At 30.1% G+C, this 115,343-nt stretch carries 97 protein-coding genes and 1 tRNA gene; 45 read left to right on the forward strand and 53 right to left on the reverse strand.

The features are described from left to right. The first annotated feature begins 296 nt into the window (after positions 1–296). The 3 genes from radA to C4S75_RS04815 all read left to right on the forward strand — a co-directional run bounded on the left by radA (position 297) and on the right by C4S75_RS04815 (position 3,230). Positions 297–1,652 (forward strand): DNA repair protein RadA, encoded by a 1,356-nt coding sequence (gene radA, locus C4S75_RS04805; protein WP_105297192.1) that lies wholly within the window; start codon positions 297–299, stop codon positions 1,650–1,652. A gap of 265 nt (positions 1,653–1,917) precedes the next feature. Next, positions 1,918–2,784 (forward strand): M23 family metallopeptidase, encoded by an 867-nt coding sequence (locus C4S75_RS10210; RefSeq protein WP_105297193.1) that lies wholly within the window; start codon positions 1,918–1,920, stop codon positions 2,782–2,784. A gap of 38 nt (positions 2,785–2,822) precedes the next feature. Continuing rightward, positions 2,823–3,230, forward strand: coding sequence for a polymer-forming cytoskeletal protein (locus C4S75_RS04815; protein WP_105297194.1), 408 nt, complete (start codon positions 2,823–2,825; stop codon positions 3,228–3,230). Between the two features lie 36 nt (positions 3,231–3,266). Here the strand turns inward: C4S75_RS04815 and C4S75_RS04820 are convergent, their stop codons facing one another. Further along, complete coding sequence (locus C4S75_RS04820; RefSeq protein WP_105297195.1) at positions 3,267–4,535, reverse strand: NAD(P)/FAD-dependent oxidoreductase; 1,269 nt, start codon at positions 4,533–4,535, stop codon at positions 3,267–3,269. Positions 4,536–4,700: 165 nt separating this feature from the next. Between C4S75_RS04820 and C4S75_RS04825 the strand changes: the two genes are divergently transcribed. Further along, positions 4,701–5,276: a DUF3109 family protein gene (locus tag C4S75_RS04825; protein ID WP_105297196.1), complete on the forward strand. Its 576-nt coding sequence runs from the start codon at positions 4,701–4,703 to the stop codon at positions 5,274–5,276. A gap of 7 nt (positions 5,277–5,283) precedes the next feature. On the opposite strand, the gene C4S75_RS04830 is transcribed toward C4S75_RS04825, so the two are convergent. From C4S75_RS04830 to C4S75_RS04845, 4 genes are read right to left on the reverse strand one after another with little or no spacing between them, the layout of a single operon-like run. Next, complete coding sequence (locus C4S75_RS04830; RefSeq protein WP_105297197.1) at positions 5,284–5,805, reverse strand: thioredoxin family protein; 522 nt, start codon at positions 5,803–5,805, stop codon at positions 5,284–5,286. A 2-nt stretch (positions 5,806–5,807) separates the two neighbouring features. Next, positions 5,808–6,536 (reverse strand): LPS export ABC transporter ATP-binding protein, encoded by a 729-nt coding sequence (gene lptB / locus C4S75_RS04835; RefSeq protein ID WP_105297198.1) that lies wholly within the window; start codon positions 6,534–6,536, stop codon positions 5,808–5,810. A gap of 60 nt (positions 6,537–6,596) precedes the next feature. Continuing rightward, a complete protein-coding gene (locus tag C4S75_RS04840) occupies positions 6,597–7,745 on the reverse strand; it encodes a PAS domain-containing sensor histidine kinase (RefSeq protein ID WP_105297199.1) in 1,149 nt (382 codons plus the stop codon). A gap of 57 nt (positions 7,746–7,802) precedes the next feature. After that, the gene (locus C4S75_RS04845; protein ID WP_105297200.1) at positions 7,803–10,658 is read right to left on the reverse strand and encodes a BamA/TamA family outer membrane protein; all 2,856 of its coding nucleotides are present in this window, start codon (positions 10,656–10,658) and stop codon (positions 7,803–7,805) included. 3 nt (positions 10,659–10,661) lie between these two features. On the opposite strand from C4S75_RS04845, the gene C4S75_RS04850 reads away from it, so the two are divergent. The 4 genes from C4S75_RS04850 to C4S75_RS04865 all read left to right on the forward strand — a co-directional run bounded on the left by C4S75_RS04850 (position 10,662) and on the right by C4S75_RS04865 (position 13,453). Then, complete coding sequence (locus C4S75_RS04850; protein WP_105297201.1) at positions 10,662–11,411, forward strand: RNA methyltransferase; 750 nt, start codon at positions 10,662–10,664, stop codon at positions 11,409–11,411. Next, the gene (locus tag C4S75_RS04855; protein ID WP_105297202.1) at positions 11,408–12,178 is read left to right on the forward strand and encodes a Kdo domain containing protein; all 771 of its coding nucleotides are present in this window, start codon (positions 11,408–11,410) and stop codon (positions 12,176–12,178) included. The genes C4S75_RS04850 and C4S75_RS04855 overlap by 4 nt, the downstream gene beginning before the upstream one ends. Positions 12,179–12,282: 104 nt before the next feature. After that, positions 12,283–12,849 (forward strand): cob(I)yrinic acid a,c-diamide adenosyltransferase, encoded by a 567-nt coding sequence (locus tag C4S75_RS04860; protein ID WP_105297203.1) that lies wholly within the window; start codon positions 12,283–12,285, stop codon positions 12,847–12,849. Further along, positions 12,842–13,453, forward strand: coding sequence for a thiamine diphosphokinase (locus C4S75_RS04865; RefSeq protein WP_105297204.1), 612 nt, complete (start codon positions 12,842–12,844; stop codon positions 13,451–13,453). Before C4S75_RS04860 ends, C4S75_RS04865 begins: the two co-directional genes overlap by 8 nt. 170 nt (positions 13,454–13,623) lie before the next feature. Here C4S75_RS04865 and ffh read toward each other — a convergent pair whose 3' ends face one another. Further along, entirely contained in the window at positions 13,624–14,970 is a 1,347-nt protein-coding gene (ffh, locus tag C4S75_RS04870; protein ID WP_105297205.1) for a signal recognition particle protein, read from the reverse strand. Between the two features lie 208 nt (positions 14,971–15,178). On the opposite strand from ffh, the gene C4S75_RS04875 reads away from it, so the two are divergent. Then, complete coding sequence (locus C4S75_RS04875) at positions 15,179–16,105, forward strand: manganese-dependent inorganic pyrophosphatase (protein ID WP_105297206.1); 927 nt, start codon at positions 15,179–15,181, stop codon at positions 16,103–16,105. 110 nt (positions 16,106–16,215) lie between these two features. Here the strand turns inward: C4S75_RS04875 and C4S75_RS04880 are convergent, their stop codons facing one another. After that, positions 16,216–16,671, reverse strand: coding sequence for a DinB family protein (locus tag C4S75_RS04880; RefSeq protein WP_105297207.1), 456 nt, complete (start codon positions 16,669–16,671; stop codon positions 16,216–16,218). Between the two features lie 31 nt (positions 16,672–16,702). Further along, positions 16,703–17,368 carry an HAD family phosphatase gene (locus tag C4S75_RS04885; RefSeq protein ID WP_105297208.1) on the reverse strand — a complete coding sequence of 222 codons (666 nt, stop codon included), beginning with the start codon at positions 17,366–17,368 and terminating at the stop codon, positions 16,703–16,705. Between the two features lie 298 nt (positions 17,369–17,666). Between C4S75_RS04885 and C4S75_RS04890 the strand changes: the two genes are divergently transcribed. The 10 genes from C4S75_RS04890 (at position 17,667) to C4S75_RS04935 (ending at position 27,717) form a co-directional block, all read left to right on the forward strand. Beyond that, the gene (locus C4S75_RS04890; RefSeq protein WP_105297209.1) at positions 17,667–18,917 is read left to right on the forward strand and encodes a CinA family nicotinamide mononucleotide deamidase-related protein; all 1,251 of its coding nucleotides are present in this window, start codon (positions 17,667–17,669) and stop codon (positions 18,915–18,917) included. A 62-nt stretch (positions 18,918–18,979) separates the two neighbouring features. Beyond that, positions 18,980–19,933: an aldo/keto reductase gene (locus tag C4S75_RS04895; RefSeq protein WP_105297210.1), complete on the forward strand. Its 954-nt coding sequence runs from the start codon at positions 18,980–18,982 to the stop codon at positions 19,931–19,933. A 202-nt stretch (positions 19,934–20,135) separates the two neighbouring features. Continuing rightward, complete coding sequence (locus C4S75_RS04900; protein WP_105297211.1) at positions 20,136–21,398, forward strand: sodium:proton antiporter; 1,263 nt, start codon at positions 20,136–20,138, stop codon at positions 21,396–21,398. Positions 21,399–21,727: 329 nt separating this feature from the next. Further along, a complete protein-coding gene (locus C4S75_RS04905; RefSeq protein WP_220234011.1) occupies positions 21,728–21,988 on the forward strand; it encodes a GlsB/YeaQ/YmgE family stress response membrane protein in 261 nt (86 codons plus the stop codon). Between the two features lie 13 nt (positions 21,989–22,001). Further along, positions 22,002–22,235 carry a hypothetical protein gene (locus tag C4S75_RS04910; protein ID WP_105297212.1) on the forward strand — a complete coding sequence of 78 codons (234 nt, stop codon included), beginning with the start codon at positions 22,002–22,004 and terminating at the stop codon, positions 22,233–22,235. Between the two features lie 196 nt (positions 22,236–22,431). Then, the gene (locus C4S75_RS04915) at positions 22,432–23,790 is read left to right on the forward strand and encodes an MATE family efflux transporter (RefSeq protein WP_105297213.1); all 1,359 of its coding nucleotides are present in this window, start codon (positions 22,432–22,434) and stop codon (positions 23,788–23,790) included. Positions 23,791–23,802: 12 nt separating this feature from the next. Continuing rightward, positions 23,803–24,405 (forward strand): AAA family ATPase, encoded by a 603-nt coding sequence (locus tag C4S75_RS04920; protein WP_105297214.1) that lies wholly within the window; start codon positions 23,803–23,805, stop codon positions 24,403–24,405. Between the two features lie 261 nt (positions 24,406–24,666). After that, complete coding sequence (gene fabG, locus C4S75_RS04925) at positions 24,667–25,413, forward strand: 3-oxoacyl-[acyl-carrier-protein] reductase (protein ID WP_105297215.1); 747 nt, start codon at positions 24,667–24,669, stop codon at positions 25,411–25,413. A gap of 74 nt (positions 25,414–25,487) precedes the next feature. Then, positions 25,488–27,155, forward strand: coding sequence for a 2-succinyl-5-enolpyruvyl-6-hydroxy-3-cyclohexene-1-carboxylic-acid synthase (gene menD / locus C4S75_RS04930; protein ID WP_105297216.1), 1,668 nt, complete (start codon positions 25,488–25,490; stop codon positions 27,153–27,155). Between the two features lie 4 nt (positions 27,156–27,159). Next, positions 27,160–27,717: a hypothetical protein gene (locus C4S75_RS04935; protein ID WP_255410585.1), complete on the forward strand. Its 558-nt coding sequence runs from the start codon at positions 27,160–27,162 to the stop codon at positions 27,715–27,717. 7 nt (positions 27,718–27,724) lie between these two features. On the opposite strand, the gene C4S75_RS04940 is transcribed toward C4S75_RS04935, so the two are convergent. From C4S75_RS04940 to C4S75_RS04985, 11 genes are all read right to left on the reverse strand, one after another. Continuing rightward, the gene (locus C4S75_RS04940; RefSeq protein ID WP_105297217.1) at positions 27,725–29,932 is read right to left on the reverse strand and encodes a peptidase domain-containing ABC transporter; all 2,208 of its coding nucleotides are present in this window, start codon (positions 29,930–29,932) and stop codon (positions 27,725–27,727) included. A 522-nt stretch (positions 29,933–30,454) separates the two neighbouring features. After that, positions 30,455–31,822, reverse strand: a complete 1,368-nt coding sequence (locus C4S75_RS04945; protein WP_105297218.1) for a radical SAM/SPASM domain-containing protein — start codon at positions 31,820–31,822, stop codon at positions 30,455–30,457. A 77-nt stretch (positions 31,823–31,899) separates the two neighbouring features. Beyond that, positions 31,900–32,076, reverse strand: a complete 177-nt coding sequence (locus C4S75_RS10045) for a hypothetical protein (RefSeq protein WP_158254210.1) — start codon at positions 32,074–32,076, stop codon at positions 31,900–31,902. 84 nt (positions 32,077–32,160) lie between these two features. After that, entirely contained in the window at positions 32,161–34,548 is a 2,388-nt protein-coding gene (locus tag C4S75_RS04950; RefSeq protein ID WP_105297219.1) for an outer membrane beta-barrel family protein, read from the reverse strand. A 483-nt stretch (positions 34,549–35,031) separates the two neighbouring features. Continuing rightward, complete coding sequence (locus tag C4S75_RS04955) at positions 35,032–37,413, reverse strand: outer membrane beta-barrel family protein (RefSeq protein WP_105297220.1); 2,382 nt, start codon at positions 37,411–37,413, stop codon at positions 35,032–35,034. A gap of 405 nt (positions 37,414–37,818) precedes the next feature. Then, complete coding sequence (locus C4S75_RS04960; RefSeq protein WP_105297221.1) at positions 37,819–39,534, reverse strand: outer membrane beta-barrel family protein; 1,716 nt, start codon at positions 39,532–39,534, stop codon at positions 37,819–37,821. Continuing rightward, positions 39,471–40,208, reverse strand: coding sequence for a hypothetical protein (locus C4S75_RS04965; protein ID WP_105297222.1), 738 nt, complete (start codon positions 40,206–40,208; stop codon positions 39,471–39,473). Before C4S75_RS04965 ends, C4S75_RS04960 begins: the two co-directional genes overlap by 64 nt. A gap of 410 nt (positions 40,209–40,618) precedes the next feature. Beyond that, positions 40,619–42,835 (reverse strand): peptidase domain-containing ABC transporter, encoded by a 2,217-nt coding sequence (locus C4S75_RS04970; RefSeq protein WP_105297223.1) that lies wholly within the window; start codon positions 42,833–42,835, stop codon positions 40,619–40,621. Then, positions 42,822–44,147, reverse strand: a complete 1,326-nt coding sequence (locus C4S75_RS04975) for a radical SAM/SPASM domain-containing protein (protein WP_105297224.1) — start codon at positions 44,145–44,147, stop codon at positions 42,822–42,824. Before C4S75_RS04975 ends, C4S75_RS04970 begins: the two co-directional genes overlap by 14 nt. 421 nt (positions 44,148–44,568) lie before the next feature. After that, positions 44,569–44,751, reverse strand: coding sequence for a hypothetical protein (locus C4S75_RS04980; RefSeq protein WP_105297225.1), 183 nt, complete (start codon positions 44,749–44,751; stop codon positions 44,569–44,571). A gap of 81 nt (positions 44,752–44,832) precedes the next feature. After that, positions 44,833–47,214: an outer membrane beta-barrel family protein gene (locus tag C4S75_RS04985; RefSeq protein WP_105297226.1), complete on the reverse strand. Its 2,382-nt coding sequence runs from the start codon at positions 47,212–47,214 to the stop codon at positions 44,833–44,835. 481 nt (positions 47,215–47,695) lie between these two features. Here C4S75_RS04985 and C4S75_RS04990 point away from each other — a divergent pair, with 481 nt between their 5' ends. From C4S75_RS04990 to dtd, 3 genes are read left to right on the forward strand one after another with little or no spacing between them, the layout of a single operon-like run. After that, complete coding sequence (locus C4S75_RS04990; protein WP_105297227.1) at positions 47,696–48,481, forward strand: exodeoxyribonuclease III; 786 nt, start codon at positions 47,696–47,698, stop codon at positions 48,479–48,481. A 15-nt stretch (positions 48,482–48,496) separates the two neighbouring features. Then, positions 48,497–49,417, forward strand: coding sequence for an OmpA family protein (locus tag C4S75_RS04995; protein WP_105297228.1), 921 nt, complete (start codon positions 48,497–48,499; stop codon positions 49,415–49,417). Between the two features lie 17 nt (positions 49,418–49,434). Further along, complete coding sequence (dtd, locus tag C4S75_RS05000) at positions 49,435–49,887, forward strand: D-aminoacyl-tRNA deacylase (protein ID WP_105297229.1); 453 nt, start codon at positions 49,435–49,437, stop codon at positions 49,885–49,887. A gap of 157 nt (positions 49,888–50,044) precedes the next feature. Here the strand turns inward: dtd and C4S75_RS05005 are convergent, their stop codons facing one another. The 6 genes from C4S75_RS05005 to C4S75_RS05030 all read right to left on the reverse strand — a co-directional run bounded on the left by C4S75_RS05005 (position 50,045) and on the right by C4S75_RS05030 (position 60,254). Beyond that, positions 50,045–51,295, reverse strand: coding sequence for a pyridoxal phosphate-dependent aminotransferase family protein (locus C4S75_RS05005; RefSeq protein WP_105297230.1), 1,251 nt, complete (start codon positions 51,293–51,295; stop codon positions 50,045–50,047). Positions 51,296–51,318: 23 nt separating this feature from the next. Continuing rightward, positions 51,319–52,347: a PLP-dependent cysteine synthase family protein gene (locus C4S75_RS05010; RefSeq protein ID WP_105297231.1), complete on the reverse strand. Its 1,029-nt coding sequence runs from the start codon at positions 52,345–52,347 to the stop codon at positions 51,319–51,321. 147 nt (positions 52,348–52,494) lie between these two features. Further along, entirely contained in the window at positions 52,495–53,655 is a 1,161-nt protein-coding gene (locus C4S75_RS05015) for a GlmU family protein (RefSeq protein WP_105297232.1), read from the reverse strand. Positions 53,656–53,800: 145 nt separating this feature from the next. After that, the gene (locus C4S75_RS05020; protein ID WP_105297233.1) at positions 53,801–54,490 is read right to left on the reverse strand and encodes a Sir2 family NAD-dependent protein deacetylase; all 690 of its coding nucleotides are present in this window, start codon (positions 54,488–54,490) and stop codon (positions 53,801–53,803) included. Positions 54,491–54,552: 62 nt separating this feature from the next. Beyond that, positions 54,553–56,616, reverse strand: coding sequence for a cytochrome c biogenesis protein CcdA (locus tag C4S75_RS05025; RefSeq protein ID WP_105297234.1), 2,064 nt, complete (start codon positions 56,614–56,616; stop codon positions 54,553–54,555). Positions 56,617–56,891: 275 nt separating this feature from the next. After that, positions 56,892–60,254 (reverse strand): hypothetical protein, encoded by a 3,363-nt coding sequence (locus tag C4S75_RS05030; RefSeq protein ID WP_105297235.1) that lies wholly within the window; start codon positions 60,252–60,254, stop codon positions 56,892–56,894. Between the two features lie 291 nt (positions 60,255–60,545). Here C4S75_RS05030 and trxA point away from each other — a divergent pair, with 291 nt between their 5' ends. Beyond that, entirely contained in the window at positions 60,546–60,842 is a 297-nt protein-coding gene (gene trxA / locus C4S75_RS05035) for a thioredoxin (RefSeq protein ID WP_105297236.1), read from the forward strand. Here the strand turns inward: trxA and C4S75_RS05040 are convergent. After that, positions 60,839–61,294: a regulatory protein RecX gene (locus tag C4S75_RS05040; RefSeq protein WP_105297237.1), complete on the reverse strand. Its 456-nt coding sequence runs from the start codon at positions 61,292–61,294 to the stop codon at positions 60,839–60,841. The two genes, trxA and C4S75_RS05040, sit on opposite strands and share 4 nt — an antisense overlap. A gap of 104 nt (positions 61,295–61,398) precedes the next feature. On the opposite strand from C4S75_RS05040, the gene C4S75_RS05045 reads away from it, so the two are divergent. After that, positions 61,399–61,788 (forward strand): hypothetical protein, encoded by a 390-nt coding sequence (locus C4S75_RS05045; RefSeq protein ID WP_105297238.1) that lies wholly within the window; start codon positions 61,399–61,401, stop codon positions 61,786–61,788. 230 nt (positions 61,789–62,018) lie between these two features. On the opposite strand, the gene tssD is transcribed toward C4S75_RS05045, so the two are convergent. Both tssD and C4S75_RS10050 read right to left on the reverse strand, forming a co-directional pair. Then, complete coding sequence (tssD, locus tag C4S75_RS05050) at positions 62,019–62,411, reverse strand: type VI secretion system tube protein TssD (protein ID WP_105297239.1); 393 nt, start codon at positions 62,409–62,411, stop codon at positions 62,019–62,021. A gap of 298 nt (positions 62,412–62,709) precedes the next feature. After that, a complete protein-coding gene (locus tag C4S75_RS10050) occupies positions 62,710–62,853 on the reverse strand; it encodes a hypothetical protein (RefSeq protein WP_158254211.1) in 144 nt (47 codons plus the stop codon). 1,307 nt (positions 62,854–64,160) lie between these two features. On the opposite strand from C4S75_RS10050, the gene C4S75_RS05055 reads away from it, so the two are divergent. The 4 genes from C4S75_RS05055 to C4S75_RS10055 all read left to right on the forward strand — a co-directional run bounded on the left by C4S75_RS05055 (position 64,161) and on the right by C4S75_RS10055 (position 67,433). Continuing rightward, complete coding sequence (locus C4S75_RS05055) at positions 64,161–65,003, forward strand: hypothetical protein (protein WP_105297240.1); 843 nt, start codon at positions 64,161–64,163, stop codon at positions 65,001–65,003. 675 nt (positions 65,004–65,678) lie between these two features. Next, complete coding sequence (locus C4S75_RS05060; RefSeq protein ID WP_105297241.1) at positions 65,679–66,035, forward strand: YciI family protein; 357 nt, start codon at positions 65,679–65,681, stop codon at positions 66,033–66,035. Beyond that, the gene (locus tag C4S75_RS05065) at positions 66,025–67,230 is read left to right on the forward strand and encodes a DUF6596 domain-containing protein (RefSeq protein WP_105297242.1); all 1,206 of its coding nucleotides are present in this window, start codon (positions 66,025–66,027) and stop codon (positions 67,228–67,230) included. Before C4S75_RS05060 ends, C4S75_RS05065 begins: the two co-directional genes overlap by 11 nt. A 50-nt stretch (positions 67,231–67,280) precedes the next feature. Next, positions 67,281–67,433: a hypothetical protein gene (locus tag C4S75_RS10055; RefSeq protein ID WP_158254212.1), complete on the forward strand. Its 153-nt coding sequence runs from the start codon at positions 67,281–67,283 to the stop codon at positions 67,431–67,433. A gap of 965 nt (positions 67,434–68,398) precedes the next feature. Here C4S75_RS10055 and C4S75_RS05070 read toward each other — a convergent pair. Beyond that, positions 68,399–68,472 (reverse strand) — tRNA-Asn (locus tag C4S75_RS05070). Between the two features lie 190 nt (positions 68,473–68,662). Here C4S75_RS05070 and C4S75_RS05075 point away from each other — a divergent pair. Genes C4S75_RS05075 through C4S75_RS05090 form a run of 4 tightly spaced genes read left to right on the forward strand, consistent with a single transcriptional unit; the run spans position 68,663 to position 72,035 of the window. Continuing rightward, positions 68,663–69,172, forward strand: a complete 510-nt coding sequence (locus tag C4S75_RS05075) for a hypothetical protein (RefSeq protein ID WP_146105564.1) — start codon at positions 68,663–68,665, stop codon at positions 69,170–69,172. A 12-nt stretch (positions 69,173–69,184) separates the two neighbouring features. Beyond that, a complete protein-coding gene (radC, locus tag C4S75_RS05080) occupies positions 69,185–69,862 on the forward strand; it encodes a DNA repair protein RadC (RefSeq protein ID WP_105297244.1) in 678 nt (225 codons plus the stop codon). Positions 69,863–69,877: 15 nt separating this feature from the next. Beyond that, a complete protein-coding gene (locus C4S75_RS05085; protein ID WP_105297245.1) occupies positions 69,878–71,140 on the forward strand; it encodes a polysaccharide deacetylase family protein in 1,263 nt (420 codons plus the stop codon). Beyond that, a complete protein-coding gene (locus C4S75_RS05090; protein ID WP_105297246.1) occupies positions 71,118–72,035 on the forward strand; it encodes a hypothetical protein in 918 nt (305 codons plus the stop codon). The genes C4S75_RS05085 and C4S75_RS05090 overlap by 23 nt, the downstream gene beginning before the upstream one ends. A 135-nt stretch (positions 72,036–72,170) precedes the next feature. On the opposite strand, the gene C4S75_RS05095 is transcribed toward C4S75_RS05090, so the two are convergent. Next, positions 72,171–74,207, reverse strand: coding sequence for a M3 family metallopeptidase (locus tag C4S75_RS05095; RefSeq protein WP_105297247.1), 2,037 nt, complete (start codon positions 74,205–74,207; stop codon positions 72,171–72,173). A gap of 79 nt (positions 74,208–74,286) precedes the next feature. Further along, a complete protein-coding gene (locus C4S75_RS05100) occupies positions 74,287–74,979 on the reverse strand; it encodes a metal-dependent hydrolase (RefSeq protein WP_105297248.1) in 693 nt (230 codons plus the stop codon). A gap of 84 nt (positions 74,980–75,063) precedes the next feature. Between C4S75_RS05100 and C4S75_RS05105 the strand changes: the two genes are divergently transcribed. Then, on the forward strand, positions 75,064–75,666 hold the full coding sequence (locus C4S75_RS05105) for an outer membrane beta-barrel protein (protein ID WP_105297249.1): 603 nt from the start codon (positions 75,064–75,066) through the stop codon (positions 75,664–75,666). A gap of 52 nt (positions 75,667–75,718) precedes the next feature. Further along, positions 75,719–77,125 (forward strand): hypothetical protein, encoded by a 1,407-nt coding sequence (locus tag C4S75_RS05110; RefSeq protein ID WP_105297250.1) that lies wholly within the window; start codon positions 75,719–75,721, stop codon positions 77,123–77,125. Positions 77,126–77,248: 123 nt separating this feature from the next. Here the strand turns inward: C4S75_RS05110 and C4S75_RS05115 are convergent, their stop codons facing one another. Together C4S75_RS05115 and tilS are read right to left on the reverse strand one after the other, a co-directional pair. Then, on the reverse strand, positions 77,249–78,565 hold the full coding sequence (locus C4S75_RS05115; RefSeq protein ID WP_105297251.1) for a YihY/virulence factor BrkB family protein: 1,317 nt from the start codon (positions 78,563–78,565) through the stop codon (positions 77,249–77,251). A gap of 99 nt (positions 78,566–78,664) precedes the next feature. Then, positions 78,665–79,954 (reverse strand): tRNA lysidine(34) synthetase TilS, encoded by a 1,290-nt coding sequence (tilS, locus tag C4S75_RS05120; RefSeq protein WP_105297252.1) that lies wholly within the window; start codon positions 79,952–79,954, stop codon positions 78,665–78,667. A gap of 215 nt (positions 79,955–80,169) precedes the next feature. Between tilS and C4S75_RS05125 the strand changes: the two genes are divergently transcribed. The 3 genes from C4S75_RS05125 to C4S75_RS05135 are packed head-to-tail and all read left to right on the forward strand — an operon-like array spanning position 80,170 to position 82,898. Continuing rightward, positions 80,170–80,916, forward strand: a complete 747-nt coding sequence (locus tag C4S75_RS05125) for a (Fe-S)-binding protein (RefSeq protein ID WP_105297253.1) — start codon at positions 80,170–80,172, stop codon at positions 80,914–80,916. 9 nt (positions 80,917–80,925) lie between these two features. Then, positions 80,926–82,314, forward strand: a complete 1,389-nt coding sequence (locus C4S75_RS05130) for a lactate utilization protein B (RefSeq protein ID WP_105297254.1) — start codon at positions 80,926–80,928, stop codon at positions 82,312–82,314. Continuing rightward, entirely contained in the window at positions 82,311–82,898 is a 588-nt protein-coding gene (locus C4S75_RS05135; protein WP_255410587.1) for an LUD domain-containing protein, read from the forward strand. Before C4S75_RS05130 ends, C4S75_RS05135 begins: the two co-directional genes overlap by 4 nt. Before the next feature lie 84 nt (positions 82,899–82,982). Here C4S75_RS05135 and C4S75_RS05140 read toward each other — a convergent pair whose 3' ends face one another. Further along, positions 82,983–84,110, reverse strand: coding sequence for an endonuclease (locus tag C4S75_RS05140; protein ID WP_105297255.1), 1,128 nt, complete (start codon positions 84,108–84,110; stop codon positions 82,983–82,985). A 98-nt stretch (positions 84,111–84,208) separates the two neighbouring features. On the opposite strand from C4S75_RS05140, the gene C4S75_RS05145 reads away from it, so the two are divergent. After that, positions 84,209–85,219, forward strand: coding sequence for an o-succinylbenzoate synthase (locus C4S75_RS05145; RefSeq protein ID WP_105297256.1), 1,011 nt, complete (start codon positions 84,209–84,211; stop codon positions 85,217–85,219). 79 nt (positions 85,220–85,298) lie between these two features. Continuing rightward, positions 85,299–86,294, forward strand: a complete 996-nt coding sequence (locus tag C4S75_RS05150) for an AMP-binding protein (protein ID WP_105297257.1) — start codon at positions 85,299–85,301, stop codon at positions 86,292–86,294. Positions 86,295–86,443: 149 nt separating this feature from the next. Here C4S75_RS05150 and C4S75_RS05155 read toward each other — a convergent pair whose 3' ends face one another. From C4S75_RS05155 to C4S75_RS05180, 6 genes are all read right to left on the reverse strand, one after another. Further along, a complete protein-coding gene (locus C4S75_RS05155; RefSeq protein ID WP_105297258.1) occupies positions 86,444–87,580 on the reverse strand; it encodes a porin in 1,137 nt (378 codons plus the stop codon). Positions 87,581–87,586: 6 nt separating this feature from the next. Next, positions 87,587–88,648 carry a type II asparaginase gene (locus C4S75_RS05160; RefSeq protein ID WP_105297285.1) on the reverse strand — a complete coding sequence of 354 codons (1,062 nt, stop codon included), beginning with the start codon at positions 88,646–88,648 and terminating at the stop codon, positions 87,587–87,589. A 29-nt stretch (positions 88,649–88,677) separates the two neighbouring features. Further along, complete coding sequence (gene aspD, locus C4S75_RS05165) at positions 88,678–90,318, reverse strand: aspartate 4-decarboxylase (protein WP_105297259.1); 1,641 nt, start codon at positions 90,316–90,318, stop codon at positions 88,678–88,680. A 46-nt stretch (positions 90,319–90,364) separates the two neighbouring features. Further along, entirely contained in the window at positions 90,365–92,068 is a 1,704-nt protein-coding gene (aspT, locus tag C4S75_RS05170) for an aspartate-alanine antiporter (protein ID WP_105297260.1), read from the reverse strand. Positions 92,069–92,333: 265 nt separating this feature from the next. Then, positions 92,334–93,734 (reverse strand): aspartate ammonia-lyase, encoded by a 1,401-nt coding sequence (gene aspA / locus C4S75_RS05175; RefSeq protein WP_105297261.1) that lies wholly within the window; start codon positions 93,732–93,734, stop codon positions 92,334–92,336. A gap of 41 nt (positions 93,735–93,775) precedes the next feature. Further along, the gene (locus C4S75_RS05180) at positions 93,776–95,083 is read right to left on the reverse strand and encodes an anaerobic C4-dicarboxylate transporter family protein (RefSeq protein ID WP_105297262.1); all 1,308 of its coding nucleotides are present in this window, start codon (positions 95,081–95,083) and stop codon (positions 93,776–93,778) included. 208 nt (positions 95,084–95,291) lie between these two features. On the opposite strand from C4S75_RS05180, the gene C4S75_RS05185 reads away from it, so the two are divergent. The 3 genes from C4S75_RS05185 (at position 95,292) to C4S75_RS05195 (ending at position 98,098) form a co-directional block, all read left to right on the forward strand. Continuing rightward, complete coding sequence (locus C4S75_RS05185; protein WP_105297263.1) at positions 95,292–95,942, forward strand: Crp/Fnr family transcriptional regulator; 651 nt, start codon at positions 95,292–95,294, stop codon at positions 95,940–95,942. A gap of 90 nt (positions 95,943–96,032) precedes the next feature. Then, on the forward strand, positions 96,033–97,697 hold the full coding sequence (locus tag C4S75_RS05190) for a DEAD/DEAH box helicase (protein ID WP_105297264.1): 1,665 nt from the start codon (positions 96,033–96,035) through the stop codon (positions 97,695–97,697). 68 nt (positions 97,698–97,765) lie between these two features. Next, positions 97,766–98,098, forward strand: a complete 333-nt coding sequence (locus C4S75_RS05195; RefSeq protein WP_105297265.1) for a heavy-metal-associated domain-containing protein — start codon at positions 97,766–97,768, stop codon at positions 98,096–98,098. A 205-nt stretch (positions 98,099–98,303) separates the two neighbouring features. On the opposite strand, the gene C4S75_RS05200 is transcribed toward C4S75_RS05195, so the two are convergent. The 3 genes from C4S75_RS05200 to mnmD form a co-directional block, all read right to left on the reverse strand. Next, positions 98,304–98,507, reverse strand: a complete 204-nt coding sequence (locus C4S75_RS05200; RefSeq protein ID WP_146105565.1) for a hypothetical protein — start codon at positions 98,505–98,507, stop codon at positions 98,304–98,306. A gap of 179 nt (positions 98,508–98,686) precedes the next feature. Then, complete coding sequence (locus C4S75_RS05205) at positions 98,687–99,112, reverse strand: NUDIX domain-containing protein (protein ID WP_105297267.1); 426 nt, start codon at positions 99,110–99,112, stop codon at positions 98,687–98,689. Continuing rightward, complete coding sequence (gene mnmD, locus C4S75_RS05210) at positions 99,100–99,786, reverse strand: tRNA (5-methylaminomethyl-2-thiouridine)(34)-methyltransferase MnmD (protein WP_255448663.1); 687 nt, start codon at positions 99,784–99,786, stop codon at positions 99,100–99,102. The genes C4S75_RS05205 and mnmD overlap by 13 nt, the downstream gene beginning before the upstream one ends. An 85-nt stretch (positions 99,787–99,871) precedes the next feature. Here mnmD and C4S75_RS05215 point away from each other — a divergent pair, with 85 nt between their 5' ends. The 3 genes from C4S75_RS05215 (at position 99,872) to C4S75_RS05225 (ending at position 103,413) form a co-directional block, all read left to right on the forward strand. Beyond that, entirely contained in the window at positions 99,872–100,921 is a 1,050-nt protein-coding gene (locus C4S75_RS05215; protein WP_105297269.1) for a branched-chain amino acid aminotransferase, read from the forward strand. Between the two features lie 130 nt (positions 100,922–101,051). Then, positions 101,052–102,713 carry a glycosyltransferase family 39 protein gene (locus C4S75_RS05220; protein ID WP_105297270.1) on the forward strand — a complete coding sequence of 554 codons (1,662 nt, stop codon included), beginning with the start codon at positions 101,052–101,054 and terminating at the stop codon, positions 102,711–102,713. 28 nt (positions 102,714–102,741) lie between these two features. Beyond that, positions 102,742–103,413: an ABC transporter ATP-binding protein gene (locus C4S75_RS05225; protein ID WP_105297271.1), complete on the forward strand. Its 672-nt coding sequence runs from the start codon at positions 102,742–102,744 to the stop codon at positions 103,411–103,413. A gap of 129 nt (positions 103,414–103,542) precedes the next feature. Here the strand turns inward: C4S75_RS05225 and C4S75_RS05230 are convergent, their stop codons facing one another. The 10 genes from C4S75_RS05230 to C4S75_RS05275 all read right to left on the reverse strand — a co-directional run bounded on the left by C4S75_RS05230 (position 103,543) and on the right by C4S75_RS05275 (position 115,298). Then, on the reverse strand, positions 103,543–103,863 hold the full coding sequence (locus C4S75_RS05230) for a DUF493 domain-containing protein (protein ID WP_105297272.1): 321 nt from the start codon (positions 103,861–103,863) through the stop codon (positions 103,543–103,545). Positions 103,864–103,933: 70 nt separating this feature from the next. After that, positions 103,934–105,703 carry a long-chain fatty acid--CoA ligase gene (locus C4S75_RS05235; protein ID WP_105297273.1) on the reverse strand — a complete coding sequence of 590 codons (1,770 nt, stop codon included), beginning with the start codon at positions 105,701–105,703 and terminating at the stop codon, positions 103,934–103,936. Between the two features lie 192 nt (positions 105,704–105,895). After that, positions 105,896–107,167, reverse strand: coding sequence for a serine hydroxymethyltransferase (gene glyA, locus C4S75_RS05240; RefSeq protein WP_105297286.1), 1,272 nt, complete (start codon positions 107,165–107,167; stop codon positions 105,896–105,898). A gap of 13 nt (positions 107,168–107,180) precedes the next feature. Then, positions 107,181–108,203, reverse strand: coding sequence for a UDP-glucose 4-epimerase GalE (gene galE / locus C4S75_RS05245; protein ID WP_105297274.1), 1,023 nt, complete (start codon positions 108,201–108,203; stop codon positions 107,181–107,183). A gap of 24 nt (positions 108,204–108,227) precedes the next feature. Next, complete coding sequence (locus tag C4S75_RS05250; RefSeq protein ID WP_255410588.1) at positions 108,228–110,222, reverse strand: KUP/HAK/KT family potassium transporter; 1,995 nt, start codon at positions 110,220–110,222, stop codon at positions 108,228–108,230. Positions 110,223–110,329: 107 nt separating this feature from the next. Then, positions 110,330–111,070: an endonuclease/exonuclease/phosphatase family protein gene (locus tag C4S75_RS05255; protein ID WP_158254213.1), complete on the reverse strand. Its 741-nt coding sequence runs from the start codon at positions 111,068–111,070 to the stop codon at positions 110,330–110,332. 289 nt (positions 111,071–111,359) lie between these two features. Then, entirely contained in the window at positions 111,360–112,265 is a 906-nt protein-coding gene (locus C4S75_RS05260) for a DUF6576 domain-containing protein (RefSeq protein ID WP_146105566.1), read from the reverse strand. Positions 112,266–112,274: 9 nt separating this feature from the next. Continuing rightward, positions 112,275–113,054, reverse strand: a complete 780-nt coding sequence (locus C4S75_RS05265; RefSeq protein WP_105297278.1) for a rhomboid family intramembrane serine protease — start codon at positions 113,052–113,054, stop codon at positions 112,275–112,277. 35 nt (positions 113,055–113,089) lie between these two features. After that, a complete protein-coding gene (gene mutL, locus C4S75_RS05270) occupies positions 113,090–114,847 on the reverse strand; it encodes a DNA mismatch repair endonuclease MutL (RefSeq protein ID WP_105297279.1) in 1,758 nt (585 codons plus the stop codon). Positions 114,848–115,004: 157 nt separating this feature from the next. Beyond that, the gene (locus C4S75_RS05275; protein ID WP_105297280.1) at positions 115,005–115,298 is read right to left on the reverse strand and encodes a hypothetical protein; all 294 of its coding nucleotides are present in this window, start codon (positions 115,296–115,298) and stop codon (positions 115,005–115,007) included. Positions 115,299–115,343: the final 45 nt, after the last annotated feature.

Here is a 115,343-nt window from a genome sequence, read left to right on the forward strand (position 1 = left end):
CTTCTCAGGTCTCTCTTCTTCTATTTTTCTCTTTCGTTGTTCCTGACTTGCGGGTGCAAAGATAGCTACTTTTTCTTTCCCCGCAAGTTTTTTTGTAATCTTTTTTTAATCTTTTTTCCTAATTTATTACTAATATACTGTATATCAAACCCTTAAGCTCCTAAATTTTTTTTAATTTTTTTTTATATTTTTTTAATGCTCCTAATACTTGTTATTATAAACTCATTAACAAAGATTATTATAGACTATCTTTGTACTAACTAATAAATGTAAATAACTATATATATCTATCAAATATGGCTAAGGCTAAAACTACTTTTTTTTGTCAAAATTGCGGAACTCAATATTCTCAATGGCTGGGTCAATGTAAAGTATGCGGAGAATGGAACACTATTGTAGAAGAAGTTATTGAAAAAAGTTCTGCAAATTCTATTTCTTCCCTTAGTTCCTCTTCTTCTAAAAATAAAATATATAAGATTCACGAAATTGAAACTACGGATGAATATCGTATTCTTTCTAATGACTCTGAACTGGATCATTTATTAGGTGGCGGTATTGTTCCCGGAAGTGTTATTTTGATTGGAGGCGAACCCGGCATTGGTAAATCTACTTTATTGTTGCAAATTTCTTTACAAATACCCAGAAAAGTATTATATGTTTCAGGAGAGGAAAGCAGTAATCAAATTAAAATGAGATCTGACCGTCTGGATATTTCTAATTCTGAATGCTATATTTTAACGGAAACTTCAACTCAAAAGATTTTAAAGAAAGCTCATGAGCTTCAACCGGAGTTGTTAGTGATTGATTCCATTCAAACTCTACATTCCTCTTATATAGAATCTTCTCCGGGAAGTATATCTCAAATTAGAGAATGCGCTTCCGAATTAATTAAATATGCTAAGGAAACTTCTACACCTGTTTTTTTAATTGGACATATTACTAAGGAAGGTTCTATAGCCGGTCCTAAAATTTTGGAGCATATGGTAGATGTCGTTCTTCAGTTTGAAGGGGACAGAAATTATGTTTACCGACTTTTACGTGCAAATAAAAATAGATATGGTTCTACTTCCGAACTTGGAATTTATGAAATGTTCTCTTCCGGATTGAAACAGGTAAAAAATCCGTCTGAAATTTTAGTATCTAAAAAAGATGAAAGTTTATCGGGAAATGCTATTGCGGTTACTTTAGAAGGATTACGCCCTATGTTGGTTGAAATTCAAGCATTGGTATCAACGGCTGTTTATGGAACGCCTCAACGGGTGACAACGGGTTTTGACGTCAAACGATTAAATATGTTATTAGCAGTTTTGGAAAAGCGTGCTGGTTTTCATTTGGGAACGAAGGATGTTTTTTTAAATGTTACCGGAGGTATTCGTGTTGATGATCCTGCTATTGATTTAGCTGTTATTTGTGCTATTTTGTCTTCTAATGAGGATATTTCTTTACCGGACAATTGTTTATTTGCCGGTGAAATTGGTTTAAGTGGTGAAATCAGACCTGTAAATCGTATTGAACAGCGAATTATTGAGGCTGAAAAATTGGGTTATGATGTCATTTTCATTTCTAAGTATAATAAAATTGATCGCAAGAAATATAATATTAGGGTTGAAATGGTTTCTAAGGTTGAGGATGTCTATAAGTTATTATTCTAATTAAATGTATGTAAATTTCTCTTTCTTCGTAAGGTGTAATTTTTTGCGGTAAATATATTTTTATTATACTAATAAGTGATATTTGGCATATACTATCTATTACAAATTGTATTTTTATTTTTTAAATTAGCGAAAATTGTGGACAGTTTTGAGCTTACAAATAATGTCTAAATTTTTGCTAATTTATTGTTAAACGTAATGTTTACATTATACTTTTTGTTTTAATTTTTTTATATTTGTTCCACTACCTTCAGAATATTATACTATGAAAAATAACAAATCTAAATATTCCACTATAATTATTACTGATAAAAATTCACTGGAAACAAAAATTTTTTCTGTTAAGAATAAGCATATAAAAAATATTTTTCTGTACAAAAAGATTTTACTTTTATCAATTTTTACTATTTTTTGTTTAGTTGCGGGATTGGTTAGTTACATAAGTTATGTGTATTACCAAAAACAAGATTTACATGTTAAGATTGCCGACCTTGAAAGTAAGTTGGATACTAAAAAATTAAATGATATGATTATCAATCTTAACGAAGCTGAAAAGTCTTTATTAAAAATTGAGAGATACCTTAAAGATCGTCAAGTTAAAACGCTCCCTACTTCCACTACTAATTATAATGTTGATAATGTGGGGGGAGAGTATTATCCTGTTAATGATTCTAACTTAAATTTAATTGAAAATAAAAAAAAGAGAATTTCCGATATATACAAAAAGATTCAATTTATTCCTATCGGCTTACCTCACGTTGGAAGGATTACTTCTAATTTTGGCGTGAGAGGAAATCCGATGAAAAAAGGTAGAGGATCCGAGTTTCATCCGGGTTTGGATATAGCGGGAACTATTGGTGATCCTATTCATGCTACTGCGAATGGGGTTGTTACCTTTGCCAGTGTTAGAGGAGGATACGGCAATTGTGTAATGATAAAGCACCATTTCGGTTATGAAACATTATACGGTCACATGTCTAAAATATTGGTTAAAGAAGGACAGGTTGTCAATGCCGGAGATGTTATTGGTGAATTAGGAAGTACCGGCCGTTCTACCGGACCTCATGTTCATTATGAAATTATTTTAAATAAAGAAAAAGAAAATCCAAATAATTATTTGCATGTAAACTAAATATGAAATAAATTTAACTACTATAAAATAAACTAACTATGTTCAACAAAAAAAAAGGAGCTGCTCTTAATTTATCTACAGAAAATATTACTACTATTATTGCGGAAGATTGTAAAATTGAAGGAAATATAGAATGTAAGGAATTTATTAGAATTGATGGTCAAACATTAGGAAATGTCAACAGCACTTGTGGGCTTGTTGTTGGTCAGAAAGGAAGTGTTAAAGGAGATATTAGAACTAAAGAACTTATTGTATATGGCCAAATTGACGGCGATATTTTTGTTGATAATCTTAGTTTGAAAAACTCGGGGTCTATTATAGGAAATATGCAGGTAAAAAGTTTTCAAGTGGAAAATGGTGCCTTATATAAAGGCACCGTTAGTATGGATCAAAATAATTCTACTCCTATTAATAAAAAAGAAAATAATTCTCAGATTGTAGTATAAATTTTATTTCTGAAATTTATACAATATTTTAGGTATTCAGGGTCTTGGATCTCCAATTTTATAGGCACTTCCTAAGGAAGAATTTTTAGATATATATATGGTTAACCAACGATATAAAGTATTTAATCTATTACCTATGGAAACTAAAGAAATTAAGTGGATGGACGACCAAATAATCCATGCCGGTAATCCTTTTAAAAATAAGGTAGGATGAATCAGATCGGCTACGGCTTTATTTCTTCCGATAACTGCCATAGACCCTCTATCTTTATAACTGAATGGTACAGGTTGATAGTTGTCTTGGGTAAGTTGTTTTTTTAAATTATTAGCCAAATTTTTTCCTTGTTGTATTGCTACTTGGGCTAATTGCGGATGTCCTGCAGGAAAATTAGGATCAGTAGTCATGATGCAGGTATCCCCTATTGCATATACATTAGAAAATCCTTGAACTTTATTATACGCGTCAACTTGCATACGTCTACCTCTTCCATACACTTCTTTGGGTATTCCTTCAAAAATTCTTGAAGTTACTCCCGCTGTCCAGATTATGGTTTTTGTTTCAATTTTATCTCCGTTAGAAAAATATATGGTATTTTCATCACAATCTTTTACTTGAGTATTTACCAGTATTTTAACTCCTAATTTATCTAAAGCATGATAAGCTTCTTTGTGAGATTTTTCGCTCATAGGTCCCAATAATACGGGGCTTCCTTCTACCAAATAGACTTGAATTTGGCCTTTTAAATCTTTATAGTCAACATTTTCAATGTAGTTGATAATTTCGCGAATAACTCCGGCTATTTCAACTCCGGCAGGTCCACCTCCGGTGATGACGATGGATAATAATCTTTTCTTTTCTACTAAATCAGTTTCTCTACTGGCGGCTTCTAACCTTTCTAAAAGTATATTTCTAAGTAACAAAGCATCATTTAAGGTTTTCATTGGAAAGGCATATTTCTCTAAATTTTCCATTCCGAAATAGTTACTTTGCGTTCCCGTTGCTAAAATCAAAATATCATAATCTAATTCTCCATTAGATAAGACTACTTTGTTTTCATCAGATTTGATTTCAATTAATTCTCCCAATCTGAATTTAACATTTTTTTTATGTCTTATAAATCTACGGAAAGGATAGCTGATAGCTGCGGGATCTAAAATACTTGAACTTACTTGATATATTAATGGTGGAAAAAAATTATAGTTGTTTTTGTCGACTAAGGTAATTTCAAAATTAGGATCATTGGACAATCTGGTGATTATATTAATCCCAGCAAAACCTCCACCTATTAATACGATTTTTTTCATAATTTGCACTAAAAAATTAATTTAACATATTGATGCAAACACATTTATTTCTTAAGAACACAAAAATGTATAGCATACATTTTATCAAAGTTACTGTTTTTTTGTAAAGTTATATAAACTTTTAATAAAAATTTAATGCTATCTTTGAATTTATTTTCAAAAATCATGATTCAAATAGAAGATACAATAATTTCTTTAGATGTATTACAGAAACAATTTGTTTGTAATCTTAGTAAATGCAAAGGGATATGTTGTGTAGAAGGAGATTCGGGAGCTCCACTCGATGAAGAAGAATTACCGATTCTTGAAGACATATATGAGCAAGTATCGCCTTATCTTAGAGAGGAAGGAAGAAAGGCTATTGAATTGGAGGGTAAATATACAACCGACCTTGATGATGATTATGTTACTCCGTTAATAGAGGGTAGAGAATGTGCTTATGTAATCTATGATGAAAATCAAGCTGCGAAATGCGCCATTGAAAAGGCTTACGAAGACGGTAAAATTGATTTTAAAAAACCTATTTCTTGTCATCTGTATCCGGTTCGTCTTCAAAAATTACGAAAATATGTTGCGGTAAATTATGATGAATGGTATATATGCAAGGATGCATGTACTTTAGGTAAAGAACTTAATGTTAAAGTTTTTGAATTTTTAAAAGAACCTTTAATTAGAAAATTCGGAGAAAATTGGTATAACCAGTTGATAGAAGCTGAGAAACTTTTAGAAATAAGTAAATAATTTAGCTTTATTTTTCCTGCAACGCATCTATGGTTTTTTGTATTTCTATGTCATTTGCCGTAATCGCATAATAGAAAGCAATTTTTCCTTGTTGATCTATTACCATATAGCGTGGAATCCAATTTAATTCAATATATTCTGTAAAAGGATTTTTCCAACCGATTGAAAACCAATAATTATCACCCGTATTTAATTCATACTTGGTGATACCGTTTTTCCAAGAGTCGTAATTTTTGTCTAATGACAGATAGATAAAATCTACATTATTATTTTTTTGCTTAAGAGTCCGTGAATCGGACATTCCCACTATGCAATCTTTACACCAAGATGCCCAAAATTTAAGGATCGTAACTTTACCTTTGTGTTTATTTAGTACGGATTGCATCGTTGTTTCTTTATTATCCGTATCAACTACTAGTTGCTTTAAGGCTTCTTCGGAAAATTCAGTTTTGGAAATTAATGGAACTTGTTGACTATAATTTAATGTAGCCATTAAAGTGATAAATAGTCCTGTTAAAATTTTTTTCATTATTATATTTTTTCAAATCTGAAATTTTCTCCTAAATATACTTGACGAACTATCGGATCATTTGCTAATTCTTCGGGATATCCTTCCTTTAATATATTTCCTTCGAACATAACATAAGTTCTATGAGTGATAGCCAGAGTTTGCTGAACGTTATGGTCTGTTATTAAAATTCCTATGTTTTTATTTACTAAAGAACGCACGACTTTTTGAATGTCTTCAACGGCAATTGGGTCAACTCCTGCAAAGGGTTCGTCCAGTAAAATAAATTTAGGATCGGTAGCTAGACATCGGGCAATTTCGCAACGACGTCTTTCTCCTCCCGACAATAAATCTCCTCGGTTCTTACGAACGTGTTCTAAACCAAATTCTTCTATTAAAGAATCTGCTTTTATTTTTCTTTCTTTCTTCGAAAGTTTTGTCATCTCCAACACGCCCACAATATTATCTTCTACTGATAATTTCCTGAATATGGAAGCTTCTTGAGCCAAATACCCGATTCCTTTTTGTGCTCTTTTATACATGGCATCTTTGGTTATGTTAATCTTATCCAAAAATACATTTCCTTGAGTAGGCTTGATTAAGCCTACAATCATATAAAAAGAAGTGGTTTTTCCGGCTCCATTAGGCCCTAACAATCCTACTATTTCTCCTTGTTTTACATTTAATGAAACATCTTTAACTACTCGTTTGTTTCCGTATGTTTTAATTAAATGTTCTCCTCGTAATATCATAATATCAAAAGTAATTAAATTACTACGTTTTTTTCTATTACTCAATAAAATTTTTAAAAATTATTTTTTTAAAATTATTCTAAAAGTAGTTCCTTTATTAATTTCGGTATTTTGAACGAAAATTTTACCGTAGTGATAATCTTCAATAATTCGCCTGGCCAAAGACAAGCCTAGCCCCCATCCTCTTTTTTTAGTTGTAAATCCGGGTTTGAATATTTTTTTCACATTTTTTGATTCAATGCCTGATCCTTCATCGGAAATATCTATAAAAATATTTTTTTTGTTATCGTGGATTTGCAATTTAATTTTTCCTTCTCCTTTCATGGCATCTGCTGAATTTTTAATAAGATTTTCGATAACCCAACTATATAAGATGTTATTTAAAGAAACATATACAGGATACTCCGGTGCTTGAAATTCAAACCCGATTTGTTTGGACATTCTTCTTTTCAAATACATAAATGCTTGTTCCGATATTTCCACGATATCTTCTTTTTTTAGAGAAGGAGTTGATCCTATTTTAGAGAATCTGTCGGTAATATTTTGCAGTCTATGTACATCTTTTTCAATATTTATTATCGGTTTCTGATCAATTTCTTCTGTTTTTAATATTTCCAGCCATCCCATGATGGATGAAAGCGGCGTACCAATTTGATGTGCGGTTTCCTTAGCCATTCCAGCCCAAAGTAAACTTTGCTCTGTTTTTTTTACGGTTTTAAAATACCAATAGGTAAACCATACAAACAATGTTACTAGTATAATTAGTACAATGGGATAATAACCTAATTGTGTTAGCAGAACCGAGTTTTTATAATACACGTATTGATTTCCAAAAGGAAGTTTAATAAGAATGGGATAATAGGATTCTGCCATTTCGTGCAATTCTTCCTTTAATTTTAAAGTATCTGAAATAATTTTTTTACTTACATTTTTAGAATCGATGTAATTTCCTTTTTCATCTACTAAAATTACGGGTATGGTAGTGTTTTGCTCGATAAGCTGCACTAAAAAAAATTGTGTCTTAGGAGGAATATCTGTTTCCGTGTTTAATAATTCCAACGTTTTGGCATAATTTGAAATTTTTACGGATTCTTCTTCTTTTAATTCTTCAACTTTGCTGTTAGAAAAGATTATAATAAATAGAGCTACTATAAGCGCCAATATATACCCAAACCAATTCCGTAATCTAACATTTTTAAAAAAGCTCATTTTCCGAATTTTATGAATTCATATATCAACGTATTTATGCAAACAAAAATTATTTGATTAAAACGGATAGTCGATAGCAAAATTAACTTGAGGTTTCAACAGATTGATATATTTAAAATACCATCGGTCATTTTCATCTCTTCTTGGATCATGAAAACGATAAGCAAAATCAAAACGAATTATAAAGTTACTTATATCCCAACGGATCCCCCATCCTCCTCCTATACCCAGTTCTTTATAGAAGGAATTAAATTCAAATTTATTCAGTGAATTATTATTTATCCCCCAGACATTTCCTGCATCTACAAATAAAGCTCCTTCAAACCCTTTACTCGGTAAAGGAAACCTGTATTCTACCTGAGTCAATAATTTAAAATTATCGATCGCTATTAGTTCATAGCCGTCTTTTCCGCCTAATTTTGATGATCCCGGACCAAAACCAAAAGATTTCCATGCTCGAACATCACTCGGGCCACCCACAGAGTAGCTTCGGTCAAAAGGCATACTAAAGGAATTTCCATAAGGTATTCCTATTCCGGTAAAAAGTCTTGCATTAAACGATTTTTTTCCGGAAAAAATCCAAAATTTCCTTAGATCTAAATCGAATTTCACATATTGTGAATAGGGAACTCCAAATATTTGTTTTATAGTTTTATTATTGGAAGTTGTAAAATCTTTGAGTGTTTTGTTAAATAAAGATTCCAGATTACCGGCTAATTCCACTTGTGCTTTTAAATAAAATGGATGTTTACCCGGAAAATATCCTAATCGTTGATCGTAGGTAAAATCATATTTAAAAGAGGAGATTAATACATTCTGTGTGAAACGATAACGACGAAATTCCATTAAGTCGTAATCGTTAGCTAAACTTAAATGCGTAGATCTTAAATAATCTTGAAAGTCTATATTATTCTGGATTTGAAACAGTAAATCATTGTCGTTATGGTTTTTGTCATATTCCTCTTTGGCGGAAGGGTACTGTTGAAAATATAAATCGTAAACACTATTTCTTACTTTACTGTCTTGTGTATATATGTTGAAATAATTATTAGGATTTAAAAACTGTGTATATTGTAGATTCCATAATGTAATTTGGTGAACGGTTGTTCGAGTGGGATTGAAATTATAAAGTAATCCGGCATTATAACTTCTTTTATCCAAACCTATGTTATATTGTGCATTATATCCTAAAGAAATTGCCGATGAAGGCCCCCAGGCTTTAGGAATTAATCTTTTAGCGTTGAAAGGCAAAATAAGCTTAGGAAAGGATAAACTGGCCTGCGCTGATAGTTCCGATGCATTAAAAATTTTACTGTTATTTTTTTTGGTTTTAATATTTCCTAAGGATCCTCCAAAACTGACACTTAAATTTTCTGCTCCCCCAAAAAGATTTTTTACCGTAAAGGTAAGATTGGGAGTTATACCGAAATTAACAACACCTGAATTAAACGCTTCAAATCCTAATTCATAAGAATATTTATCCATGGGAGAAAGGATGATATTGGATATTAAGGTGGAATCAGAGTCTTTTTCAGGAACTGTATTAAAACCGAGGATGTTAAAATTATTTACTTTATATATATTCCTTCGAGTACGAGTCTCAGAGCTTAAATTATATGAATGCCCTTTTTCAATGGCTAGCATATCTGCCAATACTCTGTTTTTATATTTATTTCCTAAATGGTTAACAATGAAAGCAATGGTATCGTTAACCATCATTTTTGTTTTCCTACCGTCAACCCTTCTTACTATTTTTTTGGTAGTTACATAGAAACTTGAGTCTATAGTATTTTTACTTGTATCTTTATTTTCATTATCTAAAAGTGAAATGTTTATTTTATTGTATTTAAATCTTTTGAATTTATGTACTAAAGTATCTTTCTTAAGAGTATCCGATCTAGTGGAATCGGTAACAGCTGGGGTAGTAGTCGAACTTCCTATTTGGCTTTTCTTGATTGATAATCTGACCGAAACATCATATACATTATTAGCCGTATCTACATAGTAAATAACTTCATCTTTAAGATCATTGAAACGATAATATCCCATATTTTTAAAACGGTTTTCCAAACGGGATATCTCATTCTCAATTACATAGGCATCTAATCGATCTCCTTTTTTAACATAGGAGCCTCTACTGAATATGTTGTATATAAATTCGTCTTTTGAAAGTTCATGAGTTGGAGACTTTTTTTTCTTCGCCTGTCTTGTTCGTTTTAAATAATGAGCATATAAATCATCTTTTATTTCATCGGCAATATCATACGTAATTGTATCCATAATCATAGGACGCCCTAATTTTATGGAATACTGCACATGAGCTTTTTTACCGGAAGTAATTACACTGTCTCTTACAATGGACTTACGCCAACCTCTGTTTTTAAAATATTGTTGTATGTTTTTTGAAGAAGTTTTAGATATTAAGGTATCAACTAATACAGGAGCTTCTCCATTATTATAAAAAAAGCGATCGAACCATCTGGATTTGCCAACATAATTTTTTAAGTTATATTTTACATATAAAGAATCCAGTAATTTTTGATTTCTTTGTTTTTGACTAACGGAATAGTATTCTGCGTAGACGGAATCGAATGTAGGATTTGAGAAATCATACAGCCACAAACCTAATGGAATTATGAATAGTATTTTTTTATTAGATTTTTGCTTTACATAACTGTCCAATTCATCCTCAAATGGTTTCTTGTATTCGTTGATAATTTCTTTGCCTTTTTTATTCAAAAAAGGGTTCCCGTATGCATCCAAATAGGGTTTTCCTTTTTTATCTACATATTTATATTTATTATCAATAAATAAATGTCCATTTTTAGGTACTTTATTTGTTCTACATGAAAAAATGAGAAACAGTTGAACAAAAATCAATATTTTTACTATAATATTGTATCCTAATTTCATTTTATGTTGTCTGCAAGTAAAATTAAACTTATTCAGTCGCTTTCAAAAAAAAAGTATAGACAAAAATATAACTTATTTGTTGTTGAGGGTATAAAAAGCATTAAAGAATTCTGCTTTTCGCAGTTTTCTGTAAAAAACATTTACAGTACGGTTCCCATTTCTTTTTTGGATGAAAACCAATATCAGATGATCAGTTTCGAAGAATTAAAAAAGATTAGTTTTCTAACAACCCCTCACGATGCATTAGCAATATTGGAAATACCTCAAAACTCAAATAATTTAAATAGCGGAATACAATTAGTATTGGATGAAATACAAGATCCGGGAAATCTGGGGACGATTATACGTCTTGCAGACTGGTATGGGATTAAACAGATTTTGTGCAGTAAAGGGACTACTGATGCCTATAATCCCAAAGCAGTTCAATCTGCAATGGGATCATTAAGCAGAGTTAACGTTGTATATACAGACATCGCTGAAATATTGACAAATTCCAACATACCGGTTATGGGAACAGATATGAAAGGTGAAAATTTATATACTACGGATTTACCCGAAAATTTTTATGTAGTTATGGGTAATGAAGGAAATGGCGTTTCAGATGAAATAAAATCTCTGTGTACGCATACTCTAACAATTCCCAGATTCGGCATAGAACAAAAAACAGAAAGTTTAAATGTCGCCATGTCTACCGGAATAATTTTAAGTGAATTCTACTCGAGAGCTGCAAAATTAAAAGGGAATAAAAAATGAAATGGAATTCTTATTTATCTAAAAAATATCTTAACAATACGGACATATTAAATGAAATAATCGAAAACTTTGATTCTTTAGGTGAGATTATATTTCAAGAACGGAACACTTTACGTAAAATACCTCATCCTATGCTGGGAAACTTAGCGGTAAAATCTTTTAAAAAGCCCCACCTTCTCAATCAAGTCGTTTATGCTAATTTTAGAAAATCTAAAGCTAAGCGATCTTATTTTCATGCTGAAATTTTAACTTCTAAGGGTATAAACACACCGGAACCGATTGGTTTTTTTGAAGAGATTCATAATTTTAAAATCAAAAGATCTTTTTATTTTTCAAAGTATTCTGAGTATGATTTTACTTTTAGGGAACTTATTGAAAAAAGAAATAGTTTTGATGATTGGGAATTTATACTGAAAGAATTTGTTTCGTTTGTTTTTTCCATTCATGAAAATCATATCTTATTTAAAGACCTTTCACCGGGAAATGTTCTAATAAAAAATGATCATGAAAAAAACGCATATTCTTTTTCTTTAATCGATTTAAATCGGATGAGTTTTCAATCTTTATCTTTAGATCAAAGGCTTCAAAATTTTATTAGATTATCCTTAACGGATGAAATGATCCCTATCATTGCAAAAGAATATGCCAAATACAGCCATGAAAATGTTAATTTTATCATGGAACAATTGTATAAAAAAAATAATAAATTCATTGAAAAAAAGGAAAGAAAGAAAAGGATAAAGAAACTGTTGGGTAAAAATGTTTAGCATCTTTTAGTCCCGTTTTTATTTAAATTAACTTTACTATTAAAAATTTCAAAGATTTATTTTTTAAACTTTTTCATATTTACAAGCAACAAAAAGATATTTTAATGAAAATATATACGAAAAGAGGTGACGACGGAACTACGGGTTTGTATGGAGGAAAACGTGTATCTAAGAATTCCATTCGCGTTCAATCCTATGGTGAAATAGATGAATTAAATTCTTATATCGGTTTGCTAAGAAGTTATGGTTCTCTTAAAAATATTGATGACCAATTAAAAATTATACAAAATATACTTTTTACTATCGGAGCTGAATTAGCTACTCCTTCAGAAAAAATGTATTCTTCAAATGGAAAACCTAAAATATATTGCTTACTTTCTGAAGAAAAAATAATTTTATTGGAGCAATGGATTGATGAAATAAGCGAAACCCTCCCTCCTTTAAAGCAATTTATTCTTCCGGCAGGAAATGTATCATCTTCTACTGCACATGTTGCAAGAACCGTATGCAGAAGATCAGAAAGAACTATAGTCACTTTAGGTGAAATTGAAGAGATAAGACCCATAATTCAAAAATTTATAAATCGTTTGTCTGATTATTTGTTTGTTCTTGCGCGATATTTTGCACATTTAGCAAATGAAATTGAAGAACCTTGGAATCCCAATGAATAAAGCATTACTTTTTTTAAACGGAAAAAAACCTACAATTTTACCTGAAAATTTAGATTCATATTCTATTATTACGTGTACAGACGGAGCGTACAGCAGATATGTAAAAAATTTGCCTTTTACAATTAGTTATATTTCAGGAGATCTGGATAGTGTACAAATATCGACTATTCCGACGTCTATTCCAATTATTGAAACTCCGGATCAAAACAAAACTGATTTTCATAAGGCTTTAGAATTGTTGCTTGATCAAGGTATACATGGCGTGGATGTTTACGGTGGAAGCGGAAGAGAAAGCGATCATTTCATTGGAAACTTATCTACAGCACTTTTTTTTAAAAATAAACTCCGCATTACATTCTACGATGATTATTCAAAATTCTTTTTCTCGGGTAAATCAACTGAAATTAACGGCGCAAAAGGTAAAACCATTTCCTTAATCCCATTTTTTGAGGCTAAAAATATTTGTACGAAAGGTTTACAATATCCCTTATCTAATGAAAGTCTTATATTTCCGCAACGATTAGGTACGCGTAATGTGGCTGTAGAAAATGAAGTCGTTGTAACCTACGGTGAGGGCGAACTGTTGATCTATATCAGCCGATAAACTTTTTTTAGCTAATAGAATTAGTTTAGTCTTGAGGTTTTTAACGATATAGACGCTAGAAATAACATCTAATAGCTAAATAATTCACGATTAACTAGTTAAAGATTATAATCGTTATTAATGATTCTTTAAAAAGTTTGCCTTTTATTTAAATAATAGGTATATCTTATTTAAAAAGGTTTTCCTCCCGACATTTGTTTTGCCATTGCTTGCATCATCATCCTTCCTTGCGGTGTTTGCATCATCTTCATCATTTTGCTCATCTGTTCAAATTGTTTTAACAGCTGATTGATATCCTGTATGGATCTACCGCTTCCTTTAGCTATTCTATTCTTTCGAGATGTAGTTATAATAGCCGGATTTCTTCTTTCTTCAGGAGTCATGGAATAAATTAAAGCTTCAATATGCTTGAAAGCATCGTCATCAATATTAATATCTTTTAATGCTTTACCTGCACCCGGTATCATTCCAAGCAAATCTTTCATATTTCCCATTTTCTTAATCTGCTTAATTTGATTAAGGAAATCGTCGAATCCGAACTGATTTTTCGCTATCTTTTTCTGTAACTTACGTGCTTCTTCTTCGTCAAATTGTTCTTGGGCTCTTTCTACTAGTGATACCACATCTCCCATTCCTAAGATACGATCAGCCATACGCGAAGGATAGAAAATATCCAGCGCTTCCATTTTTTCTCCGGTGGAAATAAATTTAATTGGTTTTTCAACCACAGTACGTATAGTTAAAGCAGCACCTCCTCGGGTATCGCCGTCTAATTTGGTTAATACTACCCCATCATAATTCAATACATCATTAAAAGCTTTGGCTGTATTAACCGCATCTTGTCCGGTCATGGAATCCACTACAAACAAAGTTTCATTTGGACTGACTTTTTGATGAACGTTTCTGATTTCATTCATCATACTTTCATCAATTGCCAAACGTCCTGCAGTATCAATTATAACAACATTAAATTTATTTTGTTTAGCATATTCAATGGCATGACTGGAAATATCAACCGGATTTTTACTTTCCGGTTCTGTGTATACTTCTACTCCAATTTGATCTCCTAAAACTTTTAATTGATCAATTGCGGCCGGACGATATACGTCGCAGGCAACTAATAATACTTTTTTTTGTTTTTTAGTTTTAAGATAATTAGCTAATTTTCCCGAAAAGGTAGTTTTACCGGAACCTTGTAAACCCGCAATTAAGATAACGGTAGGATTTCCCGACAAATTTACTCCAACATTCTCTCCTCCCATTAGATCGGCCAACTCATCATGTACAATCTTCACCATTAGCTGACCCGGCGTAACGGAAGTAAGCACATTTTGACCTAAGGCTTTCTCCTGAATCCTTTTAGTCAAATCTTTGGCTACTTTATAACTAACGTCTGCATCCACTAAAGCTCTTCTAATTTCTTTAACGGTTTCAGCAACATTAATTTCAGTGATCTTTCCTCTCCCGCTGATGTTATGTAATGCCTTATCTAATTTATCTTGTAAATTCTGAAACATATTCGGTACTTATATACTATTATACTATTTATACTAACTGCAAAAATAGTAAAGTTTTACTTAATTTAAAAATATGTATTTCAGTAATTAGAAAGCGCCTTTCTTTGCTAAAAAAGTTTAAAAATGTATATTTGCTTTTATATTAAATTAAATAAAAAAGACATCGTGTTTATATACATGATTAAAAAATTTTCAAATTTTAGCTAACATGAATAAAATTTTAATTACAGGGCATCAAAATCCTGATACCGACACCATTACCTCTGCCATTTCATTTTCTTATTTACAAAATGCCTTAGGTAAAAATACAGAGGCAGTCGCTTTAGGTACCCCTAATGAAGAAACCCAATTTGCCCTGAATTATTTTAAGATACAAGCGCCTAGAGTCATTTCTAGAGCTTCCGATGAAACGAAAGAAATTATTTTGGTAGATCACAATGAATTCCAACAATCGGTTGCTGATATTGAAGAATTGACTATTTTAGCTGTAATAGATCACCATCGTATCGCTAATTTTCATACTTCTGTTCCTCTATACTATCGCGCTGAACCTGTGGGATGTACTCAAACTATTATTTCAAAAATTTATAAAGAAAATTCTATTGAAATTCCCGCTGCTATCGCAGGTCTTATGCTATCAGGGATTATTTCTGATACGTTATTATTTAAATCTCCTACTTGCACTCAAGAAGATATACATGCGGCTCATGAATTAGCAAAAATTGCCGGTATTGAGGTTGAAAAATATGGACTTGATCTTCTTAAAGCAGGAACCAATCTTTCCAACAAATCTGCCGAAGAATTACTATCTCTGGATGCTAAATCTTTCGAAGTAAACGGAAAAAAGGTACGGGTTGCTCAAGTTAACACAATTGATTATGATGATGTATTTTCTAACAAATCTAATATAGAGGCTGCTATAACCGACCAAATTAATAAAGAAGGTTATGATCTTTTTTTACTTGTAGTGACTAACGTGTTGGATAGTGATTCAAAAATTTTAGCTATGGGTAATGCTGCTCAAGCTTCAGAAAAGGCTTTTGGAATACGACTTGAAAACGGCGAAGCTTTCCTTAAAGGGGTGGTTTCCCGTAAAAAACAGATTATTCCCCAAATAACTGAAGCATTATCCTAGATTCATCCATATTCTTAATTTTTTGAAACCAAGTACTTTATTTAAAAGTGCTTGGTTTTTTTATTTTACAATTAACACTATAGGCTGTTAACTTATTTAAAAAAAATATTTTACACTAATTTTTTCATACTTGACACAATTCCGTAGTGTAATGCTTCATGGGTATTGTTAAAATTTATTGCATCTTCAACGGAAGAAATCACAATGCCCATTTTTGTTTCAAATTCAGTATAAGATTCAAATCTTTTTTCATTAAAATCTTCTTCCAGTTGTTCAGCGGTGATAATTAGCTTACTTTTTAAGTAGTCAATTTCATCTTCTGTAATTACAAATCTGGGAAAAGTACCATTTTGATAGTTTTCAATCCAGTCATTGGTTATCAGTGGATTTAATCCTGACATTTTATAATGAAGAATTTGTTGAGAAACCAACGTATGGGCAACATTCCAAAAAATATTATTTTTAAATCCTTCAGGAATTTTCTGTAATTGCTCTATACTTAAATCGTCAATCTCTTGTACTAAGGATTTACGGTATATTTTAAAAATTTCAAATTGTTTTTTCACCTCAAAAAAAATTTTAACAAAAGTATTAAAGTTATTTAACTAAACCAATGGTTCTAATCGTATCGGAATCTAAATTAGAAAAATCATTTATTATTTGATCCGCAGTAGACAAATCTTGATCACCGGAGGCTTCACTTTTATAACCTATACAAAATATTCCGGCCCTTTTGGCAGCAATAACGCCATTTGTCGAATCTTCAATAACAATACAGTTTTCTTTTGGTTGTCCTGATAATTTTACAGCTTCTAAAAAAATAGCAGGATCGGGTTTTGATTTTGGAAAATCTTCTCCACTCACAATATGTTTAAAATAAGGAAACAATCCAAATCGATCAAAAATTTTAGTTAGGGTTACACGAGCCGAAGAAGTAGCCAAAAGTAATTGAAAATTATCTTTATATAAACTTTCGATAAGATTTCTTACACCCGGCAATAAATCTAGATCTTCATCTTCTTGAAAAATTTTATTAAAAATATTTCTTTTTTGTTGAACCAATTCCTCAACCTCTTGTTTCAAACCATATTTTTGTTTCAAATTTTGATATAAATTACGGGTAGATAATCCTCTGAACGTATCATATTCTTCCTGAGATATATCCAATCCTATAGAATGAAAATGTTTTTTAAATGACAATTCATGAATAGGCTCAGTATCTACTATTACCCCATCCATATCAAAGATAACTGTGTTTATCATAAGTTTATTTTATCTACGATTGCAGTGTAGGTTTTAATTCTGATATTTTTTAATTATTCTCAATAAAATTTGATTTATTTAAAAAATTGTGAATTTAAAGGCTCAAATTTAAGAAATATTGTGTCTAGTATGCAGCCGTTACTAATATTCTAAATTTGGAATGAACATATACTTTATATAAATTAATTGTAAAATTTTACATTATTTCTGAAATTTCATTTTTTTTAAATTTTTAACTCATGAAATTAACACAAATATCTTGTATAATTATCTAAATTTGATATTTAAATTAATATATATGAAAGCGTGTATTATCGTTATTGGAGATGAAATTCTTTCCGGAAGAACTCTGGATACCAATTCTAATTTCATTGCTAAAAAACTAGATCTTACAGGGGTTTCGGTCACAGAAATTTCGACAATCTCCGACAACCCCGATTCTATAGTTACTAAATTAAAAGAAGCCTTCGCATCTGATACTAATTTTATAATAACAACTGGGGGACTGGGACCTACTAAAGATGATAAAACCAAACAAACTTTAGCAGAATTCCTATCTGATCAATTAGTTATTAATCAACCTGCTTTGGATTACATCACCCAGTTGTACTGTACAAATGGTCGAACGATGAATGATTTGACACGTAAACAAGCTCTTGTACCTTCTCATTCGGAAGTTATAATTAATAGATATGGTACAGCTCCTATCTTGTGGACAAAAAAATCAAATAAGATTTTAATTAACCTTCCGGGTGTTCCCTATGAAACCCAAGCTATGTTTGAAGAATTTATTATTCCGAAAATAAAAAAAGAATTTAACCTTCCCTTTATTGTAAGGCGTTCTGTTATTGTTGTAGATTATCTTGAAAGCGAGTTAGCCACAACGTTAACGGATTGGGAAAACAATTTACCTGATTTTGTGTCTTTGTCTTATTTGCCTTCGGGGGCTAGGATTGAACTTAGATTGAGTGCAAAGGGAACTGATAAAAAACTACTTGAAGAAACGATTACTAAAGAAATAAAAAAACTATCTCAAATTTTACATGAGAAATTGATCTCAACCACTTCTACCAATATAATTGAAATCATTGCCGATTTTTTCTCAAAAAATAATCTTACTTTATCCATCGCTGAAAGTATTACCGGTGGAAATATATCTCATAAAATCACTTCCTTAGCGGGAAGTTCTGTTTATTATAAAGGAGGTATAACGGCCTATAGCTCTTTAATTAAAGAGAGCGTTTTAAAAATACCCGAACCTTTTATTCATACTCATAAAGTGGTTAGTGAAGAAGTAGCGAAAGAAATGGCAATCCGGTGTGCAAAGTTATTTAATTCAGATGTTGCAATTTCTACTACAGGCGTTGCCGGTCCAAGTTCAGATGAATTTAACGATCCGGTAGGTTTAGCTTATATAGGTTTATATGTTCACGGAAACACCTATGTAAAAAAATATTATTACCCTCATGTAACGAGAGATGAAATGATTACTCGAATAACCAATAAAGCGTTGGAATTTATTTATTTTGAAATGATTGAAAACAAATAAAAGTTGACCTACGCATTTGGTATAATTTTAGATTTTAGGTATAGATAACAAATCATCAGATTATGAAAAAAAGAAAATTAGGTCCAACTGATCTTGAGGTTTATCCATTTGCATTTGGGGGCAATGTATTTGGTTGGACTGCCAATGAAAACACTTCTTTTGAATTATTAGATCAATATACCGAATTAGGATTTAACTTTATTGATACCGCAGATGTATATTCTGCTTGGGTTCCCGGCAATAAAGGTGGAGAATCAGAAACCATTATTGGAAAATGGATGCATCAAAAAGGAACTAGAGATAAACTTGTTATTGCAACTAAAGTAGGGGCTGAAATTGACAGTACACATAAAGGGTTAAAAAAATCATATATTCTTTCTGAAGTTGAGGAATCACTAAAACGTCTTCAAACCGATTATATAGATTTATATTTTACTCATTTTGACGATCCTGATACTCCCATAGAAGAAGTATTGGATGCTTATCAGCAATTAATAAAAGAGGGTAAAATACGTTACATAGGGGTTTCCAATATGTCTCCTGAGAGAATAGTAAAATCGTTGGAAGTAAGTAAATCTAATAATCTACCTTCTTATTCCGTTTTACAGCCTGAATATAATTTGTATGATCGACAACCGTATGAAAAGGACTATGAACCAATTGCCGAAAAATACCAATTAGGTGTCATGACTTACTATTCTTTGGCAAGTGGTTTTTTAACCGGTAAATATCATTCGGAAGCGGATTTAAATAAAAGTAAAAGAGGCGACAGCTTAAAGAAATATTTAAACGACAGAGGCTTACGAATTATAAAAACTTTAGAGGATGTTGCCGCACGAAATACAGCTACTCCGGCTCAAGTTGCTATCGCCTGGATCATCCAAAGACCGAGTATTACTACCCCTATAGCCAGTGCATCTAAATTGGGACAATTGGATATATTAAAAGCGGTAGACCTAAATTTATCTCAAGATGATATTAATGACTTGGACACTGCCAGTAAGGTAACTTCATAACGACAAGCGCTCAAATAATATAAAAAAAAGTATTCATCCCCTTGAATACTTTTTTTTCCTTTTATAAGATAATTTAATTAATTTAATCTGTTTTTATAATATAAATATAAAATTTTTCTGTCTTTTAACTAGGTGATGAAATTTGATTTTATTTTTTCTCTGATATTATTTATTATCTTTGCAAAAAATTTTATTCAATTTCATGGAATTATACTACTCATTTTCAATCCTTATTATTTTAGCTGCTATTTTTTCATACATTAATGTTAGGTTTTTAAAATTCCCTTCTACCATTGGAATTATGATCATTGCGTTAATTATGTCAATTATTTTAGTTCTTTTAGGTAGTTTAACCTCTAAACCATTAAATGATATTGCCTCATTAATAAAAGAATTTGATTTTACCGAAATATTGATGGGATGTATGTTAAATTTCCTGCTATTTGCCGGAGCTATACATATCAATATGTCGGATCTAAAGGAACAAAGGCTTCCTGTAATAATATTTTCTACTTTAGGAGTTATAATATCTGCCATTGTTGTGGGCGTAGGCCTTTATTATACATCCAATTATCTTCTTCCTCTTATAAATGTACATACTGAAATACCTTTAATATATTGTTTACTTTTTGGTGCTTTAATTTCTCCGACAGATCCAATTGCGGTATTGAGTATATTAAAACAAGCCAATGTTTCTAAATCTTTAGAGACAAAAATTGCCGGTGAATCTCTTCTTAATGACGGGGTAGCTGTGGTATTATTTGCCGTATTAGCTAATCTTGCTTATAATCCCGTAGTCGTTGCCACCGGACGAATGGATTTATCGTTTGCTCATATTTTTGATTTATTTCTTAGAGAAGCGGTAGGCGGATTGTTATTAGGGGCAGCTCTAGGTTATCTAGCCGCTTATGCGATACGAACCTCACATGATTATAAAGTTTCTGTTTTAATTACCTTAGCGGTAGTTATGGGAGGATATCTTATTGCAAGTTCTTTGCATACGTCTGCTCCTCTTGCTATGGTGGGTGCGGGATTGATAATAGGAGAATCCAGACGAAGATTGGGTACTAGTAAAAAAAGCAGTGTAGGTACTTTCTGGGAATTAATCGATGAGGTTATGAATGCAATTTTATTCCTTTTTATGGGATTCCAACTTTTACTTATCGATGATCTAATTCACTACTGGCTACTGGGTATTATATGCATTATAATTGTTTTATTCGCAAGATTTATATCTATTAAAATTCCAACAATGATTATTCCTTTTAAGGAAAAATTCAGCAAAGGAACTATTGCCGTTTTAGTATGGGGTGGCTTACGCGGCGGGGTTTCCATCGCTTTGGCTCTTTCAGTTCCTGAGAGTGACTATAAAGAAACTATTATAGCCGTTACTTATGTGGTGGTTGTATTCTCAATTTTAGTTCAAGGATTGACTGTTGGAAAAGTAGCAAAAGACATTCAGTAAATTACTGCATCGTAACTATTTTCTAATGGTATTAAAAATAATGATAGTATCTGCAATAAACAATACATGCAGATACTATTTTCGTTTTAACAACGATTTAATTTCTATTGGTACTTCAATTTTGATCAATTTATAATTTGCTGCAACTTCATTTTTTATACTTATTTTTAATATTCGCCAATTTAAATGGAGAATATTAAAATACAACTTTGGTTTACTTATTAAATGATAAGGTAATGGCATATTTATTGTTTAAATCATAAAGAACTACAAGATTATTACACTTTCTTCAAAATTGAAATAATAGTAAACTCTAAAAAATTTTATAAATGGAAGGAATGGGTATTTTATGGTCTATAATTATTGGAATTATAGCCGGTTTTATTGCAGGTAGAATTATGCGAGGCAGTGGATTTGGAATGTTAGTTAATTTGCTTGTTGGATTAGTAGGAAGTATATTGGGAGGATGGATCTATAGTTTATTGGGCTTTTCCAGTGGAGGTAAATTAGGTATGTTACTAATGTCTGTAATTGGTTCTGTAGTCCTTCTATGGATAATATCATTATTTAGAACAAAAAAACCTTATTAAATTATAATATGTTATGAAAAAAGTATTATTGGGTACAATCTTGGGTGCTGCTCTAGGTTATGTTGCCAGAAAAATGCAAGAAGATGGATTTCTAGATCAAGTTTCTGATGAAATAAGTAAATTTACATCCAAAACCAAAAAAAATTTTAGCAATATAGTGGATGTTGGTAAAAATGAGGCTGAGTATTTAAAAGATCGAGCGAAAAAATACGGAGAAAAAGGAGAAAGCTTTATACACGAAGAGTAATAAGAGTAAGCATTAATAAGTAAGTAATAAATTGAATACATGTAAATAGCAGCTAATTAGCTGCTATTTTGTTTACCTGTCGAAATATTCTATATTTACATTTTAAATAGTATACTAGTAATTTTACTACCTTTATATTGTATGCTTTTTTACTTCATTTTAGATTTAAAATATTCATAATCAAGATAATTAAAATATGAAAGTAACAGGTACACCTATTGAATTAGGTACTGAAAATATTGGAAAACTTTTAAAACAATATGCTATTCCTGCTATTATAGCCATGATTGCTTCCTCTCTCTATAATATTACGGACAGCATTTTTATAGGACATGGTGTAGGACCTTTGGCTATTTCCGGATTAGCCATAACTTTTCCGCTTATGAACCTTGCAGCAGCTTTTGGCTCATTAGTAGGTGCAGGTGCTGCTACCTTGCTTTCCGTTCGTTTGGGACAAAAAGATTATACCACAGCCAACAGCATTTTAGGTAATGTGTTCATCATGAACTTATTTATTGGTATTTCGTTTACCATTATTTCTTTATTATTTTTAGATCCGATATTATATTTTTTCGGTGCGAGTGAAAAGACCCTTCCCTATGCTCATGATTTTATGGTTATTATACTTTCAGGAAATGTGATCACTCATATGTATCTTGGGTTAAACTCTATGTTACGTTCTTCCGGAAAACCCAGACAGTCCATGTATGCGACCATATTTACCGTACTTATAAATTTAGTTTTAAATCCATTATTTATTTTCGTTTTTAACTGGGGTATTCGTGGGAGCGCCATTGCTACGGTAATTTCTCAAACTTCAGTATTAATCTGGCAAATTTATCTGTTTTGCGACAAAAATAATTTCATCCATATACAGAAAGGAATTTTTAAATTAAACAAATATATCGTTAAAGATTCTCTATCTATAGGTATGTCGCCGTTTTTAATGAACGCAGCGGCCTCGGTTATTGTTATAATTATTAATCAGGGACTTTTAAAATATGGTGGAGATCTTGCCGTTGGTGCTTACGGAATTGTAAATAGGATTGCGTTTTTATTTGTAACTATAGTATTGGGATTAAATCAAGGTATGCAACCTATAGCCGGTTATAATTTCGGAGCAAAACTTTATCCCAGAGTAACTCAGGTTTTGAAAAAAACAATTTTAGGAGCTACTTTGATCATGTGTACCGGCTTCCTTATAGTTGAATCTGTGCCTCATGCGGTTGCTTCTATTTTTACAACCGATAAAGAGTTAATTGATATTGCCTCCTTAGGATTACGCATGGTATTCATTTGTTATCCGATTGTAGGTTTTCAAATTGTTACTTCTACCTTTTTCCAAAGTATCGGAATGGCTCAAAAAGCTATAATTTTATCTCTCACTCGTCAAATACTATTTTTAATTCCTTTTTTATTAATTCTACCTAAATTTTTCGGCATTGCAGGAATATGGTTGAGTATGCCTTTAGCTGATTTTTTTGCTACTATTTTGGCTGCCATTATGCTTTATAAACAATACAAAGAATTTAATAGATATAATCCTGAAAACTAATTTAAGTACGTTATGAAAGATAAATATTTTATTACCATTGGTCGACAGTTAGGAAGCGGTGGAAGACAAATCGGGAGAAAATTGGCTGATTTATTGGACATTTCATATTATGACAAAGAGATTATTAATCTAGCTTCTATTGAGAGCGGTTTAAATGCTGATATTTTTGAGCAAGCGGATGAAAAAAATTGTTATAGTTTTTTTGATAATTTTTTAGGCATGCAATTATCTAAAAACTATTTAGGAAACGAAAATTTATTTGAAATACAAAGTAAAATAATTAAAGAAGAAGCCCTTAAAGGTTCTGCTCTTTTTGTGGGCCGTTGCTCCGATTATATTTTGCGTGAATATGAGAGACGGATAGATATATTTATTACTGCTAATAAAGAAGATCGAATTCGGAGAACATCTCAAAGAAAAAATATTTCTTTAAAAGAAGCGGAAGAATTAAACGTAAAAATAGATAAAAAGAGAAAAGAGTATTATAACTTTTTCAATAAGAAAAGTTGGGGGCATGCCAGTTCTTATCATCTTTGCATCAATTCCTCTGTGTTGGGAATTGATAAAAGTGTACTTCTTATTAAAAATTTTGTTGAGCAAAAATTTGCACTTTAGTTGTTTTTTATAAAGATTTATTATGTTCTTTTAAATTAAAGAATATACAAGCTAAAAATCTTACTTAATTTTAAAAATAATAAGGAACAATTATTGTTATAGTTCTTGTGAATCTTCTTTACTTTTTAAACTTTACTGCCGAGAATTTATGAAAAAAATATCGTGGTTGTATTCTGTATTATCAAACGATATAATTGAATAATTTAAAATTATCTTGATAATTACAAAAGTATTATATTTGAAAAAAAATAATATTACAATATGAAATTGCTTGAAGGAAAAACCGCGATTATTACCGGAGCAACCCGAGGTATTGGAAAAGGAATTGCTGAAGTATTTGCTCAAAACGGAGCAAATATAGCTTTTACTTATGCATCTTCAGTAGCTAAAGCAGAAGAGCTGGAAAAAGAATTAGGTTCTTTAACCAAAGTAAAAGGATTTCAATCTGACGCTTCAGATTTTGATTCTGCTCAGAAACTTGCCGATGATGTTATAAAAGAATTCGGGCAAATTGACATTGTGGTTAATAATGCAGGTATCACTAAAGATAACCTTATATTAAGAATGAGTAAAGAGGATTGGGATGAAGTAATTCGCGTCAATCTGGATTCGGTATTCAATCTTACCAAAGCAATCATAAAACCGATGATGAAGCAAAAAAAGGGTTCAATTATCAATATGAGTTCTGTAGTTGGAGTAAAAGGTAATGCCGGTCAAGCAAATTATGCTGCTTCTAAAGCAGGAATTATTGGATTTTCTAAATCCATAGCATTGGAATTAGGATCAAGAAATATTCGATGCAATGTGGTTGCACCAGGATTTATTGAAACTGAAATGACTGAAGCTTTGGATGAAAAAACCATTCAAGAATGGAGAAATAATATTCCTTTGAAAAGAGGAGGAACTCCTGAAGATATTGCTAATGCATGTTTATATCTTGCCAGTGATTTATCAAGCTATGTAACCGGACATGTACTCAATGTCAACGGTGGAATGCTTACTTATTAAAAAATATGGATTAAAGCACGATAAACAAGAGATTAAATTTTTTTAATCTCTTTCTTTTTTTAACTTAAAAAACTATGTATAGTAATAAATTATCAGTTCAACTAATTGGAGAAGTTTTATATCGATACGGAATTACGGATATCATACTATCTCCGGGGTCAAGAAATGCGCCTTTAACCATACATTTTACTAATCATCAAGAATATACTTGTTACAGCATAGTGGATGAGCGATCTGCTGCATTTTTTGCGTTAGGAATGGCTCAATCAAAGAAAAAACCGGTGGCCATCTGTTGCACCAGCGGCACAGCATCCGCTAATTATTATCCGGCAATAATAGAAGCTTTTTACCAAAATATACCTATAGTCGTACTTACTGCTGATCGACCGGAAAATTATGTAGATATTTTTGACGGTCAGACTATAAGACAAAAAAATATGTATAGCAATCATATTTATGGATCTTATCAATTGTCTGAATCAGAAAGTGAAGAATCAATTACACAAAATTTTCTAGATTTAAAAAAAGCTTTGAATACTTGTGTTTTAAAATCAGGTCCGATTCATATCAATATTCCATTTTCAGAACCTTTATATGAGCAAACAGATCAAATTGAAATTTCATTTGAAAAACTAACTCTTCCTGAAAAAAATTATAATTCAGATAAATACAAATCTTTGTTTCCAACTTGGAACAACTTTTCTAAAAAGTTGATTCTTGTTGGAATGCAACAACCCAATTCGGAATTAAATCAATTACTAGAAAAATTAGCTGAGAGGGAAGATACGATTATTTTTACTGAAGTTACTTCAAATCTAAATTCTCCAAAATTTTATCCTAATATTGACCGCTATATATTTCCTTTTGGTGAAGAAGCGATAGATGATTATAAACCTGAATTACTTCTTACCATTGGTCAAAATATTGTTTCAAAAAAAATTAAAGATTTTTTACGAAAATCTAAATTGAAGGCCCATTGGCATTTAGATGAATATTGGCATCCTGATACTTATTTTTCTTTAACTGAAAAAATTGAAGAAAATCCGGTCATTTTTTTAAAAGAATTAGTGAAAGTTCCTCCCGTTACTTCTTCGTATTCTTTACTATGGAAACAACTTAAAGATGAGCGACAACTAAGGCATAATGATTTTATTAAAAACTTACCATTTTCCGATTTACGAGTTATAAAAACTTTGGATGAAAAAATACCTGATTCATATAATCTGCAAATTTCTAACAGTTCTATGATCAGATATGCTCAGTTATTCAATTTTAACTCTAAAAATAAGATATTTTGCAATCGCGGTGCCAGTGGCATTGACGGGGCAACTTCAACGGCCGTTGGTTTCGCCGTTGCAGATACTCTCCCTACTCTTTTGATTACCGGAGATATTGGTTTTTTTTATGATTCTAATGCTCTATGGAATAAATATATTCCTAATACATTTAGGATTATACTTGTAAATAATGGTGGGGGCGATATTTTTAAAATTATTCCCGGGCCCGATTCTTCCAATTCTTTAGAAGAATATTTTGTTACCCGACATAATCGTACTGCTCGATTAATGGCTCAAGAATATAATTTTGAATATATTAAAGCTCATAATCAAGAAGAACTGTTAAAACAGTTAGATTCTTTTTTTCTTTGCTCGGAAAAACCTAAATTATTGGAAATTAATACTGTTAATCATCCTAATTCACGAATTTTACGTGAATATTTCAATTATTTAAATCAGGAATAAAAACATGAGAATTAATTTATTCACCCCTATGAGGGAAGAAAATCAAAAAATTTTAGATGCTTTAAAAGTTTTTTCTAAATTAAAACATTCTTATGAGGTTATTATAACCGGAATAGGTCGTGAAAAAATTGCTAAATCCATGATTACTAAACCAAAGTCTGATTTAGATGTTTTAGTAGGATTTACAGCTATTACCGGAATTGAGAAAACGATGCCTAAAGAGCTACAAAAAGGAAGTTTAGTTGAAGTGGTGGCTTCTTCATTATATGGTTATTCAGGAGAAATATTTGAAAATGGAAAAATAATACTTTCTTCGTCTCATACACATTTTCCTAAACTAAGTTCCCTTACCTCCGATAAGTTTGTTACGACTTCCAATATTCCGATCGGAACATTGATTAATATGGAAGATTATACTTTTATGTATATGAAAAGGCCTCAGGATTTTATCCTGCGTATTATTTCTGATTTTTTACCTCATCAGGAAGAAATTGATTTTTTTAAAATTATTGAAGAAATTATTTTTTCTTCGGTAATTGAGTTTTTGGAAGGATTGAATTAATTTAATATTATGTACCCAATTCCAATTGATTTTTAACCAAATTATAATATTCAGATTTAGCTTTTACTAATTGATTATGATTTCCTACTTCAGCAATTTGCCCGTTTTTTAACACTATGATCTGATCAGCATTTTTAACTGTTGATAATCGATGGGCTATAATAATTACTGTTTTTCCTCTAAAAAATTCTTGTAAATTATTATGGATTATCCTTTCATTTTCTGAATCTAAAGCAGAAGTAGCTTCATCAAAAAATAAGTATTCAGGATTTTTATAAACAGCCCTCGCTATAAGAATTCTTTGTTTTTGCCCACCTGAAAGTTCAACACCAGCAGCACCAATTTTTGTATTATATTTTAATGGAAAACTGCTTATAAAACTATCGATATTAGCTATTCTTATCGCTTGTTCGAATTTATTTATGTCAGTTATTTCGTCTTTCGTAATTATATTTCTTTCAATGGTATCTGAAAAAATAAAACCTTCTTGCATTACTACTCCACATTTTTCTCTCAAACTTCCCGGGGATAATTGCGCTAAATCTTGTTCGTTTAAAAATATTTTTCCACTAGTAGGATTATAAAACTTTAAAAGAATTTTCATCAATGTTGTTTTGCCACTTCCGCTAGCTCCTACTATTGCAGTTATTTTTCCTTCAGGAATAAGTACACTCATATTTTGTAAAATGTATGGTGAGTGAGGTCCTTCATATTGAAAAGACAAAGATTTTAATTCAAATCCTCTTTTTAATACATTTATATTAGCATTTGTAGTCGAAAATTTACTATACTCTTCTTGCTCCTCTTCAGGATGATTTTGTACTTCATTTAACCGTTCCAAGCTTAAACGGGCGTCTTGTAGAGAACGAAAAAAATTAACTAATTGATTAACGGGAGCATTCATCTGTCCTATAATATAAGAAATACTTAACATGGCCCCTAAACTGATATTCCCTTTAATCACTAAAATTGCTGCCAAGAAAGTAACTATAATGTTCTTAAGCTGATTGATAAACTCAAAACCGGAAAGTTGTATCTGATCTACTTTTAGAATTCTTATATTCAATTTAAATAACTTTTGTTGAATATTTTCCCATTTTTTTCTTTTATATTCATCAAATTGATTGAGTTTCATCTCGGTTACTCCATTTAGAATTTCATAAATAGATTCTTGACTGTTACTCCGTTCCTGAAACCTATAATAATCCAAAATTTTGCGTTTTTTGAACCAGAAAAACGACCAGCCAACAGAAAAAACAGTCATGAGTAAATAAACCCAAAGAATAGTGAAATTGTAATACCATAATACCCCAAAAAAAACGGAAAAAGTAATTATTGAAAAAAAAGTTAATAAACTTTGTGAGGTTAAGAAATGCTCAATTCGTTCATTATCCTGTATTCGTTGAGTAAAGTCTCCCATCATTTTAGTATCAAAAAATTTAATAGGAAGTTTTAACATTTTTTTCAAAAAATCCGAAATAATGGTTATACTTATTTGAGTACCAACATAGAGCATAAGCCAATTACGAATGATTTCAGTAGTAATGGAACCAAAAAATAAGGCCAGTTGTGCTAAAAGTATGATGGAAACCATATTTAAATTTCGAACATTAACCCCTTTATCTATTAGGTTTTGGGTTAAAAACGGAAATATTAGGGTTATACAGCTGCCTAATAATAACATAAAAAACAGAAAAACGAGCTGTTTCTTATAGGGAATAAGATATTTAAACAAATATTTTACTGTTAATCGGGACTGTTCAGGAGGAATTAGTTCATAAAATTTTTCCGTAGGTTGAAGAAATAAGGCTACTCCCCCCATATCATCTCCTGATAACCATGATTTTTTGACTTGATCTTCATTTAAATCTATAACACCATGCGCAGGATCTGCTATTTTATATTGAATTTTATTACTTATAAAATTCTTTTTTATTTTAATTAAGACCACAAAATGATTTTGATTCCAATAGAGAATAGCAGGCAATGAATTTTTATTTTCTTTTAATTTTTCTAAAGTAAGCTTAGCAGGAAAAGTTTCAAATCCAATTTTTTTAGCGGCTTCTGTTATTCCCAATAAGGAAACGCCTTCTTTGGTTAAATATGAAATATCTCTTAAATATTCTATTGAATAATTCTTACCATAAAAAATACATATCATTCCTAAACAGGAAGAACCACAATCCATCTGATCTTTTTGGGGAATGAATTTCATTTCAAAAATTAAATTATTAATTTAATATCCAGTTTTATATTAAATGATTGATTAATCTTTGTTCCAACTAATTTTTTCATTTATCATTAATTAATCAAATTATCCTTTATTAATTAATTTTATAATTTATAATAAATTTTAAACTTTCATTTAAATAATATAATACTTTCCTGCAAAATAACTCATGGATAAAATGGAATTTTTAAAATAATTATTTTACAAAACTGTATGCTTAAACGATTCAGATATTTTATGAATCATTCAATTAAAAACTTTCTCTTTTATTGAAGTAATAATTTTAAAAAAATTATTGGTAATGTATAATATTCCAATTATTTATATTTATAATTTTATTTAGGATTCTTTTAAGAAAGGCATTAATTCTACTAATTATATTAATTACTTTTAATTTGTGCAATCTTTAAATTTATTTTTTTTAATTTCTAAAATTTCATAAAAAATATGAAAACGATTAAAATTTTTCTTTTTAACGTATAAATTAATAGATAATGTAATTCTTTATTAATTTGATAAATCAAATTCTCTATTTAAAATTTCTTTATTATTTATATATTCAAATACCATTAAATCTTTTATATTATATTTGAACGAAGGACAAGAGGAAAATCCTTTATACCAATTTACAGGACAATCCCCGCCACATACTGGTAAAAATTTGCAATTTTTGCATGTCGTATTATAATCTTCCTGTTTTATATTTTCATACCAATTTCCTAGAGGTAATTTTTTCCTATCTTTATATTCAATATTGTTAATATTACCATGAAACATATCACTATTTTCATAATCAAATTCTGGAGTATATGGTACTTCCCAACAATAGGACAATCTACCTTTTGCATCAATAAGTTCCGAATCTAAATTTGTCACCATACAAGTTCCACTTTTTTTATCTGGTAACAGATCTTTTATAAATCTAAAACCATATTCTTTCAATCTAAGCATCCAATCTATTTCTAATTCCCCAAAATATTCTGGTGTTAGACCTATATTTTCTTCAGCATAATTTTTACCCCAATCATGTACCGGAGCAAAATTAATTGATACTTTATTCGAAATTCCTAAATTATAAAGGTGATCAATTAAATTATTAATATATTTATAATTATTTTTATGTACATTACATCTTATAACTATATTACATTTTTCTTCATCATATAAAGGATTAGAAACAACCATTACTATATTCGATACTATTGTATCAAATGTTTTTCCTTTCTTTTTTGTATATCTACTATTATCATGAGAAACTTTATCGCCATCTAATGTTATTTGATATTTTAAAATTTTATACTGTACTAACTCGGCAAATATATTTTCTTTCAAACCTAATCCGTTAGTGATCATCATCGCTGAATATTCGATGTTTATTTTATTGCATAAGATTATTAATTTTTTACTTAAAATTTTTATCGAATTCAGGCCTAAAAGTGGTTCTGCTCCATACCAAGTAATAATTAATGATTCATAGATACCATTCTCTAATTTATTTTTTATATATTTGTATGTATTTTCAACCAAAGATTCTGACATATTCAGTTTTTCATGTGTTTGTCCACAATATTGACAACCTAGCTGGCAATTAGCAGTAGGCTGTATGGTTAAACTTAATACTCTACTTTTTTTATTGGAAGATAAAATTAGATTATTTATGATAGTATCCGTTTCATTTTCATCTTCTGGAATTAAAATTTTTAAATTAAGTAATTTAAGCAGAATTATATCATTTAATTTGTTAAATTTTTTTTCAATTATAAAATGATATAATTCATTACTAATATTTATTAATTCACCAGTTCGGGTTGAGAAAATCAAACGTTCTTCATTTTGTAAATCTACATCTACCAAGTATTTAGATATTTTATACATGATCAATTTTTAAAAAATTAATAATTTTTTAAAATTGAGGTATTATTAAAAATACCTCAACTCACTCTTAATTTGATCTATGTGTTTTTACCACAAAGGTTGATTAAACACCACGCATCAGCCGATTCCAATCTATCATTTCCTGCTTTTCCACCCTTGATAATCTTAATTTCATCTGTAGATAATTTTTCAATAGAATCATTTTTTTTAGCATTCATGCTTTTCAAAACAGATTTTAATTTTGAATTTTTCATTTTAGTTATATTTTTTATTAAAGAATAAATTATTCGGTATTTCCCCGTGCCGATACGGTTACTTGCAAGTATATTATAGCTAAATCATTTAGCTCTATTTTTCTCTTCTTCGTTACTAGATTTAATGGCTTTGGATTTAAGTTTACTATTTCCTAAGTTATATCTTATAGTAAATCTTATAAATTGAGGATATTGATACAATATTTCTTTTGACTTATTTATTTTATTATAATCTGTCCTTAAATTAGCCTCAAGAGTTTTAAAAATATCATTTGCGTATAAAGAAAACATTAATTTTTTATCCAAGAATAAAGCTTTTAATCCAAATCCTAAATTAAAATATGACTTCACTTTTTTTGTGGATATATACTGCGGTAATGCGTATTGAGATATTATAGTTATATTAAATGTTTTTCCTTTATTTAGAGATAAATTATTATTTATATTAAAATTTGCGCTGATAAAGTTATTGGAACTTAATCCTTTTATCTGGGACTTATTTTCTTTATAGTATACATCAACATTAAAATAACTTTCTAACCATTCTGTTGAAGTAAAATTATAATTTTGGCTTAAGCCTATAGAATTCTCTGTAACAGAATTCTCTGCTTTTTTAAATATATACTCCTCTTCCTCTTCTAAATAATAAGCATAATCAATAGCGTCTTTTGCTTTATAAAAATATATTCCCGTATTCCAATTATTTTTCCATGAATAATTCAATTCCAAGTTATCGGTGTAAGAGGGCTTTAAAAAAGGATTACCTGACATAACATCACCTTTACTTAAACGACTCTTAAATGGATTTAGATTTCTGTAAGTTGGTCTATTTACACGTCTAGTATAATTAACATTTAGTGTACGATCGTCACCTAAATTATAGGTTAAGTACATACTAGGAAATAATTTAGTAGAATTATATTTATGTTTTTCTTGAGTAAGTACAGAAAAAATTCTTCTTTGAAAATTTTCTAATCTTAAACCCATTTTGATCTCCCACTTATCAACTATTTTACCTCTCCCGGATATATATGTTGCTTGCAAATTTTCTTTATATTCATAAGAATCATTTGCCTCACCTTGATGATATGAATCATTTGAAATAAGAGTAATATAACCTGCATCATTTGTCGTTTTTGTATGAGAAGTTTTTACACCATATTCCAATCCGATTTTCCTAAAATGCTGTTCTACATCCAAATTCCCTGAATAATTGTAAATTTTCAAATTATTAAGATCGCGAGAACTAAAGTCATGACCAGGAATGTACGTTACAAAGTCCTCATAATCTTTAGAATTGAAAATAACATCTTCTTTACGAGTATTTCCAAAATAATCTAAATTTAATTTAATTTTACTTCCTAATGTATCCAAACTATATTGAGAATGAAAATTTACATAAATATTGTTTGTACTACCAGGCCCCTTTGAATAAGTTTTTGTCAGTATAGGAGATATTGGTTTATAAAAATATTCATTAAGACTTATTCTATGTTGTACATCGTATGTTTCAAATATTGATTGAAATCCTAAAGAAAATTGATTTGTCCATTGATAATCCATACCTAAACTCCCATTAAAACGTTTTTTCAATTTTGATTTAGACAAGGATTGAGAATATATATCTTCATCTAAATATGTAATATAATTTTTATCTCTTTGAGCATTATTTACACCATAATAGAAGTTTATATCCGAATTAAGAGTTATTTTCTTATGATTTAAATTAAATCCTAAATTTGTATTATAATAATCATATTTTGATTGTTTATAAGTCCCACCGATATAACTTTTCCAGTTGTTCTTTTTACTTGTTTTTAACACAATATTTATTAATCCCGAATTACCTTCTGCATCGTATTTTGCCGGTGGTGCGGTAATTACTTCAATACTCTTTATATTATCGGATGAAATAGATTTCAAATAATTAATTAATTCATCACCAGACAGTGGAATACTTCTTTCATTTACCATTACTTTTAAACTACTTTTTCCTATTATGGATATTTGTTCATTTTTAATTTGTATTCCGGGACTTAATTTTAATACATCCAATGCGTCTCCACCTGATGTAGCGACTGAATTTTCAACGTTAAATATGGTTCGATCTATTTTTCGCTCTATTAATTTTTTATTTCCTGTTACAACCACTTGCTGAATTTCCTTACCTGAAGATAATTTTATGATTCCTAAATCCTTATTTTCTTTAAGCATAAATGAATTGGAATATAATTCTTCGCTATCATTTTCAATTTTTAATTCGTATAACCCTTCATATAATCCCTCAAAAATAAAACTGTTGTGATCAACTATATGAGTAGTTATTATGATTGAATCTTTATTGATTAAAGAAATTTTCAGATGAACTCCGGATTTATTTTCGTCCCAATCCAACCTTCCTTTAACAATGATTTCTTGAGAATAGGAATAAATACATATTAATGCAGTAATTAATAAATAGTAAATTTTCATAGTTTCGTTCTAATAAAGCCACTGCAAGTTTATAGCAAAAAAACAATATTTAAAAATTTATTATATTGTTTAAACAAATTGTTAAATAATTTTCAATTTATTGAAAACATATTAGGATAAAATTTAAACAAAAATTTATTTTATTTTTATTTAATTAAAAAAAATTAAAATATTTTATCTCTATTGTGTATATTTAAATATTTTTATGATTTTTATCATATAACGTGTGTTTATTATTTTGGATTAATATTTAATTTTTAAACTAAATGTTAAAAATAAATAATATAATACCCGTTTTTTAATCCCTAGATTTTATGGTATTGTAAAAAATTGATTTTATAGAAAGAAAGGAATGAGCTAATTACGTATTTAATACGTATATTATTAGTGTTAATTTTTAACTAAATGGAAATAAAGTTACGAGTTAAATTACGTCTCTGCTTTGCCTAAAGTGTCAAATAAATATTGGCCTATTTCAAAAATTTAATTTATTCGTTCTTTCTCTTCTTCATTACCTAATTTTCTTTTTAATTCTTTAAGCTTTTTATTACCTAATTTATATACTATCGATATTTGAAAAAAATGATTAGTATCCCCATACCAGCTGTACGTCTGCTTTATGTTGTTTGTAAAATCAGTATATTTAGGCTTATTGGATTGAAAAATATCTTCTCCCGAGATTGTTATTTGCAATTTTTTTTGTAAAAAAAACATTCTGAAAGCTAAATCAATACTCTGATATGAATTTATTTTACTTATCTCATCTACCCCTTTACCACTATAGATCCATTTTATATTAAATATAAAATTTTTATTCTTGTGTAAGTAAAAGGAATTATCTGTTGAAAAATAGAATAACCAACCCATATTGCGGATTTTTCCTATTTGTAAATTATTTGATTTATATTCAGAATACTGTAAATTCATTTCATTATTACTTTCCCACCAAGGAATTTCTGAAAATAAATAGAATATATCTAAATTTGACGTAGATGAATTTATAGCATTCAATTGAGTAGAAACTTGTGTTTTATCAATAGTATTTAATAATGTAACATCTGTGTATTCATTTTTCACCTTTGAATAAGACAAAGACACTGATAAATCTTTATACTCATAATTTAATTCGAAATTATGTGTATAATATGGCTTTAAATCTGGATTTCCTGTTATATAGGAATTGGGGGTTAAATATTGTTTAAATGGATTTAAAACTGAAAACTTTGGACGATGTATTCTCCTTCCATAATTTAAGGATATTACATTTTCTTCATCAATAGTATAAGAAAGATAGGCCGTTGGAAAGAATTTTATATAACTATTTTTGTTTATTTGTTGCAAAGTTTTAGATATGCCTTTTACCTGAGAAATTTCCATTCTTATTCCTAGCTGAGTCTTCCATTTATCGTTGATTTCTTTAGATATGTTCATATAAAGACTTTCAATATTTTCTTGATATGTAAAATGATTACTATTGATTGTATCCGGAATTGGAACATTCTCTATATTCAAAATATAATAAGAGTATTTATTATCAACATGGTTAAAAGAAATCTTGCCGCCATAATTAAATTTAATATTAGAAAATGGATGGTCCATATCTAATGAGGTAGAATAATTTTTTAATTTTTGATCTAAATAATTTTTCGCTACATCCGTTTGATCTACAATTTGATCATCCAAACTATAATTTGAATGAAACATACTACGAGGTCCGTTATTGAAACTAATATAATTAATATCTAAATTTAGCAACCGCCCCATACTGTCTATTTTATATTGAGTATGAAAATTAGCAATATGTATTTGTGAATTTTCTTTTATAAAAGTTGGAGTGTAAATTATGTTATAAGATTTATTACCTTCAATATCTACCAATGAATTTCTATTCCCTATGAAATTAGATTGAGAATATGAATAATTTCCGCCTAAAGTAATATGATTATTTAATTTATAATCAAAATTTGTTCGAAATGATGGTTTTCTACTTTTATCTGTACCATTAAATTTATTATACCACAATCCATCAGGGTAATAATAATTAATTTTATTTGTGAAATCACTAAATGTAAAATTATTAAATACATTAGCCGATAATGAGATTTTATTTTTGTTAAAATTAAAATCAGCACCTTGACCGGAAGAAGTATGATGCGATTGTTTTAGATTTTCTTGCAAAGAAAGATTCCATGAATCTTTTTTTGCTTTTTTTAAAAGAATATTGATCAATCCACTATTACCTTCCGCTTCATATTTTGATGGCGGGTTCGTAATAATTTCTATACTTTTTATTGCTTCTGATGAAATACTTTGTAAATAATTAATGAGTGATTCACCTGATAATTCAACTATCCTATTATCAATCATAATTTTGACAGAGTTTTTACCTATAATTTTAATATTACTTCCATCAAACTTTAATTTAGGGGTCTTCTTCAATACATCAAGAGCAGTACCTGAAGAGGAGGCAAAAGATTTTTCAACGTTGAAAACCATTCTGTCTATTTTTCGCTCAATTAATTTTTTATTCCCTGTTACTAGTACTTGCTCTAATTCTTTAGTTGGGAATATTTTTATTTCTCCTAAATCAATGTCTTCTTTTACATCTAAATTTTTCTTATAAATACTTTTACCCCACTGTTTTACATTTAAAGTATAAACACCTTGCGATATATCATTAATGATAAAAAAACCGTCTTCTTCTACAATAGTATTTTTAATTATAGAATCATGTTTATATAATAATATCTCGGCTAAATTTTCAATAGCTGAATTTTCGATACTTATTTTCCCTTTTATTTTAAATGACTGAGAAAAAGATATGTAAAAAGAAAATAATAGAATTGTAAGATATTTAAATTTCATAATAACATTCTCATTCAAAGGCGCAAAACTATAATAATAAAACAATAAACCAAACAATTTTATTCGTTTTAAGCCTTGATAACAATTTAACTAAATCTAAATATTATTAAAATAAGATAAATTTATTTTTTTTACCCTTGAAATTACTTTATCCTTATCTTTATCCTGGAAAAAGTGAAATATTTTTATTTATCTTACAATTATTTAAAAAAATGATTTTTTTTCATAATTGAAATATGAATTTTTTTATTTAAAAATTAATTTAGAATTATGCACCCAATTCCAATTGATTTTTAACCAAATTGTAATAATTTGATCTTAATTTTACTAATTGGCTATGATTTTCTGTTTTTTAAATTATTCTCTTTTTAAAAATAAAAATTGATTGTCTTATATATCAGATAGCTATTTAGCTCTGTTTTGTTCTTCCTCATTACCTGTTTTGATAGACTTTGATTTTATTGAATTATTCCCAAAATTATATTTTATCGAAAACCGTAGATTTTGTGAAAATTCATAATCAGTAATTTTATTCTTATTTTGATTGTATATACTATATACTTTATATTTAGATGTTTTAAAAACATCATTGGCATATAAGGAAAGCACTAATTTTTTATCAAGAAACAGACATTTCAATCCTGCACCAAAATTTGAAAAGGATTTCAATTTATCCGTCCCATCATATTGAGGAAAATTATATTGATACACTATGGTAAAATATGCAGTTTTATTTCTATTTAGAAATAAATTATTATTAGTCTCTAAACTTGAACTTATAGTATTATTTGAATTAAAACCTTCAATTTTAGATTTATTTTCTTTATAGAATAAATTTAATGTAAAAGTGCTTTCCCAAAATTTAAATGTATTGAATACATAATTTTGATTTAAACCTACGGAATACTCGTTGACACTGTTTTCAAATTTATAATGCACAAAATTAGTGTCGTCCTCTTTTAAGTAATTTACCATATTTATCACATCTTCCGCTTTATAAAAATAAATCCCACTTGTCCACTGATTTTTCCAGGTATAATTTAATTCTAAATTATCTGAATTTGAAGAATGTAGATATGGATTACCTGCTTGTGTTGTATTTTTATTTATATGAAGAACAAAGGGATTTAATGCCCTATACCAAGGTCTATTTATACGTCTTGTATAGGTAAATGTAAAAGTATTTTTTTCATTTAACACATACGATAAATAAAAGCTCGGAAACAATTCAATTGAATTAGATTTATATTCTTCTTTTGATACTATGGAATTAATTTTGCTTTGAAAGCTTTCCAATCGTAAACCGATTTGTATTTCCCATCTATCCAAAATTTTTCTTCTCCCTGAAAAATAAATCGCTTGAATGTTTTCTTTATATTCCAAAAGATCTTTGTATTTTTCTTGAAAATCATTTTTTCCTTCTTTATTTTCACTATAGCCTATATTATTAGTTATTTTACTATGCGATATTTTAATTCCATAATCTATTCCCAAATTTTTTAATTTTTGCTCTACATCTAAATTTCCAGAATAATTTGAAATTTTTTGATTATTTGTATCCAGAGAGGCAAAATCGTTTGTAGGTAAATACGCATCAAAATCTAAATAATCTTTTGAATTTAAAATTGCATTTTCTTTTCTCGTATTTTTAAAATAATTCAGATTAAATTTAATCTTACTTCCCAGACTATCCAATTTATAGTGTGTGTAAAAATTCGAATAAAAGTTTTCTCTTTCTTCGATTTCTTTTGACACACTGTTCGTCAAAATATTTGGATTTAATAAATTATATTGATATTGTTTATTATACAGATTTAAAGAACCATCTGTTTTCTTATACAATAAGTGAACACCTAAATTTAATTTCTCTATTATTTGATAATCCAAATTAAGGTTTCCATTAAAGTATTTTTTTAGCTTAAAACTACTATTAATATAATTACTGATATTTCTATCAGTAAATTCACTATATTTATTGATCAGTTGTGAAAAATTTTTACCATTATAAATATCTATAGCAGTATTGAATGTTAGTTTTTTATAATTAAATGTAAATCCTAAATTTTCATTAAATAACGCATATTTAGCCTGTTTATAAGTCCCACCAATATAACTGTCCAATTATTCTTTTTACTTGTTTTTAAAACAATATTTATTAATCCCGAATTTCCTTCAGCATCGTATTTCGCGGGAGGTGCGGTGATCACTTCAATATTCTTAATATTATCTGATGAAATGGATTTTAAATAATTAATTAAATCATCATCAGATAGTGGAATGATCTTATCATTAACTAATACTTTCAAGCTACTTTTACCGACCATGGATATTTGATCATTTTTAACTTGTATTCCCGGGGTTAATTTCAATACATCCAAACCATCTCCTCCTGAGGTTGCAGCTGAATTTTCAACGTTAAATATGGTTCGATCTATTTTTCTCTCAATTAATTTTTTATTTCCTGTAACTACTATCTGCTGTAATTTTATACCGGTAGACAGATCAATTATTCCTAAATCTGTATTTTCTTTTATTATTAACGATTTGGAATATAATTCATCACTATCTTCTTTAATTTTTAACTCGTATAATCCTTCGTATAAATTTCTAAAAATAAAGTTTTTATGATCATCTATCTCTGAAGTTATGATAATAGAATCTGGCTTAATTAAGTATACTTCCAATTTATTTTCAGATATATTTTCATTTAATTTAAGTGTTCCTTTAAGAGTAATTTCTTGAGAATAAGAATAATTACATACTAATATGATAACAAATAAATAGAAAATTTTCATAGTTTTTGATATAAATATTCAGGCAAATTTATATCAATAAATATTATTTATAACGAGTTGTTATGTATTTTAAACATTTTATTAAGTATTATAATATATTTTTAAAAAATTTGAGATAAAATTTAAAGATAATTTATTTTAATTTTAATCAAAACCAATATAAAACAGATATTTTATCCCTTTTATTTGTTTTGTGTTTTTATGATTTTTATCATATAAAATATTTTGTTTTTTTATAATTTTAATTTATTATCAACTTAATGATTATTTTTTTAGTCGATTGATATAATTTTTTGAATTATCCATGATATTTATATAGTATTAAAGAACTAGACCTCTTTATAAAATTATTGATGAAATCAGTTTTTCTTCGGTAATTAAAATTTTGTAATGATTGAATTAATTTAGCTTTATGTACCCAATTCCAATTGATTTTTAACCAAATTATAGTAATTTGATCTTAATTTTACTAATTGGCTATGATTTCCTGTTTCTACTATTTGACCGTTTTTTAAAACTACTATTTGATCTGCATTTTTAACCGTTGACAATCGATGAGCTATAATTATCACGGTTTTACCTTTAAAAAATTCTTGTAAATTGGCATGAATAATTCGTTCATTTTCAGAATCTAAAGCAGAAGTTGCTTCATCAAAAAACAAATATTCGGGATTTTTATAAACGGCTCGAGCTATAAGTATTCTTTGTTTTTGTCCGCCCGATAATTCTATCCCGGCATTCCCGACCCGAGTGAAATAATGCATCGGTAAGTTTTCTATAAAATCTTGTATTCCCGCTATTTTTGCTGCTTTTCTAAGTTTGTCTACATCATAGCTTTTTCCGGACATGGAAATATTACTTGCAATGGTATCACTAAAAATGGTTCCATTTTGAAGCACTGTTCCACATCGCTCTCTCCATTCTTCGGCATTTATATCATTCATGGAAAAGGTATCTAAATATATTCCTCCTTTTTTTATAGGATAGTACGATAATAATAATTTCAACAGAGTTGTTTTACCACTTCCACTGGCGCCGACAATGGCCGTTATGGAGTTTTTAGGTATTACCATATGTATATCCTTTAATATAAAGGGATTATGAGTTCCCGGATATTTAAAGGACACATGATCAATATAAATATTTTGAATAACGCAATCTTTTATATGCTTTTTATTTTGAGAATCTTCATCAGGTATTTCATAGATTAGTTCAATTCTTTTATTGGCAATAATGGTATCTTGTGTATCACGAAGAAACATAATTAAATTTTGTAAAGGTGTTGAAAGTTGTCCGATGACATAGGATATTCCCATTAAAGTTCCCAAAGACATTTGGTCCTCTATGATAAATGTTGCACAAAATGCTATGGCAATAATTTCTTTTAATTTGGAAAGTGTATCTACTCCAAAAAGCTGATAGGTATTTAAAAGCAACGATTTAATTTCTAATCGGTTTAATTTATCTTGGGTAGAAATAATTCGATCAATAATTTTTTCCTGAGCATTATTAATTTTTATCTCAGGCATATTCATTATGAATTCGTATATATTATTGCTGTTTTCTGATCTTTTTAAAAATGATGCATATTCAATTATATTTCGTTTATTAAAAAAAATAGAAAACCACAATACTGAAATTATTGACAATACCAGATATACACAAAATATGGTTATGCTAAAATATGCTAATACACAGCTAAATACAAACACATTTAAAAAACTCAATAGTAAAGTAACCCCTTTCCAGGTAAAAAACCGTTGAATGGTTTGCTGATCTTCCAACCGTTGTAGAATTTCCGTGTTTATTTGAGTGTCAAAGAAAACTATGGGTAAACGTAATATTTTTAAAAGTAATGTTTTTCGTAATTCAATACTTAATATGAAATTTAGCTTGGTAAGCACAATTTGACTAAAAAAGTCTGAGGAAAAATTAGATATGAACAAAATAAATTGCGCTAATAAAAGATAATAAACTACTCGTAATGACTTTGAAGAAATTCCTAAATCAATAATATTCTGAAAAGTAAAAGGAATGAACCAATTCGTCACTAATCCTATAAAAACTAAAAATATAGCAAGGAAATAGTTACGTTTATTATTTTTTAAAAACCCATACGTATATTTTATTATACTGGATTGAAACAAACTTTTATTTTTTACATTATCAATTTTTATAGTGAAAAAATTTTCAGAAGGTTCCAAAAATAAAACGATCCCCTTAGTATTGTTTTCTTTCCACTCAGTTATAAAAGATTCTCTATCTAGTACGACCTTGCCATAACCGGGATCTGCTAAATGATAATATACTTGATTTTTCTTTTTAACTATTTTTTCTAAAACTACAAAATGACTTTGTTTCCAATATAAAATATAAGGCGTGGGAATTTCATTTAATTCTTCAACAGTTAATTTTAATGCATGGGCTGTTAATCCTAATTTATCGGATACATCCACGAGATCTTGTACAGATACTCCAATACGAGTAAATTCAAAAAAGGATTTAATATAATTAAGTGAAGTTTTTTTGCCAAAATAACTCATGATCATGGCTAGACAGGCTGCTCCGCAATCGCTGCTTTCAAGTTGATTATAAAATTGTAAACGATGCCTTTTATTTATTCGCATTCTCTAAAATTTCACTTATTTTATTTCTTATAACCTTTTCTTTTTCTGTTTCATCCCATGAATACACACAATACTCTCTATTAGCGGCCAGACTTTCCAAGGCAGTTTGAGAACATCCTCCATTACATAAAGGTAAAATTTTACATTCTAGGCATGGGCGATTCTTGAACTTTGAATTCATTCGTTTATTTAACGAATCATTTTCCCAAAATAATTCTCCGTTTTCCGTTAAATATCCTTCCCTATTTTTAGTAGAGAAATCACGGGCCGTGCATTTAAATATATCTCCGTTATAATTGATAACAACACTATTTTTTTTATCTGCATAGCATGAATTTCGAAGGGTATCCGGGCTATATTCATGGCACGAGGTTTTTCCCCCTTTGCTATTTATTTGATTCATTTCTTTATCAGCAATATCTTGTGTCTGATCTATTTTTTTATTTTGCCATACTCTATGAAAATCGAATTTTAAAAATTGAGTTTTAATATCTTCTTCGACATCTTCAAAATCGTCATAAATTCTATTTGTATTTAGGATATTTGAATCGGTAAAATTTATTCTGACATTCACATAAAATTTATTCCTTATCAAGTTTTTTATATTTGAAACAATTTTATCATAAGAACCTTTATTTTGACTTATATAGCGAACTTTATTGTGTTCTTCTTTATGACCATCTAAGGTGATTTGTAAATTGCATCGGACGTTTTTATCCAAGAAAAAATTTATAAATTCTTGATTTGCTAAATATCCATTAGTAGTGAAAGATGTATATGCATTTATATTTTTCTCTGCACATCTTTCTAAATAATAATTAATTATAGGAATTACATTTTTATTAAAATATAATAAAGGTTCTCCTCCAAAAAATGAGATATTCATATTTTTTAAATCCTTATTATTGGTAATGGTATCTATCAACCTTTTAATTTTAATAAGTCCATTTTCATCTAACCTTGAACTTTTAACCAGATTTTCATAACAATACCAACATTTAAAATTGCAATTCATAGTTGGATTGATAGTTAATAAAAACAATGAATTATCTTCATCAATGCTTTTACTTATTTTTTTTATTTCATCCAGCTCATCTATTTCCTCATTAATAATAAATTTTTCTTCTACCATATAATTGAAAAACTCCGGATGGATCTCTTTTAGCTCTGATGTTTTATACATTTCCATTAATTCTTTAAGTTCAGATTGTATAAAAAGTAATCGTTGCTCAAGGGTATTATATAAAACATATTGCTCTCCATAAGGTAAGCATACATTATAATGACTATATTTCATAGAATGTATTTCCATTATATTTATTTAATTTATTTAGTTTTCTTCAATTACTAATTTTGAAAAATAAAATCCATTTATTTACTTTATACTTATATTATAATGTATTTACATTTTAGATGATCGTTATAATAAATCTTATTATTCATTATATATTTATGAAAAAAAATGATTGATACATTAATATTTTAATAAGACATAAGAATTCATGATAATTCATTTGATTATAAATTGAATTCGCATAGGCAAAACTTAGTTTTGTTTAACTTTTACTTTTTATATTTTAACACAACTTTGCGAGTATTTAAAATTCATCTGTAACTTATTCAAACATATCAATAAAGCTTCATAAATTCCGTCTGACATTTTTTTAAACTTATATATAATCCATAACAGAGTATTGCTGCTAACAATACTCTGTTAGACTAAAGTAAGATTGTTAACATTTCCATCTACCCGGACCCATACATTTATTTATACAAATTCCTACATTCATACATCCTCCCATTACATCCTTAGCATCAACTGCATTTAATGATTTTGAAAATCCTCCTTTTAAAACTTCTCCTGACGTTTGTAATGTTTCAAATTTTTTAACGTCAACTTTTTTTGTTGTTTTCATTTTTGAATAATTATTATAAATTTTAGAGTAACCTTTTTGTGTCTTGACTCATTTATGGACAACGATTGCAATCTTTATTTTTTATTTAATTCTGTTCTGATCTTCTGTATTACTTCCCTCAATATTCTTTTCTTTTACTGTTGAACTTCCTAATTTATAGCTTAATGATATTCGTATTGAAGGAGATTCATAATACCCTCTATATTTAGCACTTATACCGTTATTGGTGCTTTTATTTCTAAATTGATCTGCATTAAATAGGTTAGTAACCTGTAAGGATAATTGCATTTTTTTATCCAAAAGTTGAGCTTTAAAAAACATATCCATTTGTGTTAATGAATAATTAGTACTTAAAGCTCCTTGACTGCGCGGGTAATAAGAAATTATCAAATCTGCTGACAGCGTCTTACTTTTATTAAGGATAAATGTATTATTAGCTTGTATTCTTCCCATAAATCCTTCTTGAGATTTATCCGTGATCGGATATATTTTAGATTTTAAATATAGATACCCCCCCACTAGCATTAGATTACTTTGCAACCAACTCAATTTAGCATAGGAAAAAGATTGAATGATGCCTACTCCGTAATTATCAAAATAATTCTCCACTTTTGTTGCTTGTATATAACTATCTTTATCCAAATAGGTAACATCATTAAAGTTATCCTTTTGAACCATAAATTGTAAAATAGTTTGTATAATGTCTTTATAATAATAAGATAGCTCAATACTGTTATTAATGACAGGTTTTAGAAAAGGATTCCCTTCAGAATATTGATAGGGATTGGAATAATTTCTGAAAGGATTAACGGAATTGTAATCCGGCCTGTCAATTCTTCTGGAATAGGTAAAAGAATAAGAATTATTTTCGTTTGCTTTATAAAGTATATATAAGGTTGGAAAAAATTTCAAATAATTATTTTTATTGCATTCATTAAGTGAAATGGAATTCCCACGAGTTTGCGTATTTTCCACTCTAATGCCTAGTTGAATATCCCATTTTTTCATTTCTTTATTAGCTGAAACATAAAGAGCTTGAGAATTTTCTTTGTATACAAAATCATCTTGATGCGTTTTTTCAATTACATTCTCACCTTTTGTCAGGTAATTCCTTAAACTGCTTTTCGTTTTCGTAAAAGATATTTTAGCCCCGTATTGTAAGTTTATAAAAGAAAGGGGGTAATCAATATCAACTTGGCCGCTATAATTATCAATATCCAGCGATCCCTTATTTTCAATTGGAAAATAACGCGTAATTAGATCGTTGTGAACCCCATAAGAATGGGTTAAATAATTGTATTTTTTCTCAGTATTGTAGTTAAAATAATCAAAATTCAATTTTATTTTTTTACCTGAACTATCAATAGTAAAATGTGAATACCAATTAAGTGAATTCAATCTTTTTGTAGAATTTTCATAGCTTTTAGTCCTGAGTAATGAATCCAATTTATTTTCATATGTATGGAAATTTGTTATATCCTTATATCGAGAATGCGGTTCTGAATAATTGAGCAAATATTGTATTCCTGAATTCCATTTAGAAGTTAATTGATAATCCAACAAAAATTTTGAACTGAATGTATTTTGATAATTTTTACCTGTTTCCTTTTCATCCCATAATTGCTCGGGATAATACACCTTACTTTTTTTTAAATTTTTGTAGTTGCCATTCGAGTAATTAGATGATAAACCTAAGTTTATTTTATTTTTACTGTAAGTAAAGTTTGCCCCAAAATTACCTGATGCATAATACCCTTGTTTATATGAAGACGTAAGGCTAGAAGCCCAAAAATCTTTTTTGATTTTTTTTAAATTTATATTTATGAGGCCTGAGTTACCTTCTGCATCATATTGTGAGGGAGGCGTAGTTATAACTTCAATATTCTTTACCTGGTCAGAAGGGAAACTTTTTAAATAATTAAATAAATCATCACCATTCAAGGAAACGATTTTATCATCAATCATCACTTTTACCGAACTTTTACCTGTAAGAAATAATTGATTATTTCGCACCTCTATTCCCGGCATAAGGTGTAAAATATCTAAAACATCCGTTCCGGCGGATCCTATGGAATTTTCAATATTATAAATCGTTCGGTCAACTTTCTTTTCAATTAACCTTTTTTTTCCGGTAACCAATATCTCCTGTAATTCGTTAGGCGTTCGTATGGATAGTATACCTAAATCAGTATCTTCTTTAAGTTCCAAGCTTTGAGCATATAAAACTTCACCCGATTCTTTAATGATCAAGTTATAATTTCCTAGAGACAAATGGTCAAAACGAAATTTACCTTCTTCTTTAACTATAACTTTTCCTACCATCGAATCTCGATTTGCCAGAATTACTTCAGCTAAATGACCGGAATTACCTTTTTCAAATTTTATTTCTCCTTTAATATGAATCTTTTGAGAAAAACTTAGGAAGAACTGAAAGAATAAAACTAATAAAATATTAATCTTCATACAAGCACATTTATATCATTATCCATAGTTTTACAAATACATTTCATAAATGATTATTAATTAAATTACTCTAATTAAAAGAAATTTTTAAATTTTGATTTCCTGATCAGATACAACCTATAAAAACAGAGAACTTATAAAATTTAATACAGATAAATATAATGAATTCATAGTAATTTTGTTTTATTTAAAACACAAATTTATATTATAATACCATTTAAATAAAACTGAATTATATCATATTTTATTACCTCCCAATGAGTACTTATTCTTGAATACAACATTTTAAAATAAAATATCAACATTTTTTAAAATATTTTTTCTCTCTACTTATTAGCCAATGGTAAACTTCTAACTTTTTATATAGTTACTTTATCCTATAAACTAATGATTTAAATAACTTTTCTTTTTTAATTTATTATTAACAAGTAAAACGTTTTTTTATAAAAATCTGAAATATAAAAAACAGTACTTTTGTAAAATGAAACTATTGAGTTACAACGTTAACGGAATACGAGCCGCATTAAATAAAGGCTTACTTGATTGGTTGAAATCTGCCAATCCTGATATACTTTGCTTGCAAGAAATAAAAGCACATACTGATCAATTCGACTCGACAGTATTTGAAAGTTTGGGTTATCATTCCTACTGGTTTCCGGCAGAAAAAAAGGGATATAGCGGAGTAGCAATTTTATCTAAAGAAAAACCAATTTCAGTGAAATATGGTTGTGATGAGCAAGAATACGATCAAGAAGGAAGAGTATTACAAGCAAATTTTGAAAACTTTTCAGTTTTAAGTGTTTATGTTCCTTCTGCAACCAATATTTCTCGTTTAGGTTTTAAAATGAAATTTTGCGAATATTTATTAAATTATATTAAAAAATTAGAAACGGATTTTAAAAACCTTATTATTAATGGCGATATAAATATTTGTCATAAAGCCATAGACATCAATGATCCGGTTCGCAATGCTAAAGTGTCAGGATTTCTTCCAGAAGAAAGAGAATGGATGGACCGTTTCTTTGAACAATGTAATTTGGTAGATACTTTACGAGTTTTTAATCATGAACCCAATCAATATTCGTGGTGGACGTACCGTGTGAAAACAGCCAGAAGTAATAATAAAGGATGGCGCATCGATTACACTTTGGTTACCAAGCCTTTGGTAAAACATTTACAAAGAGCTTATATTTTAACTCAAGCAGTACACTCCGACCATGCTCCGGTAGGTATCGATTTCGACTTAAATAAAACACAAAATCTTTAATTAAATTATCTAATTATGAAAAAAGCAACTTGTATTATTTCTCTAGTAATTCTCGCCGCATCGTGTGTACCTCAATCCAGATACGATGAATTGGAAAAAAAATATTATGCTTCATTGCAAGGAGAAAGAAAAAGTCAAAAAGCAATTCAAGAAAAAGAAAACGAATTAAAATCTTTATCCGACCAATATTCTTCATTACAAGAACAACAAGACGCCCTGGCTAAAAAGAAAGCGCAACTTGATGCTGAATATTCAGATCTTCAAATAGAATATGCTACACGACTTAAAGATATGGAAGATCTTAAAGCTAAAAACGCACAAATAGCTGATCAAGTTCAAAGTACGGAACAATCCCGAAAAAAAATATTGAATGAATTAGAGCAAACCCAAGGTCAACTTCAAGAAAAAATTAAAAGAATTAATGAATTGGAAAACTTGATTTCTCAACAAAAAGAATCGGTTTCCAAATTAAAAAACAAACTTCAAATCGCTTTAAAAAATTATTCAGGAAAAGGAATTACTGTTGAAGAAAAAGATGGAAATATTTACGTTTCCATGGAGAATAAACTTCTGTTTCCATCCGCAAGTTGGACGGTAGAAACAGAAGGTATAAAAGCCCTTCACGACCTTTCTGAAGTTTTATCTAAAGATAAAAGTTTAAATATAATTATTCAAGGACATACGGATTCCGATAAATATGCCGGTAGCGGAAGCATTAAAGACAATTGGGATTTATCTGTAATGCGTGCAACCGCCATAACTAAAATTCTTCAATCCGAAGGAGTATCGCCTAAACAAATGACCGCTTCCGGTAAAAGTGAATATGCTCCTCTAGCCAGTAATTCCACAGCTACCGGAAAAGCAGCTAATAGAAGGGTTGACATTATTATAGCTCCTAATTTGAGTGAAATTACTAAAATTTTAAATGATTTATAATTTTGAGATTTTATTTTATGCGAGTGGTTATCCAAAGAGTTTTAGAATCTTCCGTGAAAGTTGATAATAAAATAGTTGGCCAAATTGATCATGGTTTGTTGATACTTTTAGGTATTGAGGAAGCAGACAACCGGGAAGATATAGACTGGTTGTCTAATAAAATTTGTAATCTTCGAATATTTAATGATGAAAATGAAATAATGAATAAATCAATTTTGGATATTGGAGGGGATATTTTATTAGTAAGCCAATTTACCCTTCATGCTTCCACAAAAAAAGGTAACAGACCGAGTTATATAAAAGCCGCAAAACAAGAGTTTGCTAATACTATGTATGAAAAATTTAAAGATCAATTGTCCAACATATTATCAAAGCCTGTCCAATCCGGGATATTCGGTGCAGATATGAAAGTTTCTTTACTCAATGATGGTCCGGTAACCATTCTCATAGATTCTAAAAATAAAGAATAATAAAAACAGATAGTTATTCAAATTATATGAGTTTTTTTTAACTTTCAATTTTTGATTAATAATTTGAAAACTTAAAAATAAAATGAAAATTTATCGCATAAAAAAACCTGATTATTTAAAATAATCAGGTTATTATTTTTTTATTTAAACAGAAAGATTAAATATTTAAATTCAAATCTGTCATTTGTTGTTTATATACGCCTCCAACTAACTTGTCTCGAACAGCTTCGAAAGCATCCAAGGTTTTATCAATTTCTTCATCTGTATGTGAAGCCGTTGGTATTAAACGTAAAAGTATCATTCCTTTAGGAATAACCGGATAGACTACAACACTGGTAAAAATTTTATAATTTTCACGAATATCTTTAATTAATAAAGTAGCTTCGATGGGATCTCCCTGCATATATACAGGAGTTACACAAGTATTGGTTTTACCGATATCAAATCCCCTGGCTTTCAACCCTTCTTGAAGTTTCTTTACATTATGCCATAGTTTATCCTTAAGTTCGGGTTTGCTTCGTAACAATTCCAATCTTTTTAATGCACCAATTACCATAGGCATTGGCAAAGATTTAGCGAAAATTTGAGATCTTAAATTGTATTTTAAATATCTGATTATTTCTTTATTAGAAGCTACAAATGCACCTATTCCGGCCATAGATTTTGCAAATGTTGAAAAATAAACATCTATACCATCCTGGCAGCCCTGCTCTTCTCCTGCTCCTGCTCCTGTTTTACCAAGTGTACCGAATCCGTGAGCGTCATCAACTAATAATCTAAAATTGTATTTCTTTTTAAGTTCTACAATTTCTTTTAATTTACCTTGCTCTCCTCTCATTCCGAAAACTCCCTCGGTGATAACTAAAACACCACCTCCTGATTCTGCTGCATTTTTTTCCGCTCTTTTCAGGTTTTTTTCCAAGCTTTCTATATCGTTATGCTGATAGGTAAATCTTTTTCCAAAATGAAGTCTAACTCCATCAACTATACAAGCATGGCTATCTACATCGTAAACGATTACATCATTTTTGGAAACCAATGTATCTATAATCGATAACATTCCCTGGTATCCAAAGTTTAATAAATAGGCTGATTCTTTGTTTGCAAAATTAGCCAATTGTTTTTCCAATTCTTCATGGTAGTGAGTCTGCCCCGACATGGCTCTCGCTCCCATTGGATAAGCCATACCATATTGAGCTGCTGCATCAGCATCTGCTTTTCGTACTTCAGGATGATTAGCCAATCCTAAATAATCATTAATGCTCCAGATGATCATGTCATTACCCTTAAATTTCATTCTTGGGCTGATTTCTCCTTCTAGAACAGGAAATATATATTCTCCTTCCCCATAGTCCGCATATTTAGCTAGTGGACCGGGATTATTTTTTATTCTTTCAAAAATATCCATTGTTACAATTTAACCAAAGTTAGTTATATTTTTTCTACAGTAGCGTGAGATTCTAACCCATTCAATTTGCTGTTGACAAAACCTTGAGATGCCATCCATTCATCACTGAAAACTTTAGTCATATATCTGGAACCGTGATCAGGAAAAATTAAAACAGCCAATGAGTTATCACTAAAAGTATCTGCTATTGTACGTGCTGCTGTTAAGCTTGCTCCACTGGTATATCCTACCATCATTCCTTCTTTTAGTGCTAATTCTCTGGTAGCATAGGCACTGGGCTCATCTGATACTTTAACGTATTGATCGATAACAGAAAAATCTAAAGCGCCCGGGATTAAATTTTTACCTAAACCTTCAATTTGATAAGGCTTAATCTCGTTAGGGTCTAATTCTCCTGTTTCAAAATATTTTTTTAATACGGAACCTACTGCATCTACTCCTATCACTTTAATATCAGGATTTTTTTCTTTGAGAAACTGTGCAGCTCCCGTAAGTGTTCCTCCGGTTCCTGTACATCCAATAAGATGGGTAATTTTCCCTTGCGTTTGCTCCCAAATTTCAGGTCCTGTACTTAAATAATGAGATTTTGTGTTTTCTTTATTAAAATATTGATTAATATATAAGGAATTAGGGGTATCTGCTGCTATTCTTTTGGCAACTTCATAATAGGATCTGGGATCATCTGCCGGAACATTAGCCGGACATAAATAAACTTTAGCTCCCATTGCTCTAAGAAAAGAGATTTTTTCAGGTTTTGTTTTATCGCTAACAGCTACTATACATTTATAGCCTTTCACGATACTTACCATAGCTATGGAAAAACCTGTATTTCCTGAAGTTGTTTCAACTATAGTTGCTCCTGGCTTTAATAAACCTTGTTTTTCAGCATTTTCAATAATATGAAGCGCAATTCTGTCTTTAGTTGAGTGTCCGGGGTTATAGCATTCTAATTTTGCAAAAAAAGAACCTTTCATTCCTTCTGTTACTCTGTTTAAGCGAACTAACGGCGTATTGTTAATTAACTCAAGAACATTATTATAAGTTCCAGCCATCCTATCTTATTATTAATTTATATAATTAATTCAAGGGGCAAATTTATAATTTTTTTTTCTTACAAAAAATTTAACTGAATGAAATTTAACATATACAAATTGATTAAAAATTTATATTATACTTTATTAGAAAATCCGTATAAATTATTAGTAATTGTTATAGATATATTCTATAATTTTCTTATCCTGTTCTGATAATTCAATTCCCCTTCTTTTCATAGTCCTTTCTGCAACTTCAAATACCTGTTCCAATTTAAAGTTAGGACTCTCTGACTTACCACCCCATGAGAAAGATTTTATTATATTAGGTGGAAAACCGGAAGTAAATATATTGGCCGAAACTCCTACTACCGTGCCGGTATTAAATTGTGTGTTTATAGCTGATTTAGAATGATCCCCCATGATCATCCCTGCAAATTGTAATCCTGACTTAATAAACTTTTGTTTTGTATAATTCCAAAGCTTAACTTCTGCATAATTATTTTTCAAGTTAGAAGAATTGGTATCTGCTCCCAAATTACACCATTCACCTATTACCGAATTTCCTACAAAACCGTCATGACCTTTATTTGAATATCCTGAGATTATAATATTATTAACTTCTCCTCCTACTTTGGAATACGGTCCAATTGTTGTTCCGCCATAAACTTTGGCTCCCATATTTATTTTAGAACCCGTACCTAAGGCAAAGGAACCTCGAATCATCGCTCCTTCCATAATTTCAGAATTTTTTCCTAAATAAATAGGTCCTTCTTTGGTATTGAGTATTGCACATTCGGCTACGGCTCCTTCTTCAACAAATAGTTGTGAAGGATCTCCTATGATTCTAACGGTATTTGATAAGGTACATGATTTCCTGCCTTGTGTAATTAATTGGAAATCATAAGTAATGGCATCCGAATTAAAAGTAAACAAATCCCAAGGATATTGTATGTGAAAGCTTTCAAATGTTATATCCAATTTTTTGAAAAAATTATTTAATTGAAAATTTTCAAGAGTAGTTTTTGCTGCTACCAACTCTTCCTGATAATAAAAAGCTTCTCCGAATTTTAAATTTTTTAATTGGTAAATAAAATCTTGATTTGGAAAATAGGCGGGATTTATAAATACGTTTTCTTCTTCAATTTGAAGAGTATATTTTTCAGAAAGATATCCTTGAGTTAGATAAGAGATTTTTTCCGTTTGAAAAATATGTTTCCATCTTTCTGCAAATGTTAATATTCCCATCCTTAATTCTGCTACCGGTCGCGTAAACGTTAAGGGTAAAAGATCGGAATACTCTTTACCATCAAAAAGAATAATATTCATAGTATATACTTTATTATTTTTTCAAATATAAAAAATTATATCATAGTTTTTATTCTTTTATTTCAGTTAAAAGTTTTAAATAGTTTACGTATAAAATAGTTAAAATACTGATTCTCTATTTTTTATAATGTCTTATTATTTATTTTTATAAAGTGTTAGCATAATGTTCTTTAAAATATTCTAATCCTTCGGATGCTCCTTTTTGTATGAATATAATATCATTGCGTAATGAGGTTCGGAACGGTTTAGGATCTATGACAAATATTTTTGAAGTAACCGGCACAAAATCAAGTAATGATGCAGCCGGATATACTTGCAGAGAGCTTCCTATGACTAAAAAAATATCGGCATTTTGAGTTATTTCAATAGCATTTTCCATTTCAGGAACCATTTCTCCAAACCATACTATATGGGGACGTAATTGTCCACCATCTTCTGCTAAGTCTCCCATATGAACATCTTGTAGCGTATCATAGATTAGTGATTCATTAGTTTCGCTTCTTACTTTTGTCAGTTCTCCGTGTAAATGAAGTATATGTGTTGATTGAGCTCTTTCGTGAAAATTGTCAACATTTTGAGTTATAATTGAAATATCAAAAATGGATTCTAATTCTTTGAGCAAATGATGCCCCCGATTCGGGTCATGTTTTTGCAACTCGGCTCTTCGCATATTATAAAAATTCTGCACTAATTCCGGGTTTTTATACCATCCTTCTATGGAGGCTACTTCTTGCACATTATAATTTTCCCATAATCCACCTGAATCTCTGAATGTGCTTAGACCGCTTTCAGCACTCATGCCTGCTCCTGTTAATACAACTAATTTTTTTTTCATATTTTATGCACTCAATTAGTTAACTAATTATTTTTAAATATAGGTTCTCTCCTTTTAAAATCTTATTTTAACTCATCATAAGTAGTATATCCACATAGCAAAAAATTTTTAAATTCTTCTTTATCCATATAACCTGCAACCGGAAAATTTAAAATTCTATTATCCGGTGTTACTAATACGTAGAATGGTTGAGAATTGGAATTAAAGTTCTCTCTTTGAAAAGTAGACCATTTATTTCCTATTGTTTTAATTTTTCTTTTTCTTCCATCTTTTAAATGAAGGGTTTGTTGCTCATTATTAGGCAATTCTTCTGAATCATCAACATATAAAGATGAAATTATGAATTTATCGTGTAAGATATTCCAAATATCCGGTTCACTCCACACATATTCTTCCATTTTTCGGCAATTTTCACATCCATAACCAGTAAAATCAATGAGAATGGGTTTATTTTCCTTTTTTGCCATTTCTCTTGCTTTCTCATAGTCATGAAAAAGGGTCAATCCTAAAACCCCATTTTTTTGGTTGTTTGGATATATGCTAATTTGCATAGGTGGAGTAAGTCCACTAAGTAATTTTAAATTAGGCTTTTCTGAAGGAAACAATCCGGGAATCATATAAATTCCAATCAGTCCAAAGAGACAAGCCCCAATTATTCTTCCTTTATTGATTTTTACTTTTTTATTATCGTGAGGAAATTTAATTACACCTAATAAGTATAATACAATTGAAATACAGATAAGGATCCAGATCGCGATAAAAATTTCTCTTTTCAATAAGAAAGTTTTAGCTACTAAATCTGCTTTTGATAAAAATTTGAACGCTAAAGCTAATTCTAAAAAACCTAAAACAACTTTAACGGTATTCATCCATCCTCCTGATTTTGGAATCGTATGTAAAAATTGAGGAAACAATGCAAATATTCCAAACACTAGTGCCCAAGCTAATCCACATCCTCCAAATGCTACGGTCAACTGATTCGGGTTTTGAATTGCATTCGCCAGTATGCTTCCTAAAACAGGACCGGTGCATGAGAATGAAACGATTACCAGGGTTAAAGCCATGAAAAAAAGACCTATTATACCTCCCGATTCGGAAGCTTTATCAGATTTATTAGCCATCCATCCGGGTAACGTTATATCGTAATATCCAAAAAAACTAAAAGCAAACAGTATAAAAATCACAAAAAAGATTAGATTCAACCATACATTGGTGGCAATCTGATTAAAAATATCCGGATTTATGCTACTTATAAGATGAAAGGGCAGTGTAAATAATACGAAAATTAACACTATGAAAAAAGCGTAAATCAAGGCATCTTTCTTGCCTTCTTTTTTACTTTTAGCATGTTTGGTAAAATAGGATATGGTTAATGGAATCATAGGATATACGCATGGGGTTAGCAAAGCTACTAATCCTCCTAAAAAACCAAATGTAAAAATCCATAGATAACCTTCTTTTTTAATTATCCTATCTCCGCAATCTTTATTAATCGGATCAGCTATATTGAAGCCGGGTATAATGATCTGATTTTTATTGCTTTCTGCAATTGTTTTTATGGGTTGAACGGAATCTTTTATTGGAGTTGAAAGAACAGAATCTATTTTTGGATTCGGTTGAGTCAATTGCTTAACCGTGTCTTTAAATAAGACCGTTGACTTATCTTGATTTATTGACTTAGGAATCAATTTGAAAGAAAAGGTTTCTTCATCCGGTGCTAAACATACTTTATCATTGCATATCTGATATTCAACATCTGCTTCAAATACAACCGGTTTAGAACCTAAAACCTCAACTCGTTGTCTATATTCAACTTTATTGGAATAATAAATCAAAGTTCCTTCAAATACATCGGAATATTCTTCAATTTTTTTACCAATTTCTTTAGTTGGACCAATTAGTTTTACAGATGAATTTTCGGGATATGAAAATGAAGTTGGAATTGCATTTTCAACCTTTATATCTTTAGAATATACATGCCACCCCGATTCTAAAATTGCAGTGAATACGGCTTCATAGATATTATCTTTTTCATGTTTTATTTCCGATTTCCACTGGATAGGATTCTTAACTTGAGCATTGGCTACTAGGGCAAGAACAAAAAAAATCCAAATCAGTTTTTTCATGATAAGCTTTATGTTAGAATTATTTAGTTTATGAACCAAATGTAATAAATTTCACAAATATAATCGACCGATTTTATCTTAATTTTACTTTGCAAAATCCATCTTTTTTTTCCAAAAATGACAGTAAAATTTGAAATTTTTCTTATTTATTAAATGGTTATTATCTGATTTATAAACACTTCATTATTGAAACAATACATGATTGATTACCAAATTACAATCATTTATTCAAAATTTTTTTGGTATATCTTATCTTTAAGTGTTGAATTTAATGATTAAAACGAAGCTTTTATCTGAACACTCCCCGTATGTATGGTTTTTGAATCTTCACTTTTGCGACCATCATATATAATATTCAATGTAAAAACAGAGCTAAGCTCTCTTTGAAGGTATGCTTTCCATATCATATTTTTTCCACTTAGTAGACCTTCCATCATCTGACTGGATACCAAGGAAAAATTATTTCCTTTTAAATCGTTTTTAATATATGAAAAAGTGCCGGTAAGAGAGGTTCTTTTCTCATCATTCCAATGGCATTCAAATCCGGCTTGTTTCCATTCTAACCGTTCATTTCCTAATTTGTTTTTCTTATGTTGATACTTTAGTAAGGCTTTCAGGCTGATATTTTTTTGAATTTCATAGGTTAATGAAGGATGAAAAGCTGTTGTTTCAATGGTAAATCGTTTGGTAACAAAAAGTTGAGATCTACTTTTATCTGTGATAAAATTATTTTGAAGAGAAAAAATCCATAAATCCCAAGGTTTATAATTTACTAAAGTTTGAAAATTGACACTATTTCTTTTGTCTTTTCCGGTAAAAATAAATTGTGTAGAGTTATTTTCCATGAATTGAAACGCTCCCGTCCATTTGTGTACACTGATTCGATTAAATGATAGATTTGTAGTTATATTCTGTGTCTGAGACAAGAGATCTTTATTGGAAAAGGGATTAAGTTCAACGGCTTTATTTTTTTTCTTGTAAGATGAAATCGATTGAAAAGCAGATTGTAAGGTTATTCTTTTCCACCAGTCGGAATTAAGAAACCGAGAGGGATGTACATATATGGTAAACAGTAATTTATTATTATTTGATTTTAAATAGTTTACATTGTCTGTATAAACTCGTATATATTGTGCTTGATCGCTGAATTCTGCCACTTCAAACTCATCAATTTCCTCTATTCCGTTCCCATTATAATCCGTCCATTTATATATGCCTTTTCCGTCCGTCACTTTTACATATTTAAATTCTCTTTGAGCTTCCTGACCACTCGACAACTCATATTCAGAATTTAAGACTAACCCGCTTTTAAGTAACATTTTATTCCAATGAATAGATCCTAATAAGTAATTTTCATCTTTTTGATTTGTATATATAGCTTTACTGTAATGCACTTTACGATAATGGAAACCAATATTTAAATTATGATTTTGAGATTGTATCAATTGATTGTTTATGATCGTTCCATAGGAAGTGGTAAAATTTTTCAGTTTACCAATACGTACGGAATCATCTGTTCTGGCATAAATTTTTAATTGGGTAAAAATTTTTGCGCTATCTGTGAGTAAGGTTGCATATATTTCATTCCAGTTAAAACTGGATGAGGTATATTTTGACAGCAAATTGTTTTTAACTTTATTGGTTTCTCCTTTTAAACCGATTCCTACTTTCACCTTTCCTATTTGTTGATTAACTTCCGAAATATGCTTTATAAAATTAGAATGGATACTGTCTTGTTGTTTAGAATACAAATAACTAACATTGGTAGATATGGCTGTATTATTAGCAGCATATCCCAGGTGTATATCATTTTTGTATCCTTTATAAAAATTTTCTTCTTCTAAATAATTTAAGGTGTAATTTAACTTCCATTTTTCATATAGTCTGTTTTGCCAACCCAGACTTAATTGGTTCTGATTTATACCGCTGAATTCTTGTGAAATATTAAAATCCCTATCGAATTCAACTTGGTTAATTCTTTCTAAGATGTGAAAGTTTTTTTGAATAAAAGTATGGGATAAATTAAAATTACTTTTCCAATATTTTTTATCCATATTTTTATTTAAGTATATTTTACTTGCAAAACCTTTATTTTTGCCATTTCCAATAGACGAAAACGTATTTTCATCATGATCGCTTATAGCCAAATTAACACCCAAATTACCTTTATTAAACCTATATTCTGCATGAGTTGAAACTATTTGTGTTTTTTGAGGTGGAATCAATTGGGTTACGGGTTCATATTCCCCTTGTAATATGCCGTCAATTGGAGGAATATACTCATATACGCGACCATTTACAGGAAGTGATACAATTTTATAATTACCTTTATTAGCCCCCATATAGGTAAATGAAAGTGTATATAATTCTTCTGAGCTATCGGTTGAATATTGATAAATTGATTCTTGTCCTGTATTTATTTTTTTATATAAGATTTTGTTTGGATCATATTCGGTTAATACTGCATTCGGCGCATACATTCGGTCTATTTCGTTTCCTGCTTCACGTAAAACTTCTTTTTGTCTATCTGTCAATTCTTGATTACTAGCTTTGGTATCATTTTCAGAAAATATATTGGCACTAAGAGTAAATTTTTCAGATTGATATTTTCCACCCGTATATAATAAAAAACGTGTATAAGTTGTTGTATTATAAATATATTCTACTACTATACGACTATTGGAAGAAATATAGGTTTTAGAGGTAAAAGTAAGTTCTCCCGTATTATAATTGATCGTATAATCTTGATCTTCGCCCCTTTTTAATAATGCACCGTTCATATAAACTTTTTCTGAGCCTGATAATACAATTATAAAAAGTTCTCCTTGTTTTCCTTTTAATTTATAAGGTCCTTGATTTCCTTCTATTCCGGTAAATTTCATTCGATTAAATTCTCCTCTGGAAAGTGAACCTAAAGCATATAAATCGGTAAATGAATCTGTACGTTTTATTCGTGTTCCAATTTGCATACCCGTAATCTTTCTCGAGAAATTGGCAAAATAATCTTGGTCTTGAATCAAATCTAAATGTCCCGCTCTTAAATAAGAATTTTTATTAGACAGCTCAATATAGATTTTATCAAATTCATCCAATCGTTGGGTATATCCGTCGGCTTGTATAGGTATATTATGATCTGATATAGCTGCTTTTATCATAACATCTTTACTTAAATGACCGGAGAGCTCTAAATCCAATGATGACTGAACGGAAGCACTTTGATTGTTCCCAAAAGTGATCCCTCTAATTAAGGTCCCTGAACTTGTCAAATTTTGAAAAAATTCATTATTTTTCTTTACTTTTTCAGTTATTTCATAAAGTTTTACAGGCTTATTAATTCTCACTATAAGTGACGTATCTTTAGAATAAATTATTTTTTCTTTTTTTTCAGGAAATAGATAATAGCAAATTTTTAATTCCTGACCTATCAATAAAGGATCAATTTTTATCGCATTTAGTGACGATTGATATGAGTATAATTTGGAATTTATTTCTTCATTATTTTTATTCTTTATGGAAATTGGCTCTGGTATAATTGTTAGAGAATCAAGTACTACTAAGGTGTCCTTTATAACAATTTTTTTACACTTGAAATTTGGATTTTTCCAATCAATATCTTGAGCCTGGATAAATAATCCCAAGCATATAGTAATTAGTATGAATATTGATCTACTTAGCAATTTTATAAATTAACGAATTTATACTTTTTTTTGATATACCCATTAATTGATAAAACTTTATTTTATTCAAGAAATTTTACTGATTACAATTTAGTTTACAACTTTTAATAACAATATCTTAATCATCAACTAAAAATTTAAAATGACTTTTCAATAATGAAATTGTATTAAATAAATAACAATAAAAAATCTTAATAATCTATCCAACGGTTTAATTTTTGTAATATACTATAAATAATAAATGGAATATTTATGTCAAATTTTACCGATATAATTCAAGGAGATAAAACCGTATTAATCGATTTTTCCGCAGAGTGGTGTCAACCGTGTAAAATGTTAGCTCCAATATTGAAAGAAGTTAAAGAAAAAATTGGAGATAAAGCAACAATTATTAAAATTGATATAGATAAAAATCAAAAATTGGCAAGTGCATATCATATTCAATCAGTACCCACCCTCATTATTTTTAAAAAAGGAGAAATAAAATGGAGAGAAAGCGGTGTAAGAGCAGCTCAAGAAATTATAGATTTGTTAAATCAATACTCCTAATAATTCTTAAGTATTTCGTTGATTAAATTGTATTCATACCCTTTTTGTAAGAGATAATTATATATTTTTTTCTTTTTTAAATATACTTCAGATTCCCTAATAATATTCCATTTTTTTTCAGTCAACTCCATGAGAGTTGATTTGTAATCATCGTCGTTAATTTCTTCAATCCCTTTATCTATTAAATTAGTTGGAATTCTCTTTTGCTTTAATCCTTGCATAATTTTAATCTTACCCCATTTTTTTTGATAAAATTTTCCTCTAGCATATGATCTTGAAAATCTTTCCTCATTCAAAAAATTATTTTGTATCAACCATATGAGTATTTCTCCCCTCTCATTCTCATTCAAAGTTCTCAATTCTTTCAATTTTTGTTCAACCTCATAATGACTGCGATCCTGATAGACGCAATAATCTGCTAATCTTTTTTTTATTTGGGACAAATCAAGCACAACATCTTATTTAAATACTAAAATATAAAAAAGTTTCAAAATTTTTTGTATTAAGTTAATTAACCTGATTTTTTAAGTATTTTTATAACAATAATTTTTAAAGCATGAAATCATTTAAGAGCTATTTACATATATTTTTAGTTGTAACTACTTTTTCAATTTCCTATGCGCAAAATAATAATTCTTTTAAGCCTGAAGAAATTACTGAAAAGCAAATCACAACGTTAGATAAAGACCTGATCCTTGACGATTTTCAAAAATTAGAGCTTAAAGAATTCATATTAGAAAAAACTACATATTTAAAAAATGTAATGGATACCGGTATTGACAATCAAGAGATACGATTTTTGATTGAAAACAACAACAGGGAAATTGATTTTAAATTAAAAGAAGTATTATCAACTGAACAGTTTGATAACTATTTAAAACTAAAACGGGAAAGAGCGATTAATCCGGATCAGAAAAAAAAGAAAAAAGAAAAAACATCTAACTAAGTCTAGCCGATCAAATGCATATTTGATTAGATTTTAGCATTGATTTATGTAGGATAATATTATTATTTTTAGAATATAAAAGGCGATAAAATCGCCTTTTTTAACCTTAATTTAATTACATAAAATTTAAAATTTTTGTAATTATGATTTTATATAGATATACTTAATTATCCAATTTTACACACAGTTTCTAATGAAACCCAAATTCATTTTACAGGATGTTATTAACGTTAAGTATTAGGCCATTCATTAATATGTTTACCTGTACCCATTTCAATAGTCCTTGCTGAAATAGTAAACGTTTCAGTTAGTGAATTAGCACCGAAAGCATCAAAATTTTCTCTGTACTTAACCACATAACCATCTGTAAATGACAATTCTTTCAAAGTAGCATCAGAATCTTTTTTTACAAAGATAACTTTACCATCTTTTCTCTCGAAACTATTGGTCATCCATTCAAAGATATCAGATTCTCCTGTTGATTCAACAGTTACTTCAATTCTTCCACCTCTGGTCTGAGAAGATGGACGTCCGGTTGGATCAGTTTCTTGAGCTAAGGAATAATTAACACTTATAATGTTGTACTTTTTTCCTGCTACTTCTAATTTAGATTTAAAAGACATAATAAAAAAACTAATAATTAATAAAATATATTTATACCACAAATATAATTACATTATATAATCTTATCTCAATTCAACACGTTAATTTAATGTTAAAATACCTATTTGTTATTACTCAATTACCTATAGACCTTTAAATCTCTTGTAATAATTTGTATACGTCTGCAATAAGTTTCCACCTTTACAAGTAAGGTGTCGATTTCTGCCTTGCTTTTCCATAAGTTTTTATGGTCTTTTTGGGTTCGATAAGTTCTCGGCAATCAATAAAAAACTTTTATACGACAACTCTCTCCATATGCTATCTCCTCGGAAGATTTTGTTCCATTTTTATAACCATATCAATAGCTTTCTGTTGATAATAATACATATCATGGTTGGACATATCAATAGAATTAATATATATTTTTAAATTTCCATTTGATCTACAGATTTTTCCTGACATCTAAATTCATTAATAATCGCAGTATTTTCTTTTATAAGTTCTCAATTTTCTCTCTAAGACAATTGATAATTTAAGTATATAGGTATATCAATAATTATTACTTTTAAAGTATATGAAGAATATAAAAAGTATGAAAGAAATCCATCTATCTTTTTTATTTAATACTTCCATATTATAAATTTTTAATTATCAAAAAATCTGTTTTTTTTAATTGTTTTATTTTCCTTCCTTTCCCTAAAGAATATTCCAGTATCATTCTTTTTTCGATGTAATTGAGTTTATTTAATGCGGGAAAACAATTGATCTAACGTTCGCATAAATATGTTTACCTTTTTAATAGTTTATTAACTTGCAAATGACTATATCCGGCTTTAACCAGATCAGTGAACAGAACTTCAAAATCGCCTTGCGAAATGGATAATTAGACTTAATAAATTTTGGTGAGTTTAAATATTTAGATTTTAAATAAATTACCCAATGTTTTCTTCATCGTTTTTATCCAGCAAATTAATCGTTGAATCAGGATTTCTTAAGTTATAATCATAAAAAAAGATAAAAAAATTCTCCAAAATCCATACGTTTCGGAGCTTTAACTCTAAACTAGGTTCGTATAACAGTATTATGATCTCTATGGAAAATAAAAGTAATGACTACCATATGTCTTTACTCGCTGTCCGGTGGATAAGCATGTTCTTCCGAAAATTGCCAAGTATTAAAAGTTTTCCGCTTCTTGTATTTTTATTAGCTTATCTTGCAAAGGATCTTTTTTATTTATAAAAAAATACCTGCAGTTTTAATTATAGACATGGTACGATCCAATAAATTCAATGCTGATTCGTGAAAACTTTTTTCTTTTAAATATCTTTGAGAAAGTTTTTCGGATTACTATTCAGTAACCTTATTGGTAAAATAATTTAAATTTCACCGATCTCTTTTCTTTCAGCTTCAATTGCAAATTCGACTTTACCGAAATTTATATATCTTGAATATTTATAAAATAAAAGACCCAATAAAAATAAATAAAATATAAATATTTCAATATGATTATAAATTTGTATAGGATTTTAAATTTAGATATTCAAATAAAAATTTAATATTTATAATGATCTTAATTCAATACCAATTAATTTACTTAAACTTTAAAATATTTATAAATATGTAATCCAGATATAATATTTACAATAAAACATATTATATCATATTTATTATAAAGATCAATCAATTTTCTCATATATTTAATAATTTTAAATGTTATCTTTAAAATTAACTTTATTATATTTTATTTATAATTATAAAATACAAAAAAAATGAAAAAGAAATTTCTACTATTTAATACTTTATTTATTACTATTTGCGGATTACTATCAATTAATAGTTGTAATAACGACAATGATATCAACCCGATATCGAATAAGAAAGAAAGAATTACAACTTTCGAAAAAAACTATATAAGGTATCTTTATCCGGAATCAAATAATGATTCAATTAAATTAATTGGATTTAAAACGGTCTATTTCAACAAAGAGGAAGCACAAGAAATTAAGAACGCACAAGAATTATACAAAAAAGAATTAATTGAAATTAACAAATCAATTTATTATGCTGAAGATTATTCTTTTATGCGAGTATATTTCCCGATGAGTGATGCTATAGTAAACTATAATGGAAAAACTTATGAAGCAAGTAATCGAGGAAGCTTTATTACCGATGAGTTTATAAATTTAAAAACTACTTCTTGTATACAAGTGATTGGAAGAAAAGCATCCGAATTCGTTTCGGGAACAGATTTTAATAGCATTGAAGGAAATCAGATATTGCTAGCCGAAATATTAGAAAAGGCAATGAAAGATCATACTACTGAAAATACCTTTGTATTTAATTTAGGAGATAGAAGCTTTAATCATCACTCCTTAGAAAATAAAACTATAACTGCACGTTCCATTTCCTGTTATCAAAATCATGGAAATTTAAATTGTAGCACGGCTTTCGGTTATAATGGAAAATGTGATAGAGAATTTACAAATTGCATGGATTATAATGGATGGCCTGCAAGATGCTTTGATAAAAGCAAAATTGGCTTTGTTGGTAGTGATTGCCAAAGAGCAATGGCTGCCGGAAAATGTTGGAATGAGATTATGAATCGTAATTAAAAACTTCTATCTATTATAAATCAATTAGTTTACTAAATGATTTTGTTTAGTTAATTTATCAAAAATATTACAGTATAGATAATTTCAGATAAATTATGTGATTATTATTTGTTAAATAAGTTTTTAAAAAAATGAATCCGATCATTTATTATTTTCTTTGTCACTTTAATTATCATAGTTAATATTTTCTAACATATTATTTCCAGATTTTATTTTTTTCATTTTTTTATATATTTTCATTCATATATTTAATTCAATAAAAATCCTTTTAATTATTTGAGTTTTTAATTTCTATAATTCGTTAATTTAGCTAGATTTTTAATATGTCTTAATGAATTTTCCTTAAAAACACTATCTTAAGACGCAATAATAATCCTCCCTATTATCAAAATTCCTTATTATCAAACAAAAATTTAATACATAATAAATATCATTAAGAATCTATTATAACTTTCATATAAAATCATATAATCCGTAAATTCATCTAAAACAGCCTTAAGGGTGGTTTAATTTATATAGCTATTTAAAACCAAATCCCCTTTATTAAACATCCTATTTTATTTTATCTTTGTATAGTATTTCTAATGTAAGTTTTTTAATAATTTAAAATTTTTATTCCAAAAATGTCCAAAAATAGAATAATAAAATGTCTTCAATTAAATTAAAACATTTAAAATGAAACAATTCCTATTATTATTACACGAAAACAATGAAAAACTAAGAGAATTATCAGAACAAGAAATGCAGGCATTAGCTGATGCTCATATGAAATGGGCTTCAAAATTAGCAAAAACAGGACATTTAATTTCAGGGGATGGATTACATGAAAAAGGTGTACTTATTACGGGTAAAGACTGTGTTATTAAAGACGGGCCATACTTGGAATCCAAAGAAATAATTGGAGGCTATTATTTATTACAAAGCGAAAATCTAGAAACTATTATCGAGTTAGCTAAAGAGTGCCCGACCCATTATTATGGGGGAACGACAGAAATCCGTCCGATCTTGAATATGGAAGATTATGATTCCTAATTTACCTTTTGAAGATAAAATAAATTACAGAACTTTATACGGAAAGCTTTTTTCTATATTATTGAAGAGATTTGGTGTTACCCATATTTCTGAAATTGAAGATGCTATTCAAAATTCTTTTTTTAAGTATCTGAAAATCCGGAAACAAAATAATATACCAAAAAATATAGAAAATTGGCTATTCATGGTAGCTCGTAATGATTTACTAAATATAATAAAACGCAAACAAAAAGATGATTATAATTTTTCAATGGAACTTATAGAAGATGAAAAAGTAGATCCATATGAAACCGATCTTCGTTTGCAAACGATACTATTTATCTCTTCGTTAAAGAGCCTATCCACACAATCTAAAATTATTTTTATACTCAAAAATATATTTGGATTAAGCATGCTTGAAATTCGTGAATCCACTTTAATTAATCAAGAAGCTATTTATAAAAGCATTAACCGAACTAAAAAGAAACTTAATATTGATTTAAATTGCAAAAAAATCGAAATAAATTCCGTTACGGTTAATCATAAAACAATATCAATTGTTGAAGAAATTCTTTATGCCGTTTTCAATATTGGCTTTGATTCTTTTAGTGAAAAGACTGAAAATATTGTGAATAAAGATTTATGCTTAGAATCATTTGTTTTGACAAAGTTATTATATAATAAATTCAATTATACTTCAACCAGTAATCTACTCGCCGTTTTATATTTTCACATATCAAGAATTCCTGCAAAAATTGATAATGGGAAATTAATTTCCTTTTTTAATCAAAATCGAGGCAAATGGAATAAAGAACTACTTACTATGGCTTTCCATCATATTAAAAAACCCCAAAATAGTAATAAATATTATATTGAAGCAATTATCATCAGCAAGTATATGTCTAAACAAGATTTTAGCTTAAAAGATTGGACTGAAATATCATATTTATATGAAATGATGCTCGAAATCTCGCAATCACCAATAGTAAGACTTAATTACTCTTTTTGCTTAAACAAAATTGGAAAAACAGATAAAGCCATGAACATTCTTTCAGAAGTTCAAAATCAACTACCAGATCATCATTTATACTTTTCTTTAGTAAAAGCTATAATAACGAAAGAGTCCAAACCTAAAGAGTCACATGATATAATTCTTACGCTTAGTAATAAGATGAAGCAAAAAATAAGAAAAGAATATTTAAAGTGTTTATCTTAATAATAAATTAGATATTTATTAGATTATTGATTTTCCAAAAGAAAACGGGCATGATTAAATCTAATAATTATCCTTTTGGTAAGGAATTATACGAAATTCTAACTGCAAAAAGTCGAAAACCCGCCTTAACACATGAACAGATTAAACAAATTACTAATTTTGATGAAGGATTAAATGCAATCACACAATATCGTGATTTATGATTATTCTTAATCTATGCAATGAAATTAACTTTGTTTATATTTTGCTATTAAACTTCAACAATATCGAGTAAGCTAACCTGCATCGGGGAAGTTCCTGCGGAGCTGAATTTATCCCGGAATTAATGCAGTAAACTTTTTCGAATGTTTTTTCCAATAGGCGCTCATTCCATCCCGACTGAAGAAGATAATTTTTCTAATTTTGTCCCCGTCTGTAGAAAGAATCAAGCCTACAAATAGGTTTTCCCGGTTTTTCTATGCTTAGTTCTATTTCTCTGCTTTAATGTTTTTCCAAAGGTTTAAGATGCTTTCGGTGTACTTTCAAAAATTGTACTTGCACTTTAGTACGGTGTAGCTATCTCCGCCTATTGCTAATTTAACTAAAAAGAACTCATAGCTTTAAATTTTTTAAAAGTAAATAAATAGTGATTTTTCATAATAAATTAAAATTTAAACAAAGATAAATATTATTTTTTTAATGGATAAAACAGCTATAATAAATATGATTCAAAATGCAAAAAACATAGCTATTATTCGTAAAAGATATATAACAGCCATTTTTTCTGATTTTATTTATATTTATTGAACTAGGCGTAATTAATCAAGAATATTAAATATAGATTATTTAAGTTGTTTTCCTCTTTTTCCCTTTTTTTACACAAAACTAATATGTCTTTTCACAAGTTCTTCAATACAGCAGGGTATGGTTTGTCTGACTCCCTGAAGGCAAAATCAGATAACCGCTAAGAATCCTTCATTAACATGTTACCCCCTGTTCAGGGTTACATTTCGCGCGCCCTAACCGAATAAAAAGAGTAAATAAAATGTAAAGTAATGAGGCGAAATATTAAAACAATAAAGATAATGACATTACAAAACAAAGAGATATATAAACAAAAATACCTTATGATCAAATTGTGTGTACAGGGAATAAAAAAAGAGTTACAAATTATGTAACTCTTTTTTAGCTCCTCCTGCTGGGCTCGAACCAGCGACCCTCTGATTAACAGTCAGATGCTCTAACCGACTGAGCTAAGGAGGAATTTTGTGAGTGCAAATGTAGAAGAATTTTATATATGCTCCAAATATTTTTTAATCTTTTTTTCATCTTAATATCTAAGTATATTAGTATCAATGAAAAAAATTTTTATTTTTTTAATATATAGCTCATATAAGATACTTTTTCTAATATAAAATAGTATTTTTGTCTCTGTCTAACTTATATAATTATTATGGACATATCTATATTGCTTGTATTCTTATTGATTTTAGTGCTCTTTATGGGAGGTTTTCTGTTTATGTTAACCCGTTTTTTTCAATCAGAAAGAGAAAGAAGAAGTTTTGAATTGCGTTTAAAATATTCTGAGAATATTTTACCGAACAAATTACAAGCCTATGAACGTATGACTCTTTTTTTAGAAAGAATACGCCCTTCTTCTTTAATACGACGAATAACCCCTACGGATGATAGTAAATCTTATGAATTCACTTTAATAGAAACCATTCAAACAGAATTCGAACACAATTTAGCACAACAACTCTATATAAATCCGAATTCATGGAAGATTATTTTATCGGCAAAGAATGCAACCCAATTGCTTATAAAAAATACTATTGAAGCTATGAAAGATTCTTCAATACAAGAAATTCAAGAGGAAATCATTAAACAATCGATGGAAGACGCTTCTCTTTCGTCTGCGGCAATTTTGTATTTACAAAAAGATATTCAAGACGGAATCTAAAAAATTTTCACTATGAACATCAAATCATTAGCTGAAGAAGAAAGACCCAGAGAAAAATTACTACTCAGAGGGAAACAATCCTTATCAGACGCCGAACTTCTTGCTATAATTTTAGGTAGTGGTTCGAAATCTGAAAGCAGCATTACCCTTGCTCAACGAATTTTATCATCCGTAAATCATAATTGGAATGAATTAGCAAAGCTAACTATACGAGATTTATGCAAATTTAACGGAGTAGGTAAAGTTAAAGCAATTGAAATTATCACTTCTCTTGAAATTGGAAGACGAAAATCCTTACAGCAAGCCTTAAAAAAAGAAAAAATTTCTTCTTCGAAAGATGCATATAATATTCTTCAACCCATTATTGGTGATTTGATGATAGAAGAATTTTGGGTGATTTATTTAAGCAGATCCAATAAAATATTAAGTAAAGAAAAAATTTCTCAAGGAGGAATAACCGGTACAATGGTAGATAATCGACTAATATTTAAACATGCTATAGAACTTAATGCAGTTTCATTAATCATATCCCATAATCATCCTTCAGGAAATATTCAACCCAGCAATTCTGATATACAAATTACCCATGAAATAAAAAAAGCAGGAAACTTATTAAATATAATATTGGTGGATCATCTAATTGTAACGCAAACCTCTTTTTTCAGTTTTGCCGATGAAAATTTACTGTGAAAGACCACTTTACCCATGATTCTTATATATGTTCCTGAAATCAATGAAAGAATTAAGTATATTTTTACTTTTATTTTCGAACAAATTTTGGGAATTTCTTTCCGGCTCACAGATTGCGTTATTCACTTCACTAAAGAAACTTCGCCCAAATTTTCTTATTCATTTTCATTAGTAAAAAACGAAATTCATTATTTGGCTTGTAATTTATTATTTGAAACGGATATTAAAACACAAAACCTAGGGGAAGTTTTAAAAGATCCTTTTGCAACTGCATTTTTTTTACTTTCAAGATATGAAGAATATTTGCCATATCAAAAAGATATTCATCATAGATTCTCATACAAAGCATCATCAATTAAAGATAAGATTGATCCGTTAGTTCCATGGATAGATACCTTTGCTTATAAACTATTTGATCAGCTAAAAAAAAGCTTTCCTTCACTCAATTATAAAGCTCGGAAGTTTACCTATATAAATACCATAGATATAGATCATGCTTGGTTATATAAAAATAAATTTTGGTTAAAAAAATGTAAAGCATTAGGAAAAAATATTTTAACTTTTCGATGGAAAGATTTTCATCAACAAATTTTAGTTTTATCAGGATTAAAATCGGACCCTTATTACATTTATCCTTATATACAAAAATTAGAAATACCTACCATTTATTTTATTTCTTTTGGATTAGGAAGTCAATGGGATACTAATCATAACCCTAAAAATTCAGCTTACCAAAAATTGATAGTACAATTATATAATCAAGATTATACTACTATAGGTCTCCATCCCAGCTATTTTTCCAATAAAGATTTTACAATTTTGAAAAAGGAAAAATTAGCATTGGAAAAACTTGTAAAACAAAAAATTATCATTTCCAGACAGCATTTTATAAAGCTTCATTTACCCGAAACTTACAACAACCTGATCCGATTAAATATTACAGCAGATTTTTCCATGGGTTTTCAAGATCATATCGGTTTCAGAGCAGGGACTTGTACCCCTTTTTATTGGTTTGATTTGAAAAATAATCAAGTTACCGAATTAAAAGTTTATCCATTCTGCGTGATGGATGTTACGCTTAAAAATTACATGCAATTATCTATTGAGGAAGCTGAAAATAAGTTATTAAATTTATTGCATGCCGTAAAAAAAGTAAACGGAACTTTTATATCTATTTTCCATAATGACAGCTTATCTAGTCATGGACAATGGAGGCTGTGGAAAAACGTATATGAAAAATTGATTAGTAAAGCCAATGATTTTAAAGTACAATCATAAAACCATTGATAAAACAAAATATTCCGCATGTTTGGATCAATGCTTCAATTACAGAATTTATGCAGAACTGTGGTATTTAAACGTTGTTTCTCCCGATGGATATGATATTTTGGTATTAAACGATTATGAAGCTGTAATGCCTATCCCCTACCAAAAAAAATGGGGATTTAAATTAGTTATTCAACCTATTTTTTGTCAACAATTAGGCATATTTTATAAAGAAATCATATCCGCTGAAACCTTCCATCTTTTTATATCTTTCTTAAAAAAATATAAAGTCAGAGGCTATTGCTTTAACGAAGAAAACACCCCTTATTTACCTTCACACTATGTAAAGAGAGATAATCAATTATTGAATTTAGATCGTGAATATTCAACTCTTGTGACTAATTATAATGCAACCAAAAAAAGGGTCCTTAAAAATTGTTTATTATCAAATAGCAGAATTGAAGAAAAATATACGGGATCAATTGTATCAGAAAAACCAAGTAATCTACTCAATAGATTTCTGTCAGCCAAACAGCTCAATATCTTAAACACACTTTTACAAGAATTAAATCGACAAAAAGTGTTAAAACAATATACCCTTTATAATAGAGATAATATTCCTACAGTCTATCTATGGCTCATTTTTTCCAAAGGAAGGATTATAAATTTACTGTCAGTAAGAGACAAAGAGTTAGAAATTAAAAATTCGTATGCTTATCTAATTGACGTATTGATTAAAAATCATTCCGATCAAAAATTAATTTTAGATTTTGAAGGTTCTATGATACCGGGAATAGCCCATTTCAATAAAAGTTTCGGAGCAGCGACTAATCATTATGTTTTATACAAAAATTTGAAATGGATGGATAATATAAGCAGCTTAACTATTTTTAAAACTTCTCGTTAACTTTCCTTTAATTAGTGTATTCATTAACCTATATTTGATAGAGTTGATTTCTCAGAACTCAAAAATAACACCATAAAAAAATGGTTTGAAAATTCAAACCATTTATTATATTATACTATCTAAAAACTCTTTTATTTAATTGGTATTGGCTAGTAAACCGGCACGTTTAAGTAAGGCCTCCGATTGAGGTCTTCTACCCCGAAAACTTATATATAGTTCCATAGGGTCTTCAGTCCCGCCTTTACTTAATAAACTTTCAAATTTAGAAGCTGTTTCTTTATCAAAAATTCCTCTTTCTTTAAAGTAATCAAAAGCATCAGCGTCTAAAACTTCAGCCCATTTATAGGAATAATAACCAGCAGCATATCCCCCTTGAAATATATGTGAAAAAGATGTACTTATACAAGTATTTTTGATATGAGGATACAATTGAGTTTCTTTAATCTTTTCTACTTCAAAATCTTCAATCCCTTGATCTGATTTCAACTCATCGGTATGATAGGCCATATCCAAAAGACCTAAGCCAATTTGTCGAAGAGTTTGATATCCTTGCATAAAGTTAGCAGATGCAACTATTTTATCAATTTTCTCCTCATCCAGCATATCACCTTTTTGGTAATGAAGGGCAAAAGTTTTTAAAAATTCCTTTTCAAAAACATAGTTTTCCATAAATTGAGACGGTAATTCAACAAAGTCCCAATAAACATTTGTGCCTGATAATGATTCAAAGGTTGTATTAGCTAAAATACCGTGTAATGCATGGCCAAATTCATGAAATAACGTGGTAACTTCACTAAATGTCAATAAAGAAGGTATTTCTCCGTTAGGACGTGAAAAATTACAAACTATCGAAATATGCGGTCTGATATTATCACTTAAAGTTTTAAATTGCCCCTTATAAGAAGTCATCCATGCTCCTGCCCTTTTCCCTTCTCTGGGAAAAAAGTCGGTATATAACAATGCCTGATGTTTTCCCTTATCATTGATCACTTCATACACTTTAACTTCCGAATGATATTTTTGTATATCTTCTCTTTCAATAAAAGTCAACCCGTATAATTTTTTAGCTACATCAAAAGCAGCATTTAAAACTTGATGCAACGGAAAATAAGGTTTTAATTCTTCTTCAGAAAATGAAAATTTTTCTTGTCTTAATTTTTCAGCATAAAAGGCATGATCATAAGGCATCATTTCTGTTATGCCGTCTCGTGAAGCTATATTTTTTAAATCTTGAATTTCTTTTTTAGCAAATGGCTTAGCTTTATGTAACAAATCATATAAAAAATCATATACAAGTTTAGGTGCAGAGGCCATTCTCTCTTGCAAAATCAAATCGGCATAAGTTTTAAAACCTAATAATTTAGCTTTCTTGCTCCGTAATTCAACAATTTTATGAATAATATCTTCATTATTATACTCATTATTTTTACATGCTCGTTGCATATAAGCAGTATAAATTTCCTTACGCAACTCTCGATTTGCCGAATACGTTATAAAAGGCACATAGCTGGGATAATGTAACGTGAAAACCCAACCTTTTAAATTTCTAATTTCCGCCTCTTGTTTTGCCATTTCTTTTATGGATTCCGGAATTCCTTCCATATCCTTATTTTCGGATATATGAAGAAAGTAATCATTGGTTTCCTTTAAAACGTTTTGGCCAAACTTTACGGATAAAATTGCTAATTCATTAGAGATTTGTCGGAGATTATTTTTATCCTCCGAGGATAACAGGGCTCCATTTTTTGAGAAATCCTTATACGTTTTATCTAAAAGTCGTACTTCTTCTTGGCTTAACTTTGATTTTAAGGTTGTATCGTAAACAATTTTTATTTTTTCAAATAATTGTTCATTCAGTATGATGTCATTTGCATATTCAGTTAGCATAGGAGATATTTCCTCTGCTAAACTTTGCAAATAATCATTTGTTTCCGCTGAATTTAAATTAAAAAAAGTAGAGGAAATTATGGTAAGTTTTTTTCCGACATTTTCTAAAGCTACTATGGTATTTACAAAATTAGGTGGATCAGTATTTTGAACTATTTCGTTAATTTCGTTCTTAGCATCTTCAATTGCCTGTTCAATCGCTGGTTTAAAATCTTCATGTTTAATGTTTTCGAAAGGGATGCTTTCGTAAGGCGTATTAAATTTTTCCACTAAATTATTACTCATAATTTTTTTGTAAGTATATTCTATCGAATAAAGTTTCCCCTATATACAGTCTATATAATTAATTTATATGTGATTAAAATTATTCAAATTTACAAATATCCACTGATTCTCCAATGGACAAAAAAGTTAACCGTTTTTCTTCGGCTAAGAATAAATGTTTAATCTTATCCTTATTAACTTTTATGGCAGGAAAAGTATCATAATGAGAAGCTATGGCATTTTTTGTTTTAACAAATTTTGCTGCAATAACAGCATCATAGCCACCCATCGTATAGGTATTACCAATAGGTAATATAGCCACGTTAATATATCCATAAATAAATGGTAGCAATTTCATGTCTGTGGTAAGGGCAGTATCACCGGCTACATAAATTACTTTTCCATCCATTTTCATCAGGAAACCACAAGCTAGTCCGCCATAGGATCCATCGGGAAAAGAAGAACTGTGGGACGCCGATACCATTTTAATTTTACCAAAGTCAAATTTCTTAACTCCTCCTATATTCATGGGTATCACATTTAAACCCAATTTTTCATAGTGAGCAGTAATTTCCGGATTAGCCAATATTTGGGAATTATTGTTTTTAGCGATAGTTTCAACATCTAAAATATGATCATAATGGGCGTGAGTCAAAAAAATATAATCTGCTTTAATTCCATTTATATCTATATCTTTTGCTAATTCATTTCCCGAAATAAATGGATCAATTAAGACTGTTGCTGATGAGGTTTTAAAACCAAAACATGCATGTCCGTAATATATAATTTCCATGACTTTATCCTTTAATATTTAATGTTCTTCAAATGTAATAAATAATAATTATCTTTGAAAAAAATTAAGCAAAAATCATTATATATGAAAAGACTCTTTCCGATATTATTTTTACTTTTTATTTCAATCGTTACTTATGCGCAACAAGTTGAATTTGGAGCCAAAGCCGGAATGGCTTTCGGTTATAAAGGAACTTTAAAGCAAACCGTAACCAATATTAAAGAAAGTAAAGCCACAGATAATATCGGATGGCATGCGGGTTTTTTTAGTCGAATAAAATTTTTGGAATGGTTTATCCAACCCGAGATTTATTTTTCATCCATGAAAACTAATTTCGATTATAGGAACGATGGTGAATTTACGGCACATTCCAACCGATTGGATATCCCTATTTTGTTTGGATCTAAATTTTTAGAAGTTACCCGATTGTATGCCGGCCCTGTTTTTTCCACTTCTTTAAATGAAGATATTTCCTTAAAAGGAATAAGAAAAACAAAAACAGATGATTTTTCACTTGCCGGTCAAGTAGGAGGAGGTTTTGACTTAGCTAAGCTCACTTTTGATGTGCGTTATGAATTCGGTTTTAATAAAAGTCAAACAAATTTTATAAAGAAGCGTACCGGTGAAGCATTTAAATTAGAGAAAAGACAAAATTCTCTAGTATTAAGTGTCGGATATAAATTTTAAGACAAAACGTATTTGTTATTTTAGTGCCCATTCTTAGTATGATTAAACTGATATGAAAAAATTATCCCTTTTATTATTTTTATCTTTTTTAGCTCTTTCAATTTTTTCATGCAGAGATGATTATAATTATGATTCTGCTTCTAAACCGCTCCGTTTTTCTAAAGATACGGTTTTGCTGGATACTGTATTTTCATCGGTTCGTTCAGAAACCTATGTACTTAAAGTTTATAACCAACAAAACGATGATGTTGTAATTCCGAGGATTTATCTTGAAAAAGGCTCGTCTTCTCAATTTAAAATTAATGTAGACGGAACTCCCGGCAATGCAACCAATCAAAATAGCTTTCTAAACATACCTATACGGTCTAAAGATAGTTTATTCATTTTTATTGAAGTTGCTCCTCAAGCCATTAACGCATCCGAAGCGTTAGCAGATGAGGACTTATTGTTTACCACCGTCGGATCTACACAAAAAGTTAAGTTACTTTCTTTAATTGAAGATGCAGAATTTTACTATTCTAAATCAGGGACTAAAGAAATAGCAAAAGATATGGCTTGGAACAATATTAAATCCAAAGTTATTTATGGAAATTTAAAAATTACAAATGGTGCCAAGTTATCCGTATCGGAAGGAACCAAAATATATCTTCATAAAAATGCAAATATAATTATTGATTCGGGCAGCCAACTTACTATAGACGGTTCTTTGGAACATGAAGTATTAATTCGGGGAGATCGACACGAAACCAAATACGATTCACTTCCGGGTAATTGGAATCAAATTTATCTTGCTGCCAACGCCTCCGCAACAATTAACCACTTAGTTATAAAAGGGGGTAATAATGCATTTTATTTAGAGGAAAATGCTCATTTGAACATTTTCAACTCCAAAATTTATAATTTTTTATATGGAGGAATCTACTCTGTAGGAGGCAATGTGGAAGGTAAGAATCTTGCCATAAATAATTGTGGCACTTCCGATCTTATAGCAGAATATGGTGGAAACTATGATTTCACTCATTGCACTTTTGCCAATTATTGGAATTTGAACGCAGGTGCGGGATACTCTGCCTATTTATCTAATGCTTATCAGAAATCAGGACAAACAAAATATAATTCGCTTACGGCTTCCTTTAAAAATTGTATTTTCTGGGTTAAAAATTATAACAGCTTATATTTAGATAAAAATGAGCAAGCCCCTTTTAATTATATTTTTGATACTAATCTGATTAAAAATACTTCCAATAATTTATCTATAGAAACGGACGAACATTTTGTAAATACCATTCTTAATAAAGATCCACAATTTTATAAAACAGGATATTCGGATTGTTTACTTCTACTTAATATAGGTTCTCCAGCTTTAGGTAAAGGCAATTTAAGTTATGCAAAGGAAGTTCCTGAAGATATGAACGGTATATCGAGAATTAAAGATCCTGCTTTAGGAGCATATCAATGATTAAAAATTATATTTAAATCAGAACTTATAAATTAATGGATTGGCCGGATTATTTTTCAAAATAATTTTACATGGAAACCTTCATGAGAATTTAAAAAAGCTTAATAAGCTATCGATTAGCTCTTATATATCTTTAAGTAAAACTCCGCCTTCATGCTCATAAATCATATTTCGTATTTCTAAAGTCTTATCCCAAATATTTTTGATATCTCCTTCCATATCGATCTTAAAGTTTTCAGATCCATATTGATCCAATTTATTGAAAAAATAATTTATCGTAATGTGATTGATATCGATTCCGGGAATATACGCAACCACCATATCATTTTCCGTAAGAGTTTCTACAATTAGTCCTACTTGTAATAAATAGTATAAAGAATCACTAGTTAATCGGGTGGGTATTTTATACGTTTCAGACAATTCATCTGCCGTATACGGTTTTTCGCCTGTTTCAAATCGTTTTATAATGAGTGTTGTGATCATTAAAAGTATAAAATCTTTATATCTCCTGCTTATGTTGGAAATATCTTTTTCGAAGCTAAACTTATTTACATTTTGGTAGGAAAAAGATAATTGCACCCCGAACAAGCAAATTAACCAGCTCAATTGCAGCCATAGCATTAACAAAGGCAATGCGGCAAAACTCCCATAAATAGCATTATATTTTGCTATCCAAAATTGTCCGGAGATATACAGCATTTGAAAGATTTGAAAACAACTCCCGCTCACTATACCTGCTAAAAAGGCAGCACTAAATTTGACTTTTGTATTAGGTATGTAAATATATATAAATGTAAAAAGTAAGATGATTATAACGTAGGGAATAAACTTTATGATCGGACTAATGACCATACCGATTATATTGATATTGGTGGTCGAGTTCAAAAAAATTGATAATCCGGCATTACAAATTAAAAATAAAGGAGCTATAAGAATTAAGGCTAAATAATCCGTAAATTGACGAGAAAATTTCCTTCCTTTTTTAATTCTCCAAATAGTATTAAAATTATCTTCAATACTTACTAATAAAGTTATAACCGTGTAAAAGAGAATGATTATTCCTAAACCTAAAAATACGCCTCCTTGAGCATAATCAATCGAACCGTCTATAAATTGCATAGCCTTGGAAAGAGCAACTTTCTGGCCCGTAAAATATTGAAACAGTTGTGTTTCTACTATATTTTGAAAACCAAATCCACGGGCTATAGCAAATAATACCGCCAACAAAGGCACTATAGACAAAAGAGAATTATACGTTAAGGCTGCTGCACGAGTATTGATCTGTGAGCCGTTACTATTTCTAAAAGTTAATAAAAAAGCTTTGGTAATATTGATAAAATAAGTTTTTATATGAGGTCCATCGCTTCCGTTTACCCGCCATATATCATAGGTTAAAAAATGTATAATATTTCTAATTTTTTCCTTTATCTTAGAATACATAAGATATTTTTCAAATTATTATTAAAAGATACAAACATGATACCTACTAGCTTCAAATAAGAAAAAATTTACTTTATAAGAGTTCATAATCTTTAACTCTTATGCTTTATAATGTAAATGAAGAAATTTTTGAGTAGAAGGTGATATTTTGAAACGGTCATCCAAACGATACCCTACCAACCAAATAATTTCTCCTGAATTATTACATAAAACCAATACTTTTTCTTTTTGAAAATTAGATACCTTATGATCCTTTAAAAATTTACTTACCTTCTTTTTACCTAATCCATTAATAGGGTAAAAATAATCTCCTTCCTTCCAATTTCTTAAAACTAAAGGAAATTCAACTTTTTCAAAATCAATACTTTCTCCTTCCTTAACTATAGCTTTATCAACTATACAACAAGTAAATTCAAACGGTTGCTTACATATCCACGGAACCGATGGAATTAAAAAATTAACAATTGAAAATTCCGTTTTACTTCTATTAGCTAATAACAATGTTCCCCTATCTACCCAAGCTTTATACTCTTGTGATTCAAATAAACTTCCTGTATGAGCATTTAAGATATTTTCACAATCTTTTTTATTAGTAAATCCATATTTGGAAAGTAAATGGTAAGACAAAAGAAAATCAGCTTGTAGGAGTTTCTCTAATGAATAAGCCTTCACCCCTGTCTCAGCAAAAACTTCTGCTTTTTTTTGTAATTCTTGCACCTGTGATTCTAAAAAAGATTGAGTTTCATGTAAAATACTCATACTTTTTTCTACTTGATGTAAAAAACCGGATGAAATATCTTGAAATTCAGGAATAATCTGATGACGAATTTTATTTCTTAAATAATCCAACGTTTGATTGGAAGCATCTTCTCTCCAAGTGATTGAATGATTCAAAGCAAAATTAACGATTTCATTTCGGGTAAAAGGCAATAAAGGTCTTACAATATAATTTGCAATCATTTGCATTCCCGATAGTCCCTTAATTCCAGAACCTCTCAATAGATTTATAAAAAAAGTTTCTACATTATCATTAAGATGGTGTGCTGTAATAAGATAATCAAAAGAGTGCTTTTTTATCAATTCTTGAAAATAATCATACCTTAAGTTCCTGGCTACCATTTCAATAGACTCTCTATTTTTCTTAATTTTTAAGGTATTAAAGGTTTTAACGAAAAACTTAATATCATGATCATCACAAAAGTCCTTCACTAATTTTTCGTCTAAATCTGAATCCTCTCCTCTCAACCGGAAATTACAATGAACTACACTAAAACGGTAAGGTGAATTATAAAATAAATACAACAATACCATACTATCGACTCCTCCACTAACTGCTAATAAATATTTTTTTTCAACAGGTAAGTTACTCAATGAATCCGTTAACCTCATACTTTTTATTTATCCGAAAAAATTGGTAAATATCAGAATTTTAATTTTTAACAAAGATAACTGAAAAAATTTTTGAGTAAAACCTTTCATTAAGCACAATCTTTGCTATCACTATAAACTGTACAATAAAATGATAAAATAATATAAATACCTTGATTTATTTACTTTAGAATGATTATAAATAACAAAATTATCTATAAAATTAAAAATCTATTATGAAAATTGGTTTATTTATTCCATGTTATATTGATGCTATTTACCCGGAAGTAGGAATAGCAACTTTGGAATTATTAGAAAAATTGGGTTTGGATGTAGAATATCCAATGGAGCAAACTTGTTGCGGCCAACCCATGTCCAATGAGGGCGATTACAAAAGTGCAGAAGCAGCACAAAAACTATTTATTCAAAATTTTAAGGATTATGAGTACATCGTTGGTCCTGCCGGAAGTTGTGTAAAGCAAGTCCGTTTACATTTTGATAATTTAGAGCAAACCGATGAGGTAAAGCAAGTGAGAAAAAACACCTATGAATTGGTTGAATTTTTACACGACATCCTACAAGTAAAAAGTTTTCCGGGTGTTGAATTCAAACATAAAGTTGCTCTACACAATAGCTGCAGCTCCATCCGAGGATTAGGAATTGCCCAACCTTCGGAAATCATAGGAACTCCCTATAATAAATCTGCTGATTTATTAAAAATGATTGATGGACTGGAAATAGCAGAGATGAGCAGACCGGACGAATGTTGCGGTTTTGGAGGCACTTTTTGTGTAACTGATGAAGTAGTGAGCGGAAAAATGGGTAAAGACAAAATTTCAGATTACGTAACCAGTGGAGCAGAATATGTAGTTTCTCCCGATATGTCTTGTTTAATGCACCAAAAAGGAGTTGCTTTAAAAAATGGAATCACCCATTTACCTTTTCTTCATATTGCCCAAGTTCTTAACGGAGGTCCATTTTAAACTTTGAAAATGAAAAAGAAGATTGTCAACATTGAAAAAAATTCTGCTGAATTTATAAATCAAGATAACATACACGAAAAGGAACACGATAAAAACCTTTGGAATGCCCGAGTAAAAAGAGATCGAATAGCCCAATCCATACCGGAATGGGAAGAACTTAAAGAATTAGCATCTGAAATAAAGGAACACACTTTGTCACACTTGGACGAATATGTATCTACTTTTGCAGAAAATGCCTCTAAAAGAGGAGCAGTGGTCCACTGGGCTAGAGATGCGCAGGAACATAACGAAATCGTTTACAATATCTTACAAGAAAGAAAAGTAACTGAAATTATAAAAAGCAAATCCATGCTTCAAGAAGAGTGTGAAATGACAAGCTTTTTAGAATCCAAGGGAATTGAGGTTACCGAGTCTGATTTGGGCGAAAGAATACAGCAGCTTTCTCATCAACCACCGGCTCATATTGTTATGCCCGCCATTGAAAAAACCACGGAAGATATCGCCCAACTCTTTGCGAAAACCATAGGTACTGATCCTAATGATACGGATCCGCATTCTTTAAATGAAGCGATGAGGAATAATGCCAGGCCTAAATTTTTACGAGCAGGGGCAGGAATGACCGGTGCCAATTTCGCGATAGCTGAAACAGGTACTTTTGTTGTCTGCACTAATGAAGGTAATGCGGATATTGGAGCTGCCGTACCCCCTCTTCATATTGCTAGTATAGGTATTGAAAAAATAATTCCAAAGGTGGAAGATTTAGGAATTTTTATACGTCTTTTATCCAGGAGTGCACTGGGAACACCGGCAACCCAATATACTTCGCATTTCACCGGACCCCGAAAAAATGGAGAACTTCATATTATTATGACCGATAATGGAAGATCTACACGTTTAGGTATGGAAGATTTTTGGACATCTCTTAAATGTATCCGTTGCGGCGCATGTATGAATACTTGTCCGGTTTACAGAAGAAGTGGTGGTTTATCTTACGAATCAACCTATTCCGGACCGATAGGAATTATATTAAGCCCGACTTTCGACCTTGAAAAATATAAAGAGCTTCCATATCATTCCACTTTATGCGGCTCTTGTTCAGATGTTTGTCCGGTAAAAATTGATATTTCCGATCAAATCTACAAATGGAGGAAATTGGTTGTCGACAAAGGATACATGCCTTCGAATCGAAAATATGCGCTGAAAGCAGCCGGTGCTGTTTTAGGGCATCCGCATCTATTTAGAACAACGGAAGCTTTTGCAGAAAAAGCACTGCCTATAGTGCCCGATTTTCTTATATACAGCAGTTTAAATCCATGGACTCAAGAACGTAAAATGTTTTCTATGGCAAAAAATACTTTTAGAGATTGGTATATTAAAAACAGAAAAGAAAAAAGATGATAAGTACTAAAGAACATATATTAGAAGCTATTCGTAAAAATAAGCCTCAAGGGACCCAATATCCCTATCCTGTAATTCCTTCATTTCCCAAAAGCTCAAAAGATATTGTGGAAGAATTTAAGGAAAATTTAATCTTAAATGCCGGTACTTGCTTCACCATAAATTCCATTGAGGAAGGCGAAAACAAAATTAAAGAATTGCATCCGCAAGCTAAAGTAATTTGTTCTTCTGCCATCGAATTTCCGGGAAATAAAGATTTATCCAAAGTAACTGATCCTCATCAATTGGATGATGTGGATGTTGGAATTATTCGAGCGGAATTTGGTGTTTCAGAAAACGGTATGGTCTGGTTGACAGAAAAAGGTATGATGGTTACTTCGTTAGGTTTTCTTTCTCAACATTTAATTATTTTGTTAAAGCCTCAAGATATAGTTAGAGACATGTATGAAGCGTATGCAAGAATAAATCTTCGTGATAACAATTACGGTTGTTTTATGTTAGGTCCTTCTGCTACGGCTGATATAGGGGCTGTTATGGTTCGAGGAGCACAAGGAGCCAGAAGCTTATCGGTATTTTTTATGTAGTTTTATACGTTACCGAAATATAAACAACTGAAAAGTAAAAAAGAGGAGAAAATGAATTTCTCCTCTTTTAAATTCTATCATATTTTATTGGATTATAACTTTTCTGTTTACTTCAAAATCATTTCCCATTACTTTTATTATGTAACTACCTGATTTTTGAATAGTAATCGTCAATAAATCGCTGTTATAGGAATTGACAATGGTTTGTAATAAAATTCCGTTTAAAGAAAAAACCATCACTTTTTTAATTGCGGATTTATAATCGTTGGATTTTATATAAACAGTTCCCGAAGAAAGAGTAGGATAAATTTGTAAAAAATCTCTGGGTTGATATTCGAAACTTTCCACTTTTAAATTATTACCCCAAACCATTTCCACCCACTCGGGATGGTCTATATAGGGATTACGATTTTTCTGTTTACTATAAATAGCTTCATTCATGGCTATTTCTCGATCGCTGACAGGATCCATTACATGCCAAGTCAGCAATATATTTCTAAAGGTATCGGTAAACACTTGATTTTTTGTTCTATTAAACATATCAAAACTCCAAGAACTGATTTCATCTTCATATCGGGTTGCAAAATAAAAGAATGCTCGAGCTATATCGCCCTTAAATTCATCAATGGGTTCAAAAACGACTCCTTTATACCCTTTAGAATACCCGGAATTAGCATTGTTACCCAATTGAGATCCGTTTTTGGAAACCCATTTGCTGTTACCTACTCTGCCAAACGGATAATCGCTTCTCATGGCATTCACTTTTCCGTCCGTAGGCCAAATATGAAAGGCATCAGACAGCATGGGATTTTTTTTATAAAATACAGATTGCGGTATCAGGTGCTCTCTATTATAACAATCTCCTTCTTTAGTATAATTACCGCACTGATCTATTCCAAATCGATAATTGTAGGGATCCGCACCGTTAGGTATCTCAGAATAAATATCCAAAACAGTTCCGTCGTTTTCATACCATTGATCACTAAAAGCACTCATGGACTTATATAAATTCCACAAACCTTTATATCCAATGGGTGCATGTCCCTGTTTGATAATTTCTTTCAAGCGTGTTTTTAAGTCATATCCCGTACCGTATGCATCCGCATAATAGTTGAGAGGTATTGACTTACTTTCTATAGCCGGTATCTCAGCTTGTTGAGAATAAAAAAAACAGGTGGATAGTACGATCCAAAATAATAAAATTTTCTTCATATTATTTGTAATTTTAGCGTTGGTAATAACTTTGATAAAGTTTTTAACTTTTGTTCAAGTTAAGATAAATATCTCATTAATTATAATTATTTTTTTATATGATACAGGCAAATTTCACCTCATACGAATTAATATTTAAGCGCCCGGCAGGAACTTCTCGCGGAACATTAAATTCTAAGCTAACTTATCTTTTAAAAGTTCAAAATTCAGATACGGAATATGTTGGCGAATGTAGTTTTTTTAGGGGTTTAAGTGCTGATTCCGAAACAGAATATGAGCCTAAACTGCAATGGGTATGTGATCATATCAATGAAGGTAAAGAATTTTTGCTAACGAATTGTCAAGAATTTCCTTCCATACAATTCGGTATTGAACAAATTTTTGCTCAAATTGAAAACAGTAAAGACGGGTTGTTTTTTCCTTCTGAATTTACCGAAGGAAAACAAGGAATTAAAATCAACGGATTAATTTGGATGGGAAATTTGGACTTTATGCGTGAGCAAATCCAACAAAAACTTAAACAAAATTATAGTTGTATAAAACTTAAAATTGGTGTTAATTGGCAAGAAGAATATAAAATATTACAAAACTTACGGAAAGAATTTTCTGCTTCTCAATTGGAATTAAGAGTGGATGCTAATGGCGGATTTTCTTTCGAGGAAGCAAAAAAGGTATTAGAGCAACTGGCTAAACTCGAAATTCATTCCATTGAACAACCTATTAAAGCCGGAAATGAAAATCAAATGGCTGAATTATGCAAATATACTCCCACTCCTATTGCTTTGGACGAAGAATTGATCGGTAAGTTTTATAAAGATTTAAAGGAAAAAACGTTAGAAATTATAAAACCTCAATATATAATTTTAAAACCTTCTTTAATTGGCGGATGGAAAGGATCGGAAGAATGGATTGAAATAGCCGAATCTAAAAATATAGATTGGTGGATCACTTCAGCCTTAGAATCCAATATTGGATTAAATGCTATAGCGCAATGGACTGCTTTATTTCATAAAGATATGCCGCAAGGTTTGGGTACAGGAAGTTTATATACTAATAATTTTCCTTCTAAACTTTCCGTAAGGGGTGAATATCTATTTTATAATCCATAAATTAAAAAGTATCCTATATTTCTGAAATATATAGTTTCATTGATAGTAATCATTATCGTATAAAGAAAAAAAATTTCTTATGATTCATCTGAATTTTTCAAAACCTATAGACGTAAATGCAATACCTTGTCAAGAAAAATGGCAAATAGACATTGTTGATTTTTTAAAAGATTGGTTTTCTGCTTCACCCACTATAATCACAAAGACATCGGGTTCCACCGGAACTCCAAAAAATATTGAACTTACTAAAAAGGCTATGGCTGAAAGCGCAAAGATGACGGGTACTTTTTTAAATCTCAAAGCTAATGACAGCGCTCTTCTTTGTATGCCTTCTTCCTATATAGCAGGTAAGATGATGTTAGTAAGAGCTATCGTTTGGAAATTAGATCTTTATTGCATTAAGCCCGTATCTCATCCCCTTGAGAATCTTAACAGAGAATTTACCTTTTCTGCAATGACGCCTATGCAAGTTGAAAATTCGTTAGATAAGCTTTACCTTATAAAAAAATTGATTGTAGGAGGCGCTCAGCCTTCCGCTCAATTGGCATCTGAATTAAAAAAACATACCACCGATATTTATGAATCTTTTGGAATGACGGAAACGATATCTCATATTGCACTTAAAAAAATATCGGGGCATGCGGTAAATTCGGTTTTTAAAGTTATGCCCAATACTAAAATTCGTGTGGATGAAAGGGGTTGTTTGTGTATTCTTCCTCCATTTTTGGATGAAGAAATTGTAACTAATGATCTGGTTTCTCTCATTTCTGAAAATGAATTTGAATGGAAAGGAAGAATGGACCATGTAATTAATTCCGGAGGAATTAAAATTTTTCCTGAACAAGTCGAAAAACAACTGAAATCTATTATTCAATCTGATTTTATCATTTCATCCGTACAAGATCCTGTACTAGGTAATAAAGTAGTGATTATCATAGCCGGAAAAAAAGATCTCAATTTAGAAAAACAAATTTTAGATTTCAATTACGAAAATAAATATGAAAAACCTAAAGAGTTTATTTATGTTGAAAGCTTTGCTAAAACTCCTACCGGAAAAATCATCCGAAAAAAATAAGTTCTATCTTTATTTCAATTCATTTTAAAATGATTCTTTATCTTCAATTAAGTTTAATTTTTAGACTGAAGAATTAAGGTATAAAAAAAGCCTTATAAATAAATTATAAGGCTTTTTTGTCAAAATATTTGAGTATAATCGTACAATTTCTATTTGATTTTCAAGAACCAACGCATACCTGCAATAATTTGATTTCCATTAATTCCATCTAAACCATTATATATTCCGTTAAAATTGGTTCTGTTATATGCATACATAAGGTGGAATCTAAGGTCTTTAATAGCCGGATCTGTAAATGGATAATATTCAACTGCTGCTTGTACACCTCCATTAATATAGGAAGAAGAATTTATTTGATCTCTTCTTTTATTCCATACTCCTTTAATTAAAGGTTTTATCTTTCCTAAATCGTATTTAAAATTAACTGAAACAGAATTGTCTCTAACATGTCTTAATCCTAAATCTTCATTTTGAACGACATCCCCGTAATCCATATCACGATCTCCCATATACCAATCTAATTCAGCTGTAAATTTTTTAAGATTGATTTGGTTACCAATGGTTATCCAGTTATAATATTTGCTCGCATCATGTTGAAAGGCTCCGTATCCATATCGAGTTCTAAATACATTGTTGAAAAGGCTACCTTCCCATAAGAATAAACCTGCTAACGATTTATTTTTATATTTATCGGTAGCAAATTGAGGCGCATCCGAATTTACCACTTCAAAATTTAAGGTTTGTCCTGCTACTCTATAAGCTACATTAACCCCCGTTTTATAGGCATCCAGGTCATTATAGGTCATAGTATATAAGTAAACATCAGCAGCATTATAGTCAAATTCAAAAGTACCGAATTGTACTGCTTGTTTACCTACACGGAATGTTAAATTTTTTCCTGCATCAATTTCGAAATATGCTTGATCGGTTGCTGATGAATAGTTATCTCTGTACAATGCGTTTTGAGGGGTATTTAGTCTATGACGTACCCTGTAACGAAACCCGGGAATTATTTCACCTTCAAACCATACTTTTACAGTATTTCCTCTAAAACTGCTTTGATCCGTTTTACTTCCTTTAAAAGTGGCTTGATAATCTACACGAGTATCAAACATAATGTTTAACATTTTGTCATCTTTCAATAACTTATCCAGAACGGATTTGAAAGATGGTTCATTAACAGTGTTTTCTCCTGTACTTGGATTGGTTTGCTGTCCGAACATGGACAAACAAAATAAACAATTAGCCGCTATGAGAATTTTTTTCGTAATACTTAATTTCTTCATAAATTTTTAATATTCTGTAAACATTCTTTGAATTTCCTTATAATTATTTGTTTTGGTTAAAGCAAGCATCAATAATACTCTGGATTTATACGGATTTAAGTACCAAGATGCTGTAAATCCATATTTATCGTCATCTACTTCATCATATTGAGCAGTTGGCCCCATTGAAATTCGGGAGGAGCGAACTACTGCAATCCCTCTTTTTACTGCATTTGCAAGTGCATTTTGTAGATCGGTGGTAATGTTTCCGTTACCTACTCCTGCAGTTACTATTCCTCTTACTCCGGCATTAACTGCAGCATCTACAAATAATGACTTAGCGTTGGAATAACTTAAAATTACTTCAACTCTAGGCAGTTTAGTTATGTTAGTTATGTCAAATTCTGAATTTATTGTATGTCTTTTAACAGATTCCCTGGTATAGATGGGTTTACCGTTATACACGATTCCCAAATTCCCGTAATTTGGATCTTCAAAAGTTCCTACAGAAAGAGTATGCGTTTTGGTAATATCATCAGCCCCTATAATTTTATCATCCATTACTACCATTACTCCTTTACCTAAAGATTCCGGCGATCCAGCACATGCAACTGCATTGTAAATATTTCTAGGACCGTCTGCACTAATGGCAGTAGATGGACGCATGGAACCTACTAATACTACAGGCTTGTTGCTTTTTACGGTTAAGTTAAGAAAATATGCTGTTTCTTCTTGTGTATCGGTACCGTGGGTAATTACAATTCCGTCTACATCTTTTTGTTTAAGCAATTCATTAACTCTTTTCGATAATTTTAGCCAAACATCGTCATTCATATCCTGACTTCCGATATTTGCTACTTGCTCTGCTTTAATGTTAGCAATGTCTTTAATGGAAGGAACTGCTTTTAAAAGTTCATCTACTGTAATAGAACCGGCTGTATATGCCTGAGTTACAGAGGATGACCCTTGTCCTGCAATGGTTCCTCCTGTTGCTAAAATGTAAATAGTTGGTTTATACTGTGCGTTAACCGCCATAAAAATAAACAATACAAACAAACTGAACAAATTTTTTAAACTTTTTGTTTTCATAGTTAAATAATTATAATTAATATTTGAATTTATTTTTTTGAATTTTTCCATGCTTCTACGTATTCGTACATTGTTTCGGAAAGCTTTTTTCCTATAGTTTTATAATCATCGTCATCTAAATTTGCTAATGATACTCTTACTGACCATTCCGGACCGGCAAATCCTCCTCCATTTAACAATACTATGGAAGATTTTTCTGCTAATCTGAAAAGTATATCTACGGGTTCAAAATTCTTTTCCAAGAAAGTAACAAAATCTTTATCGTAATTTTTAGATGCCCATTCATGAATATCTATTTCACAATAATAAGATGCTCTTTCCGGATCGGGTTTGATAGGTATATTCATTCCTTCCCAAAGTAGATTAAATCTATGTTTTACTAAATCTGTACATACTTTTTTATAGTGATTTTGCTTATCCAATAATGCAAACGATGCAAACAACATCATTTGTATTTGTTGAGGTAAGGATAATCCTGCAGTATGATTCAATGCAACTTGACGACTGTCTGCTACTAATCGGTCAATAAATTTCAGTTTTTCAGGATATAAAGTCAAACTGGAATATAATTTTGCTGTTTTGGCTTTTTCTTTTTCAGGTATTGCTTTTAGCATTTTATCATAAATATTATCTTCATATAAAGCAATAGCCCCTAAACGCCATCCTGTGGCTCCGAAATATTTTGAGAATGAATAAACACAAAGTGTATTTTGTGGTAATTCGTTCATTAATGAGCTAAATTTGGGAACAAAAGTACCATAAACATCATCCGTCAATATCATTAAATTTGGATTGAGGTTTTTAACTATTTTTATGAGATATTTTCTACTCTTATCGCAAATTTCTACTGAGGTGGGATTACTTGGGTTAACAATGAAAAAGGCTTTGATGGTTTTGTCTCCTAATTTATCTAATTCTTCATCCGGATATTGATAGTTGGAAGTTCCGTCGCTATTTTTTCCTGTACCATGAACGTAAGTTACCTTAAAGTCATACCTTTTTAATTCAGGTATTTCTAAGTAAGGAGTAAAAACGGGAACTCCTAAAGCAATATGATCTCCTTTTCTTAATAAATAGTTTTCCATCAAAGAATCAAAAATATAACACATGGCAGCCGTACCTCCTTCTACGGCAAAAATATCATATTTACCACTTCTTTGCGGATTATTCCCGCACATTTCTTGAATGAGGTAATCGTGAACTATGGGTTCTATGTGTTTTAACATCCTTACCGGACTTGGATATTGATCTCCGATAATTCCTTCCGCTAATTCGTGCGCCCAACTGTCGCGATCGTATTTATGTTTTTCTATACCATATTTATAGGTATTTTTTAAATGTTCGATACCGGGTTGGTCTTTATTTTTTTCCAAAAATGCTTCAAATCTTTTACCTATTCCTTTTTTTTCAGGTATACCCGCCAATCCTTCGGGTTTATTTAAGGTTCTTTTACATTCTTCTATTCCGAACCTTCCTAAGGTAAAAAATGCTTCTCGAGGAACTGTTGCTATCCAATTGGGATTTCCACGACCTGCATTTAACATGGTTCTGGTTGGTTTAGTTTGTTGATCTGAGGCCAATTTAATCAAATCATTCTTTAACTCAAAAGGGCTTAGTTGTTCTAATTGCTGCTCTTTACGACGAGAGGTTTTTAGTTTAGAAATATCCATTGTTATTTACTTTTTTCTTGTTTTACTGATTTTTAGTGTTCAATGGCTAGCTCATTAACAAAACAATTACTACACCCCATATAATAAGTAGTGTATTACCAACGGCATAAGTAGTGGTATAAGACAGGGCCGGAACTTTACTTTGTAATGTATCTTCCAAGGCTCCCAAAGCAGCAGTTGTAGTTCGGGCTCCTGCACAAGCACCTAAGGTAATGGCAGGATTGAATTTAAATACATATCTTCCCAATAATATACCAATGAACATGGGTACGATACTTACAAATATTCCTGCAATAAATAAGCTTACTCCGGCCGTTTTCAGTCCAGAAATAAAATCGGGTCCTGCATTTATTCCCACTACAGCAATAAACATATTTAAACCCAAATTATTCATCAGCCAAACTGAGGGCGAAGGAATGTATCCAAAAGTAGGTCGTAAGGATCGTAACCATCCGAATATAATTCCCATAATTAAAACTCCTCCACTGGCACTTAAACTTAAGGGAATATTTCCGGTACGGATTGATAATGACCCTAATAATCCTCCTAAAAAAATACCCAATCCTATATATAGAATATCAGTAACATTAGTGGGCCTTTCCGGATAACCTAAATAGGAAGCAAATTTATCTACGTCTGTTTTCCTGCCTTCTATTTCCACAATATCTCCTCGTTGGATGGTTACATTTTTTAATAAAGGAATTGTTGTTTTTCCTCTATGTATTTTTAATATGATTACTCCGTGTCTGTTTTTATTGTATTTTAGGGTATGTAAACATTTTCCGATTATTTCTTTATTGGCAACCATTACTTTTAAATTCTCTACCTTAAAATCCAATAATTCCAAATCTGCTACTTCTTTACCAACCAGATTTTCATCGGACAAGATGGTATCTAACGGGCCATTTAAAACCATTCGATCTCCTTTATTGATAGTAGTATCGGGAGTAGGATCTGAATTAATTTCATTGTTAGAAGCTGAACGAATTTGTTCAACATAGACGGGCCATCCTTTGTTTACTAGTAAATTTTCAACCTCTTGAACAGTGCGTTTTTGATTAAAAAATGAACTTCCTGCTTCAATTACTCTAAAAGTAGCTCCATCATAAGCATATTCTAAACTTGAATCATCATCTTGTATTTCTCCTCCTAATGATTCTTCATATTTTTTGGTTTGTCCTATAACATCTTTTCCTAAAAGTTTAGGTCCAATGGATGATAAAAACCATGCTGTTCCTGCTGTTCCAAAAATATAAGTTACTGCATACGCAACGGGAATGTGATTTATTAATTGTTGTTTTTGAGAAGAGTCTATACTTAACTGATTTATCGTATCGGATGCAACTCCAATTACTGCTGATATGGTATTAGCTCCGGCTAATAATCCTGCTGCATTTCCTACATCAAAACCCGCAATAATTGCTGCAACCCATCCCACTAATAAACAAGATACACATACTAAGGCGGCAAATGCAATTTGCGGCAATCCTTCTTTTTTTAATCCGTGTACAAATTGAGGACCCACACTATATCCAACGGCAAATAAAAATATGAGAAAAAATGCTGATTTCACGGTAGGCGAAATGGAAATACCCAGCTGTCCGATTAATACACCCATTAAAAGAACGCCCGTAACGGCGCCTAAACTAAATCCTTTAATTTTTATTTGTCCGATTGCAAAACCTAATGCTAAGGTGAGAAAAATAGCTAATTCAGGAGAACCTTGAATAGTTTTTAAAATCCATTCCATATATCTTGTTTTTTAATAAATATTTTTTAGGTTAATTAGAGATAAAAAAAGAAAATAATATTTTTTATCCCATAAAATAACTCTATATAAAATACAATTAATATGCCAATAAAATGAACTTATATTTTTTCCCTATTCTTATTAATGCCTAAAAAGTTCCTCCTTAAAAGTATTTATATTAAGTTCATATTTCAGTGAATTCCTTGATAGTATCTATACAAAAAAGAAAAAGCAATTGATTTCTCAACTGCTTTTCAACGTTATATTAGTCTTTATACTTATGAGGCCCCAGCATATTTTGCGGGTTTAAAATTTCATCTAATTTTTCTTTTGATAAAAGCTTATTTTCGAGCACTAAGTCATAAACACTTAAATTTTTCTCTAAGGCTTCTTTAGCTATCTTAGTACTGTTTTTGTATCCTATATAAGGATTTAATGCTGTAACAATTCCTATACTGTTTAATACCATATCTTTGCAATGTTGCTCATTTGCTGTTATACCGTCTATACAATTTACACGTAAACAATCCATTGCGTTCATTAAAATATGAACTGATTCTAACAAGCTGTATGCGATTACAGGTTCCATTACATTTAATTGGAGTTGCCCGGATTCTGCCGCCATAGTTACTGTTAAATCATTTCCAATAACTTTAAAGCAAGTTTGGTTCATTGCTTCCGGAATAACGGGATTAACTTTTCCCGGCATAATGGAAGATCCCGGTTGCATAGCCGGTAGATTGATTTCATTCAATCCACAACGAGGTCCGGATGATAATAGACGTAAATCGTTACAAATTTTTGAAAGCTTGATGGCTACTCTTTTCAAAGCTGATGAGTAAATAACATATGATCCGGTATCCGGGGTTGCTTCAACTAAATTTTTTGCAGATATAAACGGCAATTTTGTTATTTCCGCTAATTTTTCAGCACATAATTCAGCATATCCGGGAATTGCGTTTAATCCGGTTCCGATGGCAGTAGCACCCATATTGATTTCTAAAAATAAATTAGAATTTTGGGTCAACCGGTCCACATCTTCGCTTAATGTTTCTGCAAATGCTTCAAATTCTTGACCTAAAGTCATAGGTACTGCATCTTGCAATTGGGTTCTTCCCATTTTTAAAACATGCATAAATTCTTTTCCTTTGTTGCGGAAAGATTCAATTAATTGTTTTAAATGATCAATTAAGATCATGTTCGAATTAATTGCTGCTAATTTTATAGAAGTTGGATAGGCATCATTAGTAGATTGGGAAAGGTTTACGTGATCGTGTGGGGAACAGTATTGGTATTCTCCTTTTTTATGTCCCATTATTTCTAATGCAATATTGGCTACCACTTCATTTATATTCATGTTGGTTGAAGTTCCTGCTCCTCCTTGAATTACATCACTTGGAAATTCTTTGTCGTATTTACCGGTTATAATTTCCTGACATGCTTTTACAATTGCATTTTTGATATTTTCATCTAACACTCCTAATTCACAATTAGTTTCTGCTGCCGCCCATTTTACATAAGCTAATGCTTTAATTAATTCCGGATAATTAGATAATTTTATACCTGTTATATGAAAATTGTTTACAGCCCTTTGAGTTTGAATTCCATAATATGCATTTTCAGGAACTTCTAAATCTCCTATCAAATCGTTTTCGACTCTGTACATAATTTTTTATTTATTAATTTTTTTACGGTTGTTTTTTATTTTTAAAATAGTAAATATGCTAAACCAAAACCTACACTTACGGCTACAATGGTTGCGATAAATCCCGGTAATTGGAAAGAGTGATTTACCACGTATTTTCCTATACGAGTAGTACCGGTACGATCAAAGTTTATTGCAGCTATTATGGTTGGATAATTTGGAATAAAGAAATATCCATTTACTGCCGGAAACATAGCTATCAAACTAGGGATAGGTATGCCCAGGGATACCCCTAACGGCATAAGTGCTCGTACGGTTGCTGCTTGACTAAACAGCATGATGGACATAATAAATAAGGCTATTGCAAAGGTCCACGGATATTCTGTAACCATAGTGGTTAACAATCCTTTGAAGAAATCTAAATTTCCTCCAAAAAAAGTATCACCCATCCAGGCTATACCAAAAATAGCTATTACTGCTTGCATTCCTGCAGAGAAAATGGAACCGGTTGCTATTTTTTCTACATTGGTTTTAGTGAATAGTAAGATAAATCCTGCTGCTGCCAACATAAGTATTTCTATGATATGAGGCATAGCCATTGGTACTCCATTAAAAGTGGGCTTCATTCCGTCTATGGAACCAAATACCACTATCCCTACAACACTAACCAAAAAGATGATCACAGATAATTTTGCTCCAAAACTTACTTTATTTTTGCTGCTTTTTTCTTTTATTTCTAATAAGCCTTCGTTTATTCTTTTTTGATATTCAGGATCTTTTTCTAAATCTACTCCTATAAACATTTGTACAATTGCAGCAACTATGACTCCAATTAGAGTGGATGGGACAGATATCATTAAAATATCCGTAAGTCTTAATTCCGGGTTTTTTACCATAATTACGCTAAGTAAAGCTGCCGTAGCTGCTGAAATGGGACTTGCGGTTATGGCTTGTTGTGACGCGATGACCGAAATGCTTAACGGTCTTTCAGGCCTCACCTTTGCATCGGTGGCTACTTCTGATATTATAGGCAACAGTGCATAGGCTATGTGTCCGGTACCTGCAATCATCGTAAAAATATAAGAAACAATAGGGGCTACTATGGTAATGGCAGGAGGATAAGCTCTTAAAAGCTTTTCAGCGATATTTACCATATAGTCTATACCCCCGGATGCTTGTAATGTACTTGCTGCCGTAATTACGGCAACTATCATTAACATGACATCTATGGGCGGATTTTGCGGCTTCAGTTTAAAAACAAAAACTAAAACAGCCAATCCCAGACCTCCGAAAATACCTAATCCTAAACCTCCTTTTCTCGCCCCGATAAATATGGCTGCCATTACAACCATAAATTCCAGCAAAATCATTAAAGTGTTACTCATCTAAAAATTAATTTTATTTAATTTAAACCTAATAATATGTATAATATTTATAACAAATCTTAGTTTTAATTATTTAATATTTGCAAATGTAAACAGATAATTAAGATTTTCATTATTTTTTGTAAGTGATGTTATTTGTATTTTAAAAACAATATAACTACCTTTGTAAGTGAAAAATCTTACTTTTTTGAACATGGAGAAGCTGATTACTACCATCCCTTTTTATGCTATATTAACTGAGGAGGAGAAAATGTTTCTCTCTCAAAATTGTAGTATTGTTGACTTTGATTCCAGAGAAGCCCTTTTTAAACAAGGTAGTTTTGCGGTTAATATATATTTTGTATTGGAAGGGTATTGTAAAATGACGTACCAATCCGGCAATAAAAGAAAAATTGTTTATATAGCTCGAAAGGGAGAAATTATAGGTAAGGATTATATATTATTGGAACATTATCCTTACAGTACTCACTCGCTTACCGCTTCTAAATTAATGGTTTTTCCTAAAAACTTGTTTCAAAAAATATGTGAATTAAATAAATCTTTTTATCTTAAAATAAGCAATAAATTAGAATTTAAACTACGAGAAACCATGGAATGGTTGATTAATCTTAGTTTTAAAAATGTGGAAGGAGCTATGGCTATGTTTATTTTAAAATTTTGTAATAAAAATTTTAAAGATATAAGTTTAACTCGAACTGAAATTGCTGAAATTATAGGATATTCCAGAGAAAGCATTATTCATACCCTTACAAAATTTGAACAAGAAAAACTGATCAAAACGAAGGGCAAAGACATTATTATAAAAGATCTCGAAAAACTGGAAGAAATAATAAAATACGGATAAATTCAGTAATTATTAAAAAACATAAATCAATTCTTGAATTGTTAATTAACAAACAAATCATATCTTTGTATTGATTTTTAAAAATTATTGATGAATTTATTCAAAGAGTATGGCCTATCAGAAGATTTGTTAAAGGCCATAACAGAGTTGGGTTACACTCAACCCACTGAAATCCAAAAGCAAACCATTCCCTATTTATTATCCAAGGAAGAAGACTTAATAGCTTTAGCACAAACCGGTACCGGTAAAACTGCTGCATTTTCATTACCTATATTGGAAATGATAGATCCCTATCAAAAACATGTTCAAGCCTTAATTCTTTGTCCAACTCGTGAACTGTGTTTACAAATTTCAAAAGATATTGCCAGTTATTCAAAATATTTATCTAAAATACGCTCATTGGCAGTTTATGGAGGATCTAATATTTCTGAGCAAATCAGAGGTTTGAAAAATAATCCTCAAATTGTAATAGGTACACCGGGAAGGGTTAATGATATGCTTAAAAGAGGGGTTCTAAAAATTAACCAAATTCAATGGTTGATTTTAGACGAAGCAGATGAGATGTTATCTATGGGCTTTAAAGCCGAATTGGAAACAATTCTTAAAGAAACGCCTAAAGAAAGACAAACTTTATTATTTTCAGCAACTATGTCTAAACAAGTAGAGGCTATTGCTAAAAATTATATGAAGGGTGCACAAAAAATATCAGCAGGAGGAATTAATGAAGTAAAGAAAAATATTACTCATAAATTCGTAATGGTGCGTGACCGTCAAAAAAACAACGGTTTACGAAGAGTATTGGATGCAAATCCAAATATATATTCAATTATTTTCTGCAGAACGAGAGTGGAAACTCAACATGTTGCAGATTTCTTAATGCACCAAGGATATGCAGCTGATGCTTTGCATGGAGATTTATCACAATCTCAACGAGATATGGTAATGAAAAAATTCCGATTGAAAAATTTACGAATCCTTGTTGCTACGGATGTTGCAGCCAGAGGATTGGACGTAAATGACCTTACTCATGTAATTCATTACTCATTACCTGATGATCCGGAAGTTTTCATCCATAGAAGCGGTAGAACGGGTAGAGCCGGTAAAGACGGAGAATCTATAGCTATTATTCGTCCTAGCGAAATGGTTAAATTTAATCGTATTAAAAAGGAAACTTCTATTAAGGTAGAAGAAATGAAAATTCCTACTAAAGAGGATATTTTAAAAGCGAAAGAACTTTATTTATCGGATAAGCTGCTTAATTCCGATTTTGATTCTGAAGAATTTGAACTTTCCACTATTCCTGATCTGTCCAACATTTCTAAAGAAGAACTTTATAAAAGGGTAATGTTCCTTGAATTAAAATCAACTTGGGAATTCTATAAAAACGAGAAAGATATTGCTCCTATTGACAAGAACGAAAGAGCAGCCGAAAGAGGTAAAAAATCTTCTACAAGCCGAAACAGAAAGGATAGAAAAGACTCAAAAGACGGAAATAAAAGAAACAGAAAAAGTAAAAAAGGAAATTTCACTCGTTTTTTCTTTAATTTAGGCAAAAGAGATAATCTTAACAAAGTAACGGTTATTGACTTGATTAATAAAAACACGAAAGGTGCGAGAGCAGATATTGGCGAAATTGATATTAGAGATAAATTTACCTTTTTCGAAGTTGACGCCAATTATACTGATCAATTATTAAAGAAAATTAATCAGTTAAGTTTTAATGGTAAAAACATGTCATTGGAAATAGCTCAATAGAAGGTATAGATGAAATTTCTAAATTGTTTAAATTATTTTAAGCTACCTGTTAAAATATACCATAAATCATGAAACTTATAAAAAAAATTTTTGTCATCCTATTGATATTCATTTCATTTACTGAAATAAATGCACAAATAAATAATCAAAAAGTTGAAAAAATAAAAGTTTACGGTAATTGCAATATGTGCAAGGAAACTATTGAAAAAGCCGGTTATGAAGCAAATGTTTCTGCTGTGCTATGGGATCCGGGCACTAAAATTGCAACTATAACTTATGATGATACGCAAACATCTTTGAATGCTATTTTGAAAAAAATAGCAAAATCGGGATACAGCAATGAAAAATATAAGGCTAAAGATTCCGATTATAAAAAATTACCGATATGTTGTCAATATTAAAAAGATAGTAAAAATAGTTTTAAGCGTTCTTTTAGAGAATTTTTTTAATTCTCATAATTTAATACATTAATTTATCAATTTAGAGAACTCAATTTTATTGAGCTCTCTTTTTTGTTTTAATTCTAAATTTACTCTGCAAAAAAAAAGGAACTGACTTTAAAAGCCAATTCCTTATATTAAAAAATTAATTTATTAGTTCAAAAATTTATGAGGCGGTTGCTCTTGGATACCATACCGTACACATAATACCTTCACTTGCTACCTTAGGATGGGCGCAATTTGATTTCTGAAATTTAGAACATTTCAAACAATCATCTTCTCTATGAGGAATCACTTTAAATTCGTATGAATTACAAACCTGATTTTGGCTTACAGCAATTTCTTTAATAGTACATAACTGTCCATTCAAAAAATGCTCACAATTGCCACAGCATTTAGCTAACTTTAATTCCATATCAATTATTATTTTATTTAAAAACTTTGATACAAAATTATAAATTAAGATTCAAAGATTTATTCTAAATAACTGATTTAAAGCAATTTATATTTAGAATAAATTAATATAATCGATATAATCATTCTAAATACTCAGGTATTTTTATGAAGTAATTTTTTTACGACAATTTTATCGACCGGTAATGGAATGCTTTCTAATGTAATTTGATCTAAAGGTATCCATTCTATTTGATTTATGGACTTTTCTATTATTTGTAGATTGGAAAGATCATTACATTCCACTTTATAGTACACGGTAAGTAATTGACTATCGGGGGTTAATTTAGATTCCAGGAAAAAATCTTGAGTATAGAAATGCTCTTTTACTGTAACTTCTAAATTTAATTCTTCTTTAAATTCTCTAATCAATGTATCCCAAGTTCCTTCTCCTAATTCCAATCCTCCACCGGGCAATTTAAGTAATGGTTTACCCGCATATATTTCGTGTAGAAACATCAAACAATTATCTTTTATTAAGAGTCCATATACTCTTACATTTAATTTTGTTATCTTTTCCATGCATTAACCATTTCTCGTTTTCCTTTCGGTCCTGTTAATTTTTCAACGTCAAATCCTACCCTTTGCATGGCTCTTCTTGCACTTCCTTTACTGGAATAGGTAGTTAGCAATCCTTGTGGTGCCATCCGATCGAAGATTTGCTTAAAAATATCTTCTTCCCACAGCTCGGGTTGAACTCTTGCTCCAAAAGCATCATAATAAACTACATTTATATCGGAAATAGGTAAATTTCTTAATTCAAGAAAATCTGCCTTAAATTTAATGATAGTAAAATTTTTATTAATTTGAGTTTCCTTCCCCCACTCTGCTTGATGTAACGATTGATAATATTCTTCTGCTTTTTCTTTATTTAGTAAAGTCCCGTAATGTAACTCTTTAATTTCTTCATGAGTAAGAGGATATTTTTCCAAAGTATAATATCGAACAGTCAAATCCCTATCGATTGCTTTATATAACGTTAAAAAAGCATTTAAACCCGTTCCAAAACCCATTTCCAAAATGGAAATCTCAGAAATTTTTAATTGATCTAATCCATGAGATATAAATACATGTTCTGCTTCTTGCATGATACCATGACGGGAATGATAAGTCTCATTCCATTCAGGAATATGTAAGGTTTTAGTACCTTCGGATGTGGTAATAATGGTTCTTTCTAACATAAAACGTAAATCCACTCAAAATTACAACTCTTTTTAATCTATCAAATGATTTATTTATTAATTTTGAAATGTTCAATAAACAATTTTAGCAAGTTAAGTAATGAAAATAAATAAAATAGCAAACTCCAGATTAGATACAATCGATCCTAATGACTCCCCTTTTGGAGCCAACATATCTGATCATATGCTCATATGTGAATACGAAAACGGTAAATGGGGAGAACCGGTTATTATGCCTTATGGTTCGATGAACTATTCTCCTGCTTTGATGGCTCTTCATTATGGCCAAGCCATCTTTGAAGGAATGAAAGCATATAAGGATAAAAATAATGAGGTTTTTTTATTCCGACCTGAAAAAAACTTTGAAAGATTTAATAAATCTGCGGAACGTTTAGCTATGCCGCAAATACCTAAAGAAATCTTTCTTGATGGACTTTATGCTTTAATTGGTTTGGATCGGGGTTGGATTCCTACTAAACCGGGTATTTCACTATATATTCGTCCGGTTATGTTTGCTTCTGAAGAAATGTTTTCAGCAAGGATATCTAAAAAATATACTTTTGCTATTATGACTTCTCCTGCCGGACTTTATTATGATAAGCCCTTAAAAATTAAAATTGAAGACTATTATACTCGTGCAGTAGACGGAGGGGTTGGATTTACTAAATGCGCTGGTAATTACGGGGCTTCTTTTTATCCTACATTTCTAGCTAATCAAAATGGTTTTGATCAGGTAATTTGGACCGATAGTAAAAATCACAAGTATTTTGAGGAATCCGGAACTATGAATGTTATGGTAAGAATCGGAAACACCATTTACACTCCCCCTACTTCCACAACGATTTTAAGCGGTATTACCAGAGACAGTTTAGTACATTTAGCCAAATATCACAATCTGGATATTAAGGAAGAAAGGATATCCGTTGACGACATTGTGAATGCATATCAAGAAGGTAATTTAAAAGAAATATTCGGTTGTGGTACTGCCGTGGTAATTTCAAGATATTCGCATTTGGGCTATCAAGATTCTATCATGGAATTGCCTCAATTATCGGATGAAGAAAGTTATGCCGTTTTTCTTAAAAAACAGTTAGTGGGTATACAAACTAATGAAATTGATGATCCTTTTGGATGGAGATATAAAATTTAAAATTATAATTATTTATAACCAAAAAATATTTTTTTGCTAACTTCTGGAACAGTCTGTGATTCAGAAGTTTTTTATTACCTATGTATAAACCTATGAATCATTTTAACATTAAATCAATATTTAGTAAATAATGAAAGTTAATTCCATAAAAAACATCCAATTTATATTCATAGGTATTTTATTCATATTCAATATTTTTCAATCGATAACACTTCCTTTAATTGATGATGAGGCTTATTATTGGGTTTGGTCGAATCATTTGGATTTTGGTTATTACGATCATCCTCCTATGATTGCTTTATTTATCAAGGCGGGATATTTATTTTTCAAAGGAACTTTGGGAGTTCGATTTTTATCGATTATATCTTGGATAGTGGTTTATTGTATTTGGTTGTTGATTCTTGAACCTAAAACGTTAAAAGAGAATTATTTATTTATAGGACTTTTTGGATCTGTCGGATTTTATCAAACGTTAGGATTTATATCTACTCCCGACACTCCTTTGCTTTTATTCACTTCTTTATTTTTATGGAGATGGAAATCATTTAGTGAGAAAAATAATCTACTAAATGCTTTACTTTTGGGCTTATCCATGGCACTTACCATGTATTCTAAATATCAGGGAGCATTATTGATTATTCTAACTTTTATTCCTTTTCTCCCTTCTTTATTAAAAAATAAATGGTTTTACTTCAGTTTGTTGTTTTCTTTGCTTTTATATATTCCTCATTTATATTGGCAGTATAATCACGATTGGACATCTATAAAATATCATCTTTTTGAAAGGAGCAAACAAAAAGCTGTGACTTATCCATTCCTCAAATGGATACTTGGCATACTTATATTAGGTAACCCTTTGCTTCTCTATTTTTACGGTAAAAGTATTTTCAAACGTTTAGATGGAAATAAACCCTGGATAAGATCTTTACAATGGATTAGCTTGGGTGGAATCCTTTTTTTTAGTTTATTTTCATTTAGCAGAGTAATTCAACCGCAATGGAATCTAATTATTTATATTGCGCTCATTCCTTTAACTTATTTAACGTTTAAAGAAAAAAGGAGTGTTTGGATCACCGGACTTTCTTTTGCTTATATTTTACTATTGTTTATTGTGAGAATATCATTATTTTTTCCCGCTGTAATACACAGAAGTCCCATGTATAAATTGAAGCAATTTGTTTTAAATGCTAAAGAAGTAACGGAAGGTATAGCGGTTTTTGAACGCTATCAAAAAGCGGCTGCATACAATTTTTATACACAACAACCTTCTTGTTGTTTACAAGTTTATACTCATAGATATTCTCAATACGATATTTGGAATTCCGAACAAAAAATTCAAGGGAAAATGATTACATTTTTTGGGGTGGAAGAATTATCTCCCGTTTACCTTGTTGATGAGGATGGAAAAAACGAATATTATAAAACTGTAGATAAATTTTATTCTTACTCTCAAATAAAATGTGAAGTTCAGCCCACTACTATTTCTTCCGAAGAAGAATCACAAACACTCGATGTTAAGTGGATAAATCCCTATAATAAAGACATTAGTTTAGGTGATGATCCCCCTCAAGAACTAGCATTTTTATTTTTTAATGCTAAAACTTTTGAACCACAAAATATAATTTCAATTAATAAAAAATTTATTCTTCCGCCTAAAAGCTCTACAGACCAAACTTTATTTATTGATGTTTCTCAAATTCCTCCCGGTACTTATAAAGTCTATTTGATTTTAAAACCCTATAATTTATTTGGAAAAATTATCTCTAATGAAATGAGCCTCCATATTCCTTAATTTTTTAGTATTTTTGATAAAATATTATATGGTACTTATTCAAAATATACATAAATCTTTTGGTTCCCTTGAAGTTTTAAAAGGTGTTTCTCTTCATATAAAAAAAGGTGAAATAGTTACCATTGTGGGAGAATCAGGTGCCGGTAAATCAACTCTTTTGCAAATCATTGGCACTTTAGATAAACCATCAAATCCGGAAAGATATCACAGCATTATTGAAATTGATAATTTACCCATTACTCAATTGAGAGATAAGGAACTTTCTTTATTTAGAAACCAGAATATTGGATTTATTTTTCAATTTCATCAATTATTACCAGAATTTACTGCACTTGAAAACGTGATGTTACCCGGAATGATTGCCGGAAAATCTAAATCTAAATTAGTTAATAAAGCAAAGGAATTATTAAGTTACCTAAAATTATCTCATCGCTTGGAGCATAAACCCGGTGAACTTTCCGGTGGTGAACAGCAAAGGGTTTCCGTTGCCAGGGCATTAATGAATAATCCTAAAATTATTTTAGCGGATGAACCATCAGGAAATCTTGATTCAGCGAATGCTGAAGATTTACATCAATTATTTTATCAATTAAGAAAAGAATTTAATCAGACTTTTATAATTGTGACGCATAACTCTCATTTAGCTTCTATGGCAGATAGAAGTTTACTTATGAAAGACGGGATAATAGCTAATAATTGATAATAAAATAGTACGCTTTTCCGGCTGATTATAGTTTTTTTATTACTATATAAACTTATTTTAACTTTATTCCAATAAAAAAGCATCAAAAAATAGTTTTCTGATGCTTTTTTATTTTTTAAATTTTACTTATAACATAACTATTCCTTCAATGGAACTTGCTTCTTTATAATATTCAATAACTGAAATTGAATCCGTTACATACATAGTAATGGTTATGCTTGTATATTTACCGTTTTTACTTTCTTTCATTGAAAATGAAGCTCCGCTATGATCAAAAATCTTATGCAATTGAGCCACTTTCTTGCTTTCCGTTGGAATTATAAACTTAAACATATAATTTCCCGGAAATGTATGTTCTTTGTCTAACTGTTCTTTAAATCTTGAATAAAAATCTTCAGGATTTTCGCCTTTATTGGCAAATATTTTTATATTGTCATTCCTATTCATGATAACCTTTAAATCAAATCTAAAGCCAAATAAAATTTATGACAAAATAGCATGTTGAAAATTATTTTAGTTATTTATCATACAATTTATTATATAAATTGATGTACTTTTCTTTAATAAATTTTCTTTTTAATTTTAAGGTAGGGGTTAATTCTCCTCCTTCTACCGACCATACATTTGGGGTAAGCTCAATTTTTTTAATTTGCTCCCATTTCCCTAAATTTTTATTCACCTTTTCAACATCTTGCATAATTCTATCTTTAATTATCTTATTATTGACAATTTCTTCCGGTGAAGCAGTAGAATTTAATGGTAAATGTTTATAGCTAATATATTTAGAAATAAAATCAAAATCAGGCTGTATAAGGGCACAAGGCATTTTTTCTCCGTCACCAACTACCATGGCTTCTCCTATAAACCGTGATTGCTTAAGGTTATTTTCTGTTACTTGTGGAATAATATATTTTCCTCCGGAGGTTTTAAATATTTCTTTTTTTCGATCGGTAATTTTTAAGTATCCATCTTTCATATAGCCTATATCTCCTGTCTTAAGCCAACCGTCTTCCGTAAATATTTCTTTGGTTTTTTCTTCATCTTTATAATACCCTAAGAAAACATTAGGCCCTTTGGTTAATATTTCTCCGTCCTCTGCAATTTTAACCTCATATCCGTCTAATAAAGGTCCCACCGTGCCTAATCGGTAGACTTCATCTTTTATACCGTTTACCGAAATAACCGGAGAGGTTTCTGTCATTCCATATCCTTCTGTAACGAGTAACCCAGCGGCAGAGAATACTCTACAAAGATTTTCAGATAGCGCGGCACTTCCACATATCATTAACTGAAGATTATTACCTACTGCTTCTCTCCACTTTTTAAATACTAAAGCATCTGCTATTTTATGAGAAAGGCCGGTCGGTTTGAAGGGTTGATATTTTTTAGCTACATTGAGTGCCCATAAGAAGATTTGTTTTTTAATCCAACCGGAAGAAGTTCCTTTGTTATATATGGATGCATACAATTTTTCAATTACTCTCGGAACCACTAGAATCACATCGGGTTTAACTTCTTGAAAGTTTGAAGCTAATTTATCTATACCTTCTGCAAAATATATCCCATAACATTTATACATAAAAACATAGACTACCATTCTTTCTAATATATGACTGATGGGAAGAATACTTAAAATTCTGAATTTCTCATCATTTTTCATTAAAAATCTGGTATGGCATCCCATTACATTGGATAGTACATTTCCATGTGAGAGCATAACGCCTTTGGGTCTTCCTGTAGTTCCGGAAGTATAAATTAACGTCATCCATGTATCGGGTTTTATAGTATTTTTTAAGGTTTCAACATCTTGTTGATTGGATTCCTCTTCTCCCTTTTCTTTAATTTCTGACCAATGGGGAACTCCTTCTATCTCATCGAAGGTAAAAATATTTGAAAGCGAAAAGCAATTTTCCTTTATATTTTGTACTTTATCATATAACTTTTTGTCAGAAATAAGACAAAACTTAGCTTCACTGTTGTTAAGTATAAATGTTAAATCGTCATCGCTCATGGTTGGATATATAGGAACACTTACCGCTCCTATTTGTTGTATGGCAAAATCCATAATCATCCATTCTGTTCTGTTTACTGACGTAATTAAAGCTATTCTGTCTTCAGGTTTAATTCCATATTTTAAAAGACCTCTACTAACTTGGTTAACCTGATCTATAAGCGATTTTGTCGATATTCCTTCCCAAACTCCATTTTTTTTTGATGATAAGGAAACTTCAATCGGCCTATTTTCTAATTGATAATATAAAATGTCAAATAGCCTAGCGACTTTCATTATGTATTCATTTTAAAGCGCGAAAAATACAAAAAAATAATATATTAGCAAAAATCATCTTTTTTCTTGATTTGTTAATTAGAAATAAAAAATCAAGTATTCTATCTTATGTAAATGAAAACTGACTAAAACTTATTAATTAGAAATAATCAGTTTTCATAATTTAAATTTTTTTAAAATTCAATATTTTATTTACCATTGAAATAAAGGCCTAGAATCCATCAAAGCATTGACTTCTTTTTTTACTTTATCTATTACCTTTTCGTTTTCCGAATCTGAGATAACTTCATTTATAAAATCCGCTATTTTTATCATATCGTCTTCTTTGAGCCCTCTGGTGGTTACTGCTGCAGTTCCCAATCGAATACCTGATGTTACAAAGGGACTCCTGTCATCGTAAGGAATCATATTTTTATTACATGTTATGTCTGCTTTTTCTAATACTTTTTCGGCAGCTTTACCTGTAATATTTTTATTGTGTAAATCAATTAGCATGAGATGATTATCAGTCCCTCCTGAAATTATAGTAAAATCTCTTTCTATCAATGCTTGAGATAAAGCTTCGGCATTTTTAACGACTTGATGGGTATAAGCAAGGTATCCATCACTTAATGCTTCAATGAATGTTATCGCTTTAGCTGCTATTATATGCTCTAAAGGTCCGCCCTGAGTTCCCGGAAAAACAGCTCCATCTAGCACTTGTGACATCATCTTTATCTCTCCTTTAGGCGTTTTATGTCCGAAGGGATTTTCAAAATCCTTACCTAACATAATCATTCCTCCTCGTGTACCTCGTAATGTTTTATGAGTTGTAGTGGTAACAATGTCACAATAAGGTAAAGGATCACTTAAAATTCCTTTAGCTATTAATCCTGCAGGATGTGAAATATCAGCCATCAATATTGCCCCTATTTCATCTGCTATTTCTCTAAATTTTCTATAATCAAAATCTCTGGAATAGGCTGATGCTCCCACTATGATCATTTTAGGCTTTTCTTTCCCGGCAGTTTCAATCATATCTTCATAGTTGATGCGCCCATCTTCTTTATTTACTTTATAAAAAACCGGGTTGTAATTTATTCCTGAAAAATTAACGGGAGAACCATGGGTTAGATGTCCGCCATGGGCTAAGTCTAACCCCATTACTTTGTCACCGGGTTTCAAACAGGCTAGAAATACGGCTGCATTTGCCTGTGCTCCGGAATGGGGCTGAACGTTTACATAAGAAGCACCAAATAACTTTTTAGCACTTTCTATGGCGATTTCTTCTATTTGGTCTATTACTTCACATCCACCATAATATCTCCTTCCCGGATATCCTTCTGCGTATTTGTTTGTTAATACAGATCCGGCGGCTTTCATTACTTCGTCGCTGACAAAGTTTTCCGAGGCTATCAATTCAAGCCCTTTGGTTTGTCTTTGTTTTTCTTTTTCGATCAGTTCGAATATTATTTTACTTTCCATAACATAGTTTACTTTATTTTCTATATGATTTTTCCCAATTCCATGCATCTTTAACCATATCATCTAAAGAATACTTGGCTTTCCAATTTAATATTTGATTGGCTTTATCGCAACCGGCATAGATGCTTTCTACGTCTCCATTTCTTCTGCCTCCTATAACATAAGGTACTTTAACCTTATTAACCGCTTCAAAGGTATTTATTATTTCTAAAACAGAATTTCCAAGCCCTGTTCCTATATTAAATATATCATGCGACAAATCTCCTTTATCTGCCAGTAAATACTCACAAGCATTTACATGAGCTTTCGCAAGATCAACCACATGAATATAGTCTCTTATGCATGTTCCGTCGGCGGTGTTATAGTCGTTACCAAATACTGTCAATTCTTTTCTAATTCCAAATGCTGTTTGTGTTATAAATGGCATTAAATTACTGGGAATTCCTTTCGGCAATTCTCCAATTAAGGAAGATGAGTGGGCTCCTACCGGATTAAAGTATCGTAAAGAAAGTGCTTTTAAGCTTCCCGTTGCCGAAACTTTTTCTATTATATCTTCTGCCATTTGCTTAGTACTTCCGTAAGAAGATAGGGCTTTTTGAATTGGAGAGGTTTCTGTAACAGGTAATTTTTCGGGTTGTCCATATACGGTTGCAGAGGATGAAAAAACCAATTTTCTTACCTTAAATTCATTCATAACTTCCAATAAGTTCATAAGAGATATTAAATTTGACCGGTAATAGATTAGAGGAATTTCCATAGATTCTCCAACTGATTTTTTAGCTGCAAAATGTATACAGGCAGAAATATCGTTATTATCCGTAAATACTTGATGCAATTTTTTATAATCACCTATATCGTATGAATAGAATTTGGGTTTACATCCCGTAATTTTTTCTATTCTTTCTAATATAAATAATTCTGAATTACTCAAATCATCTATAATTATCGGTTCAAATCCTGATTGAATTAATTCAACTACCGTATGAGAACCTATGAATCCTAAGCCCCCAGTAATTATGATTTTAGTTTTATTCATAAGTCATGAAATTTATCTAAATATTTATTTATAATTCTTCACTCTTTTTATCCTGCTTTTATATATTACATCCGTAAGCATTGGCACTTCTTCCACTTCTACGTTATAAGTGTCTAAGCCTAAAGCAGCGGTATCAGATATTCCTATATATTTGACCATGTTATAAAAGCGTAAGATAAACCTTTCTTTTAATGAAAACAAATATTCTTGATTGAAAACTCTATCTATAAGGATATATTTAAAATCTGCAGGAATATCATATTTTTTCAAAGATGGATAATTGCTTGACAAATCTATCTTTCCTGAGATTTTTAAATCTTCAAGCACTTGGCTAAAATAAATATTTATTAATGGAACTACTTTGAATCCTAATTTAAAATTAACTTTATATAAGGTATTGGGTATTAATTCTAATACATCATATTCAAACGTATACGGGTTTGTATCATTTTCTACTCTAAGAAACCAATAGTAATCTGCTCTTTTAGGATTTTTATTGATTATGGAAAATAAAATTTTTGCTTCTATTTCTTCTGATTTACCAGCTCTACTTATGTATACTAAATGGGTTGAATATTTCGATATGTCTGTATCGGTTTTCATATCTTGTATAATAGGTAAATAAGGTTTTATATTTACGTATTGTACGTATTTATTCTTCAATTTTCGTCCATTATACCAAATGTACATAGAGAAGGCAATCAAACCGGCTAACATCATGGTAATCCATCCGCCTTCTTCAAATTTCAACGCATTGGCATAGAAAAATCCTCCTTCAATGATAAAATATATGATTGCAAATAGTAAAATAAAAAATATATTTACTTTTTTGCTATATAAATAGAAAAGTAATAAAATGGTTGTCATCAGCATAGTGATGGTAATTGCCAAACCATAGGCCGCCTCCATTTTAGAAGATTCTTTAAAATAAAATACAACAAAAATACAGGATATGAGTAATCCCCAATTTATGGCCGGAACATACATTTGACCTTTTTCATGAGTGGGATATTCAATTTTTTGCCTAGGCCAAAAGTCCAACGACATAGCCTCGCTAAATATAGTATAAGATCCTGTTATTAAGGCCTGGCTTGCTATAACCGCTGCCAAGGTAGCCATTCCTACTCCAATGATTACAAAGTTATCGGGCATCATCATAAAAAATGGGTTTCCTCCACTAGCTGCTTCTACAGGATGTGACAGAATCCATGCACCTTGTCCGAGATAGTTTATGATTAAACAAATTTTTACAAAGCCCCAACTTATCCTGATGTTTTTAATTCCACAATGTCCCAAATCGGAATATAATGCTTCGGCTCCGGTGGTACACAGAAATACAGCACCCATGATTAGTAAAATCATATGTTTAGCTTCTAATGCAGTTTCTGCACTGTCTCTCACAATAAGCATTAACTTAACAGCATAATAGGGATTTATTGCTTTTATTACATATAAATTAGGTATAAATTGAATAGCACCGAGTAGTAATAACATGATAAACCAGAGGGTCATGATCGGTCCGTAAAATTTCCCTATAGACTGGGTTCCAAATTGTTGAACGACAAAAAGAACTATAAGTATAAATATGGTAATGGGTATAACTTCTGTATTTGGATTATAACTTTTAAGTCCTTCTACTGCCGACATAATGGTCATTGAAGGAGTAATTACCCCATCAGAAACTAACGTTGCGGCTCCTAAAATGGCTACTATATACAGCCATTTATTCTTCATCTTTTTGACCAGTGAATACAACGCTAAAATTCCACCTTCTCCATTATTATCAGCTCGTAACGCTATCACCACATACTTTAGGGTTGTTTGCAATGTTAACGTCCAAATGATGCAAGACAAGGCCCCTATGATAAAATCTTCTGAAATATGATCTGTGTGATTGGCGGCAACTATGGCTCTCATTACATATAATGGAGAGGTTCCTATATCACCAAAAACTATCCCGATGGTAACTACTAAACCTATAAAAGTAAGTTTGGATTTCTTAGAATCAATCTGCTGCACAATTAGTTATTTTAATTTACTACTAATTTGCAAAGTTATATTTTTTTTAAGTTAAATTTTTTTTTATACTGTTAATTTAATTAAAATAGAACCGGAAATTTAGCTCATTAATTTAACTTCAATGTTGCCAGTACCGGATAATGATCAGAAATAGTAATTGTTTTATCTACATAACATTGCATCGGTGTAAAACTATTACTTGCAAAAATATAATCAATTCTGATGGGATAATAATAATCATAAAAAGTCCAACCTAAACCTTTCCCACTTTCTTCAAAAACATCTGTCAAATCTTTTTTCAAGGTAAAATATTCATACGATAAGGGTACCGAATTCAAATCTCCACAGACAAGTACGGGATAGGGCGATTCTTTTATATATTTTGAAAGTAAATCTATTTGAACTTGATGTTTTTGAAAACCTTTTATTAATTTTTCCGTTATCAGTTCCAAATTACTTCCAAAATGTTTTAGGCTGTTGGCTTTGAATAAATTTTTAGAAAGATTCATAGGTTCTAAATATATACTGAAACATCTTATTATATCCTGATCTTTCTGTATATCTACCAAGCATGCAAATCCATTGCCCGGCAGTATTATTTTTTGTTCATTTATAATGGGATATTTTGATGATATGCCAATTAAATCAAAGGCTGCATTATAGCGTTCAGCTAAAAATATTTCTTTAGATCTCCACTGTCTGGTATAGATTTCGTGAAAAAATGCAATGTCAATATCTTTTTGATGAATATAGTTTTCCAGGGATCGTAAGTCTTTATTATCGTTTGCATATCTAATATTATAGGTTAAAATTTTAAGTTCATTATTTCGAATCGGTTGATTATTCAATTCCCCAAAATGAACGTATTTTTTTATAGGAAACAGTAAAAAAAGGGTGATAATAAAGAAGGGTACAAAAATTAATTGTCTTTTAATAAGCCAAAATATAGTGAACAAACAATAAATAGCAATTAGTATGGGATATATTAAAGCAAGTAAGCCTAAATATGGAAATGTCTTGGGTTCAATAAATTTGTTAAAATAAGTCAGACACAGTAAAATAGTTATACTAAGATGTATTATAAGAAATAGATAATTAAATTTGCTCTTTTTTATAAACATCATATTCTTAAATATTTCATTTGAAAGAATTAAATAAAAACTCTTTTTCCTGTTTCGTCAAACTATCATATCCGCTTTTTGAAATTTTATCCAATATAGTATCGATCTGTTTTTGTTTCTTTACTTTGTTATAATTAAATTCTTCGTCAGATAAAGGTCTAGAGTGATGCGATGTATATTGTTTTTTATCGTTTTTTTCAATTTTAAATTTGGGTTTACCTAGTTTTTTAAAATAAGCTCCGACATGGCTGACAATTTTCTTAAAATTGGGAATAGGAAATACTAGAAAATCATTTCCTTTTTGGAAAGACTTCATATAAAAAAATCCAAAACTTGCAGCTGCTATTCTTGCTATAAATACTCCGATAAGTTCATTATAGTTGAGCAAATTAACAACATCAAAGAGCACAAACACTATTCCAACGACATAAAGAGGTAGTTGATAGGGTATGGGAAATAGGGATATTTGCATTTTTGGATTGTATGAAATTATTGCAAATAAGCAACTATAAACACCCAACATTCCACCTTCTAAAAGGGTATATTCCTGATCTGCAACTATATTTGTAAGTAAAAAAGCTATACAACCAATTAAATTGCCATAAACGAAAAATTTAAAAAAACTTGATCCACTAAAATATATTCTGAAAATTTTTTCCACAAAATAAATAATCATTGCGGTAGTTATTAAATACCAAAGATTAGTATATATAAATGGAAAGGTTATAATAGTCCAAATAAATGGAAAAAAATTATTTACAGAAACCAAAACATATGAGGTTATTGAAAAATCAAACGTTTTAATTAATAAAAAGTTTAAAATCCAATAAAAAAATGAAAAGAACACAGAAATGAAAATGAGTTTAATTCCTTCTGTTCCATTTTTATAATAATCCCATATATTTATCATCTTTTTTTCCATACAATTGATTTAATTCCAACGATATCTGTTTTTTAGCCAATGACGAGTTAAAAAATATCCAAAAACGGCTCCTCCTAAATGAGCAAAATGTGCTACATTATCTCCTTGCGATTGTTGTATTCCCAAATATAATTCTAATAAAACCATAATCGGAATAAAATATTTAGCCTTCATTGGGATCGGTGGAAAGATTAACATTAATACGGAATTAGGAAACATCACTCCAAAGGCTACTAAAATTCCATAAATGGCTCCACTGGCTCCCACCATTGGGGTGACTAAATCTACATATAGCTTGCTTGCAATATATTGATTAGTCCCATGGGGCAAAGTATTCAACCATGCATATGCTTTTTGTTCCACATTATTATTTGCTATTTCATAACTTAATTTAGCATATTTGCCAACTTCGTTTAAAGGAACATTAGCAGACACTAAAGAATCATACACTTGCTTGAATTCAAAGTAATTAACTAAATTGAATAAAGCAAAAGCTCCTAATCCACAAACGAAATACAAGATTAAATATTTTTTAGCTCCTAAAGACTGTTCTACAGCGGATCCAAACATCCACAGGGAAAACATGTTGAAGAAAAAATGTGTAAATCCTCCATGCATAAACATATGCGAAATTATTTGATACCAATGAAAATTGGGGGATAAAGGGAAATATGCTCCAAAAAGAACCGTGAGATCTATCCCGCGAGTAGATAATATATAGGTTGCTATAAAAAACAGAGTGTTTAATAGTAAAAGATTTTTAGTTACCGCTGGTATAGTTCTATTCATTATTTTAAAAAATTAATTGTTCTAAATGATGGTTATTAATCGAAATTTGGCATGGGCAATATTTCATAATTTCTTTTTCCAAAAGGATTAAATTTAGGACATCCTAAAGTTATGAAATTCTCCCAAATAGGTAAGAAATGAGACGGTTGTATAAATTCATTTCTTTTTCTGGCAGAAACTTTTGAAATGGTTTTACTAAAAAATACAGAAAATTCTTCTTCGGAATGTTCTGATAATTCACTTAATAAATAATCAATTAATTCAATTATTTTTTCCTGCATAACATCCGATGGTATTGCTGTTATTGTTAGTAAATCTTCTTCAATTTCCATATCTAATCCCTCTGCAAATAATGCGGTTTTAATTGAATCTAATTTCTCTTTTTCAAGATCATATACCGGTCTTTCGATGGGAAACAATAATTGTTGACTTAAGACATTCCCTTTCGAGTTTTTCATATGATTTTCATATAAAACTGTCTGATGTATTCTATAGGGATCTAATATCCATACATTGGAATCTTTTTCAGTAATCCATCTCCCATTGGATAATCGTAATAGTGACGATTCGGTGATAGTTTCACTAGGATTATCAAACATTTCAGTAGTTAAAATTTCTTGTCTGGAAGATGCATATAATTCATTCAAATTGACTTTTTCGGCATGTGACGGTTTACCGGATGTAGTATCAAACGGATTATAGGACGAATTAATATTTATTTTAGGTTCAACAACGGGAGTATCTTTTTTATTTAATGAAAAACTCCAATCAGGATTTTGATCAAAATCTAAGCTTGGTACAACATTATAAACCCCAAGGGATTTTTTAATGGCTGTTCTTAATAATGCATATATTGACGCTTCGTCTTCAAATTTAATTTCTGTCTTAGTCGGATGAATATTAACATCTATTCTTTCCGGATCAATCTGTATATAAAGAAAAAATGAAGGCAAAAACCGTGGCGGGATCAATCCTTCAAAAGCATCCTGTACCGCTTTATTTAAATAGGTCGATCTAAAAAACCTTTGATTTACGAAAAAAAATTGTTCACCACGTGCTTTTTTAGCACCTTCCGGTTTTCCTATAAATCCATTTAATTTTATCCAATCTAATTGTTCTGCAATTGGGATTAATTGATGTTGAATTTTTCTGCCGAAGATTTCTGAAATTCTTTGTAACAAACTTCCTGAACGAAGCCTGAACATTTCTTCGTCATTATTAAATAATTGAAACTGTATATCTTCATGTGCTAAAGCAACTCTATGGAATTCGTCTAAAATATGCCTAAATTCAACGGAATTGGATTTTAGAAATTTTCTTCTTGCCGGCACATTAAAAAATAAATTTTTAATTAAAAATGTGGATCCAACTGCTGTATTTACGGGAAGTTGAGAAATGATGTCTCCCCCTTCAATAATAATATGAGTACCCAATTCATCTTCCTCTTTACGAGTTTTTAATTCAACTTGAGAGACTGCTGCTATGGAGGCTAATGCTTCTCCTCTAAAGCCTTTGGTGTGAATATGAAATATATCTTCTGTAGTTGTTATTTTTGAGGTTGCATGTCTTTCAAATGACATTCTTGCATCAGTTACGCTCATTCCCACCCCATTATCAACTACCTGAATTAGATTTCGACCCGCTTCTTTTATGATTAGTTGAATTTGCGTTGCTTTTGCATCGATAGCATTTTCTAAAAGTTCTTTTACTACAGAAGAAGGTCTTTGTACTACTTCTCCTGCCGCTATCTGATTGGATACATTATCCGGAAGTAAGTGTATTATATCAGGCATACTACAAAGTTATTAAAACTATTAGAAACCTCATCGCATCCTTTTACTAATTAAAAAAATGAAAGAACAATTATTTAATTAGCAATAATTTAAAAAATGTTAAATTTATATAACAAAAACTAATCAGTAGCCTATATCTTTCAAATAATCTGCTTTTTTATTGGTAAATTTTTTCTTTGTTATAAAAATCAACAAAATTTTCATACCCTATGTATTTACATAATAAATCTAATATATGTCTGTTGGGTTCTCCTGTAGCTTTTTCTCTTCCATCTATATATTTATCGTAATATCTTATAAATGTCTTTTCACTAATACATGTCTTATATTCTTTTTCAATCTTAACGGAAATATGTTTTGAAAGAGGAGTTTTCAACACAAGTAACGATTCTTTTTTAGCTTTATTAAAAGCCGCATAAACTATCTTCTTAATTACTTCTTTATATCCCATACTTTAATTCTAATAGTTAGTAAATACTTTTTTGCAACCAATAAA

The sequence above is a fragment of the Apibacter sp. wkB309 genome (assembly GCF_002964915.1).
Taxonomy (GTDB): domain Bacteria; phylum Bacteroidota; class Bacteroidia; order Flavobacteriales; family Weeksellaceae; genus Apibacter.

Coding starts and splice junctions, on each gene's coding strand:
- radA (WP_105297192.1), top strand. CDS start 297: ATGGCTAAGGCTAAAACTACTTTTTTTTGTCAAAATTGCGGAACTCAA.
- C4S75_RS10210 (WP_105297193.1), top strand. CDS start 1,918: ATGAAAAATAACAAATCTAAATATTCCACTATAATTATTACTGATAAA.
- C4S75_RS04815 (WP_105297194.1), top strand. CDS start 2,823: ATGTTCAACAAAAAAAAAGGAGCTGCTCTTAATTTATCTACAGAAAAT.
- C4S75_RS04820 (WP_105297195.1), bottom strand. CDS start 4,535: ATGAAAAAAATCGTATTAATAGGTGGAGGTTTTGCTGGGATTAATATA.
- C4S75_RS04825 (WP_105297196.1), top strand. CDS start 4,701: ATGATTCAAATAGAAGATACAATAATTTCTTTAGATGTATTACAGAAA.
- C4S75_RS04830 (WP_105297197.1), bottom strand. CDS start 5,805: ATGAAAAAAATTTTAACAGGACTATTTATCACTTTAATGGCTACATTA.
- lptB (WP_105297198.1), bottom strand. CDS start 6,536: ATGATATTACGAGGAGAACATTTAATTAAAACATACGGAAACAAACGA.
- C4S75_RS04840 (WP_105297199.1), bottom strand. CDS start 7,745: ATGAGCTTTTTTAAAAATGTTAGATTACGGAATTGGTTTGGGTATATA.
- C4S75_RS04845 (WP_105297200.1), bottom strand. CDS start 10,658: ATGAAATTAGGATACAATATTATAGTAAAAATATTGATTTTTGTTCAA.
- C4S75_RS04850 (WP_105297201.1), top strand. CDS start 10,662: ATGTTGTCTGCAAGTAAAATTAAACTTATTCAGTCGCTTTCAAAAAAA.
- C4S75_RS04855 (WP_105297202.1), top strand. CDS start 11,408: ATGAAATGGAATTCTTATTTATCTAAAAAATATCTTAACAATACGGAC.
- C4S75_RS04860 (WP_105297203.1), top strand. CDS start 12,283: ATGAAAATATATACGAAAAGAGGTGACGACGGAACTACGGGTTTGTAT.
- C4S75_RS04865 (WP_105297204.1), top strand. CDS start 12,842: ATGAATAAAGCATTACTTTTTTTAAACGGAAAAAAACCTACAATTTTA.
- ffh (WP_105297205.1), bottom strand. CDS start 14,970: ATGTTTCAGAATTTACAAGATAAATTAGATAAGGCATTACATAACATC.
- C4S75_RS04875 (WP_105297206.1), top strand. CDS start 15,179: ATGAATAAAATTTTAATTACAGGGCATCAAAATCCTGATACCGACACC.
- C4S75_RS04885 (WP_105297208.1), bottom strand. CDS start 17,368: ATGATAAACACAGTTATCTTTGATATGGATGGGGTAATAGTAGATACT.
- C4S75_RS04890 (WP_105297209.1), top strand. CDS start 17,667: ATGAAAGCGTGTATTATCGTTATTGGAGATGAAATTCTTTCCGGAAGA.
- C4S75_RS04895 (WP_105297210.1), top strand. CDS start 18,980: ATGAAAAAAAGAAAATTAGGTCCAACTGATCTTGAGGTTTATCCATTT.
- C4S75_RS04900 (WP_105297211.1), top strand. CDS start 20,136: ATGGAATTATACTACTCATTTTCAATCCTTATTATTTTAGCTGCTATT.
- C4S75_RS04905 (WP_220234011.1), top strand. CDS start 21,728: ATGGAAGGAATGGGTATTTTATGGTCTATAATTATTGGAATTATAGCC.
- C4S75_RS04910 (WP_105297212.1), top strand. CDS start 22,002: ATGAAAAAAGTATTATTGGGTACAATCTTGGGTGCTGCTCTAGGTTAT.
- C4S75_RS04915 (WP_105297213.1), top strand. CDS start 22,432: ATGAAAGTAACAGGTACACCTATTGAATTAGGTACTGAAAATATTGGA.
- C4S75_RS04920 (WP_105297214.1), top strand. CDS start 23,803: ATGAAAGATAAATATTTTATTACCATTGGTCGACAGTTAGGAAGCGGT.
- fabG (WP_105297215.1), top strand. CDS start 24,667: ATGAAATTGCTTGAAGGAAAAACCGCGATTATTACCGGAGCAACCCGA.
- menD (WP_105297216.1), top strand. CDS start 25,488: ATGTATAGTAATAAATTATCAGTTCAACTAATTGGAGAAGTTTTATAT.
- C4S75_RS04935 (WP_255410585.1), top strand. CDS start 27,160: ATGAGAATTAATTTATTCACCCCTATGAGGGAAGAAAATCAAAAAATT.
- C4S75_RS04940 (WP_105297217.1), bottom strand. CDS start 29,932: ATGAAATTCATTCCCCAAAAAGATCAGATGGATTGTGGTTCTTCCTGT.
- C4S75_RS04945 (WP_105297218.1), bottom strand. CDS start 31,822: ATGTATAAAATATCTAAATACTTGGTAGATGTAGATTTACAAAATGAA.
- C4S75_RS10045 (WP_158254210.1), bottom strand. CDS start 32,076: ATGAAAAATTCAAAATTAAAATCTGTTTTGAAAAGCATGAATGCTAAA.
- C4S75_RS04950 (WP_105297219.1), bottom strand. CDS start 34,548: ATGAAAATTTACTATTTATTAATTACTGCATTAATATGTATTTATTCC.
- C4S75_RS04955 (WP_105297220.1), bottom strand. CDS start 37,413: ATGAAATTTAAATATCTTACAATTCTATTATTTTCTTTTTACATATCT.
- C4S75_RS04965 (WP_105297222.1), bottom strand. CDS start 40,208: ATGAAAATTTTCTATTTATTTGTTATCATATTAGTATGTAATTATTCT.
- C4S75_RS04970 (WP_105297223.1), bottom strand. CDS start 42,835: ATGCGAATAAATAAAAGGCATCGTTTACAATTTTATAATCAACTTGAA.
- C4S75_RS04975 (WP_105297224.1), bottom strand. CDS start 44,147: ATGGAAATACATTCTATGAAATATAGTCATTATAATGTATGCTTACCT.
- C4S75_RS04980 (WP_105297225.1), bottom strand. CDS start 44,751: ATGAAAACAACAAAAAAAGTTGACGTTAAAAAATTTGAAACATTACAA.
- C4S75_RS04985 (WP_105297226.1), bottom strand. CDS start 47,214: ATGAAGATTAATATTTTATTAGTTTTATTCTTTCAGTTCTTCCTAAGT.
- C4S75_RS04990 (WP_105297227.1), top strand. CDS start 47,696: ATGAAACTATTGAGTTACAACGTTAACGGAATACGAGCCGCATTAAAT.
- C4S75_RS04995 (WP_105297228.1), top strand. CDS start 48,497: ATGAAAAAAGCAACTTGTATTATTTCTCTAGTAATTCTCGCCGCATCG.
- dtd (WP_105297229.1), top strand. CDS start 49,435: ATGCGAGTGGTTATCCAAAGAGTTTTAGAATCTTCCGTGAAAGTTGAT.
- C4S75_RS05005 (WP_105297230.1), bottom strand. CDS start 51,295: ATGGATATTTTTGAAAGAATAAAAAATAATCCCGGTCCACTAGCTAAA.
- C4S75_RS05010 (WP_105297231.1), bottom strand. CDS start 52,347: ATGGCTGGAACTTATAATAATGTTCTTGAGTTAATTAACAATACGCCG.
- C4S75_RS05015 (WP_105297232.1), bottom strand. CDS start 53,655: ATGAATATTATTCTTTTTGATGGTAAAGAGTATTCCGATCTTTTACCC.
- C4S75_RS05020 (WP_105297233.1), bottom strand. CDS start 54,490: ATGAAAAAAAAATTAGTTGTATTAACAGGAGCAGGCATGAGTGCTGAA.
- C4S75_RS05025 (WP_105297234.1), bottom strand. CDS start 56,616: ATGAAAAAACTGATTTGGATTTTTTTTGTTCTTGCCCTAGTAGCCAAT.
- trxA (WP_105297236.1), top strand. CDS start 60,546: ATGTCAAATTTTACCGATATAATTCAAGGAGATAAAACCGTATTAATC.
- C4S75_RS05045 (WP_105297238.1), top strand. CDS start 61,399: ATGAAATCATTTAAGAGCTATTTACATATATTTTTAGTTGTAACTACT.
- tssD (WP_105297239.1), bottom strand. CDS start 62,411: ATGTCTTTTAAATCTAAATTAGAAGTAGCAGGAAAAAAGTACAACATT.
- C4S75_RS10050 (WP_158254211.1), bottom strand. CDS start 62,853: ATGTCAGGAAAAATCTGTAGATCAAATGGAAATTTAAAAATATATATT.
- C4S75_RS05055 (WP_105297240.1), top strand. CDS start 64,161: ATGAAAAAGAAATTTCTACTATTTAATACTTTATTTATTACTATTTGC.
- C4S75_RS05060 (WP_105297241.1), top strand. CDS start 65,679: ATGAAACAATTCCTATTATTATTACACGAAAACAATGAAAAACTAAGA.
- C4S75_RS05065 (WP_105297242.1), top strand. CDS start 66,025: ATGATTCCTAATTTACCTTTTGAAGATAAAATAAATTACAGAACTTTA.
- C4S75_RS10055 (WP_158254212.1), top strand. CDS start 67,281: ATGATTAAATCTAATAATTATCCTTTTGGTAAGGAATTATACGAAATT.
- C4S75_RS05075 (WP_146105564.1), top strand. CDS start 68,663: ATGGACATATCTATATTGCTTGTATTCTTATTGATTTTAGTGCTCTTT.
- radC (WP_105297244.1), top strand. CDS start 69,185: ATGAACATCAAATCATTAGCTGAAGAAGAAAGACCCAGAGAAAAATTA.
- C4S75_RS05085 (WP_105297245.1), top strand. CDS start 69,878: ATGATTCTTATATATGTTCCTGAAATCAATGAAAGAATTAAGTATATT.
- C4S75_RS05090 (WP_105297246.1), top strand. CDS start 71,118: ATGATTTTAAAGTACAATCATAAAACCATTGATAAAACAAAATATTCC.
- C4S75_RS05095 (WP_105297247.1), bottom strand. CDS start 74,207: ATGAGTAATAATTTAGTGGAAAAATTTAATACGCCTTACGAAAGCATC.
- C4S75_RS05100 (WP_105297248.1), bottom strand. CDS start 74,979: ATGGAAATTATATATTACGGACATGCATGTTTTGGTTTTAAAACCTCA.
- C4S75_RS05105 (WP_105297249.1), top strand. CDS start 75,064: ATGAAAAGACTCTTTCCGATATTATTTTTACTTTTTATTTCAATCGTT.
- C4S75_RS05110 (WP_105297250.1), top strand. CDS start 75,719: ATGAAAAAATTATCCCTTTTATTATTTTTATCTTTTTTAGCTCTTTCA.
- C4S75_RS05115 (WP_105297251.1), bottom strand. CDS start 78,565: ATGTATTCTAAGATAAAGGAAAAAATTAGAAATATTATACATTTTTTA.
- tilS (WP_105297252.1), bottom strand. CDS start 79,954: ATGAGGTTAACGGATTCATTGAGTAACTTACCTGTTGAAAAAAAATAT.
- C4S75_RS05125 (WP_105297253.1), top strand. CDS start 80,170: ATGAAAATTGGTTTATTTATTCCATGTTATATTGATGCTATTTACCCG.
- C4S75_RS05130 (WP_105297254.1), top strand. CDS start 80,926: ATGAAAAAGAAGATTGTCAACATTGAAAAAAATTCTGCTGAATTTATA.
- C4S75_RS05135 (WP_255410587.1), top strand. CDS start 82,311: ATGATAAGTACTAAAGAACATATATTAGAAGCTATTCGTAAAAATAAG.
- C4S75_RS05140 (WP_105297255.1), bottom strand. CDS start 84,110: ATGAAGAAAATTTTATTATTTTGGATCGTACTATCCACCTGTTTTTTT.
- C4S75_RS05145 (WP_105297256.1), top strand. CDS start 84,209: ATGATACAGGCAAATTTCACCTCATACGAATTAATATTTAAGCGCCCG.
- C4S75_RS05150 (WP_105297257.1), top strand. CDS start 85,299: ATGATTCATCTGAATTTTTCAAAACCTATAGACGTAAATGCAATACCT.
- C4S75_RS05155 (WP_105297258.1), bottom strand. CDS start 87,580: ATGAAGAAATTAAGTATTACGAAAAAAATTCTCATAGCGGCTAATTGT.
- C4S75_RS05160 (WP_105297285.1), bottom strand. CDS start 88,648: ATGAAAACAAAAAGTTTAAAAAATTTGTTCAGTTTGTTTGTATTGTTT.
- aspD (WP_105297259.1), bottom strand. CDS start 90,318: ATGGATATTTCTAAACTAAAAACCTCTCGTCGTAAAGAGCAGCAATTA.
- aspT (WP_105297260.1), bottom strand. CDS start 92,068: ATGGAATGGATTTTAAAAACTATTCAAGGTTCTCCTGAATTAGCTATT.
- aspA (WP_105297261.1), bottom strand. CDS start 93,734: ATGTACAGAGTCGAAAACGATTTGATAGGAGATTTAGAAGTTCCTGAA.
- C4S75_RS05180 (WP_105297262.1), bottom strand. CDS start 95,083: ATGATTTTGCTGGAATTTATGGTTGTAATGGCAGCCATATTTATCGGG.
- C4S75_RS05185 (WP_105297263.1), top strand. CDS start 95,292: ATGGAGAAGCTGATTACTACCATCCCTTTTTATGCTATATTAACTGAG.
- C4S75_RS05190 (WP_105297264.1), top strand. CDS start 96,033: ATGAATTTATTCAAAGAGTATGGCCTATCAGAAGATTTGTTAAAGGCC.
- C4S75_RS05195 (WP_105297265.1), top strand. CDS start 97,766: ATGAAACTTATAAAAAAAATTTTTGTCATCCTATTGATATTCATTTCA.
- C4S75_RS05205 (WP_105297267.1), bottom strand. CDS start 99,112: ATGGAAAAGATAACAAAATTAAATGTAAGAGTATATGGACTCTTAATA.
- C4S75_RS05215 (WP_105297269.1), top strand. CDS start 99,872: ATGAAAATAAATAAAATAGCAAACTCCAGATTAGATACAATCGATCCT.
- C4S75_RS05220 (WP_105297270.1), top strand. CDS start 101,052: ATGAAAGTTAATTCCATAAAAAACATCCAATTTATATTCATAGGTATT.
- C4S75_RS05225 (WP_105297271.1), top strand. CDS start 102,742: ATGGTACTTATTCAAAATATACATAAATCTTTTGGTTCCCTTGAAGTT.
- C4S75_RS05230 (WP_105297272.1), bottom strand. CDS start 103,863: ATGAATAGGAATGACAATATAAAAATATTTGCCAATAAAGGCGAAAAT.
- C4S75_RS05235 (WP_105297273.1), bottom strand. CDS start 105,703: ATGAAAGTCGCTAGGCTATTTGACATTTTATATTATCAATTAGAAAAT.
- glyA (WP_105297286.1), bottom strand. CDS start 107,167: ATGGAAAGTAAAATAATATTCGAACTGATCGAAAAAGAAAAACAAAGA.
- galE (WP_105297274.1), bottom strand. CDS start 108,203: ATGAATAAAACTAAAATCATAATTACTGGGGGCTTAGGATTCATAGGT.
- C4S75_RS05260 (WP_146105566.1), bottom strand. CDS start 112,265: ATGGAAAAAAAGATGATAAATATATGGGATTATTATAAAAATGGAACA.
- C4S75_RS05265 (WP_105297278.1), bottom strand. CDS start 113,054: ATGAATAGAACTATACCAGCGGTAACTAAAAATCTTTTACTATTAAAC.
- mutL (WP_105297279.1), bottom strand. CDS start 114,847: ATGCCTGATATAATACACTTACTTCCGGATAATGTATCCAATCAGATA.
- C4S75_RS05275 (WP_105297280.1), bottom strand. CDS start 115,298: ATGGGATATAAAGAAGTAATTAAGAAGATAGTTTATGCGGCTTTTAAT.